Source organism: Paenarthrobacter nicotinovorans (assembly GCF_007670255.1).
Classification (GTDB): Bacteria; Actinomycetota; Actinomycetes; order Actinomycetales; family Micrococcaceae; genus Arthrobacter; species Arthrobacter nicotinovorans_B.
The window spans coordinates 280,522-372,885 of record NZ_SZVS01000004.1 but is presented as its reverse complement, the minus strand read 5'-3'; the positions used below and the strand labels follow the sequence as shown (position 1 = coordinate 372,885).

91 protein-coding genes and 2 riboswitches (1 of these 93 only partly in view) are annotated in these 92,364 nt (G+C 64.0%); of the genes, 30 read left to right on the top strand and 61 right to left on the bottom strand.

The annotated features are described in order from the left end of the window. Positions 1–158: 158 nt before the first annotated feature. The 17 genes from FDP28_RS08990 to FDP28_RS08910 all read right to left on the bottom strand — a co-directional run bounded on the left by FDP28_RS08990 (position 159) and on the right by FDP28_RS08910 (position 19,054). A complete protein-coding gene (locus tag FDP28_RS08990) occupies positions 159–1,394 on the bottom strand; it encodes a hypothetical protein (protein ID WP_144660736.1) in 1,236 nt (411 codons plus the stop codon). Between the two features lie 171 nt (positions 1,395–1,565). Next, positions 1,566–1,826: a GlsB/YeaQ/YmgE family stress response membrane protein gene (locus FDP28_RS08985; RefSeq protein ID WP_144660734.1), complete on the bottom strand. Its 261-nt coding sequence runs from the start codon at positions 1,824–1,826 to the stop codon at positions 1,566–1,568. A gap of 73 nt (positions 1,827–1,899) precedes the next feature. Next, positions 1,900–2,772 carry a serine/threonine-protein kinase gene (locus tag FDP28_RS08980; RefSeq protein WP_144660731.1) on the bottom strand — a complete coding sequence of 291 codons (873 nt, stop codon included), beginning with the start codon at positions 2,770–2,772 and terminating at the stop codon, positions 1,900–1,902. Next, positions 2,769–3,170 carry a hypothetical protein gene (locus tag FDP28_RS08975; RefSeq protein WP_144660729.1) on the bottom strand — a complete coding sequence of 134 codons (402 nt, stop codon included), beginning with the start codon at positions 3,168–3,170 and terminating at the stop codon, positions 2,769–2,771. The genes FDP28_RS08980 and FDP28_RS08975 overlap by 4 nt, the downstream gene beginning before the upstream one ends. A gap of 100 nt (positions 3,171–3,270) precedes the next feature. Beyond that, positions 3,271–3,792: a MarR family winged helix-turn-helix transcriptional regulator gene (locus FDP28_RS08970; protein ID WP_144660726.1), complete on the bottom strand. Its 522-nt coding sequence runs from the start codon at positions 3,790–3,792 to the stop codon at positions 3,271–3,273. A 76-nt stretch (positions 3,793–3,868) separates the two neighbouring features. After that, positions 3,869–4,933: an FUSC family protein gene (locus FDP28_RS08965; RefSeq protein WP_186313563.1), complete on the bottom strand. Its 1,065-nt coding sequence runs from the start codon at positions 4,931–4,933 to the stop codon at positions 3,869–3,871. Positions 4,934–5,056: 123 nt separating this feature from the next. Beyond that, the gene (locus FDP28_RS08960) at positions 5,057–6,304 is read right to left on the bottom strand and encodes an Ig-like domain-containing protein (protein ID WP_260842401.1); all 1,248 of its coding nucleotides are present in this window, start codon (positions 6,302–6,304) and stop codon (positions 5,057–5,059) included. After that, positions 6,301–6,816, bottom strand: coding sequence for a hypothetical protein (locus tag FDP28_RS08955; RefSeq protein ID WP_144660723.1), 516 nt, complete (start codon positions 6,814–6,816; stop codon positions 6,301–6,303). The genes FDP28_RS08960 and FDP28_RS08955 overlap by 4 nt, the downstream gene beginning before the upstream one ends. 1 nt (position 6,817) lies before the next feature. Further along, positions 6,818–7,666: a hypothetical protein gene (locus FDP28_RS08950; RefSeq protein ID WP_144660721.1), complete on the bottom strand. Its 849-nt coding sequence runs from the start codon at positions 7,664–7,666 to the stop codon at positions 6,818–6,820. A 101-nt stretch (positions 7,667–7,767) separates the two neighbouring features. Continuing rightward, positions 7,768–8,223: a hypothetical protein gene (locus FDP28_RS08945; RefSeq protein ID WP_144660718.1), complete on the bottom strand. Its 456-nt coding sequence runs from the start codon at positions 8,221–8,223 to the stop codon at positions 7,768–7,770. 485 nt (positions 8,224–8,708) lie between these two features. After that, positions 8,709–9,716 carry a lipoyl synthase gene (gene lipA, locus FDP28_RS08940; RefSeq protein WP_144660716.1) on the bottom strand — a complete coding sequence of 336 codons (1,008 nt, stop codon included), beginning with the start codon at positions 9,714–9,716 and terminating at the stop codon, positions 8,709–8,711. 17 nt (positions 9,717–9,733) lie between these two features. Next, the gene (locus tag FDP28_RS08935; protein ID WP_144660713.1) at positions 9,734–11,134 is read right to left on the bottom strand and encodes an L-serine ammonia-lyase; all 1,401 of its coding nucleotides are present in this window, start codon (positions 11,132–11,134) and stop codon (positions 9,734–9,736) included. A gap of 395 nt (positions 11,135–11,529) precedes the next feature. Beyond that, positions 11,530–12,849, bottom strand: a complete 1,320-nt coding sequence (glyA, locus tag FDP28_RS08930) for a serine hydroxymethyltransferase (RefSeq protein WP_144660711.1) — start codon at positions 12,847–12,849, stop codon at positions 11,530–11,532. Further along, positions 12,846–13,229, bottom strand: coding sequence for a glycine cleavage system protein GcvH (gene gcvH, locus FDP28_RS08925; RefSeq protein WP_144660709.1), 384 nt, complete (start codon positions 13,227–13,229; stop codon positions 12,846–12,848). Before gcvH ends, glyA begins: the two co-directional genes overlap by 4 nt. A 20-nt stretch (positions 13,230–13,249) precedes the next feature. Beyond that, positions 13,250–14,371, bottom strand: a complete 1,122-nt coding sequence (gcvT, locus tag FDP28_RS08920) for a glycine cleavage system aminomethyltransferase GcvT (RefSeq protein ID WP_144660706.1) — start codon at positions 14,369–14,371, stop codon at positions 13,250–13,252. Positions 14,372–14,382: 11 nt separating this feature from the next. Continuing rightward, the gene (gcvP, locus tag FDP28_RS08915) at positions 14,383–17,226 is read right to left on the bottom strand and encodes an aminomethyl-transferring glycine dehydrogenase (protein WP_144660704.1); all 2,844 of its coding nucleotides are present in this window, start codon (positions 17,224–17,226) and stop codon (positions 14,383–14,385) included. A 149-nt stretch (positions 17,227–17,375) separates the two neighbouring features. Continuing rightward, positions 17,376–17,475: riboswitch (glycine riboswitch) on the bottom strand. Positions 17,476–17,560: 85 nt separating this feature from the next. Then, positions 17,561–19,054, bottom strand: a complete 1,494-nt coding sequence (locus FDP28_RS08910; RefSeq protein ID WP_144660702.1) for a PucR family transcriptional regulator — start codon at positions 19,052–19,054, stop codon at positions 17,561–17,563. 149 nt (positions 19,055–19,203) lie between these two features. On the opposite strand from FDP28_RS08910, the gene FDP28_RS08905 reads away from it, so the two are divergent. The 10 genes from FDP28_RS08905 (at position 19,204) to FDP28_RS08860 (ending at position 31,645) form a co-directional block, all read left to right on the top strand. Further along, positions 19,204–20,586, top strand: a complete 1,383-nt coding sequence (locus tag FDP28_RS08905; RefSeq protein ID WP_144660700.1) for an MFS transporter — start codon at positions 19,204–19,206, stop codon at positions 20,584–20,586. Further along, positions 20,583–21,578: an agmatinase gene (gene speB / locus FDP28_RS08900; RefSeq protein ID WP_144660697.1), complete on the top strand. Its 996-nt coding sequence runs from the start codon at positions 20,583–20,585 to the stop codon at positions 21,576–21,578. Before FDP28_RS08905 ends, speB begins: the two co-directional genes overlap by 4 nt. A 375-nt stretch (positions 21,579–21,953) precedes the next feature. Beyond that, positions 21,954–24,659, top strand: coding sequence for an AMP-binding protein (locus tag FDP28_RS08895; RefSeq protein ID WP_144660695.1), 2,706 nt, complete (start codon positions 21,954–21,956; stop codon positions 24,657–24,659). Positions 24,660–24,735: 76 nt separating this feature from the next. Then, positions 24,736–25,182: a large conductance mechanosensitive channel protein MscL gene (mscL, locus tag FDP28_RS08890; RefSeq protein WP_144660693.1), complete on the top strand. Its 447-nt coding sequence runs from the start codon at positions 24,736–24,738 to the stop codon at positions 25,180–25,182. Between the two features lie 69 nt (positions 25,183–25,251). Beyond that, positions 25,252–26,130 (top strand): ACT domain-containing protein, encoded by an 879-nt coding sequence (locus FDP28_RS08885; protein WP_144660691.1) that lies wholly within the window; start codon positions 25,252–25,254, stop codon positions 26,128–26,130. A gap of 403 nt (positions 26,131–26,533) precedes the next feature. Then, the gene (locus tag FDP28_RS08880; RefSeq protein ID WP_222120629.1) at positions 26,534–27,874 is read left to right on the top strand and encodes an MFS transporter; all 1,341 of its coding nucleotides are present in this window, start codon (positions 26,534–26,536) and stop codon (positions 27,872–27,874) included. A gap of 98 nt (positions 27,875–27,972) precedes the next feature. Next, positions 27,973–28,653, top strand: a complete 681-nt coding sequence (locus tag FDP28_RS08875; protein WP_144660689.1) for a GntR family transcriptional regulator — start codon at positions 27,973–27,975, stop codon at positions 28,651–28,653. Next, complete coding sequence (locus FDP28_RS08870; protein WP_144660687.1) at positions 28,650–29,459, top strand: aspartate/glutamate racemase family protein; 810 nt, start codon at positions 28,650–28,652, stop codon at positions 29,457–29,459. Before FDP28_RS08875 ends, FDP28_RS08870 begins: the two co-directional genes overlap by 4 nt. 25 nt (positions 29,460–29,484) lie before the next feature. Then, a complete protein-coding gene (locus FDP28_RS08865; RefSeq protein WP_144660684.1) occupies positions 29,485–30,909 on the top strand; it encodes an amidohydrolase family protein in 1,425 nt (474 codons plus the stop codon). Between the two features lie 10 nt (positions 30,910–30,919). After that, positions 30,920–31,645: a maleate cis-trans isomerase family protein gene (locus FDP28_RS08860; protein ID WP_144660682.1), complete on the top strand. Its 726-nt coding sequence runs from the start codon at positions 30,920–30,922 to the stop codon at positions 31,643–31,645. A 42-nt stretch (positions 31,646–31,687) separates the two neighbouring features. On the opposite strand, the gene FDP28_RS08855 is transcribed toward FDP28_RS08860, so the two are convergent. The 6 genes from FDP28_RS08855 to FDP28_RS08830 form a co-directional block, all read right to left on the bottom strand. Next, a complete protein-coding gene (locus FDP28_RS08855; protein ID WP_144660680.1) occupies positions 31,688–32,035 on the bottom strand; it encodes a hypothetical protein in 348 nt (115 codons plus the stop codon). Between the two features lie 120 nt (positions 32,036–32,155). Beyond that, the gene (locus FDP28_RS08850) at positions 32,156–32,410 is read right to left on the bottom strand and encodes a hypothetical protein (protein ID WP_260842400.1); all 255 of its coding nucleotides are present in this window, start codon (positions 32,408–32,410) and stop codon (positions 32,156–32,158) included. Positions 32,411–32,520: 110 nt separating this feature from the next. Beyond that, entirely contained in the window at positions 32,521–33,894 is a 1,374-nt protein-coding gene (locus FDP28_RS08845) for an NAD(P)(+) transhydrogenase (Re/Si-specific) subunit beta (protein ID WP_144660678.1), read from the bottom strand. Next, positions 33,891–34,232, bottom strand: coding sequence for an NAD(P) transhydrogenase subunit alpha part 2 (locus FDP28_RS08840; RefSeq protein WP_144660676.1), 342 nt, complete (start codon positions 34,230–34,232; stop codon positions 33,891–33,893). Before FDP28_RS08840 ends, FDP28_RS08845 begins: the two co-directional genes overlap by 4 nt. Further along, a complete protein-coding gene (locus FDP28_RS08835; protein ID WP_144660673.1) occupies positions 34,232–35,419 on the bottom strand; it encodes an NAD(P) transhydrogenase subunit alpha in 1,188 nt (395 codons plus the stop codon). Before FDP28_RS08835 ends, FDP28_RS08840 begins: the two co-directional genes overlap by 1 nt. 227 nt (positions 35,420–35,646) lie before the next feature. Continuing rightward, positions 35,647–35,982 carry a MerR family transcriptional regulator gene (locus FDP28_RS08830; RefSeq protein ID WP_222120628.1) on the bottom strand — a complete coding sequence of 112 codons (336 nt, stop codon included), beginning with the start codon at positions 35,980–35,982 and terminating at the stop codon, positions 35,647–35,649. A 70-nt stretch (positions 35,983–36,052) separates the two neighbouring features. On the opposite strand from FDP28_RS08830, the gene FDP28_RS08825 reads away from it, so the two are divergent. Next, on the top strand, positions 36,053–36,850 hold the full coding sequence (locus FDP28_RS08825) for an amidohydrolase family protein (protein WP_144660668.1): 798 nt from the start codon (positions 36,053–36,055) through the stop codon (positions 36,848–36,850). Between the two features lie 155 nt (positions 36,851–37,005). Here the strand turns inward: FDP28_RS08825 and FDP28_RS08820 are convergent, their stop codons facing one another. Continuing rightward, on the bottom strand, positions 37,006–37,266 hold the full coding sequence (locus FDP28_RS08820) for a DUF1016 domain-containing protein (RefSeq protein ID WP_144660666.1): 261 nt from the start codon (positions 37,264–37,266) through the stop codon (positions 37,006–37,008). A gap of 90 nt (positions 37,267–37,356) precedes the next feature. Here FDP28_RS08820 and FDP28_RS08815 point away from each other — a divergent pair, with 90 nt between their 5' ends. Next, positions 37,357–37,968: an NADPH-dependent FMN reductase gene (locus FDP28_RS08815; protein ID WP_144660664.1), complete on the top strand. Its 612-nt coding sequence runs from the start codon at positions 37,357–37,359 to the stop codon at positions 37,966–37,968. 121 nt (positions 37,969–38,089) lie between these two features. After that, entirely contained in the window at positions 38,090–38,497 is a 408-nt protein-coding gene (locus FDP28_RS08810; RefSeq protein ID WP_144660662.1) for a hypothetical protein, read from the top strand. On the opposite strand, the gene FDP28_RS08805 is transcribed toward FDP28_RS08810, so the two are convergent. Beyond that, the gene (locus tag FDP28_RS08805; protein WP_144660660.1) at positions 38,494–39,177 is read right to left on the bottom strand and encodes an HAD family hydrolase; all 684 of its coding nucleotides are present in this window, start codon (positions 39,175–39,177) and stop codon (positions 38,494–38,496) included. The genes FDP28_RS08810 and FDP28_RS08805 overlap by 4 nt on opposite strands. Then, a complete protein-coding gene (locus FDP28_RS08800; RefSeq protein ID WP_260842399.1) occupies positions 39,167–39,448 on the bottom strand; it encodes a hypothetical protein in 282 nt (93 codons plus the stop codon). The genes FDP28_RS08805 and FDP28_RS08800 overlap by 11 nt, the downstream gene beginning before the upstream one ends. Before the next feature lie 114 nt (positions 39,449–39,562). On the opposite strand from FDP28_RS08800, the gene FDP28_RS08795 reads away from it, so the two are divergent. From FDP28_RS08795 to FDP28_RS08785, 3 genes are all read left to right on the top strand, one after another. Then, positions 39,563–40,207, top strand: coding sequence for an NADPH-dependent F420 reductase (locus FDP28_RS08795; protein WP_144660658.1), 645 nt, complete (start codon positions 39,563–39,565; stop codon positions 40,205–40,207). Between the two features lie 120 nt (positions 40,208–40,327). Beyond that, positions 40,328–41,905 (top strand): phytoene desaturase family protein, encoded by a 1,578-nt coding sequence (locus tag FDP28_RS08790; protein ID WP_144660656.1) that lies wholly within the window; start codon positions 40,328–40,330, stop codon positions 41,903–41,905. Positions 41,906–42,021: 116 nt separating this feature from the next. Continuing rightward, a complete protein-coding gene (locus FDP28_RS08785) occupies positions 42,022–42,804 on the top strand; it encodes a VOC family protein (RefSeq protein ID WP_186313562.1) in 783 nt (260 codons plus the stop codon). Here the strand turns inward: FDP28_RS08785 and FDP28_RS08780 are convergent. After that, positions 42,801–43,700: a PaaX family transcriptional regulator gene (locus FDP28_RS08780; RefSeq protein WP_260842398.1), complete on the bottom strand. Its 900-nt coding sequence runs from the start codon at positions 43,698–43,700 to the stop codon at positions 42,801–42,803. The genes FDP28_RS08785 and FDP28_RS08780 overlap by 4 nt on opposite strands. A gap of 179 nt (positions 43,701–43,879) precedes the next feature. On the opposite strand from FDP28_RS08780, the gene FDP28_RS08775 reads away from it, so the two are divergent. After that, positions 43,880–44,413: an ABC transporter permease family protein gene (locus FDP28_RS08775; protein WP_144660653.1), complete on the top strand. Its 534-nt coding sequence runs from the start codon at positions 43,880–43,882 to the stop codon at positions 44,411–44,413. A gap of 57 nt (positions 44,414–44,470) precedes the next feature. Here FDP28_RS08775 and FDP28_RS08770 read toward each other — a convergent pair whose 3' ends face one another. Genes FDP28_RS08770 through FDP28_RS08740 form a run of 7 tightly spaced genes read right to left on the bottom strand, consistent with a single transcriptional unit; the run spans position 44,471 to position 52,580 of the window. Next, positions 44,471–44,872, bottom strand: a complete 402-nt coding sequence (locus FDP28_RS08770) for an acyl-CoA thioesterase (protein WP_144660650.1) — start codon at positions 44,870–44,872, stop codon at positions 44,471–44,473. Positions 44,873–44,879: 7 nt separating this feature from the next. Beyond that, positions 44,880–46,238, bottom strand: coding sequence for an MFS transporter (locus FDP28_RS08765; RefSeq protein ID WP_144660648.1), 1,359 nt, complete (start codon positions 46,236–46,238; stop codon positions 44,880–44,882). Positions 46,239–46,240: 2 nt separating this feature from the next. Then, entirely contained in the window at positions 46,241–48,637 is a 2,397-nt protein-coding gene (locus FDP28_RS08760) for a bifunctional salicylyl-CoA 5-hydroxylase/oxidoreductase (protein WP_144660645.1), read from the bottom strand. 13 nt (positions 48,638–48,650) lie between these two features. Further along, positions 48,651–50,321 (bottom strand): AMP-binding protein, encoded by a 1,671-nt coding sequence (locus FDP28_RS08755; protein WP_144660643.1) that lies wholly within the window; start codon positions 50,319–50,321, stop codon positions 48,651–48,653. A 46-nt stretch (positions 50,322–50,367) separates the two neighbouring features. Continuing rightward, complete coding sequence (locus tag FDP28_RS08750) at positions 50,368–51,234, bottom strand: acyl-CoA thioesterase (RefSeq protein ID WP_144660641.1); 867 nt, start codon at positions 51,232–51,234, stop codon at positions 50,368–50,370. Between the two features lie 2 nt (positions 51,235–51,236). Continuing rightward, positions 51,237–51,719: a cupin domain-containing protein gene (locus tag FDP28_RS08745; protein WP_144660639.1), complete on the bottom strand. Its 483-nt coding sequence runs from the start codon at positions 51,717–51,719 to the stop codon at positions 51,237–51,239. 30 nt (positions 51,720–51,749) lie between these two features. Then, positions 51,750–52,580 (bottom strand): fumarylacetoacetate hydrolase family protein, encoded by an 831-nt coding sequence (locus tag FDP28_RS08740; RefSeq protein ID WP_144660638.1) that lies wholly within the window; start codon positions 52,578–52,580, stop codon positions 51,750–51,752. A gap of 137 nt (positions 52,581–52,717) precedes the next feature. Between FDP28_RS08740 and FDP28_RS08735 the strand changes: the two genes are divergently transcribed. Together FDP28_RS08735 and FDP28_RS08730 are read left to right on the top strand one after the other, a co-directional pair. Further along, on the top strand, positions 52,718–53,116 hold the full coding sequence (locus FDP28_RS08735; protein WP_144660636.1) for a RidA family protein: 399 nt from the start codon (positions 52,718–52,720) through the stop codon (positions 53,114–53,116). 41 nt (positions 53,117–53,157) lie between these two features. Further along, positions 53,158–53,502: an iron chaperone gene (locus tag FDP28_RS08730; protein WP_144660634.1), complete on the top strand. Its 345-nt coding sequence runs from the start codon at positions 53,158–53,160 to the stop codon at positions 53,500–53,502. Between the two features lie 9 nt (positions 53,503–53,511). Here the strand turns inward: FDP28_RS08730 and FDP28_RS08725 are convergent, their stop codons facing one another. The 16 genes from FDP28_RS08725 to FDP28_RS08650 form a co-directional block, all read right to left on the bottom strand. Next, entirely contained in the window at positions 53,512–54,309 is a 798-nt protein-coding gene (locus tag FDP28_RS08725) for an IclR family transcriptional regulator domain-containing protein (RefSeq protein WP_144660632.1), read from the bottom strand. A gap of 24 nt (positions 54,310–54,333) precedes the next feature. Beyond that, complete coding sequence (locus FDP28_RS08720) at positions 54,334–55,374, bottom strand: LLM class flavin-dependent oxidoreductase (RefSeq protein ID WP_144660629.1); 1,041 nt, start codon at positions 55,372–55,374, stop codon at positions 54,334–54,336. Continuing rightward, positions 55,371–56,762, bottom strand: a complete 1,392-nt coding sequence (locus FDP28_RS08715) for an NtaA/DmoA family FMN-dependent monooxygenase (RefSeq protein WP_144660627.1) — start codon at positions 56,760–56,762, stop codon at positions 55,371–55,373. Before FDP28_RS08715 ends, FDP28_RS08720 begins: the two co-directional genes overlap by 4 nt. Next, positions 56,759–57,850, bottom strand: coding sequence for an LLM class flavin-dependent oxidoreductase (locus tag FDP28_RS08710; protein ID WP_144660625.1), 1,092 nt, complete (start codon positions 57,848–57,850; stop codon positions 56,759–56,761). Before FDP28_RS08710 ends, FDP28_RS08715 begins: the two co-directional genes overlap by 4 nt. A 9-nt stretch (positions 57,851–57,859) precedes the next feature. After that, a complete protein-coding gene (locus FDP28_RS08705) occupies positions 57,860–58,969 on the bottom strand; it encodes an NADH:flavin oxidoreductase/NADH oxidase (RefSeq protein WP_144660623.1) in 1,110 nt (369 codons plus the stop codon). Positions 58,970–59,008: 39 nt separating this feature from the next. Beyond that, positions 59,009–59,119: riboswitch (SAM riboswitch) on the bottom strand. Between the two features lie 331 nt (positions 59,120–59,450). After that, the gene (locus tag FDP28_RS08700; RefSeq protein ID WP_144660621.1) at positions 59,451–60,119 is read right to left on the bottom strand and encodes a 3-oxoacid CoA-transferase subunit B; all 669 of its coding nucleotides are present in this window, start codon (positions 60,117–60,119) and stop codon (positions 59,451–59,453) included. Positions 60,120–60,121: 2 nt separating this feature from the next. Then, the gene (locus tag FDP28_RS08695) at positions 60,122–60,814 is read right to left on the bottom strand and encodes a 3-oxoacid CoA-transferase subunit A (RefSeq protein ID WP_144660619.1); all 693 of its coding nucleotides are present in this window, start codon (positions 60,812–60,814) and stop codon (positions 60,122–60,124) included. Between the two features lie 5 nt (positions 60,815–60,819). Continuing rightward, positions 60,820–62,037, bottom strand: a complete 1,218-nt coding sequence (locus FDP28_RS08690; protein ID WP_144660617.1) for a thiolase family protein — start codon at positions 62,035–62,037, stop codon at positions 60,820–60,822. Positions 62,038–62,136: 99 nt separating this feature from the next. Beyond that, a complete protein-coding gene (gene pcaC / locus FDP28_RS08685; RefSeq protein ID WP_260842396.1) occupies positions 62,137–62,586 on the bottom strand; it encodes a 4-carboxymuconolactone decarboxylase in 450 nt (149 codons plus the stop codon). Continuing rightward, entirely contained in the window at positions 62,583–63,386 is an 804-nt protein-coding gene (locus tag FDP28_RS08680) for an alpha/beta fold hydrolase (RefSeq protein ID WP_144660614.1), read from the bottom strand. Before FDP28_RS08680 ends, pcaC begins: the two co-directional genes overlap by 4 nt. Next, positions 63,379–64,797, bottom strand: a complete 1,419-nt coding sequence (locus FDP28_RS08675) for a lyase family protein (protein WP_144660775.1) — start codon at positions 64,795–64,797, stop codon at positions 63,379–63,381. Before FDP28_RS08675 ends, FDP28_RS08680 begins: the two co-directional genes overlap by 8 nt. Further along, positions 64,794–65,393: a protocatechuate 3,4-dioxygenase subunit alpha gene (pcaG, locus tag FDP28_RS08670; protein WP_144660612.1), complete on the bottom strand. Its 600-nt coding sequence runs from the start codon at positions 65,391–65,393 to the stop codon at positions 64,794–64,796. Before pcaG ends, FDP28_RS08675 begins: the two co-directional genes overlap by 4 nt. Positions 65,394–65,397: 4 nt before the next feature. Beyond that, positions 65,398–66,267 (bottom strand): protocatechuate 3,4-dioxygenase subunit beta, encoded by an 870-nt coding sequence (gene pcaH, locus FDP28_RS08665; protein ID WP_144660609.1) that lies wholly within the window; start codon positions 66,265–66,267, stop codon positions 65,398–65,400. 41 nt (positions 66,268–66,308) lie between these two features. Continuing rightward, positions 66,309–68,180, bottom strand: coding sequence for a bifunctional sugar phosphate isomerase/epimerase/4-hydroxyphenylpyruvate dioxygenase family protein (locus FDP28_RS08660; RefSeq protein ID WP_144660607.1), 1,872 nt, complete (start codon positions 68,178–68,180; stop codon positions 66,309–66,311). After that, positions 68,180–69,097 (bottom strand): shikimate dehydrogenase, encoded by a 918-nt coding sequence (locus FDP28_RS08655; protein ID WP_144660605.1) that lies wholly within the window; start codon positions 69,095–69,097, stop codon positions 68,180–68,182. The genes FDP28_RS08660 and FDP28_RS08655 overlap by 1 nt, the downstream gene beginning before the upstream one ends. Before the next feature lie 220 nt (positions 69,098–69,317). After that, positions 69,318–70,088, bottom strand: a complete 771-nt coding sequence (locus FDP28_RS08650; RefSeq protein ID WP_144660602.1) for an IclR family transcriptional regulator — start codon at positions 70,086–70,088, stop codon at positions 69,318–69,320. Positions 70,089–70,289: 201 nt separating this feature from the next. On the opposite strand from FDP28_RS08650, the gene FDP28_RS08645 reads away from it, so the two are divergent. Continuing rightward, positions 70,290–71,612 (top strand): MFS transporter, encoded by a 1,323-nt coding sequence (locus FDP28_RS08645; RefSeq protein ID WP_144660600.1) that lies wholly within the window; start codon positions 70,290–70,292, stop codon positions 71,610–71,612. 150 nt (positions 71,613–71,762) lie between these two features. On the opposite strand, the gene FDP28_RS08640 is transcribed toward FDP28_RS08645, so the two are convergent. Further along, entirely contained in the window at positions 71,763–74,486 is a 2,724-nt protein-coding gene (locus FDP28_RS08640; protein WP_144660598.1) for an FG-GAP-like repeat-containing protein, read from the bottom strand. Between the two features lie 234 nt (positions 74,487–74,720). Between FDP28_RS08640 and FDP28_RS08635 the strand changes: the two genes are divergently transcribed. Beyond that, on the top strand, positions 74,721–74,957 hold the full coding sequence (locus FDP28_RS08635) for a hypothetical protein (protein WP_144660595.1): 237 nt from the start codon (positions 74,721–74,723) through the stop codon (positions 74,955–74,957). 40 nt (positions 74,958–74,997) lie between these two features. Here the strand turns inward: FDP28_RS08635 and FDP28_RS08630 are convergent, their stop codons facing one another. The 4 genes from FDP28_RS08630 to FDP28_RS08615 all read right to left on the bottom strand — a co-directional run bounded on the left by FDP28_RS08630 (position 74,998) and on the right by FDP28_RS08615 (position 78,602). Continuing rightward, positions 74,998–75,285, bottom strand: a complete 288-nt coding sequence (locus tag FDP28_RS08630) for a MoaD/ThiS family protein (protein ID WP_144660593.1) — start codon at positions 75,283–75,285, stop codon at positions 74,998–75,000. Positions 75,286–75,292: 7 nt separating this feature from the next. Further along, a complete protein-coding gene (locus FDP28_RS08625; protein WP_144660591.1) occupies positions 75,293–76,438 on the bottom strand; it encodes a WD40/YVTN/BNR-like repeat-containing protein in 1,146 nt (381 codons plus the stop codon). Positions 76,439–76,533: 95 nt separating this feature from the next. Then, complete coding sequence (locus FDP28_RS08620) at positions 76,534–77,763, bottom strand: amidohydrolase (RefSeq protein WP_144660589.1); 1,230 nt, start codon at positions 77,761–77,763, stop codon at positions 76,534–76,536. Between the two features lie 47 nt (positions 77,764–77,810). After that, positions 77,811–78,602, bottom strand: a complete 792-nt coding sequence (locus FDP28_RS08615; protein WP_260842394.1) for an MFS transporter — start codon at positions 78,600–78,602, stop codon at positions 77,811–77,813. 102 nt (positions 78,603–78,704) lie between these two features. On the opposite strand from FDP28_RS08615, the gene FDP28_RS08610 reads away from it, so the two are divergent. From FDP28_RS08610 to FDP28_RS08600, 3 genes are all read left to right on the top strand, one after another. Beyond that, positions 78,705–79,703, top strand: coding sequence for an Lrp/AsnC family transcriptional regulator (locus FDP28_RS08610; RefSeq protein WP_260842393.1), 999 nt, complete (start codon positions 78,705–78,707; stop codon positions 79,701–79,703). A 43-nt stretch (positions 79,704–79,746) separates the two neighbouring features. Beyond that, positions 79,747–80,649 carry a LysR family transcriptional regulator gene (locus tag FDP28_RS08605; RefSeq protein WP_144660584.1) on the top strand — a complete coding sequence of 301 codons (903 nt, stop codon included), beginning with the start codon at positions 79,747–79,749 and terminating at the stop codon, positions 80,647–80,649. Between the two features lie 107 nt (positions 80,650–80,756). Next, on the top strand, positions 80,757–82,127 hold the full coding sequence (locus tag FDP28_RS08600; protein WP_144660582.1) for an L-serine ammonia-lyase: 1,371 nt from the start codon (positions 80,757–80,759) through the stop codon (positions 82,125–82,127). A 21-nt stretch (positions 82,128–82,148) separates the two neighbouring features. On the opposite strand, the gene FDP28_RS08595 is transcribed toward FDP28_RS08600, so the two are convergent. Further along, complete coding sequence (locus tag FDP28_RS08595; RefSeq protein WP_260842391.1) at positions 82,149–83,159, bottom strand: GGDEF domain-containing protein; 1,011 nt, start codon at positions 83,157–83,159, stop codon at positions 82,149–82,151. Positions 83,160–83,480: 321 nt separating this feature from the next. Between FDP28_RS08595 and FDP28_RS08590 the strand changes: the two genes are divergently transcribed. Beyond that, complete coding sequence (locus FDP28_RS08590) at positions 83,481–83,870, top strand: tautomerase family protein (RefSeq protein WP_144660577.1); 390 nt, start codon at positions 83,481–83,483, stop codon at positions 83,868–83,870. A gap of 12 nt (positions 83,871–83,882) precedes the next feature. Here the strand turns inward: FDP28_RS08590 and FDP28_RS08585 are convergent, their stop codons facing one another. Both FDP28_RS08585 and FDP28_RS08580 read right to left on the bottom strand, forming a co-directional pair. Further along, the gene (locus tag FDP28_RS08585; RefSeq protein ID WP_144660575.1) at positions 83,883–84,278 is read right to left on the bottom strand and encodes a (R)-mandelonitrile lyase; all 396 of its coding nucleotides are present in this window, start codon (positions 84,276–84,278) and stop codon (positions 83,883–83,885) included. A gap of 9 nt (positions 84,279–84,287) precedes the next feature. Continuing rightward, the gene (locus FDP28_RS08580) at positions 84,288–85,160 is read right to left on the bottom strand and encodes a helix-turn-helix transcriptional regulator (RefSeq protein ID WP_144660572.1); all 873 of its coding nucleotides are present in this window, start codon (positions 85,158–85,160) and stop codon (positions 84,288–84,290) included. A 128-nt stretch (positions 85,161–85,288) separates the two neighbouring features. Between FDP28_RS08580 and FDP28_RS08575 the strand changes: the two genes are divergently transcribed. Next, the gene (locus tag FDP28_RS08575) at positions 85,289–86,521 is read left to right on the top strand and encodes an MFS transporter (protein WP_144660570.1); all 1,233 of its coding nucleotides are present in this window, start codon (positions 85,289–85,291) and stop codon (positions 86,519–86,521) included. Between the two features lie 11 nt (positions 86,522–86,532). Then, positions 86,533–87,312: an isocitrate lyase/PEP mutase family protein gene (locus FDP28_RS08570; protein ID WP_144660567.1), complete on the top strand. Its 780-nt coding sequence runs from the start codon at positions 86,533–86,535 to the stop codon at positions 87,310–87,312. 229 nt (positions 87,313–87,541) lie between these two features. Here the strand turns inward: FDP28_RS08570 and FDP28_RS20515 are convergent, their stop codons facing one another. Together FDP28_RS20515 and FDP28_RS08565 are read right to left on the bottom strand one after the other, a co-directional pair. Beyond that, on the bottom strand, positions 87,542–87,700 hold the full coding sequence (locus FDP28_RS20515; RefSeq protein WP_186313561.1) for a hypothetical protein: 159 nt from the start codon (positions 87,698–87,700) through the stop codon (positions 87,542–87,544). Further along, entirely contained in the window at positions 87,697–88,620 is a 924-nt protein-coding gene (locus FDP28_RS08565; protein ID WP_144660565.1) for a LysR family transcriptional regulator, read from the bottom strand. The genes FDP28_RS20515 and FDP28_RS08565 overlap by 4 nt, the downstream gene beginning before the upstream one ends. A 190-nt stretch (positions 88,621–88,810) precedes the next feature. Here FDP28_RS08565 and FDP28_RS08560 point away from each other — a divergent pair, with 190 nt between their 5' ends. Both FDP28_RS08560 and FDP28_RS08555 read left to right on the top strand, forming a co-directional pair. Beyond that, entirely contained in the window at positions 88,811–89,158 is a 348-nt protein-coding gene (locus FDP28_RS08560; RefSeq protein ID WP_144660563.1) for a CBU_0592 family membrane protein, read from the top strand. 106 nt (positions 89,159–89,264) lie between these two features. After that, a complete protein-coding gene (locus tag FDP28_RS08555; protein ID WP_144660561.1) occupies positions 89,265–90,299 on the top strand; it encodes an LLM class flavin-dependent oxidoreductase in 1,035 nt (344 codons plus the stop codon). Between the two features lie 6 nt (positions 90,300–90,305). On the opposite strand, the gene FDP28_RS08550 is transcribed toward FDP28_RS08555, so the two are convergent. Then, positions 90,306–90,506: a hypothetical protein gene (locus FDP28_RS08550; protein WP_144660559.1), complete on the bottom strand. Its 201-nt coding sequence runs from the start codon at positions 90,504–90,506 to the stop codon at positions 90,306–90,308. Positions 90,507–90,680: 174 nt separating this feature from the next. Here FDP28_RS08550 and FDP28_RS08545 point away from each other — a divergent pair, with 174 nt between their 5' ends. After that, on the top strand, positions 90,681–92,364 hold the 5' portion of the coding sequence (locus FDP28_RS08545) for a CHAT domain-containing tetratricopeptide repeat protein (RefSeq protein WP_144660557.1). The gene runs 785 nt beyond the window's last position; only the first 1,684 of its 2,469 coding nucleotides appear in the window; its start codon is at positions 90,681–90,683; its stop codon lies beyond the right edge, outside the window.

Below are 92,364 nucleotides of genomic sequence, written 5' to 3'. Positions count from 1 at the left end.
CGGGCCTGGATCAAGAACAAATCCTGCAAACCCGCAACACTTCCTCAGGAAACCCTCAAGAAAACCGCAGCACCATCAGCACCAGGTGAAACACCCATTTTGAGCCCTTGAACGGCACCGGAAACGGGCCGCAATCACGTTGTCCGCCGCATTGAATGTCAGGCATTCAGCAGCCCCAGCACTGGCAAGGCAACCGCCGTCGACAAAGCCATTGCGGCGGTATTGCCGATCACCGGGTGGAACCCGGCCGGCAGCCGCGAGGAGATGGCCCGGGCGATCGGGGGCGCCAGGACAGCGCCCAATACGGCCCCGCCGATGATCCCCGTCCACGAACCTCCGGAGGCCAGAACGGCAGCGGGAGCCACGGACACTAGGGATGCATACGTAGCGGCCCAGCCTTCGTCGCGGTACCAGCGCCGCCACAGGACGACGCCGACAGCTGAGGTCAGCGCCTGCGAGAACAGGATGTGGGGAAGCAGCGCCGAACCGTACGCAGGCAGTCCGGGGTTGATCACGAACGCCACAGATACCCCCAAAATCAGGCCCACAGCGGCCAGTTCATTGGCGAAGAAGTGTGTTTCCGTGAAGTCCTTGAGGACGCGGCGTGCAGCATTGACGGCGTCATTGAGGACTGATTGGTCAACGCCCGACGCCGGGTGGTTGCCTGCCGGTGCAGGCCTCGGTTGCCGCAGGACAAGCCAGGGCAGCTGCCGGGCAATCGAGAATGCGATGACGGAGCCAGTTGCCATTGCCAGGACGCTGCCGACGACCGGGGGCAAGCCCAGCGGGGCGGACAACGCACCGATGAAGAACAACGCCAGGGGTGTCACGATGCCGGCTCCCAACACTGCCCCCGTGGCGCAGGTCCGCCACCCGGGACCATAAAGGAGGACCATGGCGGGCGCGACGCAAACGAAAGGCACGAACGTTGGCTGCCAGCCGCCGTCGAGCATCCATCCGAACGCGAGGTTGGACAGCAGCAGGCTCAGCGACGCCGACCCCAGCACCCAGGGCCACAGCCCGGTGTCATAGCTCAGGGAGCCGGCCCACCTCTTACCGGAACGGGCAAGACGCCAAGCCAGCGCGGCACCTGCGAGCAGGCCCAACGCTGCCATCTCCGACTTGTAGAACAGGGGTTCGGTCATGTCGCCGAGGAACCATCCCAGGCTGGACCACAGGGAGTCGTTGGCCGCAGCCGGCCCTGACATTGGGAGGGTCCCCGATGAACGCTGCGCCAGAAGGTGGAGAACCAAGGACAACAGGCCCACTGCTGCGGCCATGCCGAACGCCCCCAATGCCGTACCCGCTGCTCCGTAGCCAGGGATGTTTGCCGGAGCCTCAGCTGTTTCAGGAAGCTCGGCGGTGGCAGGCGTGTCGGCTGAAGAGTGCGTCATTGGGAACCCTTGGCGTGCGGAAGTGTGGTGACTTCGAGCAGCGTAGCGGAACTGTTGATGACGCCCGCAGTCGCCTTGCTATGGGGTATTTGTGACCGTAAAAAGCCCCCCGAAAGCAAGAAAAGGCCCTGGCCCGCGGCGCAAACCGCGGAGCCAGGGCCTTCTGGGAAGCTAGGCCTTCTTGCGGGTGAGCAGTCCCCAGATGATGAGGACCAGCAGAGAACCGCCGATGGCGAGAAGCCACGTCGAGAGCGACCAGAACTCGTTGATGCCCACGTTGAAGAGCGCGCTGCCGATCCAACCGCCCAGGATGGCGCCGACGATGCCAAGCAGCAGCGTGGCGATCCAACCGCCGCCCTGCCGGCCGGGCTTAATGGCCTTGGCGATGGCTCCAGCAATCAAGCCCAGAATAATCCAACCGATGATGCCCATTTTTCGTTCTCTCTTTCCTAAGGAGGTCCCAGTTCGGCACAAGGACGCATGCCGCTGTTGACCTGATTGTTGGCTACCAGCTGAGTCGTCGGAACATTCCGACAACCTGGCTGGCAGACGGCCTGCCGGCAGGTTCGGGGTCGGTCATGGCATGAAGCACCATGGACCAGCGCCGCCGGACCGTGCCGGGAATTCGGGGTTCCCCGAGGGTCCTTGCAACCATGGACTCAAGGGGAGGGCCAGGAAATGCCTTCGTGCCGGTCAGGCACTCGAGGGCAACCAGGCCGAGCGAATAGATATCGCTGGCGGCCGTGGACGTTCCGCCACGGACCTCTTCGGGACTGAGGTAATGCGGGGTGCCGGAAGACGAGGAGGATGCGGAAGAAGCGCCGGCGATGGCAATTCCAAAGTCGGTCAACTGCGCGACGCCGGGTTCACCCGGATCGCTCGCGAAGTTGACCAGGATGTTGCCGGGCTTGACGTCATTGTGAACGATTCCCTTGCGGTGGATGTAGGCGAGTGCCCGGGCTATCCCGCCCATCCACTCCGCTGTCTCACGCGGGGTTGCCGGCTGCTTGTGCAGGATGCTCCGCAGATCCTTTCCGGCCACCAGTTCCATCACCAGGAAGTTACGGCTCTCTCCGTACTCGTCCCCGGTAGCGCCGGAATCGAGGACCCGGACGATGTTCTTGTGCCGCAGCCGTCCGTGGATACCCACTTCCCTGTGGAAGGGGACATCGCTGACGGGATCCGGGTTCCTGAAGATCTTGATTGCCACGGCGTTGCCCGTGTGGAGGTCGAGAGCCTCTTTGACGTAGGCTTCCGAGCCGCCACCCAAGGGATCGATCAGGCGATACCGTCCGGCAATCACCACCTCCGGGTGCGCAGCGCTTTCACTCGCGGCCCCGCGATCAGCGCGGACAGCCGCAACGTCGAGCGTTGTCATCCGAGGAGGGTTTCGATTTCGGCAGCAGGGACTCCTGCTACCTGTGCAAGGGCATGGGGGTTGACGCCGGCGTCAACGGCCTTCTTGAAGGCCAGTGCAAGGGTGTTCTGGGAGATGGCCAGCTCGTGCTGGAGGCTCTGCCTGCGAAGTGCCGCGATCCATACGGCGCTCACGGGATCCAGGGCGTCAATGTCCATCCGGAAACCGCATCCGCAGGCCCATTCCGGCCAGATGGGTTCCACGGAGACCCACTTCATGGCGTCGAAGGCGGGTCCGGCGGAGATGGCCATGTGGGAACCGCAGTGCACGGGCCCCATGGGAACTACTTGGTCCGTGAGAACTTCCACGGCGGTTTCAGCCACTGGTGCGGAGCTTGGTTCACGCAGCGAAACTGTCATCGTTCTTCCACACATTCACTAGTAAGTAGCTTGGCTATCTAGTTATATGTGTACTTATGAATAATGTCCAGTCCGGGCGCCCACTCAGGCCGGCTTCCCGTCATGCAGCAGCGATGCCGTCGATCGCCTTTCTCATACGCCGGAGGAACTCCACTACCACCGCAGCATCCTCGCCGCTCAAGGTTTCAGCGGCCTCCATCATCCGGGCATGCATTTCGCCCAACGTGCTGCGCACCTCCTGGTCCGAGCCGGGGGTGGGGCGCAAAATGAGGGCGCGCCGGTCGGTCGGATGGGGCTCCCTGACCACGTATCCCGACCTCACCAAACGATCGACAAGCGAAGTCATCGAAGCGGACGTTACGCCGAGCCGGACAGCCAGCTCCTTAGGCCCGACCTCGCGGCCGGCGCGCTGGGCTTCAAGAAGGTAGCGCAAAGCCAGCAGGTCGGTTTCACCCATTCCCATGGATGCGCGCGTCCGGCGCCTCATCTCCGCCTCTGCGGTCCGGTAGTCCCTGAGCGCATTCAGGACGTCCACAGCGCCCATCTGCTTGCGGCTCTCCAGCCCGTACCAATAGCCCTGACGTTCACTTATATCGGTCATCACCAGTCCTTTGGTAGACATGTATCTCGCTTGTCTAACCAATTAATACTAGACGATGTATAGGTTTATGGCTGGTCGAGTGACCAACGCAACTCGGTCAGGAGTCGGCGCGACGAATTCCTGCACGGCGCCAGAGGGCCGGAGCCACCACCACGGCCACACCGACGGCGGCACCAATGACGGTCTCGACAATCCGGTCGCGCAGCAACAGAGCGGGATCCACCGGAGCAGCCAGAAGCGTGGCGAACAACGCCAGCGGCGTAACGAACACCTGCGCCACGAGGTACTGGCGGGCGATGAACATTTCCGCACCAAACTGGCACACCGCAATCACCAGGACCATGGCCCACGGCGCGGGATTCAGCCACAGAATGCCGGCCAGCAGCACGAGCCCAAGCACTGTACCGGCAATTCTTTGGATGCCGCGGCTGACCCTGTGCCGGGTTGAGTGGCCCACCAGGGGAACCACCGCCGCAACCATCGCCCAATAGGTGTGACCGAAGCCGAGCCGCTCCCCCACCAGCGTGGCGATCGTTCCCGCCAAGCCGGCAGCCACCAGATAACCGCCGCCTTCCAACCAGATCGCCCGGCGCTCGGCAGGGGTATGCCGAATAGGTGGCGGACGTTTCCACGGAGTCCTGTGACTCTTGACTACGCGGGCCGACATGCCGATCGCAAGGCAAAGAACCGTGGTCCCTACAGCAACCAGGAGGGCTTCCCCAAGCGGGGGCTGGGCCGGAATCGATGCGATGGCGGCAAAGGCGAAGATGTGAAAGAGGGAGCCGCCCGGCCGCAAGCGCCAGGCAGCCACCACCACCGAACACACGCCAGCAACGACGGTCGTAGCGCCGGTCAGAAGCCATGAATACGCCGCACCTTCGATGCCCCATGCATGGGCAAAACGGGCAGTCAATGTGGCCAGGAGAATGATGAAAAGCATGAAACCGCCGGCCCGCAACTGGCTCCGGAACCGGACGCTATGGGGTTCGTTGCGCCCATAGATACCCGTAAAGGCACCAAACGAGGCAAACACCGCGAGGTCCAGGCGGCCGATCAGCATCAGCGTGATCAGCGGGACGAACACACCTACTGCGCAGCGGAGGGCGGGATGGTGGTCCTTGTTTCCAGGACCCATCGTGAACATTTCCGCTACAGCCTTCAAGGGGCGGCTCGCCTTTCGTCGCAGGATCAAACGTACGACGGCGGCGCTGGCGTCCGCTCTCAAGGTTACGCCCGGGCTGTTGGGCTAGTGCGGCTTGTGGGGCAGATAGTGCCCCACGTCACCTCAGAAGCTGGACGGTGTTCCCGGTACCTGACTGGTGCCGAGGAGGTTGCCTGCCAGGTCAGTCAAGCCTGCAGCTGGAGTGTAGGTCGCTGCGGACGGGTTGCGGTTGGCGTTGCTCGGAGTTCCCGTCACGGTTGATCCCAGGGTGATGGTCAGCGTCTTGTTCGCCGCGTTCCACACCAGCTTGGAGTCGCCTGAGTACGTCAGGACCGTGTTGCCGTTGTTGTACGAGGCTCCAAGCGCCACGCTTCCCACCGCCGGGGCCGAGCACCCGGGAGTGTTGACGGTCAGCGTACTCGCCGTCGTAATACCCACCGTGACCTGGCTGTCGCCACTGAGGGTTTGGTTACCGGTGCCGGTCCATGCGCTGCAGATGGTGCTGGCGTTCAGGGCCTCAGAGAACGTGATGGTCACAGTATCGCCCTTGTCGATCTTGCCCGCTGTCCCGCCGGTGCCATTGCCAAGCTGAACGTTTGTCACAGTCGGGGCTGTCGCATCCTTGGAAGAGCTGGCCGTGCCCGCCACGCTGACGTTTCCGGCCGCGTCAGTGGCCTTGGCCGAGTAGTTGATCGTGCCGTCGGCAAATCCCCTGACATCAACCGGCGCGGCCGTCCAGTTCCCTGAACCATTTGCCGTGATCGTCTGCGATATCGGCTGGCCACCCGTACCTGAAACAGTGAGGGTGACCGACGAGTTGGCCTCGGCGGTGCCACTCACCGGAACCTTGTCCGCGAGGGACGCATTGATCACCGCGACGGCGTTGACCACCGGGGCGGTGGGCGGCGTGGTGTCCGTGACAGGCGTTGTCCCGGCACTGCGGGGACTCTCGACACCCTGCCACAGGGAGAGCATAGGTGTCACCGTGTAGTACCAGGTCCCGGCCGGGACACTTGCCTCGGCACACGAAAGAGCAGAGATCGTACCCTGGCAGGTTCCGGTCGCAGCAACGCGCGTACCGCCGGTGGCCGAACTGTAGCGTCCGATGCTGTAGCCGGTCACTGACTTGCCGGCCGCCGTCGTACTGGCCGCCCAGTTGACCGTGACATTGGTGCCGGACACGCTGGTGGTCGGCTTGGCCCCTTGGGCCACGGAATCGGCTTTCACCGCTCCGTTGCCGCTGCTGACGGAGCCCCAGAAGGCGCTGGCCGCAGGGCCGCCGAAGGAAACAAGGAGGATACCCAACGCAATGACCAAGAGGCGGTTCCACCGCCCCATAGTGATGCGCGAAGGCTGACGGTCCTGGCTCACTTCCGTACCTCCAGCGTTACGGGGATGGCGAATTGGGCGCCTTGGCAGGCGGACATGGATGTGGTGCCCATGCTGGCTGCACCCTGCAACGTCACGAGGATGGAGCTGTTCGCCCCGATGGTGATGGGCGGGCTGAGCGGCGCGGCGGGGGGTGTGAAAGTTACTCCGGTGGTAGTGCAGGATGCGTGGGCGTCGTCGACAGAAACAGGCCCGTTGGCCGCGAATCCATAGATGGTGACAGCGTGGGGGTTGGGGTTCGACGCCCGCACCAGGACGTCGGCGGTTCCTCCGGGAACCAAACTGGTTTGCACGGTGTCCCCCGTGACCAGCGCGTCCACCGTAACGTTCTGCATCGTGCCATTGGTAGAGGATCCGCTTCCGACGCCGGTGGCGGTCCAGTAGGCGTAGGCGGTTCCGACGCCGCCCAACACACACAGCGCTACTGTGGCTGCGGCGGTTCGTGCAAGGCGGCCTGGTGCGGCGATGCGGGGTGTCCGGACTGTGGTCTTCATGTCAGTTGCCTTGTCCCGTGCCGGAGTACGTGAGCTGGATGGTGGCGCCTTTGCAGCCATCCTGGAGTTTGGGAGTGTCGAGCATCGTGATCCGGGGCCAGCTTGGTTCCGGCACGCGGAGCGCTGAAAGTGTTCGAACACCGGGGTCCACTGCCAACGGATATGCGCCCGAGTATTGGGTGAGTTTGTAGTCAGCCGTAGTGCAGGGAAGGTTGGCCGCGATTGCCGCCTGGGTTCGGACCACCTGGCTGATGGAAACGGAAAGATTGGTCACGGCGATGCTCTTTTTCTCCGGGTTGGAGATCTCCAGTTCGATGGACTGTGCGACACCCGGTGCGAGCAAGCCCTTCACTGTCCCCGTTACGCCGAAATTCCGCTTGACTTCCAGGACCTGCAATTGGCCGGGTGCCGTGTTGGACACGACCGTTCCGCTGCTCGCCTTGACCGTGAAATCCGTCTTGGCGACCGGCGTCGTGGTGGCGGTGCCGACAGTCAGCGTCGTCTGGGCGGTGCTTCCGGAGGTGAGGTAAACCGACGCCGGCGCGAAACTGGCGGTGGCGCCGGCTGGCAGGCCGCTGACTGAAAACGCAACAGACCCGACGAATCCACCCGTTGACGTGGCCGACACCGTGAATGTCGCAGCTTGTCCCTGGTCAACCGTTCGGCTCGACGGCGACAACGCCACAGTGATCCCCGTCGGCGGTTTTGCAGCGCTTCCCTGGGCGCCTCCTTGGCCGTTGCTGGCAGCGAGAGCCGCAACCGGTGTGATGGCCACCAGCAAGGCCAGCAGCAACGCACGAAGGACTCCACCTCGGTGGAACGGTACGGTGCGCTCTGGGCGGTGGTCCATGGAAGCTCTTTTCGGACGTTGGCTTGGGTGCGGTGGAGAAGGTGCGTGGAAAAGAATGGTCCGGGGTCCGCCATCACAAGGCGGACCCCGGCGTCGAGGTCCTACAGGCTGCCGACGGTGACCGTCACGATGGCCGACTTGCAGGCATCCTGGTTGACGGTGGTGCTGTCGTTGAACTTCAGCGTTCCGGTGCCCACCTGGGTACCGGTGCTGTTGGCTGCGACGGGGCTGTTCGACGTGACGGCAGTGACCTCGAACCAGGCAGGGAGACAGCCGGCCACGTTGGTGGTCACACTGGCGTTCAGGGCTCCCACCACGGTGCTTGAAGTGGTGGAGTTGTCAGCGGTGTACGTCACCGGGACCGAGTTTCCCGGAGCGAGGCCGCCCGCGAAGTTGGCGTGGAGGGTGACGGTTCCGCCGCCGGCCGAGTTGGTGGCAGCTCCGGTGCCTGAGCCTGTAGTGGTCCAGTAGGCGTAGGCGGCTCCGCCACCCACTGCTACCAGTGCGACGCCCGCGACCGCGGCGGTGATCCGGCTCTTCTTGGAAAGCTTGCGCATGATGTGACTCCTTGGTTGGTCTGGTCCGGGGAGCCGCTGTGCAACCCCCAGCATCCGTCCGTTGCTGGCGGATGAAGCGATGCACCCAATGGTTCAGGCATGGCAAGTCCGATGGCTACAAATCGGAATACCTCAATTTTTCGTTCGAACAACGTCCCTCAAATACCCACCTACTAGATGCGAGTACTCGCCTTCTCGGGGAGGACTACTTAGTAAGGCTGCTGTCATCCCAGCCATGGCGGGCCAGGCGGTACTCGCCTTCTCGAATGGTGTCCAAGGAGTGGACGCGGCCTCTGCATGGGCCCCAGGCAGCAGTCCAGCGTTGCTGCGCCAACATTGTGCCCATCTTGAGCAAAAATTGCGCTGGTGTTCGATGGTTTCGCCACCACGTCTCAAACGACGACGGCGGTCGGTCACCTTCTCAAGGCGACCGACCGCCGTCGTAAAGAGCTAACCCACGCCGCAGAATCCCCTGCAGCGCTGGTTCAGTGGTGGGCGGCGAGGATGGTGGAGGCTTCCTGGCGGGTGGTGCCGGAGGACTCGATGTGGGCGAGGGCTTCGGGGATGTCCCAGCCCTTTTTGCGCATGGCGGTGGCCCAGAGCCGGCCGGCGCGGTAGGAGGAACGCACCAAGGGCCCGGACATGACGCCGAGGAAGCCGATTTCTTCGGCTTCGTGCTGGAGGTCCACGAATTCCTGGGGCTTGACCCACCGGTCCACGGGCAGGTGCCGTTCGGACGGGCGCAGGTACTGGGTGATCGTGATCAGGTCACATCCGGCGGCGTGCAGGTCGCGCAGGGCTTCGGAGATTTCCTCGCGGGTCTCGCCCATGCCCAGGATCAGGTTGGACTTGGTCACCATGCCCAGGTTCCGGCCCTGGGTGATGACATCCAGGGACCTCTCGTACCGGAACGCCGGACGGATCCGCTTGAAAATGCGGGGCACGGTCTCGACGTTGTGGGCGAACACTTCGGGTTTGGAGTCGCAGATCGCGGCGATGTGTTCGGGTTTTCCGGAGAAGTCCGGGATCAGCAACTCCACCCCGGTGCCGGGGTTCAGTTCATGGATTTTCCGGACCGTTTCGGCGTACAGCCACACGCCCTCGTCTTCGAGGTCGTCGCGGGCCACCCCGGTCACGGTCGCGTAGCGCAGCTGCATGGCCTGCACGGAGCGGGCGACCTTGGTCGGTTCGAAGCGGTCCAGCGGGGAGGGCTTGCCGGTATCGATCTGGCAGAAATCACAGCGCCGGGTGCATTCGGACCCGCCGATCAGGAACGTCGCTTCCTTGTCTTCCCAGCACTCGAAAATGTTCGGGCACCCGGCCTCCTCGCACACCGTGTGCAGGCCTTCCTTCTTCACCAGGTTCTTCAACCCGACAAACTCAGGACCCATCTGGACCTTGGCCTTGATCCACTCAGGCTTACGCTCAACAGGGGTTTGTGCGTTGCGGGCCTCAACGCGCAGCAACTTGCGGCCTTCAGGGGCGAGAGTCATGTGATGTGCTTCCTTGCCTAGCATTCGACGACGTTGACGGCGAGGCCGCCCATCGCTGTTTCCTTGTACTTATGGGACATGTCCTTGCCCGTTTCCCGCATGGTCACGATCACCTCGTCAAGGGACACCCGGTGCGTCCCATCACCCCACAACGCCATCTTCGCCGCGTTGATCGCCTTCGCCGCAGCAATCGCGTTCCGCTCAATACACGGAATCTGCACCAACCCCCCGATCGGATCACACGTCAGCCCCAGGTTATGCTCCATCGCGATCTCTGCCGCGTTCTCCACCTGCGCCGGAGAACCACCCATCACCTCAGCCAACCCCGCAGCAGCCATCGACGACGCCGAACCAACCTCACCCTGGCACCCCACCTCAGCACCCGAAATCGAAGCCTGCTCCTTATACAAAACCCCCACCGCACCCGCAGCGAGCAAGAACCGCACCACCACATCATCCCTATCAGCCTGGGTAGCCTGATCCATGCCCGGAGCGTAATTCAACGCATAGTACAGAACCGCCGGGATGATGCCCGCCGCACCATTGGTCGGAGCCGTCACCACCCGCCCACCGGACGCGTTCTCCTCATTGACCGCCAACGCGATCAGGTTCACCCACTCCTGCCAATACTTCGGATCGTTCCGGTCCTTGTCCTCCTTCAACAACCGCTCCAACCAATCAGGAGCACGACGACGGACCCGCAAGCCCCCGGGCAGCACACCCTCACGCTTCAGGGACGTTTCAACACAGGCCTCCATCACCGACCAAATATGCAGCAGCCCCTCACGGATCTCCTCCTCCGACCGGGACGCCCGCTCATTGATCAACATGATGTCGGAAATGCCCAAGCCTTTGGACGCGCACCGGCCCAACAACTCCGCCGCCGTCCGGAACGGCAACGGCAACTCCGCCTTGGACTCCTCCAACTCCACCCGGGCCGTGCTCTCCTCACCCTCACGCACAATGAACCCGCCACCAACCGAGAAAAACGTCGCCTCCCGCAGCACGTTCCCCTCAGCATCAGAGACCACGAACTTCATCCCATTCGTATGCCGCGGCAACACCGTCAACGGATGCAACACCATATCCGCAACGCCGTACTCCAGCAGGACTTCTCCGGCGAGATTCAGCTTGCCGGTTTCCTCGATCGACGCGAGGCGTTCTTCCACCTCATCAGGCAGGATCAACTCCGGTTCGTAGCCTTCGAGACCCAGCAGCGTGGCAGTGAACGTGCCATGACCTTTGCCCGTCGCGGCCAAGGAACCATACAGATCCACCCGCAACGACGCCACGGCAGGCAGATCGCCGGATTCATGCAGTTCCCGGGCGAACACCGCCCCGGCACGCATCGGCCCCACCGTATGCGAACTCGACGGGCCAATGCCCACAGAGAACAGATCGAAAACACCAACAGCCATGGCCGTGATCCCTTTCAGGGAGGAGTAAAGAACAAACAAAAAGGTGGGGACTGGGCCAAATCCCGAGCCAAGGCGGCCCAGCCCCCGGAGGTCCCAGTGCGAACCTCCAACCCGGTATTGCTGTGAGGCATTCGTTCCCAGCAAATGCCGCACCCGGGTAGATCAAAGTGGGCCACCACGGTCCGCGTCGCCAACGGCCTGTCGGGGCCCGCGTCCTCTGCGGCCTCGGTCGCAGTTGCACCCGCTGAGCGGATGCGATGCTCCCTTAGACGGCCGCTGCCGGACCCCGCCCCCAAATAGGCCGCTTCGAACCAGACCGTTTCGGGGGTTCGCTGCGGGGTGTGCTCTGCGCACGGCACACCCCGCAGCTTGCCCACGAATCGGAGGATAGGCCCTTAGCCCAGGTTCGCAACCCCCGGGTAGAGCGGGTGCGCCTCAGCCAGTGCTTCGACGCGGTGACGCAGCCCGCTTAGGTCCGTGTCGGCGTCGGCGATCAATGCTTCAGCGATGATGTCCGCAACCTCGCGGAAGGCTGCTTCGCCGAAGCCGCGCGTCGCAAGCGCCGGGGTGCCGATGCGCAGGCCGGAGGTGACCATGGGCGGGCGGGGGTCGAACGGAACGGCGTTGCGGTTGACGGTGATGTCGATCGCTGCGAGGCGGTCTTCGGCTTGCTGGCCGTCGAGTTCGCAGTTGCGCAGGTCCACGAGGACCAGGTGCACGTCGGTACCGCCGCTGACCACGGAGATGCCGGCCGCTGCGACATCCGGCTGGACCAGGCGCTCAGCGAGGATGCGGGAACCTGCCAAAACCCGGGCCTGGCGCTCACGGAATTCTTCGGACGCGGCGATCTTGAATGCTACGGCCTTGCCCGCGATCACGTGCTCCAAGGGTCCGCCCTGCTGGCCTGGGAACACGGCCGAGTTGATCTTCTTGGCGATGTCGGCGTCGTTGGAGAGGATGATGCCGCCACGCGGACCGGCGAGGGTCTTGTGCGTGGTGGAGGTGGTGACGTGGGCGTGCGGCACCGGCGAGGGGTGCAGGCCAGCAGCCACCAGACCCGCAAAGTGTGCCATGTCCACCATGAGGTACGCGCCCAAGGAGTCGGCGATCCGGCGGAATTCGGCGAAGTCCAGCTGCCGCGCGTATGCGGACCAGCCGGCCACAATCAATGCAGGTTTGTGTTCCTGCGCCAGGCGCTCCACTTCAGCCATGTCCACCGTGTGGGTGTCTTCGCGAACGCCGTAAGGCACCACGTTGTACAGCTTGCCGGAAAAGTTGATCCGCATGCCGTGGGTGAGATGGCCGCCGTGGGCCAGGTTGAGGCCCATGATGGTGTCGCCCGGCTTGATGAGCGCGTGCATCACTGAGGCGTTGGCCTGCGCGCCGGAGTGCGGCTGGACGTTGGCGTACTCGGCTCCGAACAGGGACTTGATGCGGTCGATCGCGAGCTGCTCGATCACGTCCACGTGCTCGCAGCCACCGTAGTAGCGCTTGCCCGGGTAGCCCTCGGCGTACTTGTTGGTCAGCACCGAGCCCTGGGCCTGCATCACTGCCACTGCGGTGTGGTTCTCGGACGCGATCATTTCCAGGCCACCGCGCTGGCGACCCAGTTCGTCGTCGATCTTTGCCGCGATCTCGGGGTCCAGCTCCGACAGCTGGGCGTCCAGCGACGGCGACACGACCTGCTCGAATTCACTCACGGATACCGGGTTCACAGTTCGCCTCCGTTGGCTGCTGCGTATTCCTCGGCCGTCATGAGCGGGCCTTCTTCGGTGGCGGCGACTTTGAAGAGCCAGCCGGCGCCGTAGGGGTCGTTGTTGATGAGGGCGGGATCGTCGACGACGGCGTCGTTGATCTCGGTCACCTCACCGGTCACGGGCGAGTAGAGGTCGGAGACGGACTTGGTGGACTCCACCTCGCCGCAGGTCTCCCCTGCGGTCACCGTGGAACCGACCTCGGGCAGGTCCACGTACACGATGTCGCCCAGGGCGTCGGCGGCCACGGCGGAGATGCCAATACCCACCGGTCCGCCGCCATCTGCAGCAACCCATTCATGTTCAGCCGAGTACTTCAATTCAGCAACTACTTTGCTCATATCAATTCCTTCTCTCGTGACTACTTGGAACGCTTGTAGAACGGCAGCGGCACAACTTCGAACGGTTCGGCCTTGCCGCGGAGGTCGACGTCCACCACAGTGCCAACCCCGGAATGCTCGACGTCGACATACGCCAACGCGACCGGGTAACCGAGCGTCGGGCTCGGCTGCCCCGAGGTCACCTCACCGATCAGCGAACCGTCTTTCAATACCGAATAGTGACCGCGGGCTGCACGACGTCCGGCACCCTTGAGGCCCACCAGCTTCTGCCCGATCGTGGAGCCGACACCGGCGGCCTTGATCGCAGCCAGTGCTTCCTTGCCCACGAAGTCCCCCTCCTTGGACAACGCCACAACCGGGCCGAGGCCGGCTGCGTAGGCATTGACGTGGCGGGAGAGCTCGTTGCCGTAGAGAGGCATGCCGGCCTCGAGGCGAAGCGAGTCGCGGGCAGCCAGGCCGGCCGGGATAAGCCCGTGGCCTTCGCCGGCTTCAAGGAATTCTTCCCAGAGTGAGGGAGCGTCTGCGTTCGGGACGTAGATTTCGAAGCCGTCTTCGCCCGTGTATCCAGTCCGGGCCAGGAGCAATTCCTGTCCGCTGATGGTCACCTCAACAGCCGCGTAGTACTTCAGCTCCGTGACCAGTGAGTGCTGCTCGGCCGGAACCAGGCGCAACAGGATCGTTTCAGCAAGAGGGCCCTGCACAGCAATGAGGGAGGTCTCAGCGGACGCATCCTCAACAACAACGTCGAACCCGGCGGCGCGCTCGGACAGGGCCGCCGCAACCACCTTGGCATTGCCGGCGTTCGGCACCACCAGGAACTTCTCCGGACCACGGCGGTACGTGATCAGGTCGTCGATGATGCCGCCGTCGCCGTTGCAAATCAGCGAGTACTTGGCCTTGCCGTCGGCGATCGCGGACAGCTTGCCCACCAGGGCATAGTCCAGGAACGCGGCTGCTTCCGGACCGGTTACCCAGACTTCGCCCATGTGGGAGAGGTCGAACAAGCCGGCAGCCTGGCGTACCGCGTGGTGCTCAGCCAACTCGGACTCGTACTTGAGGGGCATCTGCCAGCCGCCGAAGTCCGTGAAGGACGCGCCGGCCTTTTTGTGTTGCTCGTAGAGAGCGGTGTAGTTCTCAGACATCACAGGGTCCTTTAGTTCTCAAAGTCTTCGATCGGAGGGCAGGAGCAGACAAGGTTGCGGTCGCCCGCAGCACCGTCAATCCGGCCGACCGGCGGGAAGTATTTGTCCTGCTTGAGGCTCGGCACCGGGAAGGCAGCCTGCTCGCGCGGGTAGTCGCGCTCCCAGGCGGAACTCACGACGGCGGCTGCCGTGTGAGGCGCGTTGCGGAGCGGGGAGTTCTCCACGGAGAAGTCACCGGCAGCAACCTGCTCGATTTCGGCCCGGATGGTGATCATGGCTTCGATGAAGCGGTCGATCTCGGCGAGGTCCTCGGACTCCGTCGGCTCCACCATCAGGGTGCCCGCCACCGGGAAGGCCAGCGTCGGAGCGTGGAAGCCGAAGTCGATGAGGCGCTTGGCCACATCCTCGGCCGTGACACCGGTGCGTGCCGTCAGTTCGCGCAGGTCCAGGATGCACTCGTGCGCCACGAGTCCACCTTCGCCCGTGTAGAGGACCGGGAAGTGCTCATCCAGGCGTGAAGCAACGTAGTTTGCAGCAAGCAGCGCCGACTTGGTGGCCTCGGTCAGCCCTTCGCCGCCCATGAGCTTCACGTAGGCCCAGGAAATCGGCAGCACGCCGGCGGAACCGAACCGGGATGCGGAGATGGCCACGCCACCCTCCGAGGAGGAAGCGTTGTTCGCATCACCGGGCATGAACGGAGCCAGGTGTGCCTTGGCTGCAACAGGACCAACACCGGGGCCGCCGCCGCCGTGCGGGATGCAGAAGGTCTTGTGCAGGTTCAAGTGCGAGACGTCCCCGCCGAACTTGCCCGGCTGGGCCAAGCCAACCAGTGCGTTCAGGTTCGCACCGTCAACGTACACCTGTCCACCGGCCTCGTGGACCGCGTCGCAAACCTCGCGAACGTCAGCGTCGTAAACACCGTGGGTGGACGGGTAGGTGATCATGATGGCCGAAAGCACGTCGCGGTTGGCCTCGATCTTTGCCGCCAGGTCAGCGTGGTCAATCGTGCCATCGGCAGCCGTAGCCACTACGACCACCTTCATGCCGGCCAGCACAGCCGAGGCAGCGTTGGTGCCGTGGGCCGAAGCGGGGATCAGGCAGACGTTGCGCTGCTCATCGCCGCGCGACAGGTGGTAGCCGCGGATCGCGAGGAGGCCCGCGAGCTCACCCTGCGAACCGGCGTTGGGCTGGATGGAGACCTGGTCGTAACCCGTGATCTCGGTCAGATCGGCTTCCAAACCGGAGATCAGCTCACGCCAACCCTCGGTCTGGTGATCCGGCGCGAACGGGTGGATCGAGGCGAACTCCGGCCAGGAGATCGCCTCCATTTCAGCCGTGGCGTTCAGCTTCATGGTGCACGAACCCAGCGGGATCATGGTGCGGTCCAGCGCGAGGTCCCGGTCGGACAGCTTGCGGATATAGCGCAACAGCTGCGTCTCGGAACGGTGCGTGTTGAACACCGGGTGCTGCAGGAAGTCCGAGGCACGGACCACGTCGGCGGGCAGTTCGAACCCGGCGGCGTCCCCTACCGGACCGGCACCGAAGGCGACGGCGACCGCGGAGAGGACCTCCGGCGTCGTGGTTTCATCAACCGAGACGCCGACGGTGTCCTCATCGATGTAGCGGAGGTTGATGCCGCGTGCCTCGGCGGCACCGATCACTTTTGAGGCCTTGCCCGGAACGCGGACGGTGAGGGTGTCGAAGAAGGAGTCGGCAACGAGTTCGCGGCCTGCCTTCTGCAGTGCGGTAGCCAGCACACGGGCGTGGCCGTGGACGGTTTCGGCGATCGCCTTCAGCCCATCCGGGCCGTGGTACACGGCGTACATCGAGGCGACGATCGCGAGCAGGGCCTGAGCCGTGCAGATGTTGGACGTGGCCTTCTCGCGGCGGATGTGCTGCTCGCGGGTCTGCAGGGCGAGGCGGTAGGCGGGAACGCCGGCGTTGTCCTTGGACACGCCCACGATGCGGCCGGGAAGCGTGCGCTCCATACCGGTGCGGACGGCCATGTACGCGGCGTGCGGGCCGCCGAAGAACAGCGGGACACCGAAGCGCTGCGCGGTCCCGACGGCGATGTCCGCACCTTGTTCGCCCGGGGGCGTGATGAGGGTGAGCGCCAGCAGATCGGCCGCGACGGTGACCAGTGCACCGCGTTCCTTCGCCGCAGCGATCACGGGAGCGTGGTTAAAGACCCGGCCCGAAACGCCAGGCTGCTGCAGAACGACGCCGTTGATGTCGCCGTCGGGCAATCCAGCGGAGAGATTCGCAACCAGGACCTCGAAACCGAGCGCCTCGGCGCGGCCCTTCACGATGGCGATGGTCTGCGGGAGGAGGTCGGCGTCGAGGACGGTCTTGCCGTCCTTCACAGCTTTGTTCGCCCGGCGCATCAGCAACACGGCCTCGGCCACGGCGGTGGCTTCATCCAGCAGCGAAGCGTTGGCGATCGGGAGCCCCGTGAGGTCCTGCACCATGGTCTGGAAGTTCAGCAGGGCTTCGAGGCGGCCCTGGGAAATCTCGGGCTGGTACGGCGTGTAGGCGGTGTACCAAGCGGGGGATTCGAGGATGTTGCGGCGGATCACCGGAGGCGTGACGGTGTCGTAGTAGCCCTGGCCGATCATCTGCACGGCAGTCTTGTTCTTGGCCGCGAGCTTGCGGAGCTCGGCCAGGACTTGGGTCTCGCTCAACGCCTTTTGCAGGGTCAGGGGCGAGGACTGGCGGATGGAATCGGGGACGGCAACGTCCACCAGGCCATCGACCGAGTCGTAGCCGATCGCCTTGAGCATGGTGTCAATGTCGGCCTGGCGACGGGCGCCGATATGCCGGTCCGCGAAAGCGGTTGGGGAGGATTGAACAGTCAAGAGGAACTCCAGGATTCAGGCGCCCAAGGGACGCCACGATGAATAGGGGTTCCTCCCCGCTCTGTATTGGACCTGAGAGATTCCGTGGACTTGGTTGCCCACTTGCACCGTCGGTGAGCCCGGTTGCCCGGACTGCTTTCCAGAGTTGCCTCGCCGCGGCGGTACATGGGCCTGAGAGATTCCTGGGGAGGATTTGCTCCTACGGCGCCTGACTGGATGTACCCGGCAGGACTCTCCCGCCGCAGATCAAAAGCGTGTGCGTCACGTCAGTGACACGCTTCACACCATAGCGGGTGGCTGCGAAAAAGTGCAAGGCGGTTGTTTCCAACACGGCTCAACCGTGCATCGCCTCGTGGATCTGCAAGGCCAGCCAGAGCTGCGCCAAGGTGGACGTTTCACCCATGTCCAGCCCCGTCAGTTCGCCGATTTTCCGGATTCTGTAGATGATGGTTTGCCGGTGCGTGAAGAGCGCCGACGCTGTCTTTTGCCAGCTCCGCTGTGAGTCCAAATAGGTCCTCAACGTGACCATCAGGTCCCCGTCCTGGCGCTGCTCGTACTCAAAAACCGGGCCCAGGAGCCGCTGCACCAAAGCGGTGCCTTCTTCGAAGCCGGTCAGCCCGAGCCAGCTCGGACCCTCGGCGTAGCGGGCCAGTCCCAGCTTGTTGGCCTTTGCCGATCCGAGAGCCCACAACGATTCCTGCAAGGCCTGCTGAAGTCCTGCGACGGAGGCCGGTGAGCTGACACCGATGACGCTTTCAGACCCGGCGCAGTGGACCAGGAGATCATCCGCGACGTCCGCAGCGACCACAACATGAAGCCGGTCGTTCCGCCGCAAGGAGGCCGCCGGAACGCCATGCCGCCAGAGCTCGACGTGCACGTTGGCCAGCCTGCCGCCGTCGTCCGCCGACATCGAGGCGACCACGAACTCCTGGGGAGGCACCTCGAAAGCCATCAACCGCCGCTCGATCTCGCCCGTTCCGAGCCGCCCATCGAGGGCCTGCAGCAGGAACTCGCCGGCCAGCCGGTGCCGGCCTTCGAGCGAGAGGACGATGCGCGCCAGCTGCAGTCCCAGCACGGTTGCGGCGTGCAAAAGTACGACGGCGTCAGGGTGCGGTTCGCTGCCGGGCAGCACTACGAGGAGCGCATTCGCGTGGGTGGGGATGTCCATGGTCAGCACGTGACGGCCGCGAATCTTGTGCCACTGGAAGTTCTTGCCCGCCACGGTCACGCGGCCCGGTTGCGGCGACCATTCCTCCACAGGGAACGCCGGCAGGGGATGGCCCTCCGGATGCCACGGATGCAGGCAGCGGCGGTCCACCACGAACAGCTCCGAATCCAGTTCGGTAGCGAGCCGAAGGACCAGGCTTTGCCAGTGATCCTCGGACGCGCCGGCGGTGCGCAGGAGGTCATAGACGCGGGCTGTCTGGCGGAGACGGCGGGATTCTTCGAGCAGCGACGACTCGGCTACGGACCTGGCGATCGCGATGAACGGGAGCGGGTAGGGGATGTTGATGAGGGGCAGGGCCAGCCGCTCACAAGCAGCCAGGAACTCAACTGTCAGCGGAGGCGCGTGCATCTTCTCGCCGATCGCCAACGCGCTGGCACCGGCGTCCACCAGGGCCTCAGCAAGCTCCACCTGTCCTTGCGAATCCGCTGGAATGGAGAGGCCGTTGGTCATCATGAGTTCCCCGCCGGTGACCCATTCCCACAGCCGCGGGAGGTCGGAGGTGTGGGCCCAGGTAACGCGGTTGCCAGTGCCCGCAGATCCGGCCAGGAGCGTCAGTCCGAGTTGCGGTTCAGCCACGAGTTCGGCGACGGTGATGGCCATTTCTGCGTCCTGTCTTGCTCTTAGACATTTGTCTAGGTGACTTCGTCAGATGTAAACAATGAATGAATATACCCGGTGACCTGTATCACCAAAACTGGAACTACTTACTTCACCGCTCAAAGACGAGCATTCACGAGAGAGGGTTGGCAATGAGCGCAACCAGCAACCTCATTGATGACGCCCCACTAACCCGGTTCCACAAGAAATTGACGTTCTTCGCGTCCGGCGGTCCGTTCATCGACGGTTACGCGCTGTCCATCATTGGCATCGCACTCATCACCATGGCCCCCGGGCTGGAGATGACCCCCGCTGAAATTGGCCTGGTGGGTGCGGCAAGCCTGGTGGGCATCTTTTTCGGCGGCGCCATCTTTGGTTGGCTGACCGACAGGATCGGCCGCCACAAGATGTACATCGCGGACCTCATCGCGCTTGCGGTGTTTTCCGTCCTGAACGGCTTTGCCACCGACATGTGGCAAGTGGTCTTGTGCAGGCTCTTCCTGGGCATGGCCATCGGCGCCGACTACCCCATAGCTACCTCGCTCCTGGCCGAGTTCCTTCCCAAAAAACATCGCGGACGCCTGCTCGGTGCCACGTTCGTGGTGTGGGCCATAGGTGCCGCGGCGGCTTACGCCGTCGGCTACTTGTTGCGCGATGCGGGACCGGAGGCCTGGCGCTTCATGGTTGCCAGCCCGGCTGTCTTCGCCATCATCACGCTGCTCTGCCGGCTCGGCACGCCTGAGTCTCCACGGTGGTTGCTATCACGAGGGCGCCGCGATGAGGCCGATGCCGTCCTCAAGAAGGTTTACGGCCCTCAGTATGGACTGGCTGATATCTCTTCCGACAGCGAGGGACCCTTGAAGCAAGGCAGCTTCCTGGATATTTTCCGAGGTCAGTTCTGGAAGCGGACCCTGTTCGTCTCCATCTTTTGGACAGCACAGGTCATTCCGTTGTTTGCCGTCTACACTTTCGCCCCGGACCTGCTGACCTCGTTTGGCATGCATGGCGACGCCAACCTCTACGGTGGCTCATTCCTGATCTCCATGCTGTTTGTTGTCGGCGGCATTCCCGGACTCTGGCTTGTGGAGAAGATCGGGCGCCGAAAGCTGCTTTTGTGGACGTTCGGGATCATTGTTGTTGCCTTAGCCATTCCGGCTTACATCCCCAATGTGGAAGCCGCACCGCTCTTTATTGCCCTGGCCGTCTTTGCCCTGGCGTCCGGAGCATCGAGTTTCCTTGAAGTCGTCTACCCCAACGAGCTCTTCCCCACGGAAGTCCGCGCCACGGCCGTCGGCTTCGGCACCGCCATCAGCAGGGTGGGATCGGCGGCAAGCACTTACCTGATGCCATTGGCGATCGTGTCGTTTGGCGCGGCCGGATCGCTTCTCATCGGCGCGGTCATTTCGCTGATCGGGCTCATCGCCACCTTCCTCCTGGCTCCCGAAACGGCAAACAAGTCCCTTTCGGAGCTCACCACCGAACACCAGCCCAGCACGTCCAATGACAGCAAGATCAACGAAGGATCCCTCTCATGACCACGCACCAGCCCATCGGCCCCGTCGACGCAACCAAGGTTCCCCGTTACGCCGGCCTCGGCACCTTCGCCCGACTCCCCCAAATCGACCGCGTCCCCGACTACGACATCGCCATTGTGGGCGTGCCGTTCGACGGCGGCACCTCCTTCCGGCCCGGGGCGCGTTTTGGTCCTGCCGCGGTCCGCGAGGCATCGCGGCTCCTGCGCCCGGGCTACCACCCGGAGCTCGACGTCGAACCCGTGTACGAAGTCCAGGTTGTTGACGCAGGCGACATCGCCTGCACCCCCTACGACATCACCCGCGCCGTCCGCGAAATCGAGGAACAGGCCCTGCCCCTCATCAGCGAATCGAAGCGCTTGGTATCCATCGGCGGCGACCACACCATTGCCCTGCCGATGTTGCGGGCACTGAACAAGGTCCACGGGCCGGTTGCGCTCCTGCACTTCGACGCCCACCTGGACACGTGGGACACGTACTTCGACCAGCCGATCACGCACGGTACCATCTTCCGCCGCGCCTTCGAGGAGGGCCTTCTTGTTGAGGACAAGTCGATGCACGTGGGTATCCGCGGACCTGTCTATGACCGCAACGACTTCCTCCGGGACCACGAGTTCGGCTTCCAGATCATCCGCTGCTCGGACCTGGACGTGCTCGGTGTGCCGGCCGCCATTGAGCGGGTCAAGGAACGCCTAGGCGACACGCCCGTCTACGTTTCCATCGACATCGATGTCCTCGATCCTTCCTATGCACCCGGCACTGGAACTCCGGAGATGGGCGGCTTGCATTCACGCGAGCTTCTCGCCCTGCTCCGCGGCCTGGATGGTATCAACATCGTGGGAGCGGACGTAGTAGAGGTCGCCCCTGCCTACGATCACGCCGACATCACCAGCGTGGCCGCCGCCACCGTTGTTTTCGACCTGCTGGCACTCATGGTCAACCGCGGGAAGACGGCGGCGCCGGCCAGTCTCGATCTTGAGGCCGCTGCGCTCTGACGCTTCGGCGCAGAAGCGCGAACAACCTTCCCAAAAACCGCGACGTCGGCCCCACCCGGGTGCCGACGTCGTTCGCTCGCCTCAGCGGCTAAATTCGAACCCGTGGCGAGGGTCCCGAAAAAACGGGTGGGATGTGAGCGAGCGTCCCGAAAAAACGGGTGGGATGTGAGCGAGCATCCCGAAAAAACGGGTGGGATGTGAGCGAGCGTCCCGAAAAAACGGGTGGGATGTGAGCGAGCGTCTGCTGATACCTTTCGCTCGCTCACATCCCACCGCCCATTCCCGATCGCTCGCTCACATCACACCAGCGTCATCTTCCCGCTCCCGGGCCAAATCCATTTGAGTTAGGTTAGCCATACCTTCTAAATTTTCCGGGTGAGTATTCAGCCCGATGTGGCCGGAGTAGCCTTTGCCGCGCGATTGGCATCGTTTGGAGACCGGCCCGCAGTACGCCTGGCAGCCCAAACAGTGACCTACGCGCAGTTGGCGTTTCGGGTCGAGGAGATGGCCAGGTCCTTTGGCGATGGCCGGCGCCTTATTGCCCTCGAAGCAGAAAACACGTTGCCTTCCCTCACCGTGTACCTTGCGGCTCTGGCATCCGGACAACCGCTGCTGATCCTCCCATCCGGTGGCGGGCAGGCTGCGGAAGCGCTGATCTCGGCCTATGAGCCGGATATCGTCGCACGGTCGGTGGATGGAGGCGTCTCGCTGGACGTACGCCGGGAGCACAGCGGTCACGAACTCCATCCTGACCTCGCATTATTGCTCAGCACTTCCGGTTCAACGGGTGCCCCGAAGCTGGTGCGCATCTCGGCAGGGTCGATCCAGGCCAACGCGGCCGCCATCGCCCAGTACCTGCACCTCCGCCCGGAAGACAGGGCAGCAACGACGCTTCCGTTGTCCTACTGCTACGGCATGAGCGTCGTGAACAGCCATCTCCTGGTGGGGGCGTCGATAGCGCTTACCGATCTGTCCGTGGTGGATCCGTGCTTCTGGGAGCTGATGCGGCGCGAATCCGTGACCTCGTTCGCCGCCGTTCCCTACACCTTCGATCTTCTGGAGCGTGTGGGCTTCGACCGCATGGACCTGCCCAGCCTGCGGTACATCACCCAGGCCGGAGGGCGTTTGGCGCCTGAACGGGTACGCAGCTACGCCCAGCTCGGACAGGAACACGGCTGGGACCTCTTCGTCATGTACGGCCAGACCGAAGCGACGGCCCGGATGGCGTACCTCCCGCCGGACGAGGCCGCAGAGCATCCTCATGCGATTGGCATACCTGTTCCCGGGGGATCCTTCCGGCTGGAACCTGTCCCGGGGTTGGACGATTGCGAACTGGTCTACTCCGGGCCAAACGTCATGCTGGGCTACGCCGAACACCCGGCGGACCTCGCCCGCGGCCGGGAGATCACCGAGCTGCACACAGGCGACCTCGCCCGACTCGGGCCTGGTGGGCTCTACGAAATCGTTGGCCGGCGCAGCCGTTTCGTCAAGATTGTGGGGCTGCGGATCGACCTGGGGCAGGTCGAGCAGATCCTCCAGGATCTCGGCGTGACAGCGGCCGTGGCCGGGACCGACGTCGGACTCGTCGCCGCCGTCGAAGGTAACCACGAGATCCCGCTCCTGGCCAAAACGCTCGCGCACGATCTCGGCGTCCCGAGGTCGGCCCTGACGCTGTGTCGCGTGGAAACGATCCCCCGCCTGGCCAACGGAAAAACGGACTACCAGGCCATTCTCGCCCTCCCCCCGGTGGATGCCGACGCGCCTCCGGGAGCTACCACCCCGACTGGGGAGAAGCACGACGGCGGCGGCGTAGGTTCCGCAGCGACGTCACCGGACGATGCACGCAGGATCTTCATCGATGTCCTGGAACGGGCAGACGTGGCGGATACGGACACTTTCGTTTCCTTGGGCGGAGATTCGCTGTCTTACGTCGCAGCCTCGGTCAGGTTGGAGCGCGCCCTCGGCTACCTTCCCCATGGATGGCACCTGATGCCCGTCTGCGAACTGACGCCCGCCGTCGAACGCGAACGCAGTGGTGCCGGCGGAACGAACGGCGTCCACCCTAAGAAAAAGCCCAATGCCGGGTCCGGCGTCAGGGAACCCCAGGCTTCAACCGGCCCCGGACGAAAACGGCGCCCCAAAAAGCTCATGGCCCGCATGGAAACCGGAATCGTCCTTCGCGCCGTCGCCATCATCTTCATCGTCTCCTCCCACGTTGGGTTGTTCCGGTGGGAAGGAACCGCGCATGTCCTGATTGCCGTGGCTGGCTACAACTTTGCCCGTTTCCAGTTGGCGGGAGCACGTCGTGAACGGTTAAGGCGCCACATCAAGACTGTCGCGCGCATCGCGTTGCCCAGCATCGTGGTGATCAGCGTGGCCTTCGCGGTGACTGACGATTACGGCTGGCACAACATTTTCCTGCTCAACACCTTGGTGGGTCCGCAGGGTTGGACCGACATGTCACGGTTCTGGTTCATCGAGATCCTGGTTCACATCCTTCTGGGCATGGCTGCCCTCCTGGCCATTCCGGCGTTGGACAGGGCCCAGCGACGGTGGCCCTGGCTGCTCCCCTTGGCGCTTGGGGGCCTGGACCTGCTGCAACGCTTCGACGTCGTAGAGCTGCCGTATCCCGGCCAGGGTCCGGTGCTGTGGCTCTTTGCGTTGGGTTGGGCGGCCGCGTTGTCCAAGACCTGGTGGCAACGCGCGGCCACCACAGTGGCGGCCTTCCTGACCATCCCCGGTTTCTTCACCAGCGAGCCACGCAGCGCGACAGTCCTGGTTGGCTTCCTCGTGCTTCTATGGGTAGCCACGCTGCCTGTGCCACGGGGTTTGCGTCGGCTTACAGCGCTGCTGGCCAGTTCCTCCCTGTATATCTACGTGACCCATTGGCTCGTCTATCCGGTGATCGTCGAGGCCAATCCCGGGTTGGCACCCCAAGCTACCCTCGGCTTGGCCGTGGTGGCATCGCTTGCCGCGGGCATCGGCTATTGGGCGCTGGTCACCAAAGTCATGGGCGCCGCGGAAAGGTGGCTGGGCCGCCGTCGTCAGCTTCCCAGGCGATCGCAGCGGCAACCGGCGTGACATCCCGCTGATACGCGGGAATGGTAGTTTGAACTCTGCTCGAGCCATACGCCCCGTACCGACCAGAGGACACTCCATGTTTAAGGGTTTCAAGGACTTCATTCTCCGCGGCAACGTGATCGAACTGGCCATCGCGGTCGTCATCGGCAGTGCCTTCACGGCACTGGTAGCCGCTTTCACCAACAACATCATCAATCCGGTGATCGCCGCGGCCGGTGGCGTCAATGCGGACGGGCTGGGCTTCCGGATCTGGCCGGACAAAGAGGCTACGTTCGTCAACATCGGGGCAGTCCTTACGGCCCTCGTGACCTTCCTGATCACCGCCGCCGTTGTCTACTTCATCTTCGTGGCGCCCATGAACAAGATCAACTCCATGGTCAAGGACCGCCTGGCCACTGCGGAGCCCGAGGAAGAGCCGATTCCGGCCGACACCGCCCTCCTGGCCGAGATCCGCGACCTCCTCAAGGACGCCGCAGACGCCCGCAGCGCCAACCGCGACCTGGACGAGGACCCGATCCGCTAGGCAGCACCCGCCGCGAGACCGTGACGCAGGAGCAACGCAGACGAAACACCCGGACGGCAGCATGGGTTCATGAAGCCCAATGCGAGCGCTCCCGTCACCGCCGACCTCCTGTGCGAGGTCTGCGGCCAGCTGCCTGAACCTCCCAAGGCCCGGCTCACGCTGGCCAACATCGTCGTCATGCTGCCCATCGAGCTGTTGGTGCACGCGGCAGTGGTGGAGACCCATCTGCCGTATGTGGCCAAGGTCCTGCTCCTGACCGTCACTGCGACTGTCCTGGTGATCTGGGTGGCCGAGCCGTCTGCCGCCAAAGTATTGCGGCGTTGGCTGCATGCCCCGGCGCTCAAACACCGCCGCAGGCTGCAGACAGCACCCGCTCTCTGGCGTGCCCGGACCTTGCTGCGCGACCAACCGGGTTCGCTGCAAAAGATCACACAGTCCCTCGCCCGGCTGGAGACGAACATTCTCAGCATCCACGTCCACCCCATGGATGGCGCGGGACTCCCCGGCAGCGTGATGGATGAGTTCGTCCTGTCCGCACCGGGGCATCTCACCGAGCAGGAACTACTTCAGGCAATGCACGACGGCGGCGGGCGTGAGTCCCATGTCTGGCCCACCACTGCGCTGGCCATGGCGGACGGACAGACCAAAGCCCTCAGCCTCGCGGCCCGGATCGCCGGCAATCCGCAGGAACTGCCTTTGGCCGTCGCCGAACTCCTGTCCGCCAAGGTGGTGCCTACAGGTACTGAACACCGGGCGCTCGAGGTGAGCACCGGCGTCGAGCGTTCTGCAGACATCCTCAAGATTCCCACCGCCTGGCATGGCCCACTCTTGTTTTCCCGTCCCGGCGAGCCGTTTACTCCGGCGGAGTCGGCGAGGGCGCACAGGCTGGCCGAACTGGCTGAGATCCTGGCATACAGCCCGGGGGTCGGAAAGTCCGCCACGGGCTAGCGGTATCCCAAGCGCCGAGTCACTTCCCGAAATCCTAGGCAAAGCCCCGCCTTCCCTTCGCGGGTAGGCGGGGTTTTCCCATGTCAAGGCTCTGCCGAGAGGTCTCAAGTGCGCGGCAACAGGTTCTTAAGCCCGCCTCGGTCACATTCTGCTGAGACGATCTGTATACCAAACCCCTTGACAGTGCTTCCCGTCACATCTAACTTTGATTTTGGGATCCCAAAACGGGATCCCAAAAGATCCACTACCGGCTGCGGCCCGGCTCAATCATCGGGCAGGGACCGCAACAGTTGCCGCCGGCACGGGTCAGGCTGCAGCGGTATCCCGCCCGGCTCATCCCCCCAAAAGCCCCAAAAAGCCCTAAAGACATTCCCACCCGTTGACTCCTACTGAAGGAGAAGCTGTGTCTCTCGAAAACACCCAAGTGGCAACCCAGGACAGCGAGCAACAACCCGGCAAGGACGGCGTGCAGCGCCGCACGAACGTCCGCTGGAAGCTCTTCATCCTGTTGTTGGTCCTGGTCGCGGTCAATTACATCGACCGCGGTTCCATCTCCGTGGCACTCCCCATCATCCAAAAAGAATTCAACCTGGCTCCCGAACTCGTCGGCCTGCTCCTCTCTGCCTTCTTCTGGACCTACGCCCTCATGCAGATCCCTGTCGGCTGGCTGATCGACAAGTTCGGCCCCCGCAAGGTGGTCACGGCGTCCTGCATCGGCTGGGGCGCAGCAACGGCCGCGTCCGGTTTCGCCGGAGGCTTCCTGAGCATGTTCATCGCCCGCCTGGGCATCGGCGTCACCGAAGCAGGCGTCATGCCCGCCGGCGGCAAACTCAACGCCATCTGGATGCACAAGAAGGAACGGGGCCGCGGCGCCACGATCCTTGACGCAGGCGCTCCCCTCGGCGCAGGCCTTGGCGGCATCCTCATCACCTGGCTGATCGCTTCCACCGGAAGCTGGCGCATGTCGTTCATCATCGCCGGCGCAGCCACCATCCTCATGGGCCTGGCCGTCTGGTGGTACATCCGCGACAATCCCCGCCAGCACAAGGGCGTGAACAACGCTGAAGCGGACTACATCGAGGCTTCCCATGCTGAGGAAGACGCAGAAGCCGCCCGCGAAGGCGCCCAGGGCAAGCGCGCACTCCTGCCTTACCTGAAGTTCCGCTCCTTCTGGGCAATGTGCTTCGGCTGGCTGGGCTTCAACGGCGTGTTCTACGGCCTGCTGACGTGGGGCCCGCTTTACTTGGCGCAGGCAAAGGGATTCGACCTCAAGACCATCGGCTGGTCCACGTTCGTGATCTTCGGCGCCGGGTTCGTCGGCGAGATCCTCGGTGGAACCATTGCGGACAAGTGGCGTGCCGCCGGTGCTTCGGCCAACAAGGTCATGCGTACACTGCTGGGCATTTCCAGCGTCGTAGTGGTGGGCGGACTGGTTGGTGTCACCGTCGTCGCTGACCCGATCACCGCCGTCGTGCTTCTTTCGGTAGTCCTGTTCTTCCTCCGCTGGGTCGGCCTGTTCTGGTCCATCCCGTCCATCCTGGGCGGCCGCACCAACGCCGGCGTCCTCGGTGGGGCAATGAACTTCAGCGGCAACATTGCCGGGTTCATCACTCCGATTGTGGTAGGCCTGATTGTCGGGGCAACCGGCTCCTACACCTGGGCATTGATCTACTTTGTTGGGTCCGCGGTAGTCATGGGCGTCTCCGTCCTGGCCCTGGATTACAACAAGCGGCTCCCGGTCTGACTCGCACTCACCGGGCCGGCCGAGGGTCCTGAACCACCCAACGCCGGACACCGCCGGGCCGGGCGCATCGCCTTACACATCACGGAAATGGAGCTGACATGCTGACCGCAGAAGACACGAACACCACGGACCGCCCCCTCCGGGAATCCGTGCGTGACACGCTCCGTACCCGGATCTTCGAAGGCCACTATGCGCCCGGCACCCGGCTGGTGGAGCGGGACCTCGCCGCAGAGTTCAACGTCTCCCGCCTCCCCATCCGCGAAGCCCTTCGGATGCTCCGGCAGGAAGGGCTCATCCGGGACCGCTCGGGGCGGGGCACCGAAGTGAGCGGCCTGAGCCCCAAGGATGTGGAGGACTTGTTCGATGTCCGCCAATCCCTGGAAGTCCTGGCCTGCCGGCTCGCCGCGAAGCGCGCCACGCCGGAGGACCTCCAACACCTTTCCGGGCTGCTGGACCAGGCCGAACACTTCCTCGCCAAAGGCTCGGTCCTGGAAGCCCACCGCGCCAACAGCGAATTCCACGATGCCATCACCGGCATCGCCAACAACGACTTTCTCCGCTCGGCACTCGAACCCCTCCAAGGCCGCATGCACTGGCTCTTCCGCCACGTCAGCGACCTCCCGGAACTGATCCGCGAACACCGCGAACTCTACGCAGCGATCGCCAGCGGTGACGCCGACCGCGCCGCCGCCCAATCGGCGTCGCACGTTGGAAAGTACCGCGACCAGTTCCCCGAGGACTACAGCGCCACGGAGCCCCAGCTACGGAAGAAACCATGAAACTCCTGGTCATCAACCCCAACATCAGCGACGACGTCACGGCGCTCATCGAGGCCGAAGCCCTCCGTTCCGCCAGCACGGACACCGAGCTGATCGTCCGGACCGCCGGGCACGGCGTCGAGTACATCGAGACGCGCTTCGAATCGCTCATCGCCGCTGGTGCCGTTGCGGAGCTGATCGCCGAATACGCGCACGACGGCGGCACATCAGCTGCGCACGCCGGCGCGGCTCCCGCCGTGGACGGCATAGTGGTGGCCGCCTTCGGCGACCCGGGCATGCCCGCGCTGAAGGAACTCGTGGACGTCCCGGTCATCGGGATCACTGAGGCCGCCCTGTGCGCAGCCGCGTTGCAGGGCCAGCGTTTCTCCATCATTGCCATCTCGGACCGCATCCAGGCCTGGTACCGCGATTGCGTGGAGCGCTTCGGCTTCGGCGGCCGCCTCGCGTCCATCCGTTCCATCAATCAGTCCCTCAACTCAATCGGCTCGGTCCAGGCGGATTTCAAGGAAACCCTCCTGGCACTGAGCCGGCAGGCCGTCGCAGAGGACGGCGCCGACGTCGTGATCCTGGCCGGTGCGCCGCTCGCGGGGCTGGCCCGTGAGCTCGAAGGCCGGATCCCCGTGCCCGTGGTGGACGGTATCTCCGCCGGTGTGCGCATGGCCGAAGCCGTGGTGTCGCTGAAGTCCGGCGTCCACCGTGGTGGTTCTTTCGCGGCCCCGCCGGTGAAGACCCGACGCGGCCTCTCCGCCAACCTCGACGCCGCGCTGACGGCCGCCCAATCGGCCCAGCTCTCGCCCACCGCCTAAGACACTTCAGAAAAGGAGGACGATGATGTCCCAACTCCCAGACCTCGTGATCGCCAACGGCACCGTGGTGAACAGTTTCGGGCGGCAGGCCGCCCATGTGATCGTCGACGCCGGCAAAGTCACCTCGCTGATTGATGCATCGGAACCCATACCTTTGGCTGCTCGGACCATTAACGCTGCCGGCATGCTGGTCATCCCCGGCGGCGTGGACGGACACTGCCATGTAGCCCAGGTAACCGGCCGTTTCCGAACCCTGGATGATTACAACATCTCCTCCACAGCTGCTTTGTGGGGCGGAACCACCACCATCATCGACTTCGGCATCCCCCGCGATGCCCAGGAAACCCCGCTGGATGCAGCCCTCAACAAGAAGCGCCTCGCCGCGGAATCCCGCTGTGATGTTGCCCTGCACGGCTCGGTGATCTCGTGGGACGAGACCGTGCCCTGGCAACTGGAACAGTTGGCTGCCGAGGGTATCCGCTCAGTGAAGATGTACACCACCAACCGCGGATCGACCATGGCGGACAACGACACCATCCTTAAGGTGATGCGTGAGATGGTGCGGCTGGACGGCCTGACCTACATCCACGCCGAGCACGACGCCATCATCAGCGACTGCACGGAAGAGCACGCCGCGGACGGACTGATCGGGATAGAGCATCTGCACCGCACGCGGCCCGAGCTCGCCGAGGAGATTTCCGTCAAGGAAACATTGGCCATGGCCGAGTACACGGGAGCCCCTGTGTACTTCGTGCACCAGTCCACGCCCGGCGCGGTAGATCTGGTCAGCGAGGCCCGAACGCGGGGAATGGAGGCGTATTCCGAAACGTGCCCGCACTACCTCACCCTGGACGACACGGTCTACGGCTCAACCTTCCCTGAGTGGTACGCCTGCTGCCCGCCCATGCGCAGCGCCGAAACTGTAGCTGCGTTGAAGGAACGCCTCGCAGCTGGCGCCATCCACACCGTTTCCTCGGACCACTCCTGCTACGACCTCTCCCAGAAGCGGGAACGCACGGACGATGTCCGCTTCATGCCCCACGGCCTGCCCGGCGTCGAGACCCGCATGCCTGTCACGTTCACTGCCCTGGTCACCGAGGCCGGAGGTTCGGTGGAGGACTTCGTTGAGGTCTTCTCGGCGGGTCCAGCCCGGATCAACGCGCTCCCTTCCAAGGGAGCAATCGTGGAGGGTTTCGACGCGGACTTGGTGATCTTCGATCCCGCCGCACAGCGAACCGTCGACGGCGGTGCGCTGCACATGGGGACTGATTTCTCGCCTTTCGAAGGGAAGACGCTGAACGGTTGGCCCGCCGTCGTGGTTTCCGCCGGACGCGTGGTCCTGGATGGCGACGGCTTCCACGATCCCGGCCCCGTGGGCCGTTTCGTCTCGCGGAACGGTTTCACCGAGCACCGCGATGCCCTTTCCGCACCCACTTCCGCTTCTGTCTAAGGAGTCCCTCATGCCTACCCTTGACCGACCCACCCGCATCGGCATGATTGTGCCGTCCTCCAACACCTGTCTGGAACCACAGACGTACCGGATCCTCGGCGAGCGCCGGGACGTCACCGTCCACTCCACGCGCATTCCCGTCACCCGTATTGCCCTGGATGACTCCTCGGACAAGCAATTCGATGCCACCGTGATGCGCGACGCGGCCGAACTCCTGGCCACCGCGAATGTGGATGTCATTGCCTGGAACGGGACCTCGGGTTCCTGGCTTGGAGCTGAACACGACCACGCAATCGTCCGCGAGATCACCGAAGCCACCGGTATCCCCGCAACCACGTCGACGCTTGCCTATCTGGCAGCATTTGGGGCGTTCAGCACCGAGCGGATTGGGCTGTTTACCCCGTACACCTCCGACGTGAATGACGCCGTGATCGCTTCCTACGACCGCGAGGGCATCAAGACAATCGACCACAGGCACTTGGATCTCAGCGACAACGAGTCCTTCGCCCGGGTGACGGACCAGGAGATGCTGCCCGGCTCCCTCGAATTGGCCGCCTCTCATCCTGATGCCTTGGTGTACCTCTGCACCAACCTGTACGGCGCCAACATCACGGCGGAGGTGGAGGCCCGCACCGGAGTACCCGTTCTCGATTCCGTGGCGGTCACCCTCTGGCATGCCCTGAAACTGGCCGGGGCACCGCTGCTGGACCCGAAGTGGGGCCGACTGCTGGCTTGATGGAAGGACGGGACGTCCTCGGGCTACCCGGTGTGGATCGGCTCAGTCCTTGTCGATCAGCTCGAGGAGCTTGCCCAGGGCGTCCCGGATGTCGTCGTAGTCGTTTTGACCGGCCCGGCTTTCCGCAGAGATGACTCCACAACGGTGGATCTTCTTGAAGTCGCCGATCGGGAACTTGTAGTGGCCCTTTTGGTCGTCGGGGTGTTCGTCGTCGACACCGAGGTACCACTTGCCGTAGTCAGCGAAATCGTGCTTGTCCAGGAAGGCGTTCTCCTCCTTGGTGGAGGGTGCGTGCTCGCTCCAGTCATCACGTTCGTCCTTGACAGCCTTGCCGTCGCGGATCAGGTGCTTTGCGTTCTCGAATGCCTTCTTGTTGAGTTTTACGGTCATTTTCTCAACCCTCGATTCGGAGTGCATTGGTAAAAGGACAGGATGCTTCTTACCTTTCACCATATGCCGATGGCCCACCACTCCGAAAGCGTCGGCACCGCAGGAAGCAATAGCCCAGCCCTACTTGAGGAGCCGCACCCTGATACCTGTGCCCCGCTCCTTTAGGACCATCCGGCGGCCGATGGGCCCTTTCTGCCGAAGCCACAGGACATTGCCATCAAAGGTCACTGCATCCACGATGCCCTCGTCCACGATCTCCTTTCCGCGGAGGATCTGGACAGTTTGGCCCGCGAGCAACTTCCAGTCGGACACCCGTTTTCCGGCAGCCCGGTCAAAACGCGCCCCGAACAGCGAATTGTTCCCACCCTCTTGCAACGGATCACTCCTCGCGTCTACAAAACCCTTTACAGAAGGTGTGCCGCCAAGGCGGAAATTCTGACGCGATTCCCCAACTTATTTAATTTATATCCACAACTTAATCGGCTTCACAGCGCCTTCACCGCACCAAGCACCTTGGTCAGGGAGTCCTTGGCATCGCCGAACAACAACGTCGTTTGGGGTTCATAGAGAAGATCGTTCTCGATGCCCGCGAAGCCGGGGCGCATGGAGCGCTTGAGGAACACCACTTGACGGGCATCGGCAACCTCCAGGATGGGCATCCCGTAGATCGGCGAGCCGGACGTGGTCTTGGCAGCAGGATTCACAACGTCGTTGGCGCCGACCACCAGGGCAACATCCGCGGTCTTGAACTCGGAGTTGATGTCGCCCATTTCCTTAAGCGACTCGTACGGCACATTCGCCTCGGCCAGCAGTACATTCATATGCCCCGGCATGCGTCCGGCCACGGGATGGATCGCGAAGTCGACTTCAGTTCCGCGGGATTCCAACGCCAACGCAAGCTCCGCTGCCGTGTGTTGACCTTGGGCCACGGCCAAGCCGTAGCCGGGCACGATGATCACCCGCTGCGCATAGCCCAGAAGCACCGCCACGTCCTCTGCGCTGGACGAGCGCACTGGACGCTCGCTCACCGCGGTGGATCCCGCCGTCGAACCTCCCTTGAAGGCGCCAAACAGGATGCCGGCGACGCTGCGGCCCATGGCCGCCGCCATGGCCCGGGTGAGGATGGTGCCCGAGGCGCCCACCAACGTACCGGCAACCACAAGCAGCACATTCCCCAGCACCAAGCCCGAAGCGGCCACGGCCAAGCCAGTAAAAGCGTTGAGCAGCGAAATCACGATCGGCACGTCGGCGCCGCCCACCGGAAGGACCAAAAGGACACCAGCCACGAGTCCCAGCAACAGCAACACGAAAGCCCAGCCTGGCGCTCCGCTGGCAATAACCACCACACCGGCAGCAACAGCCGCCAGCAACACCACAGCCATCAGCACCGGAAGCCCCGGAAAGGTGACAGGCCGCGTGGTCATGATCCCCTGCAGCTTGGCAAAAGTGACCGCCGAGCCGGCGAACGACACCGCGCCAACCAGCAACGTGAACACAATGGCCAGGCGCACCCAAGAGTCCTCCGTGTGGGTTAATTCAATCAGCGCTACCAATGCTGCGGCACCGCCACCCACCCCGTTGAACAAGGCAACAAGCTGCGGCATCTGGGTCATTTGCACACGTCGTGCCACCGGCGCCGCGATCCCGGAGCCCACCACGATCGCCCCGAGGATCCACGGAATGTTGTCCAGTTTCACGGACAGGAAGACTGTCAGCACAGCCACCAGCGCCCCAAATGCGCCAATCAGGTTGCCGCGGCGCGCGGTTTTCGGCGAGCTGAGCCCCTTCAGCGCGAGGATGAAACACACCGCCGCGGCCAGATACAGCAGGGCGGTCCACGTCGGGTTCAGGAGCGTCACGGTCGGCGCCCCTCTGCTGCCCGGCCTGCCTTCCCCGCCGTGTTAACGTCCGACGGCGGTCGCTGCCTTCCGTGAAACATCTCCAGCATGCGGTCGGTCACCACGAAGCCACCCACGAGGTTGGCCGTTGCAAGGACGACAGCCAGGAGCGCCACCGCCAAAACCCACGGCTCGGAAGCCTGCCCCGCCACGATGATCGCGCCCACCAGGATGATTCCGTGGATGGCGTTGGCCCCGGACATCAGGGGCGTGTGCAGGGTGCTGGAGACCTTGGAGACCACCTCGAATCCCACGAACACCGCCAGCACTGTGATCGTCAGCAAGCTCAGGCCATCCATCAATGCACTCCTTCCGGTCCATGTACTTCCCCGGCCGTCTCCCCGGCGAGCGCCGCGAGAGCTTCCGCCGTGGGCGCATGCCGGATGACGCCGTCGTGCGTTAAGCAGGTGCCTGACACCACTTCGTCGTCGAAATCAAGGGCGACCACCCCGTCCTTCGTGATGAGCGCAAGCAGGTTGGAGACGTTCTTGGCGAAGAGACGGGAGGCATCGGCGGGCATGGCGGACGCGGGATCCTTGAGGCCGACCAGAGTGATGGTGCCTTGGCCGTCGGCGGTGGGAATGTGCTGGTCCTGCCCGGGAATGACACCCTCCACGTTGCCGCCGGACTCCGCCGCGAGGTCCACCACCACGGACCCGGCGCGCATGCCCTGCACCATTTCGCGGCTCACCAGCAGCGGCGCACGCCTACCGGGAACTGCCGCGGTGGTGATGAGGACGTCTGCTTGGGCAACATGCGGGGCGAGGCGGGCCCGTTGCAGCGCACCCCGATCGGCACTGAGCTCGCGGGCGTATCCTCCGGAGGCTTCGGCGGTTTCGAGGTCGAGTTTGATGAAGGTGCCACCCATTGACGCGACCTCGTCGGCCGAGGCTGGTCTGATGTCGTTGGCGGAGACGCGGGCCCCAAGACGCTTGGCAGTGCCGATCGCCTGCAGCCCGGCCACACCCGCGCCCAAAACAAGCACGCGGGCCGGCGGGATGGTCCCCGCGGCGGTCATGTACAGGGGAAAGAACCGGGGCAGGCGCATTGCTGCTTCGAGAACACAACGGTAGCCGGCAACGAGGGCCTGCGAGGTCAGCGCATCCATCGACTGTGCCCGGGAAATGCGGGGCACCAGCTCAAGGGCGAACGACGTGACGCCCCCTGCGGCGAGCGCGCGCACGGTAGGCAACTCCGACGACGGCGACCCCAACCCTACGGTGACGGCGCCCCGGCGGAGGGCTCCCGCCGTCGTCGGATCCATTGGACGCACATGGCAGTAGATGTCGAGCGTGCCGAGGTCCAGGGAAGGAACGACGACGGCCCCGGCGTTTTGGTAGTCGGCGTCGCTGTGGCCGGAGGCGACGCCGGCACCGGACTCGATCTCGACGTCGAGTCCCAGCCCGGTCAGCTGCTTGACCGTTTCCGGCGTGGCCGCCACCCGCCGCTCGCCGTCGAGCGCCTCGTGTGCAATGCCTGCTTTCAACGCCGCCCCTCTCCGGAACCGACCAGAACGTGGTTGCCACGAGTTTATGCACGCGGGCGGGGCGGCGATAGGCGTAGGGAGGTTTGAAAATGTTCGAATTCTGGAATTCGCGCACCGAGGGCGGGAACATTGTTCGCAGGTGCCCTGAACGTATCCGGAACGTCTCGGAAGCTACCACCCCCTGGACCCCCAACGGGATACTCAACGAGGAGACCTTCCATGTCCAGCTACTTCCGGAGTGCTCGCAGGCGGCTTCGCGCCAAGGCGAGCTCGGCGGCTCGTTGATCAAGCTTGGCAATCTCGGCATCGATACGTGCGGACGCAACTTCGCACCGCGGGGCGATCCCGTCGATGTCGTGGCAGGGTGCAACCACGGCGATCGCGTCCAGAGCCAGCCCTGCTGCCAGCAAGTCACGAATCAGCGCAACCTGTCTGACCTGATCTTCCTCGTAGTCGCGATACCCGTTTGCGAGCCGATGGGACCGGATCAATCCCGCAGACTCGTAATGACGCAGTGACCGCGGTGAGGCACCGGTGATTTGAGCCAGCCGCCCGATACGCACGATTGTGCTCCTCTGACTTGACCTTGACATTGATGTCAGAGTTTAGCGTCGTAGTGAACAGAGAGGAACCATGATGATCGACATTCACGCGCACGTAACCGCCGACTTTGACTCGTACCGGCAGCGAGCCGAGGAAGCTGGCGTCACACGACCTGTCCTGCTATCCACCTCAGTACATCCCGAAAACGCTGCGACACTGGCGGAAGTCCGGGCCGAATTCGACAGCTTGGCGCAGTTACTCGACGGCGCTGACACCCCCGACGCGCTATACAAGAGAAGTCAGCAAGAAGTCCTGGGCGCACTGGCTGTCTGGCCCGAGGCAGTGACGATGCGCAAGATCCCCCTTGAATGGGATTACACGCGCATTCTGGCGGCGGCGGGGGACGCCGTGGCCGATCCCCGCACCGTGGGATTCGGTGAGGTCACGCCTGCGGGTGGTCAAGGCGCGTTGATCGAAGCGGTCGTGCGGGCATCTGCTGAGACCGCAGCCGGCAGACCGCTCCCCGTCCTGACACACGGAATCGCGCCGAACAACGCTGACGACCTGCGCGCATATGCAGCTGTCGCCACCCGCTATCCGCAGGTGCCAGTCATTATTGGAGCGTTCGGTGGGCTCAACAGCATGCTCGCGGTTGACCTTGCCATTCAGCACACCAACGTCTACCTGGACCTATCTTCCGCATTGCAGCTGTTCGTCGTTCGTGCCGCGCTCAAGGAGCTTCCGGACCGGTGCCTGTTCGGGTCGAACACCCCCTATGGGGATGTACTTGCCGCGCGGGACACCATAGAGGCGGCAACAAAAGACCGCGCCGTCCGCTCTCGCGCGCTCAAGCAGAACGCACAAGAGCTGTTCGGCCTGGCTAACTAATCGAACTTCTCACTAGCGAGAGCCCATCGGAAAAATTGCGCTCCTCAGCCCTGCCTTCTAGGTGTACTGCCCGGGGAGGTTGGTTATGGGCGGACGAGTACACGGACTGAAATTCCCGGGATGACGAAGGCCTGCCGGTGTGGAGTGGAGCCGTCTTAGAACCCAGCTCCGAGTTCCCGGAGGGTTTCGGTCATCCGGTAAGTCAGTCCGTTCACGAGGCCGCGTTCGGCTACTACTCCGGGGAGGCCGAAAAACGCGTGGGCATCATCGACGCCTCGAAGAGCGGCTGTCATGTCATTTGTCTTCTGGCACCCTGCGATCTCGACGTCGTTGCCTACGACGCCTATCTGAACGACGAGCGGGCGGACCAGGCTGCGCTCGTGGCGCGCATCCAACAGGGGCTGCGCTCCGCGCACATGTCCACTAGGGTCGGTTGGAGCGGGTCAACCCGCAACAACACCGTCGACGAGCCGGTTCCGGCCGTGCCGTCGGAAAGGAACGCCGCTATGGACACTTTCAAAATCGGTTATTTCGTTGGAAGCCTTGCCAGCAATTCGATCAATCGGACCCTCTCCAAAGCGCTGATCAGCGTGGCACCACCTGAACTTGAGTTCCATGAGATCGAAATCAAGGACCTTCCGCTCTACAGCTCGGACTACGACGCCGACTTCCCGCCAGCAGGCAAGGCATTGAAGGATGCAATCGCAGCCTCGGACGGCATCTTGTTCATCTCCCCGGAATACAACCGTTCCATCCCGGGCGCCCTGAAAAACGCGATCGACTGGGGGTCGCGGCCCTGGGGAACCAATTCTTTCGCCCGCAAACCTACCGGAATCATCGGCGCTTCGCCGGGCGGCATCGGCACGGCCGTGATGCAGTCCTCCATGCGCAGCGTCCTGAGCTTCCTTGACGCTCCGCAGCTGAACGCGCCGGAGGCGTACATCCGCTTCGTCGCAGACGCCTACGACGCCGACGGTTCCGTCCGCGATGAAGGCACCGCTGCGCTGTTGCGGCACTACATGGAGGAGTACAGCGCGTTCGTCCAGCGTGTCCTTGCGGCCAACGCACCTGGCCACATTGGCGACCAGGAGCCGGACGCGGACAAGCTGAACCGCTAGGCCGGGCACGGGTGCCGCCTTTAGCGAAGGCGGCACCCCCGGAACATCCACAGCGCCAATTTAGTCAGTATGCTTACGAGTATGAGGATTCGCGAACACGCCCCCTACTCAGGAGATACCGATGCTTCGTAAATTAGCCACGACCACCCTTGCCCTGTCCCTCTTCACCGGGTTCATGGCATCCACCGCCGTCGCAGCCAACGCTTCGGCCCCAACGGCCGTCCAGGCGCAGGGCCACGTCGGCGCCACCACGGCGACCCCGACGCCGGAGCCCAGCAACCCCTCCGGCCCGTCAACGCAGAAGCCCACCAACCCCGCCCCCTCCTCGGGAGCCCCAAGCACGCCCAACCCGGCCGGCAGCGGACCCGCCAACCCGGGAACCGGAGAATCCGATCCCCAGGAGCAGAACCGCACCAGCGCCGTGCCATGGGTCTTGGCGGGTGTCGCAGCCGTGATTATCCTCGCGCTGATCATCTGGACCCTGCGGAACCGCCGGGGCCGCGACAAGGGGATCAGCGACGAACGCTAGGCCAGCTTTCCAAGAAGGCTGTCTTCGAGGTTTTCCAGCAGGTGCCGCGGATTGTCATAGACCTCCGCGGCACCCGCGTCGCGCAACTCTGCCGCACTGATTCCGCCGCAGGTCAGGGCAATCACGGGTATTCCGATGGCGGCACCGGCTTTGACATCCCAGACCGCGTCGCCAACAAACACCACGTCCTTCGGCGTCAGCTTGAGCTTCTCCAGGCACGCTTCCAGGATGTCGGGCGCAGGCTTGCTCTCCTTGGCATCGCTGGAGCTGGTCCACGCATCAATGGAGGAACCGGCGTCGAGCAGCTTTCGACTGACCTCCAGGTCGCGGTCCTGCGCCGAGGACGCCAGCCCGACGGCCAAGCCGGCTTCCGAGCATGCAGCCAAAAGGTCCCGGGCGGCGTCGAAAGTCCGCAAAGCGGGCCAGAACGTCGAGAAGACCGCACTGTGCGAGGATTTCAAGGCTTCCTGCAACTCCTCCGTGGAGTCAGGAACCAGGCTCCGGATGAGCCGGTCGCCGCCCATGCCTACGCAGCGGTGGATCGCCGACATTTCGACGTCGAACCCCTCGCGCCGGAAGGCCTGCCACCACGCCATGGCATGGAAATAACTCGAATCAATCAGCGTGCCGTCCACGTCGAACAGAACGCCGCGCGTCTTTGCCGTCGGTTCACTGCTCACAGCTGACCACCTTCGATTGCTTCCGTGCACCCTGGTCCGCCAGCGCGGAATCGATTGCGGGCTCTTCCAGCATCAACACGGCGTACCGCTCCGCGGAGCCGGTCTGGAGGAGGCCAGTGCCTGCTACTTCGCGAATGGCAGCCACCCCTCCCACAGCCTCATCCACTGAGGAAAACCGCCTGGACAGACCCATCAAGGTATCTGCGCCGTCCACCATCAAAACCCGGTATCCCCCATCAGGCGTTTCCACCAGTTCCAAGCGCCCGGCCATCACTACCTCCTCGTGTTCGATGAAAAACAGCTTAGTAAGACTACTTAGTATAAGCCCCTGGAAATAATCCGTAACGCGGGAAATAGGCGCCTGCAACTTCTTGTTGGCGTAGATATGACAACAATCGGAATTATCGGTGCAGGACACATTGGCAGCCAGGTTGCACGCAAGGCAGTGGAACTTGGCTATGACGTCGTGATCAGCAACTCACGAGGTCCGGAAACGCTCAGCGGGCTCGTAGCGGAACTGGGCCCGCGGGCCCGCGCCGCGACGGCAGCCGAGGCAGCAGCGGCAGGCGATTTCGCCGTCGTAACCGTTCCGCTCAAGAACTACCGTGATATCCCGGCGGAACCGCTTGAGGGCAAAGTCGTCATCGACACCAACAACTATTACTGGGAGCGTGACGGCCGGATCCCCGAGCTCGACAACGGCGAGGCCACAACGTCCGGACTGCTCCAGAAGCACCTCCCCACGTCCAAGGTGGCCAAGGGCTTCAACCACATCTTCGCGAAGGACATCACCACGGACGGCACCCCCGCCGGAACCGACAACCGGCGCGCACTTGCCACCGCGAGCGACTTCCCGGAGGCGGCCGAGCTCGTCACCAGGCTTTACGACGAATTCGGCTTCGACGCCGTCAACATCGGGCCCCTGGAAGACAGCTGGCGCGTAGAGCGCGACCGCCCGGCCTACGTCATCCGGCAGAACGCCGACGAACTCCGGGAGAACCTCGCCAAAGCGACGCGCACCATCCAGTAACGCACGACGGCGGGCAGGCGGCTTACGCTTGCCCGCCGCCTTTTCATCGCGAGCCCAAGCATTTCTTACGTCAAAAATCAGTTTCAGTAAGCAGTGGCAATGCATGGCTACCCTCATGTCATGGAAAAAACACAGTTTGATGTCGTCATTGTCGGCGGTGGCCACAACGGCCTGACAGCCGCGGCCTACCTCGCCCGCGCCGGCAAGAGCGTCGCCGTCCTGGAGCGGGAAGACCACTTCGGCGGGGCCGCTGTTTCCGCGGCCGCTTTCAAAGGCGTGGATGCCCGCCTGTCCCGCTACTCCTATCTGGTCAGCCTCTTTCCGCAGCGGATCGTCAGCGAACTGGGACTCCAGATCGATCTCGCCCGCAGGCGCTACTCGTCCTACACACCCAACCCGGCAAACCCCGGAACCGGACTGCTCATCGATGGGGCCGATCCCGTGGCAAGCCGCGCCTCCTTTGCCCGCGTCTCCGATGACGCTGCCGCGGACTTTGACGCACTCGAGGGGCTTTACGCCGAGACCGGAAAACTGGCCCAAGCCCTCTTCCCCACGGTCTGCGATCCCCTTCCCACCCGCTCGGAAGCCCGGGAACTCGTTGGCGACGACGAACTGTGGAACACCTACATCGAAAACCCCCTGGGCCAGGCCATCTCGGAACGCTTGAACCACCCGCTGGTCAAAGGCCTGGTGGCAACCGATGCGCTCATCGGAACCTTCACGTCACTGGATGACCCATCGCTCGACGCCAACCGCTGCTTCCTCTACCACGTCATCGGGAACGGAACCGGTGACTGGGATATCCCCCTGGGAGGCATGGGCTCGGTCTCCAAGGAGCTTGAACGGGTGGCCAGGGAGGCCGGCGCCACCCTGATTTCCGGCGCGACAGTCACCGCCATATCCGACGACGGCGAAGTCCAGTTCCAGCGTGGCGGCGAATCGCATGCTTTCGGCGGTGAGCGCGTGCTGTCCAATGTGTCACCGTGGGTTCTGCAAGGCCTGTTGGGTGGCTCCCCCGCTGCAGGCAGCGCCCCGGAAGGCGCGCAAATCAAGGTCAACCTGCTCCTGCGCCGCCTGCCGAAGCTCAGGGACGAGTCGGTGGCCCCGGAAGCGGCTTTCGGCGGCACGTTCCATATCAACGAGGACTATGGACAGTTGGAAGATGCCTACCAGTCAGCGTTGAAGGGTGCCATCCCGGACCCGCTGCCCTGCGAAATCTACTGCCACTCCCTGACCGATCCCAGCATCCTCTCCGACGAGCTCGTCCAGGCCGGAGCACAGACCCTGACCATTTTTGGGCTGCACACTCCCCACCGGCTGGTCACCGAGGAGAACAACGGGCAGTTGCGGGCTGAACTGCTCGCCGCAGTGCTGGCTTCCCTCAACTCCGTCCTGGCCGAACCCATTGAGGATTTGCTGCTGACAGACGCCGACGGAAATCCCTGCGTCGAGGCAAAGACCACCCTGGATCTGGAACACGCACTGAACATGTCCGGAGGAAATATCTTCCACGGGAGCCTGCAGTGGCCGTTCCTGGAGGACGACGAGCCACGCACTTCGCCGGCCGAACGGTGGGGAGTGGCCATGGGACACCCCCGGGTCTTCCTGTGCGGTGCAGGGGCGCGGCGCGGCGGGGGCGTCAGCGGGCTCGGTGGACACAATGCTGCGATGGCCGTCCTGGAAGACCTGGCAGCCTGAACCGTGTCACGAATTGGGTAGCTGACGCACTTTAAGAGTGGCTGCCTCCCCGGAAGCCCAGCGCATGGGGCAACCGGGGAGGCAGCTGCGCCCATCAGCCCTATCCAAGGAGTTCCATGTCCACCAAAATCTCGAGCTGGCCCGAAGGCACCCCCATGTGGGTGGACCTGGCAGCGGAAGATCCCGAAGCCGCCAAGGCCTTTTATTCGGGACTTTTCGGCTGGGAGTACCTCTCCGGGGGTGAGGATTCAGGCGGCTATCTCCTGGCCCAGGTGGGGGGACGCGCCGTGGCCGGAATCGGACCCAAGCAAGACCCCGGTGCTCCCAACGTTTGGACCACGTATTTCGCCTCAGACGACGTTGATGTCACGGCGAAGAAAGTGGCTGCTTCCGGCGGCCAAGTGGTCGCGCCGCCCTTCGACGTCCTTGATTCGGGACGGATGGCGCTGGCCATGGACAGCATCGGTGCCGTGTTCGGCATCTGGCAAGCGGGAAACCACATCGGCGCTGAACGCGTCAACGAGCACGGCGCCCTGTGCTGGAACGAGCTCCACACCAGCGACTACGAGGCTGCACAGACCTTCTATTCGGACGTCTTCGATGTCAGCTTCCAGGACATCACCAAAGACGAATTCGTCTATTTCACCATCAAGCGCCCGCAGGATGGACGGGAAGTCGGCGGGATCCACTACGACACTGAGCTTGCCCTTGGCGCGCCGGATCACTGGCTTGCCTGGTTCGCCAGCGACAACGTCCAGCGGACGGCCACGGAGGCGACTGCGCTTGGTGCCAGCCTGGTCATGCCGGTCATGGACAGCCCGTTGGGACGCATGGCGATAATCCAGGCACCCCAAGGTGAGGTGTTCGGAATCATCGACGCGCCCCGCACCAGCGACTAGGCGGCTGCCGGATCCAGCGCCTCGGCAATGACCTCGTGCGCATGCGCCGCGGCCAGGGGTGCCGCCAAGCGGTGAACGGCCTGGAAGGTCCGGCGAACCGCGGGTCCATGCCACTCCGGTGGCAGGTAATCCGTTGGAAGGTTCGGGTCCCGGTACGGAAACTTGCGCCACATGGTGAGCATGGGGATGTAGTAGCGGAAAGCGTCACGCCTAAGCTCCTCCGTGGACTCGGCCAAAGCGACATCGGGGTCATCACCCACGCGTTCGATCCACTGCTGCTCCGCGCCTGAATACAGCTCAAGGAACTCGGTGAACTGCTCATCGAGTTCCTTGAGGTCCCACCATTCGGAGATCTTGGGGCGCATGGGACCGTCAAAGACGTAGTCGCTCCTGAACAGGTCAACGAATTCGATCAACCCGTCCGCAGTGAGGCGTTCCCGGGCCTGTTCCAGCTTGTGGGCGGGCGCGATCCACACACCGTTGGCCACGGAGCCAAACCCCAGACCGGACAATGCGGACCGCAACTGGTGCCTGCGGTTGCGCAGCGATTCCGGCACGGAGAACACTGCCAGCACCCAGGTGTCTACCGGGGCGGGCTGTTCGGGAGCGAAGATCCGCCGGTCCCCTTCACGGAACACGTCACTGATTGACTCCGAAATTTTGTACTTGGCGATGCCGCCCTCACGGACGCTTTTCAGCACGCCTTTGGCCTTGAGCCGTGAAACTGACGACCGCACACCCGGAGCGTCGTACCCCAGGGAACCCAGCATGGAGATCAGTGCTGAGACCGGCAATGCATCGCCCGCGTTCCGGCCGTAGAGGCCGAAGATCGTGACGAGGAGTTGCTGGTGGCGCACCGGGGGTGCCGGGACGGCGAACATCGAAAACATCCTCATTTCCGCGCCGCTGTTCAGGCGCCAGTCCACTTCATCATAGGTGTGGGCACTGGGCTGTTCCCTCAACGGAGTGGCAACGCCATACTAAGGATGCTTACTATGGAGGCACGCTTGAACTCCGCGTCAAGGATCAAGAAGCCACACCCAGTACTTTCCGCATCGACGATAGGAAGCACATCATGGCAGGAAATCTTGTAGCCCGTTCCATTCACGACCTTACCGCCGCAGCATGGTTTGGCGGCTCTCTGATGGGGGCCATTGGGCTCAACGGCGCCGCGGCAGAAGCCAAGGACCCCACCGAGCGCACCCGCCTGTCCAGCAAGGGCTGGGGTAAGTGGGCCCCGATCCAGACCGCAGCGTTCGCTGGCCACCTCGCCTCCGATCTCGCCATTGCTTGGGAGAACAAGGGCCGTATCGCCAAGCAGGACAGCGTCGCCGCCAACACCGTCTACAAGACGGTGGTCACCCTGGCCGGAGCAGCCGTGACTCTGTACGCGGGCATTGTGGGCAAGAAGGTGGACCAGCTCTCCGGTGAAGGCGCCGAAGGAGCCACGGAACCACGCCCGGGCGCCTCCGATGAACTGAAGTCGGCCCAAAACCAGCTGAAAGCCCTGCAGTGGGCCATCCCGGCCTTCGCTGCCTGGGTCATCATCCTCGGGGCGAAGCACGGTGAAATGCAGCGCCCCAAGAACGTCCTGAAGGGCCTGCGCTAAGCAAAAACCCTCCGCCGAGTTGGCACTTAATGACAATCCCGGAGCCCCGGATTGTCATTAAGTGCCAACTCGCGGGGGCGAGACAGCCCTGATTAGATGTTCGGGCCAGGGCTGTGCTGTGCTGGCCCCCTGGGGGACGTGCGCTGTGGTGACCGTCCCGTATGCGGCGACCTCACCGGCGTCGGACGTTATCTCGAAAGCCAGGGTCAGCGAGGTCCGGCCCAGCGCGTGCACCTTCACGGTCGCATTAATGCGCTGGCCGAACCAGAGCTTCGCTTTGTAGTTGATGACCTGCTGCACCCGCGGTGCGCTGGGGAAGTAATCCGGCAGTTCGAGGCGGCGGAACAGTTCAGCTTCCGCCGCCTCCACCCAGCGCATGATCGCGGAGTTGTGCTGGTGCCCGGAGGCGTCCGTGTCCACCCATTCGACGGTTCGCTCGACGCACGCCTCCGGGTACATGGCTCTCCTACCGTGCGCCGATTGCGGCGTCGTCAGGATCAACGTCGACGGCGGCCACCGGCACCTCTGGTTGCGGTTTCGGAATGAGCGCGACGGCGACAGCGGCCAGGACCGCGATACCGGCGAAGATCCCAAAGTTCGCCTCGAACGGGAGCTTCGAACCGGCGATCCACCCACCGATCAACGGGCCCGAGATGGCACCGAGCCGGGCGAAACTGAGCGCCCAACCCGTCGCCGTGCCGCGCACCTTCGCCGGGTAGTAGTCGGCGATGTAGCCCGTGAGGACCAGTGAAGTGGAGATGGATCCGACGCCGGCGAAGGCCACGAACAGCAGGTTGACCACCATTGTGTTCGGGAAGACGAGGAGCATGATGCCCAGGCCGCCCAGGATGTAGAAGACCACAAGGATCAGCTTCTTGCCGTACTTGTCGGCAGCGCGGCCCAGGAGCAGGCCGCCGATGGCCGAGGCGAGGCTGAAGACCAGGAGGAAGGTCAGGGAGGAGCCGAGGTCGTAGCCGGCCTTCTTCATGATGCTCGGCAGCCAGGTGTTCAGTCCGTAGACAAGTAGCAGGCCGCAGAACAGCGAGATCCAGAAGAACACGGTGGAGCGGAGGTATTGCAGGGAGAACATGGTGGTGATGGTCTTCCACCACGGATCCACTGGGCCACCAGCCGCCGGCTTCGCGACAACCACCGGCCGGTAATCCGTGATTCCCAGCTTTGCCGCGAGCGACGTGGCTTCGGAACCCCGGCCCTTGGACTCCAAGTACTCAAGCGACTCCGGCAGGAACTTCCAGATCACCGGCAGCAGGACCACGGGTGCGGCGCCGATCGCGATCACCGCACGCCACCCACCCAGCGGCAGGACGAACAGGGCAGCAAGCGCCGCTGCCACGATGCCCAGCGAGTAGCCGGAATACATGAGCCCGTAGTTATATGAGCGCTTGTTGGGGGCGGAATATTCAATGGTCAGGGCCGCCGCCACCGGAATCACGCCGCCCATGCCGAGCCCACCGATCAGGCGGAAGAAGCCGAAAAGCTCCGGAGTCGGCGCCCAGGCTGCACCTGCTTGGGTGAGCGTGAAGATGATCATCGAGGCCAAGAGCATCTTCTTGCGCCCCACAAGGTCGCTCAGGGTGCCGATGAACAGGGCGCCAATAAGCATGCCGATCAGGGCATATGAGCCAAGGCCACCCAGCGCGAGCGGCGAGAGGTTCCATTCCTTGTACTCGGCCAGTGCGGGAAGGACGGCTCCCAGCACGCCGACGTCGTAACCTTCGGCGAGGATCGCCAGCCAGCAGCAGAGGAGCACCACACCTGTGGTGCGCTTGGGCACGTTCCAGGTGTTGACGGGTGCGGCGGCCACGGCTACTTCACCAGGACCGATGCTGAACGGGCTGATGCGGCCGGGGTCCAGCGCAGGTGGTTGGTGGCTTCTTCGGCATCGGGCTCCTTCAAGAGGGACAAGCGCGGGCGGATGGCGTCGGTGCGTGAGCTTGGTGGCTTGCGGCGTCCGGCGCGGAACTGCGGAATCCACTGGGCGCCCGGGCCTTGGTATTCCTGCTCGGCTGCTGCGTGGAGGGTCCACTGGGGATCGTACAGGTGGGTGCGGCCCAGGGCGATCAAGTCGGCACGTCCAGCAAGGAGGATCGAGTTCACGTCGTCGTAGCTTGAGATGGCGCCGACGGCGATGATGGCCACGCCTGCCGGAGCGGCGACTTCCTGGCGGATGCGGTCGGCAAACGGGGTCTGGTAGCTGCGTCCGAAGGCGGGCTTTTCTTCCTTGGCGACTTGGCCGGTGGAGATGTCCAGGCCAGCTGCGCCGTGCTCCACAAACGCCTTGGCGATCTGGACCGAATCATCGGAGGTGTTGCCGCCGTCGATCCAGTCCGTCGCGGAGATGCGTACCGTCACCGGCTTGTTGGCAGGCCAGGCGGCGCGGACGGCGTCGAACACTTCCAGCGGGAACCGCAGCCGGTTCTCCAGGCTGCCACCGTATTCGTCCGTGCGCCGGTTGGAAACGGGCGAGAGGAAGGACGAGAGCAGGTAGCCGTGGGCTGCGTGGATCTCGAGGAGGTCGAAGCCTGCTTCATCGGCGCGCTTGGTGGCTGCGACAAACTCGGCCTTGATGGCATCCATGCCCGCGCGGTCCAGTTCCACGGGGGTCTGGTTTTCGGCGCTGTACGGCAGGGCGGAAGGCCCGACGGCGGTCCAGTTGCCGGAGTCGAGGGGCTGGTCGATGCCTTCCCACATGAGCTTGGTGGAGCCCTTGCGGCCGGAGTGGCCCAGCTGGGCACCGATCTTCGCGGTGGAGCGGGAGTGGACGAAGTCGACGATTTCCTTCCAGCTGTCCCGCTGCTCGTCGGTGTAGAGGCCGCTGCAACCGGGGGTGATGCGGCCGGTTTCAGAGACGCACACCATCTCAGTCATGACCAGCCCGGCACCGCCAAGTGCCTTGGAACCGAGGTGGACCTTGTGGAAGTCGCCGGGGATGCCGTCCGTGGCGGAGTACATGTCCATCGGGGAGACGATGATGCGGTTCTTGAGCTCCAGCTCACCGATGGAGTACGGCTGGAACATCGCCGGCGCAACCTCGGTGAGACCCTGGGATTCGGCGAAGTTCCTGTCCACGGCGTCGGCGAATTCGGGGTCACGCAGGCGCAGGTTCTCCTGGGTGATGCGGCGGCTGCGGGTGAGCAGGTTGAAGGCAAACTGAGTGGGATCCTGGTCCTTGTACTGGCCGATCCGCTCGAACCACTCCAGCGAAGCCTGTGCCGCACGCTGGGTGGACGCGACCACAGGGCGCCGCTCGGTCTCGTAGGCTTCCAGAGCTTCCTGGAGATCGGCGTGCTCGTGCAGGCAGGCGGCCAGCGCCAGGGAATCCTCCATGGCCAGCTTGGTGCCGGAGCCGATGGAGAAGTGCGCGGTGTGGGCGGCGTCGCCCAGCAGGACCACGTTGCCCTTGCGCCAGCTCTGGTTGCGGACGGTGGTGAAGTTGATCCACTTGGAGTTGTTGGTGAGGACCTCGTAGCCGTCCAGCTCCTCGGCGAAAATCTCACGGATCTTGGCGATCGACTTCTCGTCGGAGACGCCCGGAGGGAAGACTTCATTCGCGGTCTCGTCGAAGCCTGCAGCATGCCAAACGTCCTGGTGCATTTCCACGATGAACGTCGAACCCTCGTCCGAGTACGGGTAGCCGTGGATCTGCATGACGCCCCACTCGGTTTCCTTCACGAAGAACTTGAAGGCTTCAAAAACCTGGTTGGTGCCGAGCCACATGAACTTGTTGGTCCGTGGGTCCAGGTTGGGCTTGAAGGAGTCTGCGTACTTGGCGCGGATCTGCGAGTTGATGCCATCTGCGGCAAGCACCAGATCGTAGTTGGCCTCCAGTTCCTCGATGGCAGGGGCCAGGGTGCTGAACCGTACATCCACGTTCAGCTCGATGCAGCGGCGCTGCAGCAGTTCCAGCAATTCCTTGCGGCTCATGGCAGCGAAGCCCTGGCCACCCACGGTGATGGTTTCCCCGCGGAAGTGGATGTCGATGTCGGACCAGCGGGCGAAGCGGCGGCTCATGTACTCGGCCACCACCGGGTCCGCGTTGCCGATGCCGCCGAGGGTCTCATCGGAAAACACGACGCCGAACCCGAAGGTGTCGCTGGCAGCGTTGCGTTCCCAGAGGGTGATGTCGTGGGACGGATCGAGCTGCTTCATCAGTGCTGCGAAGTACAGGCCGCCCGGGCCGCCTCCGACGATTGCGATCTTCATGGTGTTGCTCCTTCTACGCCTGGCTCTGGCCTGCGGCGGTAAGTTCGTTGGTGCTGGAAATGTCCTGCGCGAGGACGCGGTCGCGCAGCTTGAAGTGCTGCAGTTTGCCGCTGGGATTGCGTGGAAGTTCGGTGACGAAGCGGACATCGCGGGGGTACTTGTACGGGGCGATGGTTTGCTTCACGAAGTCCTGGATCTCCTTGCGCTTGGCAGCATCTCCGGTGACGCCCTCGCGGAGGACCACGAACGCGCACACGATGCTGCCGCGCTCCTCGTCCGGGATGCCGATGACCGCGTTTTCCACCACGTCCGGGTGCTGGTCGATGGCCGCTTCCACTTCGGGTCCGCCGATGTTGTACCCGGAGGAGACGATCATGTTGTCCGAGCGTGCCTGGTAAGTGAAGTAGCCGTCCTCGTCCATGGAGAACGTGTCCCCCGTGACGTTCCAGCCGTTCACCACGTAGTTCGCCTGCCGGGGATCGTCGAGGTACCGGCAGCCCGTGGGTCCGATGATCGCCAGACGTCCGGTTTGTCCTGCCCCAAGTTCGTTGCCTTGGGCGTCAAGAATCGTGGCTCGGTAGCCCGGCACGGCCTTGCCGGTGGTACCCGGACGGATGTCGTCCCCGGCCGCCGAGATGAACACGTGCAGCATTTCCGTGGCACCAATGCCGTTGACCAATCGCTGGCCGGTAGCTTCGTGGACGGCTTCCCACGTTTCCTTGGACAGGTGTTCGCCTGCGGAGACGGCAACCCGGAGGCCGCTGAGCAGGTCGCCGCGGTTCTCCTTCAGGATCGCGCGGTAGGCCGTGGGTGCAGTGAAGAGCACCGTGGCTCCGGCCTCTGCTGCCCGCTCAGCCAGTTCCACAGGACCGGCCTTTTCCGTCAGCAGCGCCGATGCACCGAACCGCAAGGGGAAGACCACCAGTCCGCCGAGGCCGAAGGTGAAGGCCAGCGGAGGAGATCCCGCGAAGACGTCGTCAGCCGTGGGCTCCAGAATGTACCGGGCAAAGGTGTCCGCGTTGGCCAGGATGTCCCGGTGGAAATGCATGGTCACCTTGGGCACGCCCGTAGTTCCGGACGTCGGCCCCAGCAGGGCAACGTCGTCCGAGGACGTGTCTACTGGCGTGAACTCCCCGCTCTTGCGCGAGCAGCGGGCGGTGAGGTCGCCGTCGTCGTTCTTTCCGTACGTCAGGACCGTCACGTCCTCCCCCGCCGCGACCGCGAGCTCATCCACGAAGCGGTGGTCCGAAATGGCGACCACCGGCTTGGTGAGCTGGATGATCGTGGAGACTTCGGTGGAGCGCAGCATGGGCATGGTGGTGACCACCACGGCGCCGGCTTTCAGGACGCCCAGCCATGCCGCGACGATCCACGGGTTGTTCGGGCCGCGAAGCAGGACGCGGTTGCCGGGCACCACGCCAAGGTCCTCGGTGAGGACCTGGGCAACCCGGTTGGAGCGGGTCTGGAGCTCGCCGTACGTCCAGACAACGCCGTCTGGGGTGCGGAGGGCGGGGCGGTCGGCGCCGTGCCGGGCGACAGCGTCGTCGATCAGCACGGCGGCGGCGTTGAGCCGGTCCGGGTAGTTCAGTTCGGGGAGGGTGAATTCGAACGCCGGCCAGGTATCGGTGGACGGCAGGTGGTCTCGGGTGAACGTGTCCACGTGGGCCGATGGCAACATGCTCATGGCCGTTCCTTTCAGTGGTGCGTCGTTGGGGCTGGGGATGGTGGTGTCAGGCGCGGATCATGCCCTCTTGGGCCACGGTCGCGAGGAGTCTTCCCTGACGGTCGAAGAAGCGGCCCATGGCGAGGCCGCGGTTGCTTTGGCCGGAGATGGCTTCTTGGGCGTAGAGCACCCAGTCGTCCACCCGGCCGTCGCGGTGGAACCACATCGAGTGGTCAAGGCTGGCGGTGGAGAGGCCGGGGCTGGACCAGTTGAGGCCGTTGACCCGGAGGAGCGGTTCAAGGATTGTGTAGTCGCACACGTACGCCAGTGCGGTGCGCTGCAGGTTGGGGTCATCAGGCAGGGTGTCGAAGGCCTTGACCCAGATTGCCTGCTGGGGGGCCGTTCCACCCTCCAGCTCTACATATACCGGCCCGGGAATATGCCGCATGTCGAAACTACGGCCGGTTCCCCAGTAATCGGCGGCTGCGCCTTCACTTCCGGTGAGCGCCTCTGCTGCGGAGCGCAGCGATTCAGGCTCGACGGCGGCAGGCGCGTCGGGCTGGAAGTGCGGCCCGTCTTCGGGAACCTGGAAGGAACCCATTGCGGCATACACAGGCTTGCCGTTCTGGAAACCCCGTACAGTGCGGGTGGAGTAACCGCGACCATCCCGCAGGTGCTCAACCTCGTACCGGACCATGGAGCCGATATCCACCGGACGCATGAAGTAGCTGTGCATCGAGTGGAGTTGCCGGTCGGCATCCACTGAGCGCATCATCGCCGCTGCGGCCTGGGCCACCATGTCTCCACCGTAAGCCTTGGGCCACGGAACGTACTGGGTAGTGGCCTCATAGGCTTCGTCGAAGACCTGGGCTTCCGTCTCCGTCAGGTCAACGGCCCGGAGGAAGGTCTCCGACGTCAGGGTTCCCGTGATCATGGCTAGGCCCGGCGGTAGTCGGCGAGGGTCTCGTCCGGGACGTCCTCGAGGTTGACCACGAGGTTCTCCGGCGTGCGGGCGGTCAGCCAGACAAGTTCCTCGGTGACAGACATGTTCGCTTCAACGTGTGGCATGAACGGCGGAACGAATACCCAGTCGCCGGCCTTCATGTCGATGAACTCTGAGTAGTTCTCACCGAAGTAGATACGTCCGTGGCCGCGGAGAACGTAGCCGCCGGTTTCTGCTTCGCCGTGGTGGTGAGGGAGGGAGCGGTAGCCGGGAGTGTTCGAGACCTGGCCGAACCAAATCTTGGTTGCCGGGGTGTGCTGGATGCTGACGCCGGAGACGCGGATGCAGTCACCGGACTGGGCCGTGTTGGTGTCCTCTGCGCCGGCACGGGTGACGACAGGGACTACCTTGCCGTCCGGCTGGGCGTAGATGGAGTTGTCGCCTTCGAGGCGGTATTCGGTGGTGGCCTGGCTCATGGGGTTTCTCCTCTTGTTTAGGCGGTGTTCTTAGGCGTGGACGGGTACGTGGATTGCGAAGCGGTTTTCCAACCGGCCGATCCCTTCGATTTCGGTGACCAGCGTGTCGCCGTCCTGCAGGAAGCGCGGCGGGGTCATACCCATGCCCACTCCCCCGGGCGTCCCGGTGAGGACGAGGTCGCCCGGGCGCAGGATGGTGAACTGCGAAATGTAGGACAACAGCTGCGCCGGGCCGAAGACGAGCGTGCGGGTGTTGCCGTCCTGGACGAGCTCGCCGTTGACGTAGCCCTTGACCTGGAAGTGCTCCCCGGCCTCGTCCGCGGTGACCAGTACCGGGCCTACCGGAGTGGTCCGGTCCCAGGCCTTGCCCTGGAACCACTGCAGCGTCCGGTTTTGCCAGTCGCGCATGGAGACGTCGTTGGCAACGGTGTAGCCGGCTATTGCCTCGCGCGCCTGGTCCTCGTCCGCTTGGTACAGCTCGGAACCCACGACGACGGCCAGCTCGGCTTCCCAGTCGACGCGCCCACTCCCGTGGACTTCTACAGGATCGTTCGCGCCGACCAAGGTGTCCGCGTACTTGGCGAACAGTGTTGGGTATTCGGGGAGGTCCCGGCCCATCTCCTGGATGTGGTCGCCATAGTTCAGGCCACAGCAGATTACCTTTCCGGCATTGGGGAGCAGGGGTGCGAAGTCCGGGTTGCTGATCTCCTCACCCTCGGCTGCCAGGGCGATGAGTCGCCAATTCTTCCGGTTCAGGAAAGCGCCCACATCAGTGGCCGGAAGCGCGACGTAAGTACCGTCGCCCGTGGCGAGTGCCGCCGTCGTACGTCCGCCCGAGATGCGCAGGGTGGCTAGTTTCATCGCTGGGTTCCCTTCGAGATATTCGATGTGTCGACTTTTTTACGATCGTCACATATGCTCAACGTAGCAGGGCGGGAATGATCTGCATAGGGGCTTTTCAAAAGTTTTCGCAACTGCCACAACCGAGGAGGACCACCATGAGCCACAAGACCATCAACCCGGAATCGCTGCCCAAGCCGTCCGGATTTGCCCACGGCATGCTCGCCGGAAACACCGTTTTCCTGGGCGGGCAGACAGCGCTGGACAAGGACATGAACATCGTTCCCGGCGGCATCGTGGAGCAGTTCACGCAGGCGTTTTCCAACGTCCTCACCACGCTGCGCGAAGCCGGCGGACAACCCGAGGACCTGGTCAACGTGACCATCTACCTCACGGACGTGGACGATTACATGGCCAATGGCCGCGAGATCGGGCGCATCTGGCGTGAGATGGCCGGCTCCCAGTACCCGGCGATGGCCGGTATCGGAGTCACGCGGCTGTGGCAGAAGGAAGCCATGATCGAGATCCAGGGCATCGCGGTGATTCCGGAGCGCTGAGTTACTGGCCTCCCGGACGGGCGTGCGGCAGCATTGGCCCCATGGGAACCGTCACGGAGTACTTGGAGAATGTCAGCGCCACGAGCCGACCCGTCCTGGAGCGGATCGTGGAGATTGCCCGGGAACTGGCGCCTGACGCCAAAGAAGGCACCAGTTACGGGATGCCTGCGTTGCTGGTCGAGGGCAAGGGCCTGGTGAGCGTGCTCGAAACCAAGAAGCACCTTGCCCTGTACCCGTTCAGCGGCCAGATCCTGCCCGAAATGTCCGAAGAGCTGGGCGGATACTCGTGGTCGCCGGGGACCCTGCGGTTCTCCGTGGACAACCCCGTGCCCGACTCCATGGTGCGCCGGATCCTCGAGACGCGGCTGGCGGCGATCCGCAAGTAGTTTTTGTACTCAGTGCTTGGCAGAGACGTCTTGGGAGATCGCGTCCGCGGTTGCCACGACGGCATCCCGCACTGAGTCCACATACCCCTCCGGCTGCGCAGCGACTGCCTGTGCCTGCAGCGACACGTTGATCGCCGCCACGGTGTCCCCGTTGTTGCGGTTATGCACGGGCGCGGCAATGGACATCAGGCCAAGTTCCAGTTCCTGGTCCAGCAGACACCACCCCTGTTTCCGGACACGCCCGACGGCGGTCCTCAAGTCGGACACGCTGCTTACGGTTCGCGGGGTGAGGGGTTTGAGTTCGACCTTGTCGAGGTAGGCATCGAGCTTGGCCGGGTGAAGTCCCGCGAGCAGGACGCGGCCCATCGAGGTGGCGTAGGCGGGGAAACGGGTGCCCACCGTGATGCCGACATTCATGATGCGTTTGGTGGCCACCCGAGCAACGTAGAAGATGTCCTGCCCGTCCAACACCGCAGCCGACGTCGACTCCCCCAGCTTCAGGGACAGCTCCTCAAGGTGCGGCTGAGCCAACTGCGGCAAAGACAACGCCGAAAGGTACGAGTAGCCCAGCTGCAGCACCTTGGCCGTGAGCGCAAAGGTCTTGCCGTCGGTGCGGACGTAGCCGAGCTCCACCAGCGTGTGCAGGAATCGTCTGGCCGTGGCGCGCGTCAGATCCGTGCGGGCAGCGACTTCACTGAGGGTCATGACCGGGTTGTTGGCATCGAATGCCCGGATCACAGCAAGACCCCGGGCCAACGACTGCACGTACTGGTCGCTGGCCTGCGGGGTCGTTGCGGAGTCGCTCATGGTTACCAATCGTAGTGGCCGCAGTCAGGCGTTGACCTCCAGGGCCGGAGCCCTGAATTGCGGAAGCCAACCCAATTCCGGGGCAATCTTGTTGGCAAAGTCCGTGATGATCTGCCCGTAATCTTCAATGGAGAACTCGTAGGGAAGGTTGATCTGAAGCTCAGTGGCCTCAGCGACCACGGGGTCGGCGAGGAGTGCTTCGACAATCTGCTGGCTCGTGCCCACCAGATCCGGCGCGAAGAGGGTCCGGCGTTCTCCATGTGGTTTGAGGGTTCGTTCGAAGCGGCCCGCACCATAGGCGCGGTAGCGCTCCCGGGTTGCGACGTCCGCTCCGTCCAGCGGGACTACTACACGCCCGACGACGACACGCGGCGCCTGGGTGCCACGGTAACCAGCCAGGTACCGGGAGATATTCGCACCTTGGGCTTCGGTGAACACATCGCTGGCTTCCCCGGACACGATGTTGCCCACCACCAGGTTCACACCCTGCGCCGCGGCCCATTCCGTGGACTTGGCCGATCCCGACCCGTACCAGATCCTGCTCCGCAGGCCCGGGCTGTACGGCTGCAAACGGGGACGCTGGACGTTGCCTGGTGAGTGGATCACGGTGTCCGGGTCGCCCAGGAAGTTGCCCTCCAGGTTCTCCAGCAAGCGTTCGATCCTGCGATGCGACAGATCAAAGGTGCGCCAGTCGCCGTCGAACACTTTGTCCCCCAGAAGCTCCGCGTGAGGCGGCGTTCCGGCACTCAAACCGATCTGGAGGCGGCCGCCCGAGAGGACATCAGCGGTGGAGATGTCCTCGGCCAGGCGGAAGGGGCTCTCGTAGCCGATCGGAATGACGCCTGTGCCGAGCTCCAGCCGTGAGGTGCGCTGTGAGGCTGCCGCGAGGAAGACCGTGGCCGAGGAGATGCCGTGTTCCAGATGGCGCTGCCGGACCCAGCCTCCGTTGTAGCCGAGCCGCTCACCGAGTTCGAAGAGTTGGAGGGTTTCCTCCAGGCCACGGCGGGGGTCGTTGTCCGGGTAGTTTCCGGGCGTGAGGAAACTGATGGATTTGAGGTTGCTCATGAGGCTTCTTCCAGGTTGAGGGCGGCGGCTTCGGGGACGCGGTGGGCCACGGTTTCGGGCAGGCCGAGGTTTTCCCGCAACGTGCTTCCCGGATACTCGGACGGGTAGATCCCCCGTTCCTGCAGTGCGGGGACAAGCAGCTCCACGACGTCGTCCAGCCCGTCGGGGAAAGCATGCGGGGTGACGTTGAGGCCATCGAAGGCATCCGAGCGGACGTAGTGGGCCAACTGGTCCGCAACTGTGGATGCAGAGCCGATGAACCCGCGCCGTTCGGACAAGTGGTGGACCAGCTCCCGGACGCTGTAGTTGTGCTCTTCGGCAAGCGCACGCCACTGCCGCGACTTGACCGTGGGCTCTTGGCCAGTGTGGACAATGCCGTGGGTGTGGCTTTGCCGGGTGGCTACGGGCTCGAAGGAAGGAAGCGGACCATCCAGGTCGACTGCGGAGAGGTCGGTGCCCCACACACTCTCGATCGCTTGCCGCACTGCGCGGTCGTTGAGGGCGAACTCCTTGTAATACGCGGCCTTCTCGGCAGCTTCGGCGTCCGTTTCCGCCACGACGAGGTTGGCGCCGGGGAAGATCTTGATGTCGTCCCCGGGCCTTCCGTATGAACGGGCGCGGCGACGGATGTCCGCCGTGAACGCCACGGCGTCGTCGAATTCTATGTGGTGGGTGAAGATTCCTTCGGCCCTCCGTGCGGCGAAGTCGCGGCCTTCAGCGGAATCCCCGGCCTGGAAGTACACCGGCTGGCCTTGCGGGCTCCCGGGCACCTGGGGCGTGGCATCGATGCTGCGGAATTTCCCTTGGCGGCGGACCTGACGAGGCTCCGCGGACCAGGACTCGGCGTCACGGCCTTCAGCGATGGGACCGAAGCCGTCCCAGAGATCCTGCACTGCGGCGACGTAATCCTCGGCGTGCGTATAGCGCTCCGTATTCGGCAGGAAGCCCCCGCGGCGGAAGTTCTCCCCGGTCCAGGCGTTGTCTGTCGTCACGATGTTCCACCCGGCCCTGCCTGCGGTCAGCACGTCGACACTCGCAAGGCGCCGCGCCAGGTCCACCGGGTCCGAGTACGTGGTGTTCAACGTTGCTACCAGCCCGATGTTCTTGGTCTTCGCCGCCAAGTAGGAGAAGAGCACCAGGGCATCCGGCCGGCCGGTGATGGCAATGTCGTTCAGTTTCCCCAAGTGCTCGCGCAGCCGCAGGCTCTCCCCGAGGAAGACCGTGGAGAACAGGCCTCGTTCGGCACTCTGGACCAGCTCGGCGTACTTGTCGAAGTCGTAATAGTCCTCCAGGCGGTCCGTGGTGCTCCAGTCATAGTTGGGGCTGAACGGCTGGAAAAGTGCCAGGTGGATCCGGGCATCCGGGCGGGGGTACTCGTTGCTGCTCATGCCGGCTCCTTGCTGGTCGCGATGGCGTTCACGGGCGCGGGCAGGCCCAGGGATTCCCGCAGTGTGGTTCCGGGCGCTGGCGGGACAAATACTCCAGCGGATACAAGGCCCGGGATCACCTCGTCGGCCAGTACTTCAAGGTCAATGTCCAGTACCGCCGGATGCAGCCTGACGCCGTCCACGACGCCGGACAGTTCAGTCAGCAGGGCGCGCAACTCCGCTGCGTCCCCCACAAAGCGCAAGAGGTCCGGCGATGCCGGCCACGGCGAAGCTGCGTCCAACGCGTGGAGGCGCTGCCTCGCGGGTGAGCCACCGGCGTCGAGCACTACCTCCAGGTCCGCGACGACGCGAAGGACGCCCCGCCGTCGTTCTTCCCCTGCGGCGTCGGCGATGCCCGCCACGCTGTCCGCACTGACCACGACGGCGTCCGGCAGTTCCGCGGCCAGCTCACCCGGGCGGCCGAAGACCACGGGTTGGCCCTGCGGCGGCCGCGGCGTGATGGACGGGCCTTTGATGGAGAAGAACTCGCCCTTGAAGTCCGCGTAGTGGAACTTGTCCAGGTCCAGGAAGCGGTTGTTCGCGGCGTCGGCAATGAACACGCCGTCCTCCCAGGTGTCCCACAGCCGGCGCGTAGAAGCCACCACTTCGGCGCCTTCCCGCTGCACCGCGCTCTGGTCCTGGACCGGTTCTGAACCGTAGCTCGCGGCAATGGCCGACGACTCACGCGCCTCAGCCAGCCAGCCCGAGCGACCCCTGGACGCCCAATCCAGGCTGCTGAGCTGATTGGCGAGGTGGTAAGGCTCAGCGTGGATGGTGTTGACGGCGGGAACCAACCCGAGCCGGTCCGTCGACGCCGCGACGAACGCCGCCACTTCCACGGTGTCCAGGCGGCCTGTCACGTTCGGGCTGCCTGGCCCTGTGCCCTCCCGGAACGAGGCGAACGTGAAACCCGCAGTTTCTGCCGCGGACGCGACGGCGGCGAACCGCTGGGGCGTTAGCAGCTCCGTCGGTGGGTGCTTGGCCTGACGCCACGCGGCGGGATGGGCCCCGTCGCCGTCCAGTTCAATGCCGAGTGCAAACTTGCTCATGGAAATCCCCTACTTCCAGATCGCGCGTACGTACTGCTTCTGCCAGAGCTGCTCTGCCGCTTGGTGCCCGAGTTCATGTGCGGCCCGCAGCCCGAAACCGGGGTCCGCCAGCCCCGCCCGTCCGACGAAAACCGCGTCGGCAGTTCCCGAGGCGACGATTTCTTCCGCTTCCTGCGGCGAGGTAATGAGTCCGACGGCGACAACCGGTACCTCCGCTTTGGCGCGGAGGTGCTGGGCGAGCGGGACCTGATACCCGGAACCCAATGGAATCTCGGCGGGAAGGAGCCCACCGCTGGAAACATCCACCAGATCCACGCCGCGCTCCCGCAACCATTGGCTGATCTTGGCGCTGTCATGGACGGTCAGGCCGTGCTCCAGCCAATCCGTGGCGGAAAGCCGGACGAACAACGACGGACCCGTGGCGCCGAGGACCTCTTTCACCGCGTCCACGACGTCCAGGAGCAGCCGCGCCCGGTTTGGGAGCGAACCGCCGTACTGGTCCGTGCGTTCATTGGACAGTGGCGAGAGAAAGGAGTGCAGGAGGAAGCCGTGCCCGGCCTGGATTTCGACGACGTCGAACCCGGCACCACGGGCGCGCACGGCACTGGCGGCGAAATCGTCAACGATTCTTTGCAGTTGCGCGCCAGTGGCCTGCGTTGGTTCGGTTGAGCCTGGGAAGGCCAGGGGTGAGGCAGAGAGCGGCGTCCATCCGCCGTCTTCAACTGGCAGGGCGCCCGCTTCGGCCTCCCAGGGAGTACGCAGGGAGGCTTTGCGGCCGGCGTGGGAAAGTTGGATGCCGATCCTGGCCCCGCGTTCATGGACGAATTCGACGATGTCCTGCCAGGCCTGCTCCTGGCGGTCATTCCAGAGGCCGGTATCGCCCAAGGAGATCCGTGCCTCCGGGGAGATCGCCGTGGCTTCGGCGAAGATCAGTCCGAAACCACCCTTTGCCCGGGCGCCGAGGTGGACCAGATGCCACTGGCCGGGCACGCCATCTTCGGCCGAGTACTGGCACATCGGGGAAAGCCAAAGCCGGTTCCTGAACGTGCGGGAGCCCAGGGTGATGGGCTGGAAAAGGCTGACGTTGGTTTGTTCTGCTGCTGTTTGCGGCGCGCTCACGCGGTTCCTCCCGCTCCAGGGGCCGCAGACAGCCGGCTCGACATTCACTTGCCGCAGGCGCGGCCAGGTCTGTTTCCGGAGCACCCCGCCACTTCAATGCCTGAGGGTTGCCGCAGCACGAGCCGGTCCTTGGCGTGCTGACTCTTGACCTATGGCTCGAATCTAGGGCGGTTCATTGCGCGCAGACAAACGGGTTGTCTTGCGGCGTTACCGGGCGAAACGGCGCGTCAAAGGAGGGCGCATTGCGTAACGATGCGTCGTTGGATCCTCCGTTGCGAGCCCTACTCTGCGGGCTCTCTCATGACAGGGCCCACGCCGCCCGGGTTCCCTGACCGAGCTTGCGAGGTTAGGGAGGCGGTGGGGATGCAGAGCGGGCCTCACAACGGGGGAACAATGCGTTGCGAGGCCTGCTCTGCGGGCTCTCGCGGAGAAATAACGCGCAGAGCGGGCCTCACAACGGAGTGGGCCAAACTTGCGAGGCCTACTCTGCCTTTTTGAGGGGCAGCGGTACGAGTTCCTGGATTTCCTCGAAGGTGCAGCCGAACGTTTCGCGGACGGTGACACCTTCCGGTCCGGTGAGGAACACGGCTTTGTCGGTGTACACGCGGGTGACGCAGCCGACGCCGGTCAACGGGTAGGTGCAGTGTTCCACCAGCTTCGAGGCGCCGTCACGGGTCAGCAGGGTCATCATCACGAAGACGTCCTTCGCGCCGGTGGCCAGGTCCATGGCACCTCCGACGGCGGGAATCGCGTCCGGTGCGCCGGTGTGCCAGTTCGCGAGGTCACCGGTGGCGGAGACCTGGAACGCACCGAGGACGCAGATGTCCAAGTGCCCGCCGCGCATGATCGCGAACGAATCGGCATGGTGAAAGTAGGACGCTCCGGGCAGTTCCGTGACGGGGATCTTTCCGGCGTTGATCAGGTCGCCATCAACGTCTTCCCCCTCGGCGACAGGTCCCATGCCGAGCATCCCGTTTTCCGTGTGGAGGGTGATGTTCTGGTCCTCGGTGAGGTAGTTCGAAACCAGCGTCGGCTGCCCGATCCCCAGGTTCACGAAAGAACCCGGAGCGATGTCACGGGCCACCAACTGGGCCAGCTCATCGCGGCCGAGCGGCTTCTCGGAGGTTTGGATGCTTGTCTGCGTGCCCATGCTCAGGCCACCTTTCCGTTCGAAGAATTAGCAGCTGAACCAACCCGGACCACCGAATTCACGTAAATCCCCGGAGTCACCACGTTCTCCGGATCCAGCGAACCCGTGGGCACGATCTCGGAAACCTGCACAATGGTGTGCTTCGCCGCGGCGGCCATGATGGGCCCGAAGTTCCGGGCGGTCTTGCGGTACACGAGGTTGCCCTTGCCATCGGCCTTGAGCGCCTTGATCAGCGCGACGTCGGCGTGGATTGGAGTCTCGAAGACCTGCCATTTGCCGTCGAGGAACCGGGTTTCCTTGCCCTCGGCCAGCGTGGTGCCATAGCCCGTGGGAGTGAAGAAGCCGCCGATACCGGCCCCGGCAGCACGGATGCGTTCGGCCAGGTTGCCCTGCGGAACCAGCTCCAGCTCGATCTCCCCGGCGTGGTACTTCGCGTCGAAGTGCCAGGAATCGGACTGCCGCGGGAAGGAACAAATCATCTTCCGCACGCGGCCTTCCTTGATCAGCAGCGCCAAGCCCTGGTCGCCCTGGCCGGCGTTGTTGTTCACCACGGTCAGGTCCTTCGCGCCGCAGTCCATCAGCGCATCGATGAGCTCGAACGGTTGCCCGGCATTGCCGAAACCGCCGATCATCACCGTGGAACCGTCCTTGATCCCGGCCACGGCCTCGTCAACAGTGTCAATGAAATTCAACATCGCCCTTACGCTCCTTCAACGCCAGAGGTTACGTTTTCCAGCACTACTGCCAGGCCCTGGCCCACGCCGATGCAGATCGCGGCCACGCCCCAGCGCTGGCCCGAGGCCTGCAGCGATCGGGCCAGCGTGCCAAGGATGCGGGTCCCGGAGGCACCGAGCGGGTGGCCCACTGCGATCGCACCGCCGTGGCGGTTCACGATCGAGGGGTCGATCCCCCACGCGTCAATGCATGCCAGCGACTGCGCGGCGAACGCTTCATTAAGTTCGACGGCGCCCACCTGGTCCCAGCCGATGCCCGCCTTCGCGAGGGCCTTGTTCGCGGCCTCCACCGGGGCAAACCCGAAGAACTGGGGATCGTTGCCATGGGCACCTCGTCCGGCGATGCGGGCCAACGGCTCCAACCCCAGAATCCCAGCAGCAGCCTCCGACCCGATCCACGCCGCAGAGGCACCGTCAGACAACGGCGAGGCGTTCCCGGCGGTGACCGTACCGCCGTCGGGCCCTGAACCCTCGGGACGGAAGACCGTCTTCAACCCGGCAAGCTTCTCAGCAGAAGAGCCGGCACGGATTCCCTCATCACGGACCAGGTCCGTCCCCGGAACCGCCGTAACCAAAGAATCGTAGAAGCCTTCGTTCCACGCGGCGTCCGCCAGGTTGTGGGAGTCCGCGGCAAAAGCATCCTGCCGCTCACGGGTGATCCCGTACTTCTCGCGTAACCGCTCCGTGGCCTCCCCCAGGGAAATGGTCCAGTCCTTGTTCATGGCCGGGTTCACCAAGCGCCAACCGAGCGTGGTCGAGGCCAGGGTCATGTCACCGGCCGGGTAGGGCTTGGACGTCTTGGGCAGCACCCACGGCGCACGGGACATCGACTCCGCGCCACCCACCAGCACCACATCGGCGTCGCCGGCGTTGATCTGGCGGGAAGCGATGATCGCCGCATCCAAGGACGATCCGCACAAGCGGTTCACCGTGGTGCCCGGGATCGAGACCGGCAGGCCAGCCAGCAGCGTCGCCATGCGGGCAACGTTGCGGTTTTCCTCGCCGGCGCCGTTCGCGTTGCCGAACACCACCTCGTCGATCCGCTCAACGTCCAAGCCGGGAGCCCGGCGAACGGACTCGCGCACAACATGGGCCGCGAGGTCATCGGGTCGGACGGCAGCAAGCCCGGAGCCGAACTTGCCAAACGGCGTGCGCACGGCGTCGTACACAAATGCCTGGTTCATAAGATTTCCTTCGTTTCTTGGTACCCAACCAGGGGACAGCAAACGTTGCTATGAGCCCCCATTGGGACAGGTGCTGTCCCCTAGTTGGGTGAGCGGGGGTTAGTTGGGTGAGTTGGCGTCGATTTCCGCGAAGACCTTTTGGGCTGTCTTGAACGCCGAGTTGGCCGACGGGACGCTGCAATAGATGGCGGTCTGGAGCAGGATTTCCTTGATCTCGTCCCTGCTCAGGCCGTTGTTGAGGGCAGCCCGGACATGCATGGCCAGCTCCTCCCAGTGACCGTGCGCCACCAGCGCAGTCAGCGTCACTGCAGAACGCATCTGCCGGCTCAGCCCCGGCCGTGTCCAGATCCCACCCCAGGCGATCCTGGTGATCATGTCCTGGTAGTCCTCGGTGAAGGAATCCTTCGCGGCGTTGGCCCGGTCCACATGCGCGTCGCCGAGCACTTCGCGGCGGACCACCATGCCGGCGTCGTAGATTTCCTGCGCGGTAGCCTCGGGCTGGACAGCCCCGTTCCGCTCTGATGAGTTCCGCTCTGAAGACAAGCTCACAGTCCGTTCTCCTTCATGAAGTTCCGCATCAAACCAGCCACGACGGCGGGCGCCTCGGCAGGCGCGAGGTGCCCGACGCCGTCGAGCGCTTCCGCCACGGCGTAGGTTCCGCCCGCGCGGACACCCGAGACAATCTCCTCAGCAACAGACGGCGGCGCCACCGTATCCTCGACGCCGGCAACCGCCTGCGTGGGGACAGTGATGCTGCCGAGCTGCTCGCGGACATCGAACGCGGCAAGGGCTTCGCAGCAGAACGAGTAGCTGAAGCGGTCTGCGTCGCGGAGGGCGTGCAGGAGCCGGCTGCTGATTTCGGGCTGGCGGTCCATGAAACCCTTGGCGAACCAGCGCTCAGCCGAGCCTTGGATCATCACCGGCGTGCCCAGCTTCCGCACGGTTTCCGCCCGCTCCAGCCAGCCTTCCGGGGTGCCGAGCTTCGCGCCGCTGCACTGCACGGACAGGCTTCGGAGGCGGTCGCCGTGCTTGATGCCGAGCTGCAGGCCGGTGGCCCCGCCCAGTGAAACGCCCGCGTAATGGAACCTCGCGCCGGGGCTTACAGAATCGACAAGATCGACGACGGCGTCAGCCAGTTCCGCGACATCGAGACCTTCCGTGGCGGCCGGCGAGATGCCGTGGCCGGGCAGGTCCCAGCCGATGACGTCGTACTCGTCGCCGAGGAGGGCGGCGGTTTCGGACCACAGCACCGTGGAGGTACCCAGAGACGGGCCCACCACCAGGAGCGGCTTGGCTCCGAGTTCGCGCTGCGGGGACAGCAGCACAGCCTTGACGGTTGGCTTAGCCACGAGGGGCTCCCTTCGTTGAAGCGGCGTATTCGGGGTAGGCGGCGAGGATACGGCGACTGATTTCCGCGGCCTCGCCAAGGTAGCTGGCGGGGTCCAGCAGGGCGTCAAGCGCGGCGTCGGTCAGCTTGTCCGAGGGGACGGCTTCCCGGAGGAGCTTGCGGTACGTGTCCGCCTGCTCGGGTCCCGGCACTGCCAGGGTCTCGTCGACGACGGCCTGCAGCTTCTGCTTTCCGTCCTCACCGAGGAGAGGTGCGACGGCGGCCGACACACCTTCGCTGAGGAGCAGCGGCCCCGAGATCTCCAGGTTCCGACGCATGGCTTCGGGGAACACCCGGAGTCCTTCCGCGAGCTCGCGCAATTGAAGCGCGGCTCCGAAAGCGAGGGCCAGCAGCCGACGCAACGCGGGCCACTCCGTGTGCCAGGCACCATCGGGCCGCTCGTCGTTGAAGGTGCCGGCGGCCGAGTGGAGCTGGGATGCCAAGGCCGGCGCCTGGAGTGCCGCACTCCGGATCAGTACGGACAGCACGGGGTTCTGCTTCTGCGGCATGGCCGAGGAAACCCCGCGTCCGGCAGCCAAGGGTTCCCCGAGTTCGCCAACTTCCGGGCGGCTCAGGAACACCAGGTCCGAGGCGATCTTGCCGAAGGCATCCAGCAGGGATGCCAGGGAATCGCCCAGGGACGTGACGGCCAGTCGGTTGGTGTGCCACGGAGCCGGAGCCGCAGCCAAGCCGAGCTTGGAAGCCAGCGCATCCGCCAGCGTGAACGGCGTGGAGTCAGAGCCTGCAGTCAGTTTGGACCCGGAGGCCAACGTTCCACTGGCACCGCCGAACTGGACCGGCAACTCAACTGACTCCAGACGCGCGGCAGAAGCAGCCACTCCTTGGAACCATTGCGCGGCCTTGAGCCCGAAGGTGTACGGAAGGGCATGCTGCGTCAGACTCCTGCCAGCGCAGAGCGTGTCCGCATGCTGTCCGGCCAAGCCGGCGAGCGCCGTCGTCGTGCTCTTGACTTCAGTGAGCAACGCCGAAACGGTGCGGCCGGCCAGCAGCATGAGCGCGGAATCCAGGACATCCTGGCTGGTGAGGGAGGTGTGGACGGCTTTGCCCGCGCCGATCCCGGTTGCATCCAGGCTGCGCACATGGGCGCGGAATTCACCGAGCAGCGGGATCACCGGGTTGGCGCCGCCTTGGGCGCGTTCGGCGATGACGGCAAGGTCATAGTGACCGGGGTCGGCGGCTTCGGCCACCACAGCGGCAGCCCCTTGGGGGGCCAGCCCGGCTTCCTCGAGGACGGCCGCCCAGGCGGCTTCGACGTCGAGGATCGCCGCGATCACGGCACGGTCGCCCGTCAGTGCGGTCACCTTAGGTGAGGCAGTAACGGGGCTGAGGAGGCCGAAGTCGCCGTCGGTCATGATGCTGTCGACTCCTCGCACGCCAGATCCAGCGAACCGTCCTGCTGGAAGTCCAGGAACACGGTCTCGTCCTGACCCTGGAGACGGATGTCCCAGGTGAGGCCGCCGTCGGGATCGCGGCGTGCGATCAGGGTCTTGCGGCGCTCGGGGTCGAGGGAGCTGAGCAAAGGATCGTTGGCCAGCGCTTCCTCGTTTTCGGGCAGGTACACGCGGGTGAAGAGTCGGTTCATGAGGCCACGGGCGAAAACTGCCACGGAGATGAACGGCGCCGCTCCAGCCTTGAGCGGTCCCGGGTTCACCGTGGTGAAGGTGTAGACGCCCGAGTTGCCAACGGCGCCACGGCCCCAACCGGTGAAGGTGTAGCCGTCGCGGACCAGGGAGCCGGTGCGCTGGACGATGTTGCCGTCGGAGTCCGGCTGCCAGATTTCCAGGATGGCGTCCGGGATGGCGTTGCCTGCGCCGTCGTACACCGTGCCCTGGAGGCGGATGCTTCCGGGGCTGCCCGGTGCCAGCAGCTCGTTGTCCTTGTTAAAGGGGAGGGCGTAGCCGTAGAAGGGTCCGACGGTCTGGCCCGGTGTGGGTGTCAGCTTGCTCATGTGCTTACTCCTCGTCCCCGGCGTCGCCGAATGCTTCGTTCTCGGTCCAGGTCCTCTTGGAACCGGTCAGGATGATGTCCCACTTGTAGCCGAGGGCCCATTCGGGGCTGGTCAGCTCGTGGTCGTACTGCGCCACCAGGCGGTCGCGGGCGTCCTGGTCCACGATCGACTGGTAGATGGGGTCCAGCGGGAAGAGCTGGTCGCCAGGGAAGTACATCTGGGTGACGATGCGCTGGGTGAACTCCGAGCCGAACATGGAGAAGTGGATGTGGGCCGGGCGCCAGGCGTTGAGGTGGTTCTTCCACGGGTACGCGCCGGGCTTGATGGTGGTGAAGGAGTAGGAGCCGTCGGCGCCCGTGATGCAGCGCCCGACGCCGGTGAAGTTCGGGTCGAGCGGTGCGGGGTGCTGGTCGCGCTTGTGGATGTATCGTCCCGAGGCGTTGGCCTGCCAGATTTCCACGAGCTGCCCGGCAACCGGACGACCGTCACCATCAAGGACGCGCCCGGAGACGATGATCCGCTCACCTTGGGGCTCGCCGTTGTGCTGGATGGTCAGGTCCGATTCCAGTGCGTGCACGTCCTGGTGCCCGAATGCCGGCGAGTAGAGCTCGATGGTTTCCGGGTCCGCGTGGTGCAGGCTCTTGGTGGGGTGGCGCAGGATGGAGCTGCGGTAGGGCGCGTAGTCCAGGCGGGGCATGGTTTCCGGTGCCTTGCCGTTCTTCAGTGCCTCGGCATAACGGTCGCCGATCGCCTTGATCTCTGCGCTGAGGTCCACCTGCGTTTCCACTTTCTTGGACTCATGCGCGGCGTGCGGCTCAGCTGGCGGCACGAGTTCCTCGGATTCGAGAGCTTGTGCGGTGTTATCTTGCGGCACAACCGGCTCCTTTCTATGGATTCTTCTACTGGATCGGGCGGCTATGCCCGGTGGAGTGAGTCGTATTGGACGGCGTGGCGGACGGGTGCGTTCGGGGCTCCGTAGCCGTCGTAGTTGCCGCGGCGCTCCACCATTTCGAAGAACACACTGCCCACTGTGGCGGTGTAGAAGTGGAGGAATTCGCCGTTGGCGTCCCGGTCGTACAGGAGGTTGAGCTCCTGGAGAGTGGCCAGGAAGCCGGGTTCAAGGTCGAACCGCGCATCCAGGTCCTCGTAGTAGTTGGCCGGAATCTGCAGGAACTCGAGGCCACGCTCCTGTGCTGACCGGGCTGTTGCCACGAGGTCGTCCACTGCGAACGCGATGTGTTCCTGATACGTTTTGCGTGCCTTTTCGGCCTGCTGCGCCGGAGCGAGGTTCAGCACCAGCCGGACTGCGCCGTTGCTGGTCTGCATGACCTGCGAGCGCACCAGGCCGCTGGGACTGGGAACCTCGGCGAACGGCTGCGGTTCCAGGGCCAGCGCGCTGGTGTAGAAGAGCACGGCTTCGTCGAAGTGCTGCCACGGTTGGGCGAGGTTCACATGGTCTATCACGGCTGATGTGCCGCTCGAAACGTGCTCCAGCCCTTCGCCGAATTCGTGCGTCCAGGCAGCCGTGCCGTCCGGATTTCCCTGGCAGAGGAAAATCTCGGTGGAGTCCGGCGCGGAAATGCCCTGGAACACTTCCTCGTCCGCCTGCACCTTGCGGGCGACCACGGGCGCCTTGAGTTGCTGGGCGCGGGCGGAGGCAATTACTGGAGAGTCGACGTCGAACCCCAAAGCAGCGATAGCCGGTTCCGTCTGCGAGGCCGCCTGCTCGTTGATGATCACGCGGGCCTGGCCCATGGTCCACAGCTGGACGTCCTTGGTGCGGTGCCGGCCTTCGAATTCGAAGCCGAGCTGGCCCAGGAGCTTCTCCAGCTGGACCGTGTCGTCGGCCTTGACCTCGGCGAAGTTGAACCCCGCGGGCTCGTTCACCTTGGGCAGCGTGGCCAGTTCCATGGGATAACGACGGCGGGAGTTCTGTTGGGCTCCTGCGGCGTCGGCCGCCGGGCTGCTTGCCAGCCACTTGGCGCTCTGTTCTTCCAGCCAGATGAGTGAACGCATGGCATCCACGGCCGTCCGCTCCACGTCCGACTGTCGGAACACATCATTGAAGACCTCCAGGGAGACGGGTCCGGTGTAGCCTGCGCGGACCACATGTCCCATGAACTTGGCGAGCTCGAACTGCCCCTCCCCGGGGAAAACCCGGTAGTGGCGGCTCCAGGAGAGCACGTCCATGCTCAACTTGGGCGCATCCGCCACCTGCACGAAGAAGATCTTCTCCGCGTTGATGTCCTCGATCGGCGCAGTGTCCCAGTCGCGGGAAAGGATGTGGAACGAGTCAAGGCACGTGCCCAGATTGGGGTGGTCCACCATCTCCACCAGGCGGTGGGCGTGCTCGTAGTCGTTGACGTACTTGCCCCAGGCCAAGGCCTCGTAGGCAACCTTGACCCCGTGGTCCCCCGCCAGTTCGGCAAGTTCGGCCAGCTGTTCCGCCCTCAGTTGGTCATCGTCGATGGTGGCCGTGGCCACGTTGGAGCAGACCAGGATGGTGTCCATGCCAAGGCGGGCCATCAGCTTGAACTTGGCCTCCGCCCGCTTGAGGTTTGCCTTCAGCAGGTCCGGAGTGACGCCGTCGAAATCCCGGAACGGCTGGTAAAGATCCAGGCCCAGCCCCAAATCGGCTGCCATTGTGCGGACATCTTCAGGGCTGAGCGGAGAGGTGACGAGGTCCTGTTCGAAGATCTCGATGCCGTCGAAGCCCGCGATGGCGCAGGCCTGCATCTTCTCCCTCAGGGTTCCGGACAGGCAGACGGTGGCGATTCCGGTACGCATCAGTGGGCCGCCTTTTCGAGGGGGCCGGCGGTGAGCGCGGCTGCGGCTTCTTCCAAGGCGATCAACTCCAGGAAGTGCGTGCGCATGCGGTCCCGGTCGGCGTTGCTTCCGGTGAAGAGCTTGAAGGCGTCGGCCGCCTGGCCAACTGCCATCCGGCCGCCGTCGAGCACTGCGCAACCCTTGGCGCGCGCTTCGCGGACCAGTTGAGTCTCGATGGGACGGTAGACGATGTCCGCCACCCAATGGCGGGTTTCCAGGAGTCCGATATCGAGGGGGAGGCCAGGGTGCGCGGCCATGCCGACCGGCGTGCAATGCACCAGTCCGTCGGCAAGGGGCATCAGCTCCGGCAACTCCTCCAGGCCCCGCGGCGTGACGGCAGCGTCAGGGAAAAGACTTGAAAGTTCCGCGGCCCGTTCACTCGCCCGGTCGGCGTCCATGTCAACGAGGTCGAGATGTTTGGTGCCGGCCTTTAGCAATGCATAGGCGACGGCGGAACCGGCACCTCCTGCACCCAGCTGGACGACGCGATCGAGTTTGGCTCCGGGCAGGCCGTCGGCGAGCGCCGAACCGAAGCCGGAAAAGTCTGTGTTGTGGCCGATGAAGCGGCCGTCCTGGATCAGGACCGTGTTCACGGCACCCAGGCGGGCGGCGTCGTCGGAAATTTCGTCAAGGTGCCCCAGCACCAACTGCTTGCAAGGGTGCGTGATGTTGAGGCCGTTGAAGCCCATCCGCTGGGCTGCTGTGAGGAGATCCCCGACGGCGGTGGCCGGCAATGCGAGTTCCAGCAGGTCGATGGGGCGGTACAGCAAGCGAAGGCCCTGCACATCGGCCTCGCGTTCATGCATGGGCGGAGTGAGCGAGGGCATGACGCCTTCACCAATCAGGCCCACCAGAACGGATTCGGCTCGGTTGCTCATCCTCAAGCTCCTTTTACTTCAGTCCCGCGGGTGGCGTTTCAGGGACGCTTCGCCCGCGGTGTTATCCAGATTACTACAATTGTTCACATTCCGCACGCTTGTTCTTATAGCGAACATTCGGGGTGCAAGATGCGTTTCGTCGAGCTGATTTTGCGTTGCGGGGCCCGCTTTGCGCCCCAATTGCCGCGTTTAGCGCGCAGAACGGGCCTCGCAACGAAGCTCAGCGCTGGGGCAGGCGGGCCGCGAGTTCAGCCGCGGCTTCCTGGAGCGTGGGCACATGGGCAACGAGTTCCTCCATGGTCAGGCGGAACACCGGCACCGCCGTCGCGAGCGAGGCGAAGGCATGGCCCTGCGAGTTGAGGACCGGCACGGCGACGGCCCGCATGCCGATCTCGTTTTCCTCGTCCATCACGGCATACCCCTGGCGACGGACTTGCTCGATCTCCTCGCGGAACTGGTCACGGTCTGTGATGGAGTGCTCGGTCAGAGCGTCGAGGGGAAGTTCCTCAAGGAGCCGCTTGCGCTCCAGCTCGGTTTCGAATGCCACGATCGCCTTACCCACCGACGTTGTGTGCAAGGCGCCAAGATGCCCGGGGTCACTGGTCACGCGGAAGGTCTTGGGGCCATCGACTTTGTTGACCGTCAGATGGTGGTCGCCGTCGCGGACCGAGAGAATGGTTGCCTCATGAGTACGCTCCGTGACCCGCTGCAACACCGGAAGAGCCGTGGCAGCGAAGCCATGGTGATTGGAAACCCTCTGACCGAGCTGGAAAACCCGCAAACCCAGATGGTAGCGCCGGCCATCGGGCTCGTAATCCACGAAGCCATCGCGGGTCAGTGAACCCAGCAGGCGATAGGTGGTGCTGAAAGGCAAGTTCGCGCTGCGGGCGAGATCGGCCGCACTCGCCCCCTTTGGCTCGTTGCCGAGCAGCACCAACAGACCCAGGGCTTTGCCGACCATGTCGGTCTTTGTGTCCTCTTTCACACTCATGCTTCGATGCTCTCACATGGTGAGAGCTATTTCTAGATGGTGGCGACAAGTATTGACAAGTGACCCCTCTCACAGCCACTATTGCTGTATTGCACAAGTAACTCTCACCATGTGGTTACTTTCGGAGTAGGCCAGCCGCACCTCGCTCGCCACTCCCTCCAGCTTCACCCGCGACACCGTTGTCACAGAAGGAACCCTCCCATGAGCCAAACAATGCCGTCAGCGACGCCCGGCACTGCATCAACAACGGGTACTCCCAAGAAAGCCGCCTTGGCCAGCTTCCTTGGCAGCGCCGTTGAGTACTACGACTTCTTCATCTTCGGATCCGCCGCAGCGCTGATCTTCCCGCACGTCTTCTTCCCGGACGCAGACGCCAACGCAGCCATCATGTCGTTCGCGACCTTCGGCTTCGCCTATGTCGCACGTCCCGTGGGCGCCATCATCCTGGGCCACTTCGGTGACCGGATCGGGCGCCAAAAGGTCCTCATGTTCACCCTGGTCCTCATGGGTGCAGCCACCTTCGTCATCGGCTGCCTGCCGGACTTCAAGACCATCGGCTGGTGGGCTCCGGTCCTGCTGGTCCTCGCCCGCCTGGCGCAGGGTCTCTCCGCCGCCGGCGAGCAAGCCGGCGCGTCGTCGATGACACTGGAGCACGCTCCGGACAACCGCCGCTCCTTCTTTACTTCCTGGACACTGACCGGCACCCAGGGCGGTCAGATCCTGGCCGCGCTTGTCTTCATCCCGGTAGTGGCACTGCCCGACGAGATCAAGTACGGCATCGGTTGGCGTATCCCGTTCTGGCTGAGCGCGGTAGTGGTCATGGTGGCGTACTTCATCCGCCGCACCCTGCACGAGCCGCCGGCATTCGCCGAGGCCAAGAAGAACAACCAGATCGCCAAGCTTCCCATCGCCGATCTCCTGAAGCTGCACTGGCGCGACGTTCTCCGTGTTGTCTGCTGTGCTTTCATCGCGGCCGTCAGTACAGTCTTCGGCACCCTGGCCATCAAGTACGCCCAGGATGTAGCCCACGTCAACAGCACCATCACCCTGTGGTTGGTCGTTGTAGCCAACGTTGTGGCCCTGGGCACCCAGCCCCTGTTCGGCATGCTCGCGGACAGGATCGGCCGCAAGCCCGTCTTCATCTACGGAGCCGTGGCCAGCGCCATCATGACACCGGTGTTCCTGCTGACCCTTGAAGACGGCAACGTGCCGCTGATGTTCCTGGTCTCGGTAGTGTTCTTCTCCTTCGGCTACGCAGCGGCCAACGCCGTCTGGCCTTCCTTCTACGGTGAAATGTTCAGCACCAAGGTCCGCTTCTCCGGTCTGGCCATCGGCACACAGCTGGGCTTCCTGATGGCGGGCTTCGCACCGGCCATCGTCACTGCAATGGGTGGCACGAAGGCCGGAGGCTGGGTCCAGATCTCCATCTTCAGCGGAGTGATCTGCGTGATCGCGGCTATCTCTGCCCTGACCGCCCGCGAATCGGCCAAGATCCCGACGGCAGAGCTCGGCCTGCACAAGTAGGCCTGGGTTTCACGAAGAGGAGCGCTCCTTCCCGGTTCCTGGAGCGCACACCTTCGCAGGGCACCCTGGTGACGACAAACGGAAAGCCCGGCATGTTCCCCGACATGCCGGGCTTTCCGCTGCCCATGGGTTCACCCGGTCAGTAGCTGCCTACCGGGGATCCAGCACAACTGACTGGAAGCCCCCCTGCCCCGTCCCCGTGTACAGGAGGAGCACCCCGTTGCCGGCAACACCCACCACCGACGGATTGCCCGTTCCAGTGAAGGCATTACCCAAAGCCGCGAACGAGCTGAGGGTGTTCCACCCGCTTCCCAGGGCCACCCGTGCCAGGAAGCCGCCACTGCCGTTGCCCGGGTAGAGCCACAACGTCCCGTCAGTTCCCCGGGCCATGATGTCCTCCCGGCCGTCGCCATTGAAGTCCCCGCCCTGGACAACGGAATCAAAGATGTCCCACCCCGTGCCGATCTGCTTCCACGGAAGGAAACCACCCGAACCGTTACCCGGATAGATCCACAAGCTGCCATTGGCCGCCCGGGCCACGAGGTCGGCTTTCCCGTCACCATTGAAGTCACCCGGAGCGAGCAACTCATTGAACCCCTGCCAGCCCACACCGATCTGCTTCCGCGGCAGGAACTGGCCGTGGCCGTCAGTCGGGTACATCCACAGCACCCCGTCGGCCGTCCTCGCGACAAGATCCGGGTGACCATCGCCGTCGAAATCTCCGGCGCTCAGGACGGTGTTGAAGGCATTCCAGCCCGTTCCGACCAGAACGCGCGGGCGGAAGCCGCCCGAACCGTTCCCCGGATAAAGCCACAACGCGCCATCGGTGCCACGGGCCAGAATGTCCGCGACAGCATCGCCGTCGAAATCCCCTGCTTCCCAGACCTTGCTGAACTGGTTCCAGCCGGCGCCGATGGCCAAGCGGTCGGCAAAGCCGGAGCCGTTGCCTGGGTAGAGGCGCATGGTTCCGGTCGACGCCACTGTCAGGACGTCGGGTTTCTTGTCGCCCGTGAAGTCTTGTCCGCTGACGATGTCGCCCACCGTATTCCAACCGCTTCCGAGTGTGGTGCGAGGCACGAAGCCACCCCAACCATTGCCGGGGTACTGGTAGAGGGTGCCGTCGCTTGTCCGCGCAAGGAGCCCGAAGGAGCCATCGGACGTGATGCTCGTGAAGCCATTCCACCCCGAGCCGATCTGCGACCATGCACGGAAGCCGCCCTGGCCATCGCCCGGGTACAGCCAGAGGCTGCCATCGGACTTGGTCGCCATGACGTCGAGGCGCGCGTCGCCGTCGAAATCGCCGACGGCGATGATATTCGTGAAGCCCTGCCAGCCGGATCCGATTTGCCGTTTGGCGAGGAACCCGCCGTTGCCGTCGCCCGGGTACAGCCACAGGACGCCGTCGCTGGTGCGGGCCAAGATGTCACTTCGTCCGTCTCCATCGAAGTCCGCAAAGCCCGTGATGGCGTCGAAGATGTTCCAGCCGGAGCCCACCTGACGGGGGTTGTCGAGCCTGTTGCCCGGCAAACCGGAGTACAGCATCAAGGTGCCGTCGGGTTCACGGGAGAGGACGTCGGAGAGCCCGTCGCCGTCGAAGTCGCCCGCCGAAAAACGGATCTTGGCTGTGAGCCGCGCGTCCGCAGTAATGGTGACGGTGGCCGACGTCGACGACACCGCATTAATGGTCACCTGCGTGCCGGTGTAGGTGGTGAAGGTGCTGCCCGCCTGCCAGGCGTGGTTGCTGGCGTACCAAGGCTCCGGGAACGGCTTGGTAGACGGCATCAGGATCAAGGAAGAAGCAATGGTGGCGCCGCCGCGCTGGGCAATTTTGACCCCCATGTTGCCCGGCTTGCCGGCAGTGCCAAGGTAATTGTCGTAGCCGGCCGGTTCCCGCAGCTCCAGGTAATAGACCTCTTTGCTGACGGGATCGGTGAATTTGACCGCGCGCTGCGCTTCGGTGCCGCCCCACGGCTTGAGTGTGTAACTCTTGGAGCCTGTCGCGACCCCCACATCACGGATCTCATCGCCCCGGCCAAGTCCCGCGTAGTCCCAGAACGTGGAGCTGACAACGGGCAAGGAATACTGGGCGGCACCCATGATGTCGGTGGTGTCGCCGTACTCACGGATATAGCAGGACGGATCCGTGAATTGGCCATTGCTGTTGACCCCGACGTCGGACACCCCGCTGCCGCACTGAAGCGCATCCGCGTGCATCAAACCGATGACGTGCCCGAATTCGTGGGCCATCACGTTGTTGGTGAAGTTGCTGACCTGCGGCAGGAGCACGCGACCGCTGTAACTGCCGCTGCTGTACCCTGCGCCGAGCGCGTTGCCCGACAACGTGGATGTCGGAATGAAAATGACCAACGCCGTGTACGGGCTGGCTGACCAGTTAAGCTCGCTCGTGATGGTGGAGATGATGGTGCTGTAGCTGTCAGAGGAGCGGGCTTTCGACTGGTGCCCGGCGACTTCACTGGTCACCGTCATGGAAAGCTTGCCGGCTGTCATGGCGTTCCAGTAATTGCTGGTGGACGCTACAGCTTTTTCGGCGTCCGTCATGGAAACCGGGTTGGTATTGTCCGCCAGCTTCGCAGTCACCAACCGGACGCTGATATTGCCGCCCGGACCGGCTGCGGCGGCGCCGTCGCGGAGCAGGGAGTCGACGCCGGCCTGCCCCTTCGTAGCTTGCTTGGTTTCCGGCAGTGGCGTCTCGAAGACGTGCTCCGAGTGCGGTGTGCCCTCGACGAACTGGACGTTCGGATTATCGGGCCCGGGAAGGGGCACAGCTGTCGCCGGGGCTTGGACAAAAAACAAGCCGGCGGCAAAGACCACCAAGCCTGTGGACAGCGCTACGGATCGCTGCAATACACCCATTGAATCTCCTGGGAGGACGGAGCCTGTGGTCGCTGGACTCTCAACAACCGAGATCAGGCTACAGCGGTGCGGGCACCGGCCTGCGGAAACACGCGACACCTTGGCCATTGAAGAAACGCAAGCATCCCGGAATGCTAACCGGACCCTAACCACGCCGAAATACCGCGGCAACATTGCCGCGCCACACTGGAATGGCCGGCAAGTGCAGGCACCAGCTCCAGCCAGGAGGACACAATGTTGAAGGAAGTCACCACTCACACCACACGAATACGCGCGATCAGCCAGCTCCACCGCGGAGACGAAATCGAAGCCCGCCTCTCAGTAGGACCCGCCTACGACGATGTGGTGATACGTCGCGGACGCGTCCAGGAAACGGCCCCGGGGATCGGCGTCGTCTGGATCATGGATTACGCCTCCGGGATGAGAAAAGCCATCAATACCGACGAATGCACTGTGTGGCGCGTCGCCTGAGCAGGATTTCCCTGGATCACGGCTGGACGCCCGCCGCCCCTCAGCCGCCGGCTACGGACTGGACAATCAAAACCTCCTGGCCCGCTGCAACCTCCGTATCAAGACCATTCAAACGCCGGACCTCGTCGCCGTTCACGTAAATATTCACGAAACGGCGGAGTGCTCCGGTTTCATCACGCAAACGCCTGGCCAGCACCGGATAATCTCCGGTCACCGAGTCCAACAACTGTCCAACGGTCACAGCGCCGTCGGCGGACGCAGTCAGATAGGACTGTCCACCGACGAGCGGCTGGAGGACACCAGGCAACAGGACCGTAAAGTCAGCCACAACGGGCCTAACCAGGTACCGGGGCGCTGGCTGCGGGCTCTGCGGTCGCGCTTCCGACCACGACGGCGGCGCGAACGCAGAGCACGTCAGGCAGGTGCGAGGCCACTTCCGTGAAGGTCCCGCCTTCGTCGGCGCTGGCGTAGACGGTGCCGCCGCGGGTTCCGAAGTACACCCCCACTGGCTCTGCAGTGTCAACGGATGCCGCATCCCGGAGAACGGCGTTGTATTCGTGATCCGGGAGGCCCGTGTGCAGTTCCTTCCACGAATTGCCGGCGTCATCGGTCCGGTGGACGCTCAGTTTGCTGTCCGGCGGGATGCGTTCGCCGTCGGCCTTTAGGGGAATCACCCAGGCGGTCCCTCCCCTGCGCGGGTGGGTCAGCATCACGAACCCGAAATCGGCAGGCAGTCCCTCCGCGATGGAGTCCCAGTTCTCCCCGTCATCGTCCGTACGGTACACGCCGTGATGGTTCTGCGCGTACAAACGGCCTTCAACGGAAGCATCGGCCGCGATTTTATGGACGCACTGGCCGAACTCCGGGTTGGGATCGGGCATGAAGTAGGCCGAAATTCCTTTGTTGCGGGGCTCCCAGGAGGTACCGCCGTCGAGAGATCTGTAGACGCCACCGGTGCTCATGGCGATGTGGACTTTCTCGCCGGACTCATCCACCACGATCGAGTGCGCCGCCGCGCCGCCGTAGCCGGCACCCCACTCACTGCGGTGGGGGTGGTCCCACAATCCGCGGTTCAACTCAAAGTGCTCGCCGCCGTCGGTCGATTTCCAGACAGAAATGGGCTCGCAGCCTGCCCAAACCACGCCGGGGCGGGACTCGGCGTCGGGATGGATCTGCCAGACCCGTTCCAGGGCGGCATCGGTGCCATCCGGAAACTTGATGGCTCCTTGCTCGGGCTCGGTCCACGTCGAGCCAAGGTCATCTGAATGCGCCACAGTGGGTCCCCAGTGCTCTGACCGTACCCCCACCATGATCCGTGTTTTGCCGTCCCGTGTATCTATCCCGATGCTGGGTATTTCGCTCATCAGGAAGTGCGGGCCGGAGAGGGACCAATCTTTTCGGTCCGGGCTGGTTGCCAGCCACAGGCCTTTCTTGGTCCCGATCGCCAGGACATAACTTTCTGCGGTTGCCATGTGACCCATCGAACCATCGCCGGGTGGGCGGGGCAATGGGTTTTGTGGCGTATGTGGAAAGCATCCGCGGCACCGCCATCCGGTGCCGCGGATGCTGCAGCCTCTTACGCCTCCAGAGTTACAGTGGTAGCTCCGGGTTCCCGGGCGGCCTGCAGCTCCAGCAGTTCAGTGCGGAGCTGCGGGTCCAATGCAGCGTCCAGCACCGTCAAGGCAATCACAAGGGCACCGTCCACCACGGCGTCGTCGGCTTCGGGCGTGATGGCATCGGCCGTGAAGTCCGGGTGGTGCGGGACGGCGGTGCTGTTGCGGACCACCACCATGCCGTGGACCGAAGGGAGCACCTGCGACACATTGCCCATGTCCGAGGAGCCGCCACCGAAGACCGGCGTGTGGTCCACCGGACGTCCGAGGCTTTCCATGTTGGCGTCCCACAGGCCGCCGAGTCCGGCGTGGGTGTCGATCGGAGCATAGGGGTGTTCGGTCTGGCGGTGCGTCCAGGTGCATCCCGTGGCGATCGCCGCGCCTTCGAAGCATGCGAGGACCCGGCGCTTGAGGTTCCGCCACACGTCGACGTCCCCTGCACGCACTTCCACCTGCACCGTGGAGTCTCCGGCAATGACGTTGGTTGCCCCGCCTCCGTGCGAAATGAAGGCATTGGTATTCGCATTTTCCGGAAGGTGCTGACGCAGGACGGCCAGGTTCATCAATGCCAGGCTTGCGGCGGCACCTGCGTTGATGGCCTTGTCCGGGGCGCCGGCGGCGTGGGCTTCACTTCCTTTGTAGTTCACCTCGAACCGCTCCACGGCGGCCATGCTGAACGCCGTGGCACTGCGCTCCGTCCCGGTCATGCCATGCACCATCAGCGAAAAGGCGGCGTCCTCCCACGCACCGGCCTGCAGGAGGGAGACCTTGCCCCCACCGTGCTCTTCGGCTGGGGTGCCCAGCACCTTGATACGCAGCCCGGCGGCATCGGCCACGGGTTTGAGCGCCAAGGCTGCTCCGACGCCCGCCGCCGCGATGATGTTGTGCCCGCAGGCGTGCCCTACCTCAGGAAGGGCGTCGTATTCGGCGCAGATCACGACGGTCAATTCGCCCGAACCGTACGTGGCCTCGATCGCCGTCGGAATTCCGTAGGCACGTTCGGTGACGTCGAAACCGCCGTCACGCAGGACAGCGGCCACGGCCGCCGCAGACTCGCGTTCCTCCCAGGAGATCTCCGCCAGCGAGTGCACTTTGTGGCTGAGTTCCAGGATGGAGGGTACGACGGCGGACGCGGCCTCGCGTACGGCGTCGCGCAAGGTTTCCCTGGACGTGATGTCGATGGATATGGTCATGGTTTTTCCTTCTTTGGTGGTCGGAGGGGTTCAGAAGCTGAGGGTGTTCACTGGACTGGTTCGAGTGCGGCGTCGGCCACGGGGTCCTCGCGGTCCAGGGCGGGTGTTTCCGGCGCAGCTTTTGCCTGCCGGATGAAAAGCACCAGCATTGACGCACCCACGGCCAGCGGAGGCCAGGTGGCGAGGTTGGACGCGCCGCCAAGAACCGCTACCAAGCCGCCGCCCAGCAGGACAGCTCCAAGGTAATCCACCTTTCCCTTGCTGCGGATCGGGGATTCCTTGACGAAGACGGCGATGCCCGGGATGCACAGGCCCATGAAGATTGCGGGGAGCAACAGGGTCAAGGACAGGCTGCCGACGGCGTCCAGGACAATACCGGACAGGAGACCGCCGATCGTGGCGCCGAGGGTCAGGGCAGCCACAAGCCTGCCGATGCTCCTGCCCGAACGCGCGGAGTCGCGCTGGTGGACGATGGCAAATTCAAGCGGCAGGAAGACGGCAAGGGGAGCCTGGATGGCCCTGCCCACCAGGAACAGTTCGTAGTTCGGCGCGAAAGCAACCAGGACGGACGCCGCTGCAACGATTGCGGTGGCGATCATAAGGACGCGTTTGTGGCCGTGGATATCACCGAGCTTGGACAGGAGGGGGACAACCAGGACCGTCGCCAGCAAGTACGCGGCGCTGATCCAGTTGAGCGAGGCTGCCGAGACACCATGGTGTTCGCCGATCGAGGAAAACAAGGGACTCAACCAGCCCTGCAGGATGCCGCTGCCAAGCTCCATGACGACCAGGAAGCCAACGGCTCCGGCAGCTGTGGATTTCTGCGCAGTTGTACGCATGTGCGCTCCGATGTGATGAGAAGTGAACGGGATCACACCATGATCAAAGCGCCATGTTTCTATTAGATGAAATTGAAGCTTTCCATGGATTATCTTGCTCCTATGCAGGAAAACGTGCTGGATCCCCTTGAAGAGCGGATCATCCATGCTTTGCAGATCGAGGGCCGGGCATCGTGGGCCGAGCTCGCACCCCTCCTGGGTGCGGATGCCGTGACGCTTTCCCGACGCTGGGAATCCCTCCGCGAACGGGGACTGGCCTGGGTCACCGGGATTTTCACCGAAGGGGCCAGCGCCTTGGTGGATATCACCTGCATGCCCCAGCACACCGCGAAAGTGGCACAGGAGCTCACCAAAATCCCAGCTGTCATGACGCTCGACCATACTTCGGGCGGACGGGACCTGCTGGCCACCGTGCTCGCCGAGAACCCACTGGCGATTTGGGATGTGGTGACCAACCGGATCGGTGCCCTTGATGGCGTCCGAAACACGCAGACACATCTCGTCACCGAAATGATCATGGAAGCATCGGCTTGGAGGTTGCGTGCGCTCACCCCCGCTGAGGCCGCCAAGGTGGCCAAGCCCAAGGCGCCGCGGGCCAGGGCGCCCCGAACCGTCCATCCCGACGTCGAACACGCACTCCGGCACTGTCTGTTGGAGGACGGACGCCGGCCCGTCAGCCGCATCGCCGCTGAACATGGGCTCAGTGAACAACGGGTCGCGGACGGACTGGCCAGGATGCGGGCAGACGGGCGGCTGCGACTACGCACAGACGTGGCGCGCAGTGTCACGGGCTGGCCCGTCTACGCTTGGTACTTTGTGCGCACTGCGGCCAAGCACATCCAGCAAATGCGCGGGCTCATGGCCCAAATTCCCGAGGCCCGGACAGCCCTCGCCGTCGCCAGTCAGTACAACCTTGTTGTGGCGGTCTGGCTGCGCGAGATGACCGACGTCATGCGCTTTGAGGCAGCGCTTGAAGCTGCCGTTCCGAGCGCCAGGATCGTCGACCGGAGCGTCGTTTTCCGGATGAGCAAGCATCTGGGCCACGTCATCGACGACCAAGGCCGGGCGACCCTAGGCTTCGTCCACCCCTTCTCCCCCTAACGGGTTGTGCGGTTAAGTAGAGCTAAACCGAAGGGAGCAGCCCGTGCTGGACATCCGCCGCTTGCATATCCTCAAGACCCTAGAGCTTGAGGGCACCATGACAGCAGCTGCAGCCAAGCTTCACATGACCACCTCTGCTGTCAGCCAGCAGCTGGCGGTGTTGGAAAGGGAGGCTGGGCTGGCCCTGCTGGTGCGGACTGGCAGGAAGGTCCGGCTGACCGAAGCGGGGGCGTTGCTGGTGGAGCATTTCGCCCGCATCGCCTCTGAGGTTGAAGCCGCTGAAGCCACCTTGAAGAAGTTCCAGACGGACGTCCGCGGACGATTGGCGATCAGCGCCTTCCCGAGCTTTTGCAGCACGGTCCTTCCATCGGCTGCCATGTCGCTCCAAGCCACCTACCCCGGGCTGGACCTCACTGTTTCGGATCTTGAACCATTCGAGAGCGTGGCCCAACTCCGGGCAGGAAATATTGATATCGCGGTGGTCGATGACCTCCACGAAATCCAGGACGAGGGCTTGGTGAAGACCGTCCTGGCGCGGGATGAGATCATTCTGGTCCTCCCCCGCGACCGTGCCGCACCGGAGCTTGGTACCCCTGTAAAGCTCGCCGGCTACGCCCACGAAAGCTGGGTCCTGGACCAGGAAGGCAGTGTCTTTGAACAGTTCGTGCTTCAGACCTGCCGCGAGGCGGGCTTCACCCCCAAGGTCATCGCCCATTGCCGGAACCTGATGGCCACCTTGGGCTTGGTCCGCGGTGGGCTAGGGGTTGCCCTGATGAGCGAACTCAATCTTGGCCGGGAAACGGAGGACCTCCTGGTACGCCGCGTTGATCCCAGCTGCGGCCGCAACATCATCGTCCTGTACCGTGCCGCGAGCCAGGCCTCGCCGGCCATTGCCGCCGCCCTCGAGGAACTCAGGATAGCCACCAACGCGCGGCCGACGGCGTAATCGTTAAGCCCAGCTTGAAGGTCCCTTCACTTATTTCCGATGGACGCGAGCGCCGACGGCCCCCAGAGTTGAAAGGGAACCCGCCCCCTGCTCCCTTGGAGGATCCCATGGCATTGAGCGCCCTCGACCTGTTTTCCATCGGCATCGGCCCGTCGTCGTCCCACACCGTGGGACCCATGCGCGCGGCCCACACCTTCGTCCAGGGACTGGAGCAGGAGGGAAAGCTCGACGCCGTTGATCGCGTTTACGCCGGATTGTTCGGTTCGTTGGGGGCTACTGGAAAGGGACACGGATCGGACAAGGCCGTGATCCTTGGATTCATGGGTGAGCTCCCGGAGAGCGTGGACCCCATGGCTGCCGACGACATGGTTGCCGAGGCTACGGAGGCGAAGAAGATCCTCTTGGGCGGGCGCCGGATGGTTTCCTTCAATCGGGCAAAAGACGTGGTGCTGCATATGCGCCAATCGCTTCCCGCCCACCCCAATGGCATGCGCTTCCAGGCCTTCGACGGGGAAGGAAACCTCCTCTCCGAGCGCGTGTTCTACTCCGTGGGCGGCGGTTTCGTGGTGGATGAGGGCGCCGTGGGAAAGACGGAGCAGGACACCGTCAGCCTGCGCTACCCCTTCAGCAATGCCGAAGAGCTGCTTGCGCACTGTGACCGCGAGGGCTTGTCCATCAGCGACATCATGCTCGCCAACGAGAACGCCTGGCGCAGCGAAGAGGTCACCCGGGCTGAACTGCTCCGCATTTGGGAGACGATGAAGGAGTGCGTCTCGCGCGGCTGCAGCCGCACGGAAGAGCACCTGCCCGGCAACCTGATGGTCCGCCGTCGTGCTCCCCGCCTGTATGCCGACCTGCAAACCAAAGACGACGCGAACGATCCTTTGCGCGCCGTGGACTGGGTGAATCTGTTCGCGTTGGCCGTGAACGAAGAGAACGCCACGGGCGGGCGCGTTGTCACCGCACCCACCAACGGTGCTGCCGGAATCATCCCCGCGGTCCTTCACTACTACATGAAGTTCACGCCAGGTGCCTCTGAAGAGCAGGTCGTCCGGTTCTTGCTGACGGCGGCAGCCATCGGTGTCCTCTTCAAGACGAACGCCTCGATCTCGGGGGCGGAGGTCGGCTGCCAGGGTGAGGTCGGGTCCGCGTGCTCCATGGCCGCCGGGGCACTGTGCGAAATCCTGGGCGGAACCCCGCAGCAGGTTGAAAACGCCGCCGAAATCGGGATCGAGCACAACCTCGGCCTGACGTGCGACCCCGTGGGCGGACTGGTCCAAATCCCCTGCATCGAACGCAACGCCATGGCCAGCAACAAGGCCATCAACGCCGCACGGATCAGCCTTCGCGGAGACGGAATCCATCACGTCTCGTTGGACACCGCCATCAAGACCATGCGGGAGACCGGCGCTGACATGAAGAGCAAGTACAAGGAAACCTCCCGCGGCGGCCTGGCGGTCAACGTCATCGCGTGCTGAGGCAGCAATCACCGGGACAGTTCAGGCGTGTGCCGTCTCCGGATCCAGGGGGCTTGCTGCAATAAACGCGCGGTTCCGTCCGGCTGCCTTGGCTTGGTACAGAGCGCCGTCAGCGGTGTAAATCAGCTGTGCCAGCGCATGTCCCGCAATCGGGGTGGATGAGATTCCGTAACTGACGGTGGGGAAGGCAAGTCCATGCGGGGCTTGCGCAGCTGCCAGCCGAGTGCTGATCTCGGTGGTGATGGCCTCGGCGCTGACTTCGTCGGCGCCGGGAAGGAGGATGACAAATTCCTCCCCGCCGTATCTGGCCACCAAATCGGTCTTGCGCAGGGTCCCCTTGCACGCAGCCGCGAAGGCCCTGATTGCTGCGTCCCCCGCGGCGTGGCCGTGGGTATCGTTGACCGCCTTGAAATGATCAAGATCAGCCAGGATTACGGCGGCAGACAACCCTGCCCTGTGCAGCCCTGCGAGTTCCCGCTCGGCCAACTCCATGAACGCTTGGCGATTCAGCAAACCGGTCATTCCGTCGCGCATTGCCCGCTCGTTGAGCACCGTAATGAGCTGATGGTTATTGAGCGCAGTCATGCTGAATGAAACCAGGACCAACAGCATGATCAGCAGCAAGCACGTCACCGCCGGGGCAAAGAGCGTGCTGAGGATTTCGCTGTCCGGCCCCTCAACGGCGTATGCCACAATCCGGCAACCGAAGTAAGCCACAAGGGCGACCGCGACGACCAACAATGGTTTGTGGGCTTGGGAAGCCTGTGACTTCAACAGCGCGAGTTCGCGCGCGGCCAGCGCCATCCCGACCCCCATCAGGGCGAAGTAGACCAGCACGCCCCGCCACTCGCCGTCGGGGGTCACCTCAGAGAAAGCTGCGACGGCGGTGACCGCCGGGGCGGCCAGAAGCAGCCACAGCGGCGTCTTCAAACTTCTGAGGGATCGGAACCCCGCCCACACACCGAATGCTCCCGCCACCAACAATGCGTTGCCGAAAGGGACGGCCGCCCTGCTCCATTCGGTTTCCTTCAACAAGTACGCCCCAATGCCGGCCAGCCAACATCCGAGGGCCGCGGACCAGTAGGAACTGTAAAGAGAGCGGGTTCTCCGGTACGACCCCAAGAAAAGCACCCACAATGTCAGCGTGACCACGGCCAACGCCAATTTCAAGCTAAATAAATCCAACATGGATCCCCCCATTCATCGGCCAGCCTAAAGGCCAAGTGAAGAATGGGCGAAACACGACGCGGCGGAAAGTCGGACCAATCGTTTGCCTTTTTGAATCCACACGTTAACCGGACCCGGACGGCGGCCCTTGCGCTCGTGGAGTTGCCGTTTGAGTACAATGCGCCCATGGCACAGGTCATTGTCTATGGACACAGAAGCTCAATCGAACAACGCCGCGAGGCCCTTTCCTCTGCGATTCATGGGGCAATAGTGACGACCCTCGACTATCCACCTGAAAAGAAGTTTCAACGTTTCATTTCACTCTCGGACGTTGACTTCATCCACCCGGACGACCGGGGCGGAGACTACACAATCATCGAGATCTCCATGTTCGAGGGCAGAACAGAGCAGGCAAAACGCAACCTCATCGCGGACCTGTTCGAACGGATCGAATCCGAAGCAGGAATCAAGCCGCACAGCGTGGAGATAACCATCACGGAGACTCCGCGGGTGAACTGGGGGATCCGTGGTGTCAATGCCGCGGACCTGTCACTCAATTACCAGGTCAACGTTTAGCAGGCCCTCCGCTCAGCCCATGTAGTCCTCATCAGAGACGTGCTCGAGCCAGGTGACGACGTCGCCGTTCTTGTCCGCTTCCTGCATCGCGACGTGTGCCATGAACCGGTCAGGGGTGGCACCGTGCCAGTGCTCCTCGCCGGGTTCGATGTAGACCACATCGCCGGGACGGATCTGTTGAATCCCGCCGCCCCGCGTAGCCACCAGCCCTATGCCGTCGGTTACGTACAGCGTCTGGCCTTTGGGGTGATGATGCCAGGCAGTCCGGGCGCCCGGAGCGAACCGGACGTGGGCGCAACCCACAGCTGATTGCTCATCCGGGGTCCTGATGCTGTCGATCTGCACAGTTCCGGTGAACCATTCCCCGGGTCCAGCGGCTGTCTGGCCACCGCTTTTCGTATACTTCATGATTGCTCCTTAGCGGGTGCTGGCTTTTTCGACGACATTCTCCGTGGCTGCCCATGACGCCAGCAGCTTCAGGCCTTCTTCGCTTGCGCTTCCGGGAACTGCCGGGTAGACGGTGACGTGAAGGCCGGTGTCCTCGTCGAGTTCAAGTTGTTGATACGTCAGTTCCAGGGGACCGACCACAGGGTGGTGGAAATTCTTCATCCCCGATCTGTGGCGCCTGACGTTGTGCGCGGCCCACAAAGTGCGGAACTCCTCGCTCCGCATGGACAATTCGCCCACGAGCTCGGCGATGGCTTTGTCGTGTGGGAAGCGGCCTGCGTTGCGGCGAAGGATCTCCACATTGGTGTTGGCTGCGCGGTTCCAGTCCGGGTAGAACTCCCGCCCCCTGGGATCCAGGAAGATGAACCGGGAATGGTTCGCCGGCCCGGCACTGCTCCGGAAAAGGTCGAAGTACATGGCATAACCCAAGGCGTTCGCCGCGACCACATCCATACGGTGGTTCGAAATAAGAGCCGGCGCGCCCGTGATGGAGTCCAAAAAGTACTGCAGCGCCGGATCGACAATGTGGACGGCCTTCTTCACCTTGGTCCGAACTCCCCTGTTTGCTGTCCGGGCAAGGTCATAAAGGTGCTCGGTCTCCGCGCGGTCCAGCTGCAACGCCCCGGCGATGGCATCCAACACGCTGTCCGAAACACCGGAGAGGTTTCCCCGTTCCAGGCGGATGTAGTAGTCGACGCTGACGCCAGCCAGACGTGCCGCTTCATCACGGCGAAGGCCCGTGACCCGGCGCCGGATCCCGAAAACTTCGATGCCTGCCTGCTCAGGGGTGATGCGTGCGCGGCGGGACATCAGGAACTCCCGCACTTCCGACCGATTGTCCATGCCCACCACGTTACGACTTCGCCGACCCGTGGTGAGAGGTTCTGTTGGAACCTGTATAACCGGAGCCTCCCACCTGTCCCCAAGGCCGTGGTCCGATGAATCCAGTCGTTCACCTGAGAGGCCAATCCATGTCAGCAGATACACCCACGGTGGTGCCCGTAGAAGTGCCCGGAAACCCCGTAAGCAATAACCCGGTGAGCCGCTGGGGAGGTGTGTTCGCCATGTCCTTCGGGGCCTTCGCCGTCGTCGCCTCCGAATTCATGCCCGTCAGCCTCCTGACTCCCATGGCCCGGGATCTTCAGGTTTCCGAAGGGCTGGTGGGACAGGGAATCGCGATATCGGGCCTGTTCGCCGTCCTCACAAGTCTTTCGATTTCCACGCTGACCGGAAGGATGAACCGGCGCACGCTGCTGATCGGCCTGGCCGCCCTGATGGGTGCCTCGGGAGCCCTGATAGCGCTGGCGCCAGGTTACCTGCCCTTCATGGCGGGCCGGGCGGCCATTGGGGTGGTCATCGGCGGATTCTGGTCAATGTCCGCGGCCACGGCGATCCGGCTGGTCGCTCCGTCGCGGGTTCCCCGCGCTCTGGCGATAGTCAACGGAGGCAACGCCCTGGCCACCGTTCTGGCAGCGCCTCTTGGCAGCTACTTGGGCTCCTTCATCGGATGGCGGGGAGCGTTTCTCTGTCTCGTGCCAGTCTCCGCGGCATGTGTGATGTGGCTCTGGATGTCCCTGCCGTCCCTGGAAGCACCGGCCACCAGGACCAAAGCCCGCGACATCCTCGCGATCTTCAACGCTTTCAAGAACCGCACTGTCGCGTGGGGCATGGCCGCCTGCGGGACTTTCTTCATGGGGCAGTTCATCCTGTTCACCTACATCAGGCCCTTCCTGGAAACCGTCACCCATGTGGAAGTGGCCGTTGTTTCCATTGTTCTCCTCGTCATGGGTGTGTCCGGATTTGCCGGGACACTCCTCATCGGCCGTTTCCTGGGACCCGGGCTGCAGCGGACGCTCATGGTGATTCCCGCCGTCATGGCCCTCATTGCGGTTGCCCTCGTACCGCTGGGTGCGGTGTTCGCCGTCGTCGTTCTTCTGCTGGCCCTTTGGGGCCTGTTGGGGACCTCGGCTCCGGTGGGCTGGTGGAGCTGGGTAGCGCAAGCGATGCCCCACAACGCCGAACAAGGCGGCGGGCTCATGGTGGCCGTGGTCCAGACCTGCATCGCCCTGGGGTCCACTCTTGGCGGGATCCTGTTCGACTCGCTCGGCTTTGAAAGCACATTCCTTGCCAGTGCCGTGGTGCTGGTGGTGGCGGCGTTCCTTGCGTCTAGGCTGAACATGGCACCAACTCCCAACCGAGGATGACGGAGACAACCATGACAGAAGCAAGCATCGAAGCCCGCGCGGAACAACTGAAGGCCCTTCATGAGGCACCTGAGATCCTGAGTGTCGTTAATGTTTGGGACGCCGTCAGTGCAACCGCCGTGGCCGCGCTCCCGCAGACGAAGGCCATTGCCACGGCAGGACACTCCATCGCAGCCGCCTTTGGGTACAAGGACGGAACCATGCCGTTGGATGTGGCGCTGAGCGGTGTGGAGAGGATCGTCAACGCTGTTGACCTCCCGGTCACTGCAGATCTCGACGACGGATATGAGGACCCGGCCGAAACCATCCGTCGCGCTATTGGCATCGGAGTGGTGGGGGCCAATGTCGAGGACCGCCTGCGGCCGTTCGACGAAGCAGTTGCCCGCGTGAAGGCGATCATTGACGCCGCCAACGCCGAGGGCATTGCCTTCCAGCTGAACGCCCGGACTGACGCCATCGTCCGCGGCGGTGACCGTCCGGTCAGGGAAAGCATCGACGACGCCATCGTGCGGGGCCGGGCCTTCCTCGACGCCGGTGCCGCTCTGGTTTTCGTCCCGGGCGCACTGAACCGTGAGACCATCGAGCCCCTCGTTGAAGGCCTCGGCCGCGGCAAGCTCTCCGTGATCGGCGCTCCCGGAGCGTTGCCGGCCGCCGAACTTCAAGAACTCGGCGTAGCGCGTGTGTCCTACGGGCCGTTTACGCAGCGGGTCGCCCTGCGCGCCCTCCAGGACCTCGCCACCAACCTGTACGGTTCCGGCGTCATCCCGAAGGACACCCCGGCGCTGAACTAGGTCAAAGCGTCCCGGCCCACTCGCAGCGGGTGGGTCGGGACTGCCCTCCAACAAGGTCTTTCAGTGCTGCCGGAGTGATCCTAAAATTGTTGTGCTGATGGCAACAAAACCTGGCGGAAGGGGCGTGGTTGCCATGACCAAGGATCCATTCGGGCACGAAAAACCGGATCACCAAAGTGAAAGCAAAGAACACAGAACCCGCTTCGGCGAGTGGCTCAGGCGCGAAGACTCAGGCGTGGAGGGAACCGCCAGCAGTATCTTCATCCGCCGGCATGATGATCACCACCCGCCGGAACGCACATGCATCCAGGGGCATGAGATCGCGCCGGGGGAAACGCACTGCTCCCATGGACACCCAGTAGGCTGACAGTCCCAGGGGACCCGTCACGAAGTCGACCTCGTATCAAAGGCCGCCGCCGATTCCCGCAGGAGGCGGGCCACGGTGTCCAAGGGAAGGCTTGTTGGCCGCCGTCGGTCGAACCGGCGAAGGGCAATGTGTCTGGTCCCCAATCCCGGGACATCCAGAATGTCCACCTGATCCTGGACCACGCCCGTCAGAGCCAAGGTGGGAACGATCGCGACGCCCTCGCCCGCGGCTACCAACGCCAGGGCGGTAAGCGTGTCCTGGTACTGGTGAATCGTCTCGATCTGGGCTCCTGTGGAATGGCGGAGGCGCCCGAGGACGGCAATGTTGGCCGCTGATGGCTCGACCCCCAGCCACGGGAGGGGCAAACGGCTGAGGTCCAGGTTGTCGGTGGTCAGCAGCGACCCTGCCGGAACCACCAGCTTCCATGGCTCATCCAGCAGGGGTTCTTCCACCATTCCAGCGGCAAGGGGACGCTGGTTCGAAGTGGTGGAATCGTGTTCGACCACCACTGCATCCAGCTGGCGTTGACGGAACAGCCGCATAAGCGCCGGGAAGGCGTCCTCAACCAGCTGGATCTGGAGCTGGGGGTACTGGATGCGCCATTCGGGAAGCCGCGGGATCACCACAGTCCGCATGAAGCTGGTGAATCCGCCCACCCGCACCACGCCGGCAACCTCAGCCTGTCCCTGCACGCGGGACCGCGCCACATTCAGTGCGCGCTCTATCTCCTCCCCTGCCTCCGCCATCGCCAGCCCGGCGGGCGTCAGGACCGAGCCTTTGGGCGTTCGGAGAAGCAGCGCCTGGCCTGCTTCGCTCTCCAATTTGGTGAGTTGCTGCGACACCGCCGACGGCGTAATCCGCAGCTCATCAGCAGCCGCGAGGACCCCGCCGGTACGGGCGACGGCGAGGAGAACCAGCAGGCGACGAGGGTCCATTTCCATGTTCAGCGATTCTAAATACGGCCTTCAGAATAATGCAATTGAACTAAAGGTAGCTTTCCCTCAGAATTTAGGCATAGCCGCTCTTCGCTCTGAGGATACGGTCTCTGTAAACAGCAGAAAACACCCCTGAAGTTATTCGTCATCCGGCCTGCCTCCGAGCTGGCTGCCTGGACATGAGAGAGGACACCCGATGGAGCTGCTCTGGGAAATTACCGGTTGGGCCGGTGCTGCAGCGATGCTTTGCGCCTACATGACGGTGTCCATGGGCTGGATCAAGCCGGGCACCACGTTCCAGGCCGCGAACCTTTTTGGCTCCTGCGCCTTCATCATCAACGGCACGCTCCACGGAGCCTGGCCCTCGGTGGCCACCAACGTGGCGTGGTTCCTCATCTCAGCGGTCGCCCTGCTGAGGATGCGCAACCAGCAACCTGACGCAGTCGTCGAGGCGGAACCGATCGTCGTCCCGGCCTACGTCACCACGGATACGGGCACGCAGCCTGTCATCCCGCACCCCGCTCCTGTCGCCAACTGCGCGTAACCTGCTCGTCCAGGGGCGCGGCGAACACACAAGGTAACCTCCCGCCGTCGTCGTAAGAACCAGCGCATAGGCTGGGCCTTAGCGCCGCCCGACAGAGAAGGAAGCCATGCCTACCCCAGACCGCCCGCTCCGCAAGCTTGGATTCCTTACCATCGGGCTGTTTGACCCGGCGGATCCTGCTGCGGGCCACCGCTCAACCTTGGACATTATTGAACTCGGCGAGCGCCTGGGATTCGACAGTGCCTGGCTGCGCCACCGCCACCTGCAGTTCGGCATCTCGTCGCCCGTCGCGGTGATGGCGGCGGCCAGCCAGCGGACGTCCCGGATTGAACTGGGCACGGCAGTAACGCCGTTGGGCTGGGAAAACCCTTTGCGGCTTGCCGAAGACCTGGCCACGGTGGACCTGCTCAGCGGGGGTCGGGTCAACCCGGGCGTCAGCGTAGGTGAACCGATGCACTATGACACCGTCAAACACGAGCTGTATCCGGATTCGGCAGATACCGAGGACTTCAGTTACACCCGCGTGGACCGCTTTGCCCGGCTGGTCGCGGGCGAAAAAGTTCGGGAGTTTTCGGGTAAACAGGGCGTTGTGGAGGAGTTCTCAAACCGCGTGGAACCGCACTCTGCCGGGTTGCGGGAACGGCTCTGGTACGGAGCAGCGAGCCTGAAGTCTGCAACGTGGGCCGGAGAGAACGGCTTCAACCTGCTCTCCAGCAGCGTCGTCTTCCCCGGACCGGATGAAGAACCGGACTTCGCCGCCGTACAGCAACGCCAGATCCGGGCGTTCAGGGACGCCGCAGCAACGGCGGGCCGCAGGCCGGCCCGGGTTTCACAGGGCCTGGTGGTGATCCCCACGGATTCGGCATCAAGCGCTCAGCGGGAAAAGTACCAGCGTTACGTTGACGAGCGAACACCCCGCACCAGCGCGCCCCAGGGACCAAAGCGCATGATGTTCGCTCAGGACCTCATCGGCAGCAGCGAAGAGATCGCCGGGCAACTCTACGCGCACCTGGGCTTCCAGGAGGTGGACGAGGTGGCGTTCGCATTGCCGTTCAGCTTTGAGCACGAGGACTACGTACAGATCCTCACGGACATCGCAGAAAAGTTGGGGCCGGCACTGGCGTGGACACCCGCGAAGTAAGGACAGTCAGTCCACGAACTCCGACTGGGTCTGGATGAAGTCCCAATCGGCCGAGGTCAATACGCCGCTCACTTTGTCCGGGTGGGGTCCGCCGGCCTCGGCGATGTGTTGCAGGACCTGCAGTGGCAGTTCTTCCACCCGCAGGTTCTCGCGCAGCCATTCCTTGCTGTCCAGGTGCAGATCAAGCCACCACATGTAGATTTCCACCGCGGGACCACCTTCCGTCGGATCCGTCGAATTAACGGTAGGCCGGGGCCGTGGCGTCTTCAAGGGTCCACCGATAAGGCTTGTAAGCAGCCGGATGTAGGGCCAATCTAGTCCTAAGGGCACTCCGGCACGCCGTTTCCGGCTGCCGGCCGCCCGTCGCACGAGGGACCCGCGATGGACTGTGACATCGAGCTGGAAATCGATACCGGCTCTGCACGCGGCGAATATACGGTGCACGTGGTTCGCGCACCGGCGGGCGGGCACGCGTCCGGCATCTTCGCCCTGGACGTGGACGGGATCATCGACCGGCTTCCGCAGCTTGAAGCGACAGTTCTGGCGTCCGCCGTCGCCGCCCGCCGCACGCTTCCGGTAGCGGAAGTGGCAGTCCGCGAAGTCGGCCAGGAACTGTTCCAAGCGCTCTTCACCCGGGAGGTCTACGGGACCTACCGGGCCAGTTTGGGTGCTGCCCAGCACGCGGGCCAGCAGCTCAGGGTTGTCCTCCGGCTGGCGGCCCCCGAGTTGGCGACGATGCCGTGGGAAACCCTGTTCGACCCCGAAACCGAGACCTACCTTTGCCAGACCGAGCCCTTGCTGCGGCATGTGCCCGCCCCCGACTACAACCTCAATCCCTTGGATGTGGCCCCGCCGTTGCGCATCCTGGGCATCGTGGCCTCACCCCGGGATCTGCCGGCCTTGGATGTCGCGGCCGAAAAGGAACACCTGGGCAGGGCACTTGCAGGACCGGCGTCGGAGGGCCGCGTTGAACTGGTGTGGACCAGGAGCGGCACGTGGGATGACGTGCAATCGATGCTCCTCGCAGGCCCCTGGCATGTAGTCCACTTCGTTGGCCACGGCGACTATGACTCCCGGACGGACGAGGGCCGCATCGCCCTGGTGGGGCAGGACGGCCGCGCCGCAATGGTCCGCGCCGTGCGTTTGATGGCGTTGCTGAGCGTAGCCGCCCCGCGCCCGCGGCTCGTGGTGCTGAACTCGTGCTCCTCGGGCGAAATGGGCCAGACCGACCTCTTCTCCGGTACCGCCTCGGCCCTGGTCCGCAGCGGAATCGGTGCCGTCGCCGCGATGCAATTCGCCATCAGCGATTACGCCGCAATCGCGTTCTCCCACGGCTTCTACGCCGCGATCGCCAACGGCCGCACCGTTGACGAGGCCGCCCGCATCGGCCGGATCTCAGTGATGGCCAGCCCGGACGGCACACTCGAATGGGTCACCCCGGCCCTCTACGTCCGGGGCGGATCCACGCAACTTTTCACGTTGAAGGGCTCCCCGCGCGTCCCGGCTTCAGTTGAAGGTACGACGGCGGCCGCGGCCTCGGGCGGTCAGGCTGCTGCAGGTACACAAGCGAACACAGACCAAGCCATGAAACGCGCCCAGTTGAGGGCGTTGTATGTGCAGGCAACTGCGGAACTGCGTGCGCGGCGATTCGACCAGGCCGTGGAACTGTTTGAGGACCTACTGACATTGGAACCCGGCTACCGGGACGCAGCAAACCAACGAGACGCTGCCCGCAAACGCCTGGAACTTGCCCGCATCTACCGCGAGGCCCGCCAGGCGGAAGAATCCGGCGACTGGTTGGCGGCTGCGGACGGTTTCGCCCTGGTCCTGGACGATCCCGAGTATCCCGATGCCGCGGCCCGGAAACAGGACTGCGAAAGAAAGCAACGTCTCGCCGATCTGGAGGGCGAACTGCGGTACCACTCCTCCCAGTGTTCGTGGCAGGCAGTTCTCGATGTCTCCCGTGAGCTGTCTTCACTGGACCCGGCTGCGGCCGATCCCGGTGGGCTGGCAACTGCAGCACGGGCCGAAATCGAGAAGACCAAGCCAAAAGAAGCCCCCGCTC

Bases quoted from the DNA above. Each gene is read 5' to 3' on its own strand.
- FDP28_RS08990 (WP_144660736.1), bottom strand. From the start codon at position 1,394: ATGACGCACTCTTCAGCCGACACGCCTGCCACCGCCGAGCTTCCTGAA.
- FDP28_RS08985 (WP_144660734.1), bottom strand. From the start codon at position 1,826: ATGGGCATCATCGGTTGGATTATTCTGGGCTTGATTGCTGGAGCCATC.
- FDP28_RS08980 (WP_144660731.1), bottom strand. From the start codon at position 2,772: ATGACAACGCTCGACGTTGCGGCTGTCCGCGCTGATCGCGGGGCCGCG.
- FDP28_RS08975 (WP_144660729.1), bottom strand. From the start codon at position 3,170: ATGACAGTTTCGCTGCGTGAACCAAGCTCCGCACCAGTGGCTGAAACC.
- FDP28_RS08970 (WP_144660726.1), bottom strand. From the start codon at position 3,792: ATGTCTACCAAAGGACTGGTGATGACCGATATAAGTGAACGTCAGGGC.
- FDP28_RS08955 (WP_144660723.1), bottom strand. From the start codon at position 6,816: ATGAAGACCACAGTCCGGACACCCCGCATCGCCGCACCAGGCCGCCTT.
- FDP28_RS08950 (WP_144660721.1), bottom strand. From the start codon at position 7,666: ATGGACCACCGCCCAGAGCGCACCGTACCGTTCCACCGAGGTGGAGTC.
- FDP28_RS08945 (WP_144660718.1), bottom strand. From the start codon at position 8,223: ATGCGCAAGCTTTCCAAGAAGAGCCGGATCACCGCCGCGGTCGCGGGC.
- lipA (WP_144660716.1), bottom strand. From the start codon at position 9,716: ATGACTCTCGCCCCTGAAGGCCGCAAGTTGCTGCGCGTTGAGGCCCGC.
- FDP28_RS08935 (WP_144660713.1), bottom strand. From the start codon at position 11,134: ATGGCTGTTGGTGTTTTCGATCTGTTCTCTGTGGGCATTGGCCCGTCG.
- gcvH (WP_144660709.1), bottom strand. From the start codon at position 13,229: ATGAGCAAAGTAGTTGCTGAATTGAAGTACTCGGCTGAACATGAATGG.
- gcvT (WP_144660706.1), bottom strand. From the start codon at position 14,371: ATGTCTGAGAACTACACCGCTCTCTACGAGCAACACAAAAAGGCCGGC.
- FDP28_RS08910 (WP_144660702.1), bottom strand. From the start codon at position 19,054: ATGGCCATCACCGTCGCCGAACTCGTGGCTGAACCGCAACTCGGACTG.
- FDP28_RS08905 (WP_144660700.1), top strand. From the start codon at position 19,204: ATGAGCGCAACCAGCAACCTCATTGATGACGCCCCACTAACCCGGTTC.
- speB (WP_144660697.1), top strand. From the start codon at position 20,583: ATGACCACGCACCAGCCCATCGGCCCCGTCGACGCAACCAAGGTTCCC.
- mscL (WP_144660693.1), top strand. From the start codon at position 24,736: ATGTTTAAGGGTTTCAAGGACTTCATTCTCCGCGGCAACGTGATCGAA.
- FDP28_RS08885 (WP_144660691.1), top strand. From the start codon at position 25,252: ATGAAGCCCAATGCGAGCGCTCCCGTCACCGCCGACCTCCTGTGCGAG.
- FDP28_RS08875 (WP_144660689.1), top strand. From the start codon at position 27,973: ATGCTGACCGCAGAAGACACGAACACCACGGACCGCCCCCTCCGGGAA.
- FDP28_RS08870 (WP_144660687.1), top strand. From the start codon at position 28,650: ATGAAACTCCTGGTCATCAACCCCAACATCAGCGACGACGTCACGGCG.
- FDP28_RS08865 (WP_144660684.1), top strand. From the start codon at position 29,485: ATGTCCCAACTCCCAGACCTCGTGATCGCCAACGGCACCGTGGTGAAC.
- FDP28_RS08860 (WP_144660682.1), top strand. From the start codon at position 30,920: ATGCCTACCCTTGACCGACCCACCCGCATCGGCATGATTGTGCCGTCC.
- FDP28_RS08855 (WP_144660680.1), bottom strand. From the start codon at position 32,035: ATGACCGTAAAACTCAACAAGAAGGCATTCGAGAACGCAAAGCACCTG.
- FDP28_RS08840 (WP_144660676.1), bottom strand. From the start codon at position 34,232: ATGGATGGCCTGAGCTTGCTGACGATCACAGTGCTGGCGGTGTTCGTG.
- FDP28_RS08825 (WP_144660668.1), top strand. From the start codon at position 36,053: ATGATGATCGACATTCACGCGCACGTAACCGCCGACTTTGACTCGTAC.
- FDP28_RS08815 (WP_144660664.1), top strand. From the start codon at position 37,357: ATGGACACTTTCAAAATCGGTTATTTCGTTGGAAGCCTTGCCAGCAAT.
- FDP28_RS08810 (WP_144660662.1), top strand. From the start codon at position 38,090: ATGCTTCGTAAATTAGCCACGACCACCCTTGCCCTGTCCCTCTTCACC.
- FDP28_RS08800 (WP_260842399.1), bottom strand. From the start codon at position 39,448: ATGGCCGGGCGCTTGGAACTGGTGGAAACGCCTGATGGGGGATACCGG.
- FDP28_RS08795 (WP_144660658.1), top strand. From the start codon at position 39,563: ATGACAACAATCGGAATTATCGGTGCAGGACACATTGGCAGCCAGGTT.
- FDP28_RS08790 (WP_144660656.1), top strand. From the start codon at position 40,328: ATGGAAAAAACACAGTTTGATGTCGTCATTGTCGGCGGTGGCCACAAC.
- FDP28_RS08785 (WP_186313562.1), top strand. From the start codon at position 42,022: ATGTCCACCAAAATCTCGAGCTGGCCCGAAGGCACCCCCATGTGGGTG.
- FDP28_RS08780 (WP_260842398.1), bottom strand. From the start codon at position 43,700: ATGAGGATGTTTTCGATGTTCGCCGTCCCGGCACCCCCGGTGCGCCAC.
- FDP28_RS08775 (WP_144660653.1), top strand. From the start codon at position 43,880: ATGGCAGGAAATCTTGTAGCCCGTTCCATTCACGACCTTACCGCCGCA.
- FDP28_RS08770 (WP_144660650.1), bottom strand. From the start codon at position 44,872: ATGTACCCGGAGGCGTGCGTCGAGCGAACCGTCGAATGGGTGGACACG.
- FDP28_RS08760 (WP_144660645.1), bottom strand. From the start codon at position 48,637: ATGAAGATCGCAATCGTCGGAGGCGGCCCGGGCGGCCTGTACTTCGCA.
- FDP28_RS08755 (WP_144660643.1), bottom strand. From the start codon at position 50,321: ATGAGCATGTTGCCATCGGCCCACGTGGACACGTTCACCCGAGACCAC.
- FDP28_RS08750 (WP_144660641.1), bottom strand. From the start codon at position 51,234: ATGATCACGGGAACCCTGACGTCGGAGACCTTCCTCCGGGCCGTTGAC.
- FDP28_RS08745 (WP_144660639.1), bottom strand. From the start codon at position 51,719: ATGAGCCAGGCCACCACCGAATACCGCCTCGAAGGCGACAACTCCATC.
- FDP28_RS08740 (WP_144660638.1), bottom strand. From the start codon at position 52,580: ATGAAACTAGCCACCCTGCGCATCTCGGGCGGACGTACGACGGCGGCA.
- FDP28_RS08735 (WP_144660636.1), top strand. From the start codon at position 52,718: ATGAGCCACAAGACCATCAACCCGGAATCGCTGCCCAAGCCGTCCGGA.
- FDP28_RS08730 (WP_144660634.1), top strand. From the start codon at position 53,158: ATGGGAACCGTCACGGAGTACTTGGAGAATGTCAGCGCCACGAGCCGA.
- FDP28_RS08725 (WP_144660632.1), bottom strand. From the start codon at position 54,309: ATGAGCGACTCCGCAACGACCCCGCAGGCCAGCGACCAGTACGTGCAG.
- FDP28_RS08720 (WP_144660629.1), bottom strand. From the start codon at position 55,374: ATGAGCAACCTCAAATCCATCAGTTTCCTCACGCCCGGAAACTACCCG.
- FDP28_RS08715 (WP_144660627.1), bottom strand. From the start codon at position 56,762: ATGAGCAGCAACGAGTACCCCCGCCCGGATGCCCGGATCCACCTGGCA.
- FDP28_RS08710 (WP_144660625.1), bottom strand. From the start codon at position 57,850: ATGAGCAAGTTTGCACTCGGCATTGAACTGGACGGCGACGGGGCCCAT.
- FDP28_RS08700 (WP_144660621.1), bottom strand. From the start codon at position 60,119: ATGGGCACGCAGACAAGCATCCAAACCTCCGAGAAGCCGCTCGGCCGC.
- FDP28_RS08695 (WP_144660619.1), bottom strand. From the start codon at position 60,814: ATGTTGAATTTCATTGACACTGTTGACGAGGCCGTGGCCGGGATCAAG.
- FDP28_RS08690 (WP_144660617.1), bottom strand. From the start codon at position 62,037: ATGAACCAGGCATTTGTGTACGACGCCGTGCGCACGCCGTTTGGCAAG.
- FDP28_RS08675 (WP_144660775.1), bottom strand. From the start codon at position 64,797: ATGACCGACGGCGACTTCGGCCTCCTCAGCCCCGTTACTGCCTCACCT.
- pcaG (WP_144660612.1), bottom strand. From the start codon at position 65,393: ATGAGCAAGCTGACACCCACACCGGGCCAGACCGTCGGACCCTTCTAC.
- FDP28_RS08660 (WP_144660607.1), bottom strand. From the start codon at position 68,180: ATGCGTACCGGAATCGCCACCGTCTGCCTGTCCGGAACCCTGAGGGAG.
- FDP28_RS08655 (WP_144660605.1), bottom strand. From the start codon at position 69,097: ATGAGCAACCGAGCCGAATCCGTTCTGGTGGGCCTGATTGGTGAAGGC.
- FDP28_RS08650 (WP_144660602.1), bottom strand. From the start codon at position 70,088: ATGAGTGTGAAAGAGGACACAAAGACCGACATGGTCGGCAAAGCCCTG.
- FDP28_RS08645 (WP_144660600.1), top strand. From the start codon at position 70,290: ATGAGCCAAACAATGCCGTCAGCGACGCCCGGCACTGCATCAACAACG.
- FDP28_RS08640 (WP_144660598.1), bottom strand. From the start codon at position 74,486: ATGGGTGTATTGCAGCGATCCGTAGCGCTGTCCACAGGCTTGGTGGTC.
- FDP28_RS08635 (WP_144660595.1), top strand. From the start codon at position 74,721: ATGTTGAAGGAAGTCACCACTCACACCACACGAATACGCGCGATCAGC.
- FDP28_RS08625 (WP_144660591.1), bottom strand. From the start codon at position 76,438: ATGGGTCACATGGCAACCGCAGAAAGTTATGTCCTGGCGATCGGGACC.
- FDP28_RS08620 (WP_144660589.1), bottom strand. From the start codon at position 77,763: ATGACCATATCCATCGACATCACGTCCAGGGAAACCTTGCGCGACGCC.
- FDP28_RS08615 (WP_260842394.1), bottom strand. From the start codon at position 78,602: ATGCGTACAACTGCGCAGAAATCCACAGCTGCCGGAGCCGTTGGCTTC.
- FDP28_RS08610 (WP_260842393.1), top strand. From the start codon at position 78,705: ATGCAGGAAAACGTGCTGGATCCCCTTGAAGAGCGGATCATCCATGCT.
- FDP28_RS08600 (WP_144660582.1), top strand. From the start codon at position 80,757: ATGGCATTGAGCGCCCTCGACCTGTTTTCCATCGGCATCGGCCCGTCG.
- FDP28_RS08590 (WP_144660577.1), top strand. From the start codon at position 83,481: ATGGCACAGGTCATTGTCTATGGACACAGAAGCTCAATCGAACAACGC.
- FDP28_RS08585 (WP_144660575.1), bottom strand. From the start codon at position 84,278: ATGAAGTATACGAAAAGCGGTGGCCAGACAGCCGCTGGACCCGGGGAA.
- FDP28_RS08580 (WP_144660572.1), bottom strand. From the start codon at position 85,160: ATGGACAATCGGTCGGAAGTGCGGGAGTTCCTGATGTCCCGCCGCGCA.
- FDP28_RS08575 (WP_144660570.1), top strand. From the start codon at position 85,289: ATGTCAGCAGATACACCCACGGTGGTGCCCGTAGAAGTGCCCGGAAAC.
- FDP28_RS08570 (WP_144660567.1), top strand. From the start codon at position 86,533: ATGACAGAAGCAAGCATCGAAGCCCGCGCGGAACAACTGAAGGCCCTT.
- FDP28_RS08565 (WP_144660565.1), bottom strand. From the start codon at position 88,620: ATGGAAATGGACCCTCGTCGCCTGCTGGTTCTCCTCGCCGTCGCCCGT.
- FDP28_RS08560 (WP_144660563.1), top strand. From the start codon at position 88,811: ATGGAGCTGCTCTGGGAAATTACCGGTTGGGCCGGTGCTGCAGCGATG.
- FDP28_RS08555 (WP_144660561.1), top strand. From the start codon at position 89,265: ATGCCTACCCCAGACCGCCCGCTCCGCAAGCTTGGATTCCTTACCATC.